This is a genomic window from Aminobacter sp. GW821-FHT11F06 (assembly GCF_058808215.1).
Map to the genome: position 1 here is coordinate 230,059 of NZ_JBXARL010000005.1, position 115,343 is coordinate 345,401.

Annotated in this window: 100 protein-coding genes (2 of these 100 only partly in view); 52 read left to right on the plus strand and 48 right to left on the minus strand. The window is 61.5% G+C overall.

Translation table 11 applies throughout. The features are described from left to right. The 4 genes in view from fdhE to fdnG are tightly spaced (at most 55 nt apart) and all read right to left on the minus strand, a layout consistent with a single transcriptional unit that may run on beyond the window. Positions 1 to 18, minus strand: partial view of a formate dehydrogenase accessory protein FdhE gene (gene fdhE / locus AC1RTB_RS14665; protein ID WP_492881260.1) — the 5' end (the start) only. The gene continues 900 nt to the left of window position 1, outside the view; the window shows 18 of its 918 coding nt (coding positions 1–18); its start codon is at positions 16 to 18; its stop codon lies off the left edge, out of view. Between the two features lie 55 nt (positions 19 to 73). Next, complete coding sequence (locus tag AC1RTB_RS14670) at positions 74 to 781, minus strand: formate dehydrogenase subunit gamma (protein ID WP_492881259.1); 708 nt, start codon at positions 779 to 781, stop codon at positions 74 to 76. Next, positions 778 to 1,719 (minus strand): formate dehydrogenase subunit beta, encoded by a 942-nt coding sequence (gene fdxH, locus AC1RTB_RS14675; RefSeq protein ID WP_492881258.1) that lies wholly within the window; start codon positions 1,717 to 1,719, stop codon positions 778 to 780. The genes AC1RTB_RS14670 and fdxH overlap by 4 nt, the downstream gene beginning before the upstream one ends. 11 nt (positions 1,720 to 1,730) lie before the next feature. Continuing rightward, positions 1,731 to 4,817, minus strand: a complete 3,087-nt coding sequence (gene fdnG, locus AC1RTB_RS14680; RefSeq protein ID WP_492881257.1) for a formate dehydrogenase-N subunit alpha — start codon at positions 4,815 to 4,817, stop codon at positions 1,731 to 1,733. 361 nt (positions 4,818 to 5,178) lie between these two features. On the opposite strand from fdnG, the gene selD reads away from it, so the two are divergent. Continuing rightward, positions 5,179 to 6,240 carry a selenide, water dikinase SelD gene (gene selD / locus AC1RTB_RS14685; RefSeq protein WP_492881256.1) on the plus strand — a complete coding sequence of 354 codons (1,062 nt, stop codon included), beginning with the start codon at positions 5,179 to 5,181 and terminating at the stop codon, positions 6,238 to 6,240. Between the two features lie 116 nt (positions 6,241 to 6,356). On the opposite strand, the gene AC1RTB_RS14690 is transcribed toward selD, so the two are convergent. From AC1RTB_RS14690 to AC1RTB_RS14710, 5 genes are all read right to left on the minus strand, one after another. Then, positions 6,357 to 7,988 (minus strand): FGGY-family carbohydrate kinase, encoded by a 1,632-nt coding sequence (locus AC1RTB_RS14690; RefSeq protein WP_492881255.1) that lies wholly within the window; start codon positions 7,986 to 7,988, stop codon positions 6,357 to 6,359. A gap of 59 nt (positions 7,989 to 8,047) precedes the next feature. Next, a complete protein-coding gene (locus tag AC1RTB_RS14695; protein WP_492881254.1) occupies positions 8,048 to 8,776 on the minus strand; it encodes an SDR family oxidoreductase in 729 nt (242 codons plus the stop codon). Positions 8,777 to 8,804: 28 nt separating this feature from the next. Next, positions 8,805 to 10,067, minus strand: a complete 1,263-nt coding sequence (locus AC1RTB_RS14700; protein ID WP_492881253.1) for a sugar ABC transporter permease — start codon at positions 10,065 to 10,067, stop codon at positions 8,805 to 8,807. Next, positions 10,064 to 10,885 carry an ATP-binding cassette domain-containing protein gene (locus AC1RTB_RS14705; protein WP_492881252.1) on the minus strand — a complete coding sequence of 274 codons (822 nt, stop codon included), beginning with the start codon at positions 10,883 to 10,885 and terminating at the stop codon, positions 10,064 to 10,066. Before AC1RTB_RS14705 ends, AC1RTB_RS14700 begins: the two co-directional genes overlap by 4 nt. A gap of 64 nt (positions 10,886 to 10,949) precedes the next feature. Beyond that, positions 10,950 to 11,996 (minus strand): ABC transporter substrate-binding protein, encoded by a 1,047-nt coding sequence (locus AC1RTB_RS14710; RefSeq protein ID WP_492881251.1) that lies wholly within the window; start codon positions 11,994 to 11,996, stop codon positions 10,950 to 10,952. Between the two features lie 279 nt (positions 11,997 to 12,275). Here AC1RTB_RS14710 and AC1RTB_RS14715 point away from each other — a divergent pair, with 279 nt between their 5' ends. The 6 genes from AC1RTB_RS14715 to AC1RTB_RS14740 all read left to right on the plus strand — a co-directional run bounded on the left by AC1RTB_RS14715 (position 12,276) and on the right by AC1RTB_RS14740 (position 20,241). Then, on the plus strand, positions 12,276 to 13,295 hold the full coding sequence (locus tag AC1RTB_RS14715) for a LacI family DNA-binding transcriptional regulator (RefSeq protein ID WP_492881250.1): 1,020 nt from the start codon (positions 12,276 to 12,278) through the stop codon (positions 13,293 to 13,295). A gap of 514 nt (positions 13,296 to 13,809) precedes the next feature. Further along, positions 13,810 to 14,298, plus strand: coding sequence for a LysR family transcriptional regulator (locus AC1RTB_RS14720; protein ID WP_492881249.1), 489 nt, complete (start codon positions 13,810 to 13,812; stop codon positions 14,296 to 14,298). Positions 14,299 to 14,327: 29 nt separating this feature from the next. Then, the gene (locus AC1RTB_RS14725; protein WP_492881248.1) at positions 14,328 to 15,548 is read left to right on the plus strand and encodes an aminotransferase-like domain-containing protein; all 1,221 of its coding nucleotides are present in this window, start codon (positions 14,328 to 14,330) and stop codon (positions 15,546 to 15,548) included. After that, positions 15,545 to 16,399: an SMP-30/gluconolactonase/LRE family protein gene (locus tag AC1RTB_RS14730; protein WP_492881247.1), complete on the plus strand. Its 855-nt coding sequence runs from the start codon at positions 15,545 to 15,547 to the stop codon at positions 16,397 to 16,399. The genes AC1RTB_RS14725 and AC1RTB_RS14730 overlap by 4 nt, the downstream gene beginning before the upstream one ends. Then, complete coding sequence (locus AC1RTB_RS14735) at positions 16,396 to 16,806, plus strand: RidA family protein (RefSeq protein ID WP_492881246.1); 411 nt, start codon at positions 16,396 to 16,398, stop codon at positions 16,804 to 16,806. The genes AC1RTB_RS14730 and AC1RTB_RS14735 overlap by 4 nt, the downstream gene beginning before the upstream one ends. A gap of 372 nt (positions 16,807 to 17,178) precedes the next feature. Further along, positions 17,179 to 20,241 (plus strand): AfsR/SARP family transcriptional regulator, encoded by a 3,063-nt coding sequence (locus tag AC1RTB_RS14740; protein ID WP_492881245.1) that lies wholly within the window; start codon positions 17,179 to 17,181, stop codon positions 20,239 to 20,241. 15 nt (positions 20,242 to 20,256) lie between these two features. Here AC1RTB_RS14740 and AC1RTB_RS14745 read toward each other — a convergent pair whose 3' ends face one another. Further along, entirely contained in the window at positions 20,257 to 20,892 is a 636-nt protein-coding gene (locus AC1RTB_RS14745) for a LysE/ArgO family amino acid transporter (protein WP_492881244.1), read from the minus strand. 215 nt (positions 20,893 to 21,107) lie between these two features. Between AC1RTB_RS14745 and AC1RTB_RS14750 the strand changes: the two genes are divergently transcribed. Next, positions 21,108 to 21,506, plus strand: coding sequence for a hypothetical protein (locus AC1RTB_RS14750; RefSeq protein ID WP_492881243.1), 399 nt, complete (start codon positions 21,108 to 21,110; stop codon positions 21,504 to 21,506). 47 nt (positions 21,507 to 21,553) lie between these two features. Here the strand turns inward: AC1RTB_RS14750 and AC1RTB_RS14755 are convergent, their stop codons facing one another. The 8 genes from AC1RTB_RS14755 to AC1RTB_RS14790 form a co-directional block, all read right to left on the minus strand. Continuing rightward, positions 21,554 to 21,799, minus strand: coding sequence for a hypothetical protein (locus AC1RTB_RS14755; RefSeq protein WP_492881242.1), 246 nt, complete (start codon positions 21,797 to 21,799; stop codon positions 21,554 to 21,556). A 9-nt stretch (positions 21,800 to 21,808) separates the two neighbouring features. Continuing rightward, entirely contained in the window at positions 21,809 to 22,945 is a 1,137-nt protein-coding gene (locus tag AC1RTB_RS14760) for a helix-turn-helix domain-containing protein (protein WP_492881241.1), read from the minus strand. Positions 22,946 to 23,391: 446 nt separating this feature from the next. Beyond that, positions 23,392 to 23,895: a DUF1269 domain-containing protein gene (locus AC1RTB_RS14765; protein WP_492881240.1), complete on the minus strand. Its 504-nt coding sequence runs from the start codon at positions 23,893 to 23,895 to the stop codon at positions 23,392 to 23,394. 227 nt (positions 23,896 to 24,122) lie between these two features. Then, entirely contained in the window at positions 24,123 to 27,212 is a 3,090-nt protein-coding gene (locus AC1RTB_RS14770) for an efflux RND transporter permease subunit (protein ID WP_492881239.1), read from the minus strand. After that, complete coding sequence (locus tag AC1RTB_RS14775) at positions 27,209 to 28,315, minus strand: efflux RND transporter periplasmic adaptor subunit (protein ID WP_492881238.1); 1,107 nt, start codon at positions 28,313 to 28,315, stop codon at positions 27,209 to 27,211. The genes AC1RTB_RS14770 and AC1RTB_RS14775 overlap by 4 nt, the downstream gene beginning before the upstream one ends. A 70-nt stretch (positions 28,316 to 28,385) precedes the next feature. Next, positions 28,386 to 30,221, minus strand: a complete 1,836-nt coding sequence (locus tag AC1RTB_RS14780; RefSeq protein ID WP_492881237.1) for an SLC13 family permease — start codon at positions 30,219 to 30,221, stop codon at positions 28,386 to 28,388. Positions 30,222 to 30,354: 133 nt separating this feature from the next. After that, positions 30,355 to 31,557, minus strand: a complete 1,203-nt coding sequence (locus tag AC1RTB_RS14785) for a M20/M25/M40 family metallo-hydrolase (protein ID WP_492881236.1) — start codon at positions 31,555 to 31,557, stop codon at positions 30,355 to 30,357. Positions 31,558 to 31,607: 50 nt separating this feature from the next. Then, entirely contained in the window at positions 31,608 to 33,155 is a 1,548-nt protein-coding gene (locus AC1RTB_RS14790) for an AbgT family transporter (RefSeq protein ID WP_492881235.1), read from the minus strand. A 472-nt stretch (positions 33,156 to 33,627) separates the two neighbouring features. On the opposite strand from AC1RTB_RS14790, the gene AC1RTB_RS14795 reads away from it, so the two are divergent. The 9 genes from AC1RTB_RS14795 (at position 33,628) to AC1RTB_RS14835 (ending at position 42,319) form a co-directional block, all read left to right on the plus strand. Next, positions 33,628 to 35,355 carry a hypothetical protein gene (locus tag AC1RTB_RS14795; RefSeq protein WP_492881234.1) on the plus strand — a complete coding sequence of 576 codons (1,728 nt, stop codon included), beginning with the start codon at positions 33,628 to 33,630 and terminating at the stop codon, positions 35,353 to 35,355. Positions 35,356 to 35,613: 258 nt separating this feature from the next. After that, positions 35,614 to 36,762, plus strand: coding sequence for an alpha/beta hydrolase (locus tag AC1RTB_RS14800; RefSeq protein WP_492881233.1), 1,149 nt, complete (start codon positions 35,614 to 35,616; stop codon positions 36,760 to 36,762). 25 nt (positions 36,763 to 36,787) lie between these two features. After that, positions 36,788 to 37,324, plus strand: a complete 537-nt coding sequence (locus AC1RTB_RS14805) for a Na+/H+ antiporter subunit E (protein ID WP_492881232.1) — start codon at positions 36,788 to 36,790, stop codon at positions 37,322 to 37,324. After that, on the plus strand, positions 37,317 to 37,577 hold the full coding sequence (locus AC1RTB_RS14810; protein WP_492881231.1) for an MrpF/PhaF family protein: 261 nt from the start codon (positions 37,317 to 37,319) through the stop codon (positions 37,575 to 37,577). Before AC1RTB_RS14805 ends, AC1RTB_RS14810 begins: the two co-directional genes overlap by 8 nt. Before the next feature lie 5 nt (positions 37,578 to 37,582). After that, positions 37,583 to 37,825, plus strand: a complete 243-nt coding sequence (locus tag AC1RTB_RS14815) for a hydrogenase subunit MbhD domain-containing protein (RefSeq protein WP_476788793.1) — start codon at positions 37,583 to 37,585, stop codon at positions 37,823 to 37,825. Positions 37,826 to 37,828: 3 nt separating this feature from the next. Then, a complete protein-coding gene (mnhG, locus tag AC1RTB_RS14820; protein WP_492881230.1) occupies positions 37,829 to 38,170 on the plus strand; it encodes a monovalent cation/H(+) antiporter subunit G in 342 nt (113 codons plus the stop codon). Next, complete coding sequence (gene mbhE, locus AC1RTB_RS14825) at positions 38,167 to 38,862, plus strand: hydrogen gas-evolving membrane-bound hydrogenase subunit E (protein WP_492881229.1); 696 nt, start codon at positions 38,167 to 38,169, stop codon at positions 38,860 to 38,862. The genes mnhG and mbhE overlap by 4 nt, the downstream gene beginning before the upstream one ends. A gap of 14 nt (positions 38,863 to 38,876) precedes the next feature. After that, on the plus strand, positions 38,877 to 39,245 hold the full coding sequence (locus AC1RTB_RS14830; protein WP_476785637.1) for a sodium:proton antiporter: 369 nt from the start codon (positions 38,877 to 38,879) through the stop codon (positions 39,243 to 39,245). Then, entirely contained in the window at positions 39,239 to 42,319 is a 3,081-nt protein-coding gene (locus AC1RTB_RS14835; protein ID WP_492881228.1) for a proton-conducting transporter transmembrane domain-containing protein, read from the plus strand. The genes AC1RTB_RS14830 and AC1RTB_RS14835 overlap by 7 nt, the downstream gene beginning before the upstream one ends. Before the next feature lie 31 nt (positions 42,320 to 42,350). Here the strand turns inward: AC1RTB_RS14835 and AC1RTB_RS14840 are convergent, their stop codons facing one another. From AC1RTB_RS14840 to AC1RTB_RS14850, 3 genes are all read right to left on the minus strand, one after another. Further along, on the minus strand, positions 42,351 to 43,376 hold the full coding sequence (locus AC1RTB_RS14840) for a helix-turn-helix domain-containing protein (protein ID WP_492881227.1): 1,026 nt from the start codon (positions 43,374 to 43,376) through the stop codon (positions 42,351 to 42,353). Positions 43,377 to 43,470: 94 nt separating this feature from the next. Continuing rightward, the gene (locus AC1RTB_RS14845; RefSeq protein ID WP_492881226.1) at positions 43,471 to 43,791 is read right to left on the minus strand and encodes a hypothetical protein; all 321 of its coding nucleotides are present in this window, start codon (positions 43,789 to 43,791) and stop codon (positions 43,471 to 43,473) included. Then, a complete protein-coding gene (locus AC1RTB_RS14850) occupies positions 43,788 to 44,651 on the minus strand; it encodes a MurR/RpiR family transcriptional regulator (RefSeq protein WP_492881225.1) in 864 nt (287 codons plus the stop codon). Before AC1RTB_RS14850 ends, AC1RTB_RS14845 begins: the two co-directional genes overlap by 4 nt. Between AC1RTB_RS14850 and AC1RTB_RS14855 the strand changes: the two genes are divergently transcribed. The 9 genes from AC1RTB_RS14855 (at position 44,644) to AC1RTB_RS14895 (ending at position 54,601) form a co-directional block, all read left to right on the plus strand. Next, complete coding sequence (locus tag AC1RTB_RS14855; RefSeq protein ID WP_492881224.1) at positions 44,644 to 44,829, plus strand: hypothetical protein; 186 nt, start codon at positions 44,644 to 44,646, stop codon at positions 44,827 to 44,829. The two genes, AC1RTB_RS14850 and AC1RTB_RS14855, sit on opposite strands and share 8 nt — an antisense overlap. 381 nt (positions 44,830 to 45,210) lie before the next feature. Next, positions 45,211 to 46,731 (plus strand): M81 family metallopeptidase, encoded by a 1,521-nt coding sequence (locus AC1RTB_RS14860; RefSeq protein ID WP_492881223.1) that lies wholly within the window; start codon positions 45,211 to 45,213, stop codon positions 46,729 to 46,731. Positions 46,732 to 46,767: 36 nt separating this feature from the next. Beyond that, positions 46,768 to 48,789 (plus strand): beta-N-acetylhexosaminidase, encoded by a 2,022-nt coding sequence (locus AC1RTB_RS14865; protein ID WP_492881222.1) that lies wholly within the window; start codon positions 46,768 to 46,770, stop codon positions 48,787 to 48,789. Between the two features lie 11 nt (positions 48,790 to 48,800). After that, the gene (locus AC1RTB_RS14870) at positions 48,801 to 49,292 is read left to right on the plus strand and encodes a GNAT family N-acetyltransferase (RefSeq protein WP_492881221.1); all 492 of its coding nucleotides are present in this window, start codon (positions 48,801 to 48,803) and stop codon (positions 49,290 to 49,292) included. 30 nt (positions 49,293 to 49,322) lie between these two features. Then, positions 49,323 to 50,972, plus strand: coding sequence for an ABC transporter substrate-binding protein (locus AC1RTB_RS14875; protein WP_492881220.1), 1,650 nt, complete (start codon positions 49,323 to 49,325; stop codon positions 50,970 to 50,972). Positions 50,973 to 51,026: 54 nt separating this feature from the next. Next, positions 51,027 to 52,007, plus strand: a complete 981-nt coding sequence (locus AC1RTB_RS14880) for an ABC transporter permease (RefSeq protein WP_492881219.1) — start codon at positions 51,027 to 51,029, stop codon at positions 52,005 to 52,007. Position 52,008: 1 nt separating this feature from the next. Next, complete coding sequence (locus AC1RTB_RS14885) at positions 52,009 to 52,899, plus strand: ABC transporter permease (protein ID WP_492881218.1); 891 nt, start codon at positions 52,009 to 52,011, stop codon at positions 52,897 to 52,899. Then, on the plus strand, positions 52,896 to 53,699 hold the full coding sequence (locus AC1RTB_RS14890) for an ABC transporter ATP-binding protein (protein ID WP_492881217.1): 804 nt from the start codon (positions 52,896 to 52,898) through the stop codon (positions 53,697 to 53,699). The genes AC1RTB_RS14885 and AC1RTB_RS14890 overlap by 4 nt, the downstream gene beginning before the upstream one ends. Further along, entirely contained in the window at positions 53,696 to 54,601 is a 906-nt protein-coding gene (locus AC1RTB_RS14895; RefSeq protein WP_492881216.1) for an ABC transporter ATP-binding protein, read from the plus strand. The genes AC1RTB_RS14890 and AC1RTB_RS14895 overlap by 4 nt, the downstream gene beginning before the upstream one ends. 90 nt (positions 54,602 to 54,691) lie before the next feature. Here AC1RTB_RS14895 and AC1RTB_RS14900 read toward each other — a convergent pair whose 3' ends face one another. The 6 genes from AC1RTB_RS14900 to AC1RTB_RS14925 all read right to left on the minus strand — a co-directional run bounded on the left by AC1RTB_RS14900 (position 54,692) and on the right by AC1RTB_RS14925 (position 62,325). Then, positions 54,692 to 56,419, minus strand: coding sequence for a M14 family metallopeptidase (locus AC1RTB_RS14900; protein WP_492881215.1), 1,728 nt, complete (start codon positions 56,417 to 56,419; stop codon positions 54,692 to 54,694). After that, on the minus strand, positions 56,416 to 57,270 hold the full coding sequence (locus tag AC1RTB_RS14905; protein WP_492881214.1) for an ABC transporter permease: 855 nt from the start codon (positions 57,268 to 57,270) through the stop codon (positions 56,416 to 56,418). The genes AC1RTB_RS14900 and AC1RTB_RS14905 overlap by 4 nt, the downstream gene beginning before the upstream one ends. Positions 57,271 to 57,276: 6 nt before the next feature. Then, entirely contained in the window at positions 57,277 to 58,200 is a 924-nt protein-coding gene (locus tag AC1RTB_RS14910) for an ABC transporter permease (RefSeq protein WP_492881213.1), read from the minus strand. Positions 58,201 to 58,325: 125 nt separating this feature from the next. Continuing rightward, entirely contained in the window at positions 58,326 to 59,858 is a 1,533-nt protein-coding gene (locus AC1RTB_RS14915; RefSeq protein WP_492881212.1) for an ABC transporter substrate-binding protein, read from the minus strand. Between the two features lie 39 nt (positions 59,859 to 59,897). Next, on the minus strand, positions 59,898 to 61,730 hold the full coding sequence (locus AC1RTB_RS14920) for an ABC transporter ATP-binding protein (RefSeq protein ID WP_492881211.1): 1,833 nt from the start codon (positions 61,728 to 61,730) through the stop codon (positions 59,898 to 59,900). A 10-nt stretch (positions 61,731 to 61,740) separates the two neighbouring features. Further along, positions 61,741 to 62,325, minus strand: coding sequence for a winged helix DNA-binding protein (locus tag AC1RTB_RS14925; RefSeq protein WP_492881210.1), 585 nt, complete (start codon positions 62,323 to 62,325; stop codon positions 61,741 to 61,743). A 116-nt stretch (positions 62,326 to 62,441) separates the two neighbouring features. Here AC1RTB_RS14925 and AC1RTB_RS14930 point away from each other — a divergent pair, with 116 nt between their 5' ends. Then, positions 62,442 to 66,071: a hydantoinase B/oxoprolinase family protein gene (locus AC1RTB_RS14930; protein WP_492881209.1), complete on the plus strand. Its 3,630-nt coding sequence runs from the start codon at positions 62,442 to 62,444 to the stop codon at positions 66,069 to 66,071. A 139-nt stretch (positions 66,072 to 66,210) separates the two neighbouring features. Here AC1RTB_RS14930 and AC1RTB_RS14935 read toward each other — a convergent pair whose 3' ends face one another. The 3 genes from AC1RTB_RS14935 to araD form a co-directional block, all read right to left on the minus strand. Next, positions 66,211 to 66,912 (minus strand): FadR/GntR family transcriptional regulator, encoded by a 702-nt coding sequence (locus AC1RTB_RS14935; RefSeq protein ID WP_492881208.1) that lies wholly within the window; start codon positions 66,910 to 66,912, stop codon positions 66,211 to 66,213. Between the two features lie 147 nt (positions 66,913 to 67,059). After that, positions 67,060 to 67,983, minus strand: a complete 924-nt coding sequence (locus AC1RTB_RS14940; RefSeq protein ID WP_492881207.1) for a dihydrodipicolinate synthase family protein — start codon at positions 67,981 to 67,983, stop codon at positions 67,060 to 67,062. Positions 67,984 to 67,994: 11 nt separating this feature from the next. Continuing rightward, a complete protein-coding gene (gene araD / locus AC1RTB_RS14945) occupies positions 67,995 to 69,710 on the minus strand; it encodes an L-arabinonate dehydratase (RefSeq protein ID WP_492881206.1) in 1,716 nt (571 codons plus the stop codon). 552 nt (positions 69,711 to 70,262) lie between these two features. Between araD and AC1RTB_RS14950 the strand changes: the two genes are divergently transcribed. The 5 genes from AC1RTB_RS14950 to AC1RTB_RS14970 all read left to right on the plus strand — a co-directional run bounded on the left by AC1RTB_RS14950 (position 70,263) and on the right by AC1RTB_RS14970 (position 74,756). Next, entirely contained in the window at positions 70,263 to 71,267 is a 1,005-nt protein-coding gene (locus AC1RTB_RS14950; RefSeq protein WP_492881205.1) for a TRAP transporter substrate-binding protein, read from the plus strand. Positions 71,268 to 71,342: 75 nt separating this feature from the next. Further along, positions 71,343 to 71,885, plus strand: a complete 543-nt coding sequence (locus AC1RTB_RS14955) for a TRAP transporter small permease (protein ID WP_492881204.1) — start codon at positions 71,343 to 71,345, stop codon at positions 71,883 to 71,885. Next, positions 71,882 to 73,162 (plus strand): TRAP transporter large permease, encoded by a 1,281-nt coding sequence (locus tag AC1RTB_RS14960; protein ID WP_492881203.1) that lies wholly within the window; start codon positions 71,882 to 71,884, stop codon positions 73,160 to 73,162. The genes AC1RTB_RS14955 and AC1RTB_RS14960 overlap by 4 nt, the downstream gene beginning before the upstream one ends. 35 nt (positions 73,163 to 73,197) lie before the next feature. Beyond that, positions 73,198 to 74,109, plus strand: a complete 912-nt coding sequence (locus AC1RTB_RS14965) for a 2-dehydro-3-deoxygalactonokinase (protein WP_492881202.1) — start codon at positions 73,198 to 73,200, stop codon at positions 74,107 to 74,109. A 14-nt stretch (positions 74,110 to 74,123) separates the two neighbouring features. Next, on the plus strand, positions 74,124 to 74,756 hold the full coding sequence (locus AC1RTB_RS14970) for a 2-dehydro-3-deoxy-6-phosphogalactonate aldolase (protein WP_492881201.1): 633 nt from the start codon (positions 74,124 to 74,126) through the stop codon (positions 74,754 to 74,756). A gap of 9 nt (positions 74,757 to 74,765) precedes the next feature. On the opposite strand, the gene AC1RTB_RS14975 is transcribed toward AC1RTB_RS14970, so the two are convergent. From AC1RTB_RS14975 to AC1RTB_RS14995, 5 genes are all read right to left on the minus strand, one after another. After that, a complete protein-coding gene (locus AC1RTB_RS14975) occupies positions 74,766 to 75,545 on the minus strand; it encodes an SDR family oxidoreductase (protein WP_492881200.1) in 780 nt (259 codons plus the stop codon). Beyond that, positions 75,542 to 76,426, minus strand: a complete 885-nt coding sequence (locus tag AC1RTB_RS14980; RefSeq protein WP_492881199.1) for an aldose 1-epimerase — start codon at positions 76,424 to 76,426, stop codon at positions 75,542 to 75,544. The genes AC1RTB_RS14975 and AC1RTB_RS14980 overlap by 4 nt, the downstream gene beginning before the upstream one ends. A gap of 8 nt (positions 76,427 to 76,434) precedes the next feature. Beyond that, a complete protein-coding gene (araH, locus tag AC1RTB_RS14985; RefSeq protein WP_492881198.1) occupies positions 76,435 to 77,385 on the minus strand; it encodes an L-arabinose ABC transporter permease AraH in 951 nt (316 codons plus the stop codon). Between the two features lie 11 nt (positions 77,386 to 77,396). Continuing rightward, positions 77,397 to 78,908: an L-arabinose ABC transporter ATP-binding protein AraG gene (gene araG, locus AC1RTB_RS14990; RefSeq protein ID WP_492881197.1), complete on the minus strand. Its 1,512-nt coding sequence runs from the start codon at positions 78,906 to 78,908 to the stop codon at positions 77,397 to 77,399. 67 nt (positions 78,909 to 78,975) lie between these two features. After that, positions 78,976 to 79,968: an arabinose ABC transporter substrate-binding protein gene (locus AC1RTB_RS14995; protein ID WP_492881196.1), complete on the minus strand. Its 993-nt coding sequence runs from the start codon at positions 79,966 to 79,968 to the stop codon at positions 78,976 to 78,978. A gap of 198 nt (positions 79,969 to 80,166) precedes the next feature. On the opposite strand from AC1RTB_RS14995, the gene AC1RTB_RS15000 reads away from it, so the two are divergent. Together AC1RTB_RS15000 and dgoD are read left to right on the plus strand one after the other, a co-directional pair. Then, positions 80,167 to 80,916, plus strand: coding sequence for a FadR/GntR family transcriptional regulator (locus AC1RTB_RS15000; protein WP_492881195.1), 750 nt, complete (start codon positions 80,167 to 80,169; stop codon positions 80,914 to 80,916). A gap of 28 nt (positions 80,917 to 80,944) precedes the next feature. Further along, positions 80,945 to 82,093, plus strand: a complete 1,149-nt coding sequence (gene dgoD / locus AC1RTB_RS15005; protein WP_492881194.1) for a galactonate dehydratase — start codon at positions 80,945 to 80,947, stop codon at positions 82,091 to 82,093. Positions 82,094 to 82,120: 27 nt separating this feature from the next. Here dgoD and AC1RTB_RS15010 read toward each other — a convergent pair whose 3' ends face one another. From AC1RTB_RS15010 to AC1RTB_RS15040, 7 genes are all read right to left on the minus strand, one after another. Next, positions 82,121 to 82,966: a fumarylacetoacetate hydrolase family protein gene (locus tag AC1RTB_RS15010; protein WP_492881193.1), complete on the minus strand. Its 846-nt coding sequence runs from the start codon at positions 82,964 to 82,966 to the stop codon at positions 82,121 to 82,123. A gap of 30 nt (positions 82,967 to 82,996) precedes the next feature. Beyond that, a complete protein-coding gene (locus tag AC1RTB_RS15015) occupies positions 82,997 to 85,714 on the minus strand; it encodes a family 78 glycoside hydrolase catalytic domain (protein WP_492881192.1) in 2,718 nt (905 codons plus the stop codon). A 63-nt stretch (positions 85,715 to 85,777) separates the two neighbouring features. Continuing rightward, positions 85,778 to 86,608, minus strand: coding sequence for a carbohydrate ABC transporter permease (locus AC1RTB_RS15020; RefSeq protein WP_492881191.1), 831 nt, complete (start codon positions 86,606 to 86,608; stop codon positions 85,778 to 85,780). Next, a complete protein-coding gene (locus AC1RTB_RS15025) occupies positions 86,601 to 87,515 on the minus strand; it encodes a carbohydrate ABC transporter permease (protein ID WP_492881190.1) in 915 nt (304 codons plus the stop codon). The genes AC1RTB_RS15020 and AC1RTB_RS15025 overlap by 8 nt, the downstream gene beginning before the upstream one ends. Positions 87,516 to 87,571: 56 nt before the next feature. Beyond that, positions 87,572 to 88,879, minus strand: coding sequence for an ABC transporter substrate-binding protein (locus AC1RTB_RS15030; protein ID WP_492881189.1), 1,308 nt, complete (start codon positions 88,877 to 88,879; stop codon positions 87,572 to 87,574). Between the two features lie 107 nt (positions 88,880 to 88,986). Continuing rightward, positions 88,987 to 89,721, minus strand: a complete 735-nt coding sequence (locus AC1RTB_RS15035) for a FadR/GntR family transcriptional regulator (RefSeq protein WP_492881188.1) — start codon at positions 89,719 to 89,721, stop codon at positions 88,987 to 88,989. Next, positions 89,718 to 91,142, minus strand: a complete 1,425-nt coding sequence (locus AC1RTB_RS15040) for an FAD-binding oxidoreductase (RefSeq protein WP_492881187.1) — start codon at positions 91,140 to 91,142, stop codon at positions 89,718 to 89,720. Before AC1RTB_RS15040 ends, AC1RTB_RS15035 begins: the two co-directional genes overlap by 4 nt. Positions 91,143 to 91,357: 215 nt before the next feature. On the opposite strand from AC1RTB_RS15040, the gene AC1RTB_RS15045 reads away from it, so the two are divergent. Genes AC1RTB_RS15045 through AC1RTB_RS15065 form a run of 5 tightly spaced genes read left to right on the plus strand, consistent with a single transcriptional unit; the run spans position 91,358 to position 96,875 of the window. Beyond that, the gene (locus AC1RTB_RS15045) at positions 91,358 to 92,212 is read left to right on the plus strand and encodes an amidohydrolase family protein (RefSeq protein ID WP_492881186.1); all 855 of its coding nucleotides are present in this window, start codon (positions 91,358 to 91,360) and stop codon (positions 92,210 to 92,212) included. Positions 92,213 to 92,245: 33 nt separating this feature from the next. Beyond that, positions 92,246 to 92,989, plus strand: a complete 744-nt coding sequence (locus tag AC1RTB_RS15050) for an SDR family NAD(P)-dependent oxidoreductase (protein WP_492881185.1) — start codon at positions 92,246 to 92,248, stop codon at positions 92,987 to 92,989. Positions 92,990 to 93,045: 56 nt separating this feature from the next. Next, a complete protein-coding gene (locus AC1RTB_RS15055; RefSeq protein WP_492881184.1) occupies positions 93,046 to 94,071 on the plus strand; it encodes an aldo/keto reductase in 1,026 nt (341 codons plus the stop codon). 37 nt (positions 94,072 to 94,108) lie between these two features. After that, the gene (locus AC1RTB_RS15060; protein ID WP_492881183.1) at positions 94,109 to 95,212 is read left to right on the plus strand and encodes an ABC transporter ATP-binding protein; all 1,104 of its coding nucleotides are present in this window, start codon (positions 94,109 to 94,111) and stop codon (positions 95,210 to 95,212) included. A 28-nt stretch (positions 95,213 to 95,240) separates the two neighbouring features. Next, on the plus strand, positions 95,241 to 96,875 hold the full coding sequence (locus tag AC1RTB_RS15065; RefSeq protein WP_492881182.1) for an AMP-binding protein: 1,635 nt from the start codon (positions 95,241 to 95,243) through the stop codon (positions 96,873 to 96,875). Positions 96,876 to 96,935: 60 nt separating this feature from the next. Here AC1RTB_RS15065 and AC1RTB_RS15070 read toward each other — a convergent pair whose 3' ends face one another. Beyond that, positions 96,936 to 97,739, minus strand: coding sequence for an amino acid ABC transporter ATP-binding protein (locus tag AC1RTB_RS15070; protein WP_109574548.1), 804 nt, complete (start codon positions 97,737 to 97,739; stop codon positions 96,936 to 96,938). A gap of 66 nt (positions 97,740 to 97,805) precedes the next feature. Beyond that, complete coding sequence (locus tag AC1RTB_RS15075; protein WP_492881893.1) at positions 97,806 to 98,171, minus strand: M24 family metallopeptidase; 366 nt, start codon at positions 98,169 to 98,171, stop codon at positions 97,806 to 97,808. Between the two features lie 46 nt (positions 98,172 to 98,217). Here AC1RTB_RS15075 and AC1RTB_RS15080 point away from each other — a divergent pair, with 46 nt between their 5' ends. Further along, positions 98,218 to 98,709: a hypothetical protein gene (locus AC1RTB_RS15080; RefSeq protein ID WP_492943826.1), complete on the plus strand. Its 492-nt coding sequence runs from the start codon at positions 98,218 to 98,220 to the stop codon at positions 98,707 to 98,709. Here the strand turns inward: AC1RTB_RS15080 and AC1RTB_RS15085 are convergent. Further along, on the minus strand, positions 98,706 to 99,452 hold the full coding sequence (locus AC1RTB_RS15085) for an IclR family transcriptional regulator (RefSeq protein ID WP_492881895.1): 747 nt from the start codon (positions 99,450 to 99,452) through the stop codon (positions 98,706 to 98,708). The two genes, AC1RTB_RS15080 and AC1RTB_RS15085, sit on opposite strands and share 4 nt — an antisense overlap. A gap of 140 nt (positions 99,453 to 99,592) precedes the next feature. Between AC1RTB_RS15085 and AC1RTB_RS15090 the strand changes: the two genes are divergently transcribed. The 7 genes from AC1RTB_RS15090 to AC1RTB_RS15120 all read left to right on the plus strand — a co-directional run bounded on the left by AC1RTB_RS15090 (position 99,593) and on the right by AC1RTB_RS15120 (position 107,120). Further along, complete coding sequence (locus tag AC1RTB_RS15090) at positions 99,593 to 101,338, plus strand: ABC transporter substrate-binding protein (protein ID WP_492881896.1); 1,746 nt, start codon at positions 99,593 to 99,595, stop codon at positions 101,336 to 101,338. 67 nt (positions 101,339 to 101,405) lie between these two features. Beyond that, complete coding sequence (locus tag AC1RTB_RS15095; protein WP_492881897.1) at positions 101,406 to 102,365, plus strand: aldo/keto reductase; 960 nt, start codon at positions 101,406 to 101,408, stop codon at positions 102,363 to 102,365. A gap of 21 nt (positions 102,366 to 102,386) precedes the next feature. After that, positions 102,387 to 103,304 carry an ABC transporter permease gene (locus AC1RTB_RS15100; protein WP_492881898.1) on the plus strand — a complete coding sequence of 306 codons (918 nt, stop codon included), beginning with the start codon at positions 102,387 to 102,389 and terminating at the stop codon, positions 103,302 to 103,304. A gap of 8 nt (positions 103,305 to 103,312) precedes the next feature. Next, a complete protein-coding gene (locus AC1RTB_RS15105; protein WP_492881899.1) occupies positions 103,313 to 104,275 on the plus strand; it encodes an ABC transporter permease in 963 nt (320 codons plus the stop codon). Between the two features lie 66 nt (positions 104,276 to 104,341). Continuing rightward, positions 104,342 to 105,061 (plus strand): arylmalonate decarboxylase, encoded by a 720-nt coding sequence (locus AC1RTB_RS15110; RefSeq protein ID WP_492881900.1) that lies wholly within the window; start codon positions 104,342 to 104,344, stop codon positions 105,059 to 105,061. Positions 105,062 to 105,072: 11 nt separating this feature from the next. Continuing rightward, entirely contained in the window at positions 105,073 to 106,098 is a 1,026-nt protein-coding gene (locus AC1RTB_RS15115; protein WP_492881901.1) for an ABC transporter ATP-binding protein, read from the plus strand. Continuing rightward, on the plus strand, positions 106,095 to 107,120 hold the full coding sequence (locus tag AC1RTB_RS15120) for an ABC transporter ATP-binding protein (protein ID WP_492881902.1): 1,026 nt from the start codon (positions 106,095 to 106,097) through the stop codon (positions 107,118 to 107,120). Before AC1RTB_RS15115 ends, AC1RTB_RS15120 begins: the two co-directional genes overlap by 4 nt. An 83-nt stretch (positions 107,121 to 107,203) precedes the next feature. Here the strand turns inward: AC1RTB_RS15120 and AC1RTB_RS15125 are convergent, their stop codons facing one another. Both AC1RTB_RS15125 and AC1RTB_RS15130 read right to left on the minus strand, forming a co-directional pair. Then, on the minus strand, positions 107,204 to 107,716 hold the full coding sequence (locus tag AC1RTB_RS15125) for a flavin reductase (protein WP_492881903.1): 513 nt from the start codon (positions 107,714 to 107,716) through the stop codon (positions 107,204 to 107,206). 21 nt (positions 107,717 to 107,737) lie between these two features. Continuing rightward, complete coding sequence (locus AC1RTB_RS15130; RefSeq protein WP_492881904.1) at positions 107,738 to 109,273, minus strand: 4-hydroxyphenylacetate 3-hydroxylase family protein; 1,536 nt, start codon at positions 109,271 to 109,273, stop codon at positions 107,738 to 107,740. Positions 109,274 to 109,507: 234 nt separating this feature from the next. On the opposite strand from AC1RTB_RS15130, the gene AC1RTB_RS15135 reads away from it, so the two are divergent. The 3 genes from AC1RTB_RS15135 (at position 109,508) to AC1RTB_RS15145 (ending at position 112,525) form a co-directional block, all read left to right on the plus strand. Then, positions 109,508 to 110,236, plus strand: a complete 729-nt coding sequence (locus tag AC1RTB_RS15135; protein WP_492881905.1) for a helix-turn-helix domain-containing protein — start codon at positions 109,508 to 109,510, stop codon at positions 110,234 to 110,236. A 420-nt stretch (positions 110,237 to 110,656) separates the two neighbouring features. Beyond that, positions 110,657 to 111,205, plus strand: a complete 549-nt coding sequence (locus tag AC1RTB_RS15140; protein ID WP_492881906.1) for a putative immunity protein — start codon at positions 110,657 to 110,659, stop codon at positions 111,203 to 111,205. A gap of 408 nt (positions 111,206 to 111,613) precedes the next feature. After that, complete coding sequence (locus AC1RTB_RS15145) at positions 111,614 to 112,525, plus strand: bifunctional GNAT family N-acetyltransferase/nucleoside diphosphate kinase regulator (protein WP_492881907.1); 912 nt, start codon at positions 111,614 to 111,616, stop codon at positions 112,523 to 112,525. A 317-nt stretch (positions 112,526 to 112,842) separates the two neighbouring features. Here the strand turns inward: AC1RTB_RS15145 and AC1RTB_RS15150 are convergent, their stop codons facing one another. Next, entirely contained in the window at positions 112,843 to 113,796 is a 954-nt protein-coding gene (locus tag AC1RTB_RS15150; protein ID WP_492881908.1) for a LysR family transcriptional regulator, read from the minus strand. A 209-nt stretch (positions 113,797 to 114,005) separates the two neighbouring features. Here AC1RTB_RS15150 and AC1RTB_RS15155 point away from each other — a divergent pair, with 209 nt between their 5' ends. After that, a complete protein-coding gene (locus tag AC1RTB_RS15155; protein WP_492943827.1) occupies positions 114,006 to 115,025 on the plus strand; it encodes an ABC transporter substrate-binding protein in 1,020 nt (339 codons plus the stop codon). Next, on the plus strand, positions 115,025 to 115,343 hold the 5' end (the start) of the coding sequence (locus AC1RTB_RS15160) for an ABC transporter ATP-binding protein (protein ID WP_492881910.1). The gene runs 485 nt beyond the window's last position; 319 of the gene's 804 nt are visible here — the first part of the coding sequence; it begins with the start codon at positions 115,025 to 115,027; its stop codon lies beyond the right edge, outside the window. The genes AC1RTB_RS15155 and AC1RTB_RS15160 overlap by 1 nt, the downstream gene beginning before the upstream one ends.

A 115,343-nucleotide genomic window follows, 5' to 3' on the forward strand; every position in this document is an offset into this window, starting at 1 on the left:
GGCACCCTTGCGTCCCATTACACTTCCTCACGAACCCGACGGGCCACGTGGTACGGGCCACTTGACGCCTTCTCTACTTGAGGGGCGTTCCTCGCGATTGTTTCGTTGTCGACTTGGCTACGAGTTCGCGCAGCCACTTGCGATGGTGCCGCCAGGCCCAGCCCCCTGTCACCGAGCCTTTCGTCATCGCCCGTATCGTACCGCGTACCCAGATCGCTGCATAGACATGGACGACCCAGACAGTGATCGCCAAAATCGCTGCGATCGAGTGGACCAGAACGGCCCAGCGGTTCTGCTGGATGGTCGTGTAGGCGGAGAAATACTGATCCCAAATCATGATTCCTGTCGTGATCAGGATGAGGATGAGGATCGACATCGACCAGAAGACGGCCTTTTGCCCCGCATTGTACTTGCCCACCTCGGGCAGCCGCTCCTCGCGTCCCCTAAGAACGTCGCCGATCCGCGCAAGCCATGTGGCGTCTTCCCGTTTCCAGAGGTTGGCTCTCCAAAAGCGGACAAACATGCCCAAGAAGCTGAAGAAGAGTACGACGCCTATCCATGGATGAAGGATACGGGTCAGTTGGCCGCCGCCGAAGAGCCCCGTCAGGAAGAAGAAGCTGGGGTGAAACAGTGCCAGTCCAGACAGGGTCAGAAGCACAAAGCTCGCAGCCGTGACCCAGTGATTGATGCGTGCGCCGCCGGTATAGCGGCTGACGGTGACAGGCTTGCCCGGCCGGACACTGTCGCCTTTTTCGACATCGTATTCCGTTTGCGTGCTCATGACGAACGGTCTCCCGTAAGCTTTTCGGCTTCCTTTTCGTCTTCTCCAGTCACCCGGTTTGGTCCGGCGACAAGATAGTGCACGAAGCCGCTCAGGGCTGCGAAACCGATGACGGCGAGTCCGGCATATTTGGTGACGCCCTTCCAAGCCTCGACGACCGGGCTGATCTTCGGATCGTTCGGCAGACCAGCATAGATTTCAGGCTTGTCGGCGTGGTGCAGCACATACATGACATGCGTGCCGCCGACACCCGGCGGGTCGTAGAGGCCGGCATTCTCAAAGCCGCGGGACTTCAGGTCCTTGATCCGGCCAGCCGCCCATTCCTTCATTTCGTCCTTGGTGCCGTACACGATCGCCTGCGTCGGACAAGCCTTCGCGCAGGCTGGCCCCTGACCAACGGCAATGCGGTCGGAACAAAGCGTGCATTTGTAGGCGGTGTGCGTGACCTGGGAGATGCGCGGAATATTGAAAGGGCATCCCTTGATGCAATAGCCGCAGCCGATGCAGTTTTCATGGACGAAATCAACGATGCCGTTCGAGTACTGCACGATGGCGCCGGGGGCTGGGCATGCCTTCAGGCAGCCAGGATCCTCGCAATGCATGCAGCCATCCTTGCGGATGAGCCACTCGAGATTGTTCGTTTCGGGGTTCTCCCATTCGGTGAAGCGCATGAGTGTGAACATCTCAGGCGTCAGATCATGCGGATTGTCGTAGACGCCGACATTGACCTCGATTTCGGGATGCGTGTCGTTCCATTCGATGCACGCCGACTGGCAAGCCTTGCAACCTATGCACTTGGAAACGTCGATGAGCTTCGCCACCTCCGTCTGCCGCGTGGCGGGCGGCGTCACTCTCGATGCTGATCGCCGGATCAGATCAGCTTCGCCGAATTTCGCCGCCTCGGGGCGGGTCGACGGGTTTGGAACAGGCGGAAACATGTCGTCGCCTCCTATGCCACCGGCCCGGAAATGGGCTCGATGTTGACAAGGAATGCCTTGAATTCCGGCGTTTCTATATTGGCGTCGCCGACGAAGGGCGTGAGCGAGTTCGGGCCGAAGCCTTTCCTGGCGGCACCCATGAAGCCCCAGTGCAACGGTATGCCGATGATATGAACCGGCTTGCCGTCGCAGAGCAGCGGCTTGATCCGCTTGGTGACAACGGCCTTGGCCTTGATCGACCCGCGCTTTGACCACACGCGCACCCAGCCGCCCTTGGCAATGCCTTTCTCATTGGCGAGTTCCTCGGAAATCTCGACGAAGAATTCCGGCTGCAGCACGGCGTTCACGCGGACATGCTTCGTCCAGTAGTGGAAGTGCTCGGTCAGGCGATAGGACGTGGCGGCGTAGGGGAATTCCTCCGATCCTGGCTTGGCGAACTGCTCGAAATCATCCTGGAACACGCGCGCCGCTGGATTGCCACGCACGTTCGGAGCAACAAGATTCGCAAGCGGAGACTCGAACGGCTCATAGTGGGCCGGGAATGGCCCATCCTTCATCATGCCCCTGACGAACAGCCGCGAGACCCCTTCTGCATTCATGATGAACGGCCCGACATCCGCCGGCTTGGCCGTCGGGGCTATATCCGGCACATCGTAGCCGGACCATTTCTGGCCGTCCCATTCGATCAGCTTGCGCGCCGGATCCCATGCCTTGCCATTGATGTCGGCCGAAGCGCGATTGTAAAGGATACGGCGGTTGACAGGCCAGGCGAACGCCCAGTTCAGATAGGCGCCCGTCCCGTCAGGGTCCGACGTATCGCGCCGGGCCATGTTGTTTCCGTTCTCGTTGAAACAACCGGAATAGACCCAGCAACCGCAGGCCGTCGAACCGTCGTCGCGCAGTGCGGCAAAGCTGGGCAGGAGCTTGCCCGCCTCGACCACCACCTTTGTCGGATCAGCCGGATCGTGGAGGGTCGACAGCGCCTTGCCGTTCATCTCCTTGGCGAGTTCCTCAGCACTCGGCTCGCCCGCGTCGGCGTATGCCCAGTCGAGATTGAGGATCGGATCGGGGAACGCTCCGCCTTCCCTGCGATAGAGCTCCTTCAGGCGCAGATGAATCTGCGCCATGATCCAATTGTCGGTCCTTGCTTCGCCCGGAGGTGTGCCCCCCGCCCAGTGCCACTGCAGCCAGCGGCCGGAATTGGTCAGGGAGCCCTCGTCCTCGGCGAAACAGGTCGAGGGCAGTTGGATCACCTCGGTCTGGATATTGGCTGTATCAACGTCGTTGAACTCGCCGTGATTTTCCCAGAACCGTGACGTTTCCGTGTCCAGCGGATCCATCGTGACCAGGAATTTGAGCTTTGAGAGTGCGTTCGTAAGCTTGGCCCTGTTGGGGGCAGCCAGCAACGGGTTGAACCCCTGGCAGATGTATCCCGTTACTTTGCCGTCGTGCATCATGTCGAAGATGCGCAAGACATCGTAGCCGGAAACGTCGAGTTTCGGCAGCCAGTCATAGGCGAAGTGGTTCTCGGGCGTTGCCGCGGGACCCCACATCGATTTCAGGAAGCTGACGAAGAATTTCCGGTAATTCTGCCAGTAGCTGGTCTGGTTGGGCCGGAGCGGCTTGTAGCTGCGGGTCGACATGTAGGTGTCGAAGTTCACCTCCTGGTCGGTTGGCAGGTTCATGTAGCCGGGCAGCAGATTGGACATCAGCCCGATGTCGGTCAGGCCCTGGATGTTGGAATGGCCGCGAAGCGCATTCATGCCGCCGCCACGCAGGCCGATATTGCCGAGGATGAGCTGCAGCATCGCCATGCAACGGATGTTCTGCGCGCCCTTGGAGTGCTGCGTCCAGCCAAGCGCATACATCGAGGTCATGACCTTCGTCGGTGACGAGCACTCGGAGATCAGTTCGGCAACTTTCAGGAACTTGTCCTTCGGCGTGCCGCAGATGCGCTCCACCATCTCCGGCGTATAGACGGAGACATGGGCCTTGAGCAGGTTCCACACGCAACGCGGATGGGCCAGCGTGTCATCGACGACAGCATAACCATCGTCACCGATGACATAGTCCCAAGTCGACTTGTCATAGTCGCGCTTGGCTTCATCGTAGCCGGTGAACAGCCCGTCCTTGTACTCGAAGCCATCCTTGACGATGTAGCTGGCATTGGTGAATGCCTTCACATAGTCCCACTGCACCTTGTCGTTTTGCATGCAGTAATTGATGATGCCAAGCAGGAAGGCGATGTCGGTGCCCTGGCGGATCGGCGCATAGAAATCAGCCACCGATGCCGAGCGGGTGAACCTCGGATCCACAACGATCAGCTTCGCGCCACGGTTGGCCTTGGCCTCCGTGACCCATTTGAACCCGCAGGGATGCGCCTCGGCGGCATTGCCGCCCATGATGACCACGAGGTCGGTGTTCTTGATGTCCGTCCAGGAATTGGTCATCGCACCACGGCCGAATGTTGGAGCCAAACTGGCTACCGTCGGGCCGTGTCAGACACGCGCTTGGTTATCAAACGCGACGATGCCGGTACTTCGCACAACCTTGTAGGTTTCCCAGGCCGTTTCATTTGTCGTGGCGGAGGCCGCCAGGAAACCGACTGTCGTCCACCGGTTCACCGTCACGCCGGCGTTGTTTTTCTGGATGAAATTGGCGTCGCGATCGTCCTTCATCAGGCGCGCGATGCGATCCAGCGCGTCGTTCCAGCTGACGCGCTCGAACGTGTCCGCGCCCGGCTTGCGGATCATCGGGTACTTCAGGCGCGTGTCAGCCTTGACGAAACCAAGCAGCGCAGCACCTTTGGGACAGAGCGTGCCACGATTTGTCGGATGGTCGGTATCACCCTCGATGTGGAAGATCTCCGCCTGCTCGCCCTTCGTCCGGTCACCCCTAGAATACATGATGATGCCGCAGGCGACAGAGCAGTAGGGACAGGTGTTTCGGGTTTCGGTGCTGCCTGAAAGCTTGAAGGCACGGATAGCCTCGGCATGCGCCGACTCGACTGCGTCAAAACCAAAGGCCCCAAGTGCCGTTCCCGCTATGCCCGCGCCGGCTGCGCCCAGAAATTGACGACGAGAGAGCTCCATGTTCATCGCATGATACCTCCATTATTGGCACTGGCTTACCGCCTGCCGGTACCCGGATGCCATCGATGGAAACTCAAAAACGCCCATTGGACGTCTCGAATGAAAGCTATACAGAACCGCAAATCGTGTCAAAACAATAAGAAATGAAGATGAGAGTTACTATCAACTTATTCTGACTTCACGGCGCGAATGCAACGATCAAACGCCAATGATTGACCGTTGAAGCAAAATCACCAATAGTTGAAGCATCGCCTGCCGGTTGCCAATTTGAGCCTCGAAGGCTTGGCTGGCGTAGTCGGCGCGTTCGGTTCGACGATCTTCATCCTACCGCGGAACCGAAGAATTCGTGAATTGGTGAGGTATCACCATGAATATTCCAACTGATCTCTCCGCTATTCGACTGACGGCTCTCGCCCATGGCGGCGGCTGCGGATGCAAGCTGGCTCCCTCGGTCCTGCAGCAACTGCTTTCGAACCAGCCGGCGGCCGAGCCTTTTGCCCGGCTGCTGGTCGGCACGGAAACCGGCGACGACGCCGCAGTCTGGCAATTGGATGACGAAACCTGCGTGATCGCGACCACCGATTTCTTCATGCCGATGGTCGATGACCCGTTCGACTTCGGTCGGATCGCCGCGACCAACGCGATTTCCGATGTCTATGCCATGGGCGGCAAGCCGATCATGGCGCTCGCGGTGCTCGGCATGCCGATCGACAAACTGCCGACCGAAACGATACGGCAGATCCTTGGCGGCGGCGCAGCGATATGCGCTGAGGCCGGCATCCCGATCGCTGGTGGTCACTCGATCGATTCTCCCGAGCCGATCTACGGCCTGGCGGTCATCGGCACCTGTCCTGTCGCCAATCTGAGGCGCAACAGCGGCGCGAAAGCCGGAGATGCCCTGATCCTGACCAAGGCGCTCGGCGTCGGGATCTATTCCGCCGCTTTCAAGAAGTCCGCGCTCGCCCCTGATGCCTATGACGAACTCGTCGCATCAACGACGCTCTTGAACCGTGTCGGCACCGAACTTGCCAAGGATCCTGACGTGCATGCGATCACCGATATCACCGGTTTTGGCATCCTCGGCCACGCGCTGGAGATGGCCCAAGGCTCTAACGTCTGCATTTCGCTCAGGGCGGGCGATATTGCCCTTTTCAGCCAATGTGCCGAACTTGCGCAACAAGGTTACGTGACCGGCGCCTCCCACCGCAACTGGGCGAGCTATGGGACGAGTATCAACCTGCCCGAGGACCTGCCTGAATGGCACCGCCACATACTGACCGACCCCCAGACGTCGGGCGGGCTCCTCGTTTCGTGCGGGCGCGACCGGGCTGCAGCACTGCTCGAGGAAATCGTCGCCGCCGGCTATCCTTCCGCACGCATCATTGGCACTGTTGAAGAAGGGGCGCCAAGCTTGCGCGTTCTTGCCTAGCCTGTTGCATCATCGTGACGTGAACCAGGGCCGGTTCGGCGATATTTAGTCCGTTTCCAGGATTGAGCGCACAATGCCAGCCGCGCGTTCATGCGGGGACCCGTGGCGACCAGGCGCTATCGGATTTCGCGCGCTATCGCCTGGAGTTTCTGGAAGGCGGCGTACTTTTTGGCGTGTTGCTCCGCAGTCTTGCCGGCAGCAGGGGTATAGGTGCTGTCCGTACGCGAAAGGCTTGCCATTGCAGAGCGGATGTCAGCGAAGACCCCGGCAGCCACGCTCCCGAGAATGGCTGCTCCCAAAAGAACCGGCTCTTCCGAGCGCGTTGCCAGGACCGCCTTTCCAGTCGCGTCGGCAAGGAGCTGGCGGACAAGATCGAGCTGGCCGGCACCTCCGCTGACAACGATCTTGTCGATCGGCGCGCCAGATAAGGCCTGCACGTCAATGATTTGACGCAATCCATAACCGATGCCGCACAGTCCCGCGATGTAGAGCGAAACGAGGCTGTCGATGCCGTGCTCCATGCCAAGCCCAGCAATAACAGCGCGGGCATGCGGATCGGCAAAGGGCGCACGGTTGCCGAGAAACTCCGGGACGACATGAAGGCCACCGGCCAGTTCAACCGTCTGGGAGAGTGTTCCAACCTTCTTCGCGGCAAGTTCGGCGAGCAAGACGGGAAGCGAGAGCCCCTGGGTCTTGGCCAGTTCGTTTGCCTCGCCGGCCGCAGGGTGGAAAGACAGGAGTTGCTCGATCGCAGCTCCGGCAGCGGACTGGCCACCTTCGTTCAGCCACATGCCTGAGACCATCGCCGAATAATAGGGTCCCCAAACACCGGGCACGAACACCGGTTCCACGGTTGAGGTCATCGTGCAGGAGGAGGTGCCAAAGACGTATCCGAGATTGCTCTCTACCGGACCGTCCACGCCCACCGTTCCAATGCCACCCGCATGGGCGTCGATCATGCCGGCGCCCACCGCAGTGCCGGCAGGCAGGCCAAGTTCCTGTGCCGCACGCTCGCTCAGGCCGTTTCCGACAACCGAGCCCGGGTCCACCACGTTCTGCCCGATGCGCGAAAAGTCTTCGTCGGCAAGCACGCCGAGGCCGATCTGCCGGAAGTAGCTCGGGTCCCAGCGCTTCTCATGCGCCAGGTAGGTCCACTTGCACGTCACCGTGCAGGTCGAGCGCGCAAGATCTCCCGTCGCGCGCCAGGTCAGGAAGTCGGCAAGATCGAAGAATTGCCAGGCGGCGTCGAAGACCTCGGGGCGGCTTTCGCGCAACCAGAGCAGCTTCGGCGTCTCCATTTCGGGCGAGATGCGTCCGCCGACATAGCGCAGGACCTCGTGGCCTTGCGCATTGATCCGTTCCGCCTGGTCGACGGCGCGGTGGTCCATCCACACGATGATGTCGCGCTGTGGATCCTCCGAAGGTCCCACGGGCAGCGAGCTGCCATTCTTGCCAAGGACAACGAGCGAGCAGGTCGCGTCGAACCCGACACTGGCGACAGCATGCGGATCGATGCCGGCCTTGGAAACCGCCTCGCGCACCGAGGCGCAGACCGCCGCCCATATCTCCGTGCTCGACTGTTCGACGATTGAACCAGCCTCGCGATAGAGCGTGATGTCGCGCTTGGCCGACGACAGCATGTTGCCAGTGACGTCGAACAGACCCGCCCTGGCGCTGCCCGTCCCGACATCGACGCCAATGAGATACCGTTCGCCGCCCGTAGGGCGTGCGGGGGAAGTGTTGGTCATGATCTACCGCCTGCAATCAGAACTGGATCGGCGAAGGGGACAACCTCCGTCGGACAAACCTAGAGATCGACGCTGTTTGGCAGGATCACCAGGTCGCGGATCGTGACGTTGCGTGGACGCGTCAGCATGAAGAGCACCGCATCGGCCACTTCCTTCGGCTGCATGAGACTGCCGTTGGCGAGCGCTTCTTCCATCTTTTCCTTCGGCCAGTCGTCGAGAAGGGCCGTGACCACCGGGCCGGGCAGCACCGCGCCGACGCGCACCCCATGGCGGGCCACCTGGCGCCGCGTGCTGTGAACGAAAGCCTGAACGGCAAATTTCGAGGCCGTGTAGATCGGCTCCCAGACGACGGGCACAACGCCGGCGATCGAGCTGGTGAAGAGGATGTCGCCGGACTTCTGTTCGATCATATAGGGCAGTACAGCGTGGACCGAGCGGAAGGCAGCGTTGATGTTGAGGTTGAGCATCCGGTCCCAGGCATCGGGGTCGCCTTCGGCAACCGGACCGCCAATATAGGCGCCGGCATTGGCGTGGAAGACATCCAGCTTGCCAGCGATCTCGATGATCCGCGGCAGCATGCCGGACACTTCGGCCGGCTTGAGCAGGTCGACGACAAGCGGCAGGGCGTTCGGACCCAGTTCCTTGCAGAGCAGCTCCAGCCTGTCTTGCGCGCGGTCGATGAGAACAACCTTGGCGCCTTCGGCCAAAAGCGTGCGCGCGCATTCGAGCCCGATACCGGAGGCGGCGCCGGTGATGGCGGCGACCTTGCCCTTCATGAGATCTGCCATTGTGAGTACTCCATTCCGAAATGTTGGGTCAGGCGCGGCCGTGGCTGACGCGAGAGCGCCGTGCCAGCGAGTCGACGATGACCGCGATGGCCAGCACGCCGCCGGTAATCATGTAGCGAAGCGACGAGCTGAGATTCAAAAGCGTAAGGCCGTTCGAAATGGCCTGAATGACGATGATCCCGAGCAGGGCCGAATAGGCGCTCCCGCGTCCACCGAAGAGGCTGGTGCCGCCAATGACGGCTGCCGCGATCGCATTGAGGTTGACGTCGCCGGTGCCCGCCTGCTGGCTCGAGGAGGCAAGTCGCGAGGCCGAAAGCACACCACCCAGCGCTGCCAGCGTCGAGCAGAGCACGAACGCGCTCATGTAGATGCGGCGCACATTGATGCCCGAGCGGCGGGCGGCTTCCTTGTTGCCGCCGACAGCGAACATCGAGCGGCCCCACTGGGTGCGCGTCAGCGCATAGTTGAGCATCACGGCGAGAGCGACGAAGAGACCGAACATCCACGGCACGCCACGGCCGAGGTTGAGATAAAAGACGGCCAGTTCGAGCGCTACGGTCAGCACGATGGCTTTCAGGATCAGCGTGCCGAGCGGCTGGGCTGAGAGGTTCGCCGCCTGACGTTGACCCATGGTGCGCATGCCCTTGGCGATCATCACCAAGCCCGGCAGCAGCGCCAGCCCATGCGAAAGCCAGTGCGGCATGATGAGGACCTGGCCGAAGCGGACAAGCGGCGAGGCATAGGGCAAGTTGATAGAACCGGTCGGACCGAGGATGTAGAGCTGCAGGCCGAGCAGTGCGAGCAGGCCAGCGAGCGTCGCGATGAAGCTGGGCATGCCCAGGCGGTTGTAAAGGGTAGCGTAGAGCAAGCCGACGCAGGCGCCAACGACAAGGGCAGCAATGATCGCACCAGCGACGGGCCAGCCCATATTGACCCACAGCACGCCCACCATGGCGGAGGCAAGCCCGCTCATCGAGCCGACCGACAGGTCGATCTCGCCGAGCACCAGCACGCAGATGATGCCGAGCGAGATGACGCCGACGGTGGCGCAATCAAACAGCAGGTTCACCAGATTGTTGGGCGCCAGAAAAACCGGGTTGAGCGCCGAAAAGACGACCGAGATGACGATCAGGCCAACCGCGACCGGCAGCATTCCGAGGTCGCCGGAGCGCACGCGGTCAGCAAAGCCGCGCATCATTCCGAAGATGCCCTCGTCGCGACGCACGCGCTCGTCGCTGCGGTCGAGTTTCGGCTCGCTTTGGGCGAGCTTGTTTGAAAGGTTCTGGCTCATGCTTGCCCCCCGCTTGTTTCGTTGACTAGGCCGGCCTTGCGGTCGAGACGTCTGGAGACGGAGTTTTCCGTCGCACCTGTGATTGCGGCGACGAGTTCCTGATTGGAAGCGTCTGGCAAGAACACGCCGTTGTTCCGTCCAAGGCGCAGCACGACGATGCGGTCCGCGACGGCGCGCACGTCTTCCATGTTGTGGCTGATGATGATGACACCGAGGCCGCGCTCGCGGACACGTTCGATCAGGTTGAGCACTTCGGCGGTCTGCGCGACGCCCAGGGCCGCCGTCGGCTCATCGAGCATGATGACCTTGGGATTGAGCAGCAGCGAGCGCGCGATCGCCACCGTCTGGCGCTGGCCGCCCGACAACGACGCGATGGGCTCGCGAACGGAAGGAATGCGCGCGGCGAGTTCGCGCAGCAGCTTCCAGGCGCGGACTTCCATGGCAACCTCGTCCAGCGCCCAGGGCGACATCTCATGGCCAAGAAACAGATTGGCCACGACATCGAGGTTCTCGCACAAGGCGAGGTCCTGGAACACCGTCGCAATGCCAAGGCCAAGTGCCGTGCCGGGGCTGTCGAGAGACACGCCTTGTCCGCAGAATTCGATGGTGCCCGATGTCGGCTGGTGCACGCCGGCGAGGACTTTGACCAGCGTCGACTTGCCCGCGCCGTTGTCGCCCACGAGCGCCACGACTTCGCCGGCATTGACGTCGAGCTCGATGTCGGTAAGTGCCGATACGGCGCCGAAATTCTTGGAGATGCCGCGCAGCCGCAGCACTGTTTCGCCCTTGGCGGGCATATTCTGGATGTTAGCTGTCATGGCCTTGGCCTCTCGATCGAAGGCACCCGGCCACGCCAGCGCGGCCGGGTACGATTTTGCAGCGTCAGTTGATGATGCCGAGTTTGCGGCAACCTTCAACATATTCGCCGGTGCAGACTTCCTCAGGCTTGTTGATGCCCTTGTCGAAAACCTCCGCCTTGATGTTCTCGGCCGTGACGACGGCCGGGACGAAGAGCTGCGAGGGCGTATCGTAGAGCTTGTTGGGCGCCTCGGGCGTCTCGCCCTTCAGCAGCTTCACGGCGACATTGGCAGCAGCGGCCGCCACGATTTCGGAAGGCTTCGAGATCGTGTTGTACTGGTCACCCGAAATGACCAGCTGCAAGGCAGCGATTGTCGCGTCATTGCCGGTGACCGGCGGAACCGGCTTGACGCCTGCCGCCTTGAGCGCTGCGATCGCACCGCCGCCCGTGCCGTCGTTGGCGGCAACGATGCCCTTGATCTGGTCGCCGAAACGGGTGATCTGACCGGCGGCCCATTCCTGCGCCTTCGGCGGCGCCCAGTCCGGCGTATCGAACTCGGCAAGCGTCTTATAGGCTGATGCGTCGAGCGCGGAATCGATGCCGTCGCGAATAAGGCCAGCAGCAGCGTCGGTCGGCGAGCCGTTGATCTGGAGAACGCCTGCGCCTTCTGGAACGCCCGATGCCTTCAGATGATCGACAAGCGACTGCGCGATGGCGCGGCCGATGCCCTCATTGTCGAAGGAGACGTAGTAGTCAGCCGGCTTGGCCGGGATCGGGCGGTCATAGGCGATGACCTTGACGTCCTGGGAGTGGGCGATCTCGACCAATGCCGCGGCAGCCGCGGAATCGACCGGGTCAAGGACGATGACCTTGGCGCCCTGGGCAATCACCGAGTTGAATTGCTGCTGTTGCAGCGACACGTCGGCATTGGCGTTCTGGTAGATGACCGTGCAGTTGGGGCAGAGCTTTGCCATCTCGGCCTTGAAGCCGGGGTAGTCATGTTGTTCGTAGCGGGTCGAGGCCTGGTCCGGCATCAAAAAGGCGACGGTTGCAGCTTCCTGCGCCATCGCAGCGCTGCCGAGCGCCACGGTCAAGCCGGTCGTGGCAAGCAAATAAGTAAGCGTCTTCATAAGTTTCCTCCACCAATGATTTGGGCCTGCGCGCTGCGGCTTCCGGAGGGATGTCGACGTTCAGGCCTCGCTGCGCCATTCCCCGTGGTGGCACACGACATCGAGCGTTGCAGCTTGCGCCGCCGCGTCGATTGTCCCGAATCCTGATCCGACTCCTCCCTGAGTCAGCGTAGCGTTGCTGGCAACTTCATCGATTGCGCAAGCTTGCTCAATCGATGAAGCAGAATTGCTCATATTCCCCGTTGATGTCAAGGTGACTCGCAAGTGGAGACCTTATTCGTGAAGCGCAGCCCCCAGACAAAAAGAACGACGATCTACGATCTGGCTGAATTGGCCGGCACGTCGGCAAGCGCGGTGAGTGCTGTGTTGAACGGAAACTGGAAGAAGCGGCGCATCAGCAGTCAGCTTGCACAAAAGATCACGCTGCTCGCCGAGGAGCAGGGTTACGCGCTGAACATGCAGGCCAGCGTGCTGCGCCGGGAGCGGTCGAAGATCATCGGCATGATCGTGCCGAAATACGACAACCGCTACTTCGGCTCGATCGTCGAACGGTTCGAGGCGATGGCGCGCGACCGTGGATTGTTTCCCATCGTCACCTGCACCCGCCGCGATCCGGCGCTGGAAATAGAAGCGGCAAGGGCGATGCTGTCCTATCAGGTCGACTGCCTGATTGCCACCGGTGCAACCGATCCGGACAGGATCGTCGATCTGTGCTCGGCCGCAGGCGTCCGTACGGTGAACCTCGATTTGCCGGGCTCGCGGGCACCTTCGGTGATCTCGGACAATTATGGCGGCGCGCTCGAGCTGACGCGGCGGGTGCTCGCAAACTGCGAGAAGAAATTCGGCGACAAGACCCCGCTGCTTTTTGTCGGCGGGCGCGGCAACGATCACAATACATCCGAGCGCGTGCGCGGCTTCCGCACAGCCCATGCCGAAGCAGGAATCGAGGTTGATGAAAGGCTCGTCCTGACCTGCGGTTACGCGCCTGAGAAGTCCGAGCAAGCCATGAAGCACCTGACCGAAACCGTAGGCACCCTGCCTCACGGCATGTTCGTGAACTCGACAATATCGCTCGAAGGGGTCATGCGCTGGCTTCGTGGGTCAGGCCAATATGCCGACGGCATGCCGTTGCTCGGCTGCTTCGATTGGGACCCCTTCGTGGCGATGCTTGGCGATCACATCGAAATGGTTCGCCAGGATGTCCCCGGAATGCTTGATGCCGTCTTCGAGATCATCGATTCCGGCACTACCGACGTGAAAACGGTCCAAATTCCGCCGATCGTGGAAAAGCTTGGATAGAGCAAGCAACTCCGCTCTGCCCCATGACGTTCGTCAAACTCCGGCCACTTGTCCCGCAGCAGCGAGCCTTGTCCGAGGATGAGCGATTTCAGGTAGCGGCTCAGACGTTGGTAGCCCGCCGAGCTCAGATCGCAAGAATCTGCCGCGATCGTCGAAGCCCTCGATCATCGCCATCGTCACCTTGGCTCTGCGACACGCCTGAGCGGCGGTGCCCATAACTAACCAATTGGGCGCCGTCTTGGCACACTTGTTACTCTTTCCTTGCCGGCTTCGCCGTTGTGTTCGCCAATAGTCCCTTCGGACGAGGCAAAGCCGCCGCTGACGACCCGTAATGCCCGACATGACGGCCTTTGCTGGAGGAAAAAGCGGAGGCAACGCACGTCGGGAGGTTTCATGGCCCTAGCCACTTTGCCCACGCCATTGTGTCTCCCCTCATGTCCGCACCGGGCCCGCCGGCGCGCCCGTGCAACCCCAAAGGAACGGTCGTCGTTCGAAGATCGGGGGGCATGACGCGATGGTCCTGCGCAACCTGTCGAAGCTCGACCTCAATCTTCTGCACGTCTTCGAAGCCGTCTACAGCGAGGCAAGCATAACCAGGGCCGCCGAGACCCTGAACGTGACGCAACCTGCCGTGAGCAATAGCCTCGCTCGTCTGCGCGACGTTTTCGGGGATCCGCTATTCGTTCGCGCCCGCCAAGGGATTGCTCCAACTCCGCTCGGGCAGACCTTGATACATCCCATCAGGGAAGCGTTAACTTCGCGCGACCGTACGCTTGCCATGCATGAGGGTTCCGTCCTTTGGCGGCTCGCCGGCCTGGCGCTGACGGGCCAGCCGCGGCCGGAATATGGCGCTCTACGCGTCGCACAGACTGGACTTGCCGACGCCACCTGGCGCGAACGCTGGACTGCGTTCTGGGGCACGCTGAACCGGTCGCTCAAGGGCCGCAACCGCGAAAGCGGACTGCAGTCGGGGACGTTTGCACCGGACACAGAAAACACTTGAGAAACAAGCAATCCAAGGAGGAAGAAATCATGTCAGTCGACAATTTGCGCTCGAAGCTGTCGGGCTCCGGTCCAGCACTGTTTTTCCCGGACCCGGAGGTCCCTGCGATCTTCAATTTCGACCAGGGACTTGCCGCGCCTGAAACCTTCCCGACCGAGGACCTCGTGCGGCTGGCGCGCAAGGCGCTCGACGAACATGGCGCCAAGGTGCTCGATTACTTCGATCCGGCCACGGGCTACGAGGAACTGGTCTTCGGCTTCAAGGGGCTGCGCAAGGAGATCGCCGACCGCATCGAGCGCACCCAAGGCAAGGCGCTGGGCACGCTTGGCGTCATCCTGACCTCGGGGTCTGTGCAGGGCATCGCCCTTGCCGCCAACGGCTACATCAATCCTGGCGACGTCGTCGTCGCGGAAGCCGCGTCTTTCCCCTATGCGCTGCGCTTCATGGAAATGGCCGGCGGTGATCTGCGCACCGTTCCTGTCGATGATCACGGCATGGTCGTCGATGCGCTCGAAGTGCTGTTGGACAAGGTCGAGGCCGAGGGCAAGAAGATCAAGGTCGTCTACACCATCCCGACCTTCCAGACGCCGACGTGCACCGAAATGTCAGTGCCGCGCCGCCATAAGCTGCTCCAGCTGGCCAAAAAACATGACTTCCTGATCATCGAGGACAATGTCTACGGCGACCTGCGCTTCGCTGGCGAGGAATTGCCGACCCTGCTCAGCCTCGACACCGACGAGCGTGTCATCCAATGCGGCAGCTTCTCCAAGATCGTGGCACCCGCGCTGCGTCTCGGCTGGATCGCTGGCCCTGCCAAAGCCATAGAGCCGATCGCCGCCGTGCGCCAGGATCTGGGCGTCGGCCAGTGGCACGCCCGCGTCATGACCTCGTTCATGGCCGACGGCCTGCTTGAAGACCACATCGCCAAGGTCAACAAGGTCTACAAGAGCAAGGCCGAGACGGCGGGGCGCGCGGTGCGCGACTATTGCGGCAACTATGTCACCTTCCGCATGCCGCAGGGCTCGTTCTACCTCTGGCTCGAGATCGACGAACGCGTCGACTGGCAGCGCGCAGCCGAGATGTCGGCCAAGGAAGGTATCTTCTTCCGCCCCGGCGAGCGTTTCATGGGCGAGACCGACGGCCGTCAGTTCCTGCGCCTGGCCTACAGCCATGTCAGCGAAGACATCATCGAGCGCGGCATCAAGAAGCTCGGCGAGATTCTCAGCGCCTGCGCCAGGGTTCCTGCATGACGATGTCTCTACGTACGATTGCGGGGGGATTTGTCTATCCCGAATGCCCCCGCTGGCATGACGGGCAACTCTGGTTCGCCGACCAGCACGCTGGCCTCGTCCATGTGCTCGATGGCGCCGGTGCCCGCCTTGAAAGCTTCGCTGTCCCAGGCGGTCCGTCCGGGATGGGCTGGCTGCCGAATGGCGATCTGCTCGTCGTGTCGATGCACGAGCGCAAGCTTTATCGGCGCGACAGCGATGGCAGGCTTTCGCTCCATGCCGATCTGGCAGGCGTCCATCCCTTTCACTCGAACGACATGGTCGCGGATGCCAAGGGCCGCGCCTATGTCGGCAATATCGGCTTTGACTTCTATGCCGGCGAGGCACCCGCGCCGACCAACATGGCAATGGTCACGCCGAAAGGCGAGATCAGCATCGCCGCCGATGGCCTGATGTGCCCCAATGGCACGGTCATCACCCCTGACGGCGCTACGTTGATCGTCGCTGAATCGATGGCCGCGCGGCTGACGGCCTTCGATATCGGCGCCGACGGCAGCCTTTCCAACCGCCGGCTTTTCGCGGCCGTCAACGGGCATGTGCCAGACGGCATCTGCCTCGACGCCGAGGGCCATGTCTGGGCAGCGTCGCCTTACGAAAAGGTCGTGCTAAGGGTCAGCCCGGCAGGTGAGATCGTCGGTCGTGTCGAAATCCCTGACGCCAGTCCCTACGCCTGTATGCTCGGCGGCGCCGACGGGCGCGACCTCTTCATCTGTGTTGCTCCGCACCACGATCCCGAAATCACCGTCAAGCTGCGTGGCGGCCGCATTGATCTTTTCCGCGCAGCAGCACCCGCTGCAAAGGGCCGACCATGACCAAAGCTTCGAATGTGGAACGGCTAAACCCACCTGGCATGGCATTCCCCGGCATGAGCCAGGCCGTCGGCTGCGGCGACTTCTTGCTGGTCTCTGGGCAGGTGGCGCTCAAGGATCGCCAGATCATCTGCATCGGCGACCCGACCGGCCAGGCCGAACAGTGCTTCCGCAACATCGAAGCAACGCTTGCCGAGGCCGGGCTGACACTCGAACATGTTGTCTCACTGCGCTGCTACCTTACCAGCCGCGATGCCTATCAAGCCTATGCCGCGGTCAAGAACCGCATCTTCGCCGACAACCCGCCGGCAGCGTCAGCTGTCGTCGTCAGCGAACTGGTGCTGCCCGATTTGCTGATTGAAGTCGAGGCGGTCGCCTGGCGCGGCGCGATTGCCAAGGCAGCCGTGTAGGAAGCAATCGCGATGGTGCAAGTCGCGCCTGGTCCGACCTGGTCGTAGCCGGGCCGATCCTTTGCGCTGCGGTGTGAGCCATGCATTCATATTAGCAACTCGCTACATAGCCACTACGATTTGTCTGACGGTTGCGCTACGCTGAGGCCAAGCCAGGCGGCGGGACGGTTGCCTCGACACGATCAGTGCTCGAGGGTTGCTTGAACGGGAGTGCGCATGCCACCCCCAAACACTGTCGAATTTGCGGCGAGGAACAAATCCTCGGGCGCAGGCAGGATCGCCAAGCTAGCGGCGCCACGCAACGCCGAGGTTTTGAGACGAAGCCGCGTTCTCGAAGCGATAGATCGGGCGGCGCGGCCTGGCGTGTGCTGGGTGGCCACACCGGCAGGTTATGGCAAGACGACCGCGATCGTCGACTATCTCGCCAGCATCAAGGCGCCACATGTGTGGTACCGCGTCGATGAAGGCGACCGGGATATCGCGCGCTTCTTCCAGTATCTGACGCAATCGCACGCTGCTGTCGGCGACATGCCGGTGTTCGGCGTGGAGTACGCCGAACAGCCAAGGGAATTTTCCAGGCGTTTCTTCAGAACCTATTTCGCGCGGCTGAAGCCCGGCACCATCCTGGTCCTCGACGATTTGCACGACGCCGACACACCCGACTTTCGGGCGATGCTTTCGATGATGTTCCGGGAACTTCCTGATACGGTCCGATGTGTCTGCGGATCGCGCATACTGCCTCAGGAGGAACTGGGCGACCTCGTTCTCAAGAGCCACATGGCCGTTGTCGACCGGTTTGAGCTCGAATTCTCGACTTCGGAAGCACGCGATCTCGTCCAGCTGCGTTCGAAGAATGCCGCCATCTCAGTCGACATCGAATCCGCGCGCGGCTGGGCGATCGGGCTGGTTCTCCTTGCCGACCGGAATGCCGCCTTGGGACGTGTTGACGCAACCGAGATGGCGGCCGGTGTGCAGAACACGCTGCCGGACGTTATCGAGCGCCATTTCTTCGTTTCTCTTTCTTCCGCCGATCAAGACATGCTGCTGAAACTCAACCTGTTGCCCGAGATCAGCACTGCTTTGGCAAACGAAATGATCGGGTCGAACGAGGCTGGAGAGTTGCTCGATAGGCTCTACAAGCGACAACTGCTCGTCACGCGCACGGAAAGCAGCGGCGATGTCTTTTCCCTGCATCACCTCTTGCGGGATTTTCTCGACCGGCACTTCGGGCAGAGCCTGCCCGAAGATGATCAGCGGTCGCTCAGGCGAAAGGCAGCGCGGATTCTGGTGAATGCCAACCGCTACGATGACGCGATATCGCTTGCCTTGCAGGCTGAGGATTGGGGCGAAGCGAGCGATCTTATCGTGGGCCGCGCAAAGGCAGTGCTGGCCCAAGGACGCCGGGCAACCTTCATCGAATGGTCTGGCCTCTTGCCTGTGGCATTCATGAACGGCTGGCATTTCTACTGGCTCGGCGTGGCCCATATGCCAGATGACGCGGCGGCCGAGCACTGGCTCTCAAAGGCATGGCATGCCTTTGAGGAAGCCGACGATCTGCCCGGCTTGTGCCTGACTGTGTCGAGGGCGGTGCTGGTCAAGACGGACAGTTGGCGGACCTATGAAGGTCTTTCGACATGGACCCGGCGAGCGCTGGAGCTCAACGAGCGAGGGCTTCCGGAACTGGCTGCCGAGGAAGCACTGCTGGTGCGCATCGGCATGCTGCGCGCTTTGAACTTCGCTGACGACTATTATCGCAGCAACGCGGCTGGACAGACGCTGGAAGCCGAACTGCTGGAACGACTTGTCAAAAACCCCGAGCAGGACCCAAGCGGCCTGCGGTTGCTGGCGAGCGAGTCGCTGATCGAACATTCGGTCTCGACGATGCGCGCCGACATTTTCGCAAAAGCCGTCGACAGCGTTGTTGACGACTTGAGCGACAAGGATGTGCTGCCTTGGATCCTCGGCATGTGGCTGGTCGCCTTTGGGGCAAAAAGCGGCCGCTACTTTCCCTACAAAAGGCGGGACTTTCCCTATCCGTCAGCGGAAGCCGCGTTGCGGGCGGCGATCACGATCGGCGAGCGAGAGGCGCTCAAGGGCGTTGAGTTCGGCGGGCTCTATCATCTTCAGATGCAGATGAAGTTCCGCAACGATTTTGCCGAGTTCCACAAGATCGTCGGGCGCCTGACCGAGATCGCCGACAGCCGCTTCACCACGCAGGTCGCTGTCGTCGCCGACTGCCGTGCCGCGCTCTCGGCGAGGCAAGGCGATTTCACGGCGGCCTACAGGGAATGCGACCGCTTCATGGCCGCAATCGAGGCCGCCAACGAGCCGATGGTCGAACGCTGGCCGCACTACATCACCAAGTTCCAGGTGCTGCTGACGGACCGAAAACCGCGCGAAGCAGCAGCCCTTCTCAACGACTTGCTGCCCCGGCTCGACGGCGGTGCCCGCAAGCGGACCGAGATATGCATCCTGGCTGCGGCTGCGCTGGAGAGTTTGTGGGGCGATGACCCGCACTATCCCGAGCGGCTGAAAGCCTTGCTGGAAGAACTTCGCGGCGCGCATTGGCCAATGGTGCTGCTCAATCTTCCGGAGTTGCTCAGCGAACTTCTCGCCGATGCGCTTGAGCATGGCATCGAGCCCGAGTTCTGCCGATCTCTGATCCGCGAACGCCTGCTGGCTGTGCCGCGCCAACGACGGGCGTCCTGGCCATGGCCGCTCAGGGTCCGGGTCCTGGGTGGGTTCCAGCTCGAACTCGATGGCGAGCCGCTCCATCTCGGCAGCAAACATCCGACCAAAGCCCTCGACATCCTGCGCGCCCTTGCGATCTCGCAAGACCACACCTGCGCGCTCGAAAGCCTTCAGGACTGGCTTTGGCCTGACCTTGACGGTGATCAAGCACGGGCAGCATGCGAACAGGCGCTTCACCGGCTGCGCAAGCTGTTGGGAGGGACCGATCTCATCGTCCAGCGCGAAGGCAAGCTTCGCCTTGCGTCAAACAAGGTCTGGGTCGACCTCGCCGACTGGGAAGCACGGCTGAAAGCCGTCGCGACAGCAAGCAGAAAGGCGGATGGATTGCCCCCGGATGCCGAGGCGCTGTTCCAGGCATTCCCCGGTCCCTTGCTCATGCACGAACGATCCCGCTCCTGGTCGCTCGCCGCCGCCGACAGAGTGCGTCGCGATCTGGTCGATCTAGCCTTGCAGATCGGCCGCCAGCTGGACTCCCGTGCGGCCCGCTCCGTTTATCTCCGAGCCTTGGAATTTTATCCGGACGCCGGTCCCATCTGCAAAGCGCTCATCAAGGAGCGGCTTTCACGCGATGATATCGAAGGCGCAATCGACGATCATGCGCGCTACGAGCGAGCTCTACTTTCAGCTGGAGACACAGCATCAGCGGCGGAAATCCGAGCTTTGGTCGCTCCGTATCTGCGTTGAGTTTTCACCATTGCACTAGGCACCTTTCAAGATATTGCCAGCAAGCAACAGGGCCGCCGAGATCAGAACCAAGCCTGCGACCGCATCCATGCGCTTGCGATAGATCGGGCGGTCGAAGCAGCTGGACAGGCTCACCCCCGCCAGGCTCCAGCCATAAAATTTGATGGCTGAAGCCGAGAGAAAACCGATGGCAAAGCCCGTCTGCTCCTCGCTGCCGTAGCTCGACGAAAAGACGCCGACGAGAAACATCGCCTCGAGCCAGACCAGTGGGTTCAGCCAAGTGACGACGAGCATCGAACCGATCGCGCGAAAACGGGAATTGCAGTCCGTTGCAGCAGCCTCGGTCCCGGACGCCCGGCTGATCTTGAGCAGGATACGCACGCCCCACCATGTGAGGAACCCGGCGCAAGCCGCCTGCAGGATTCCGGAAATTGTCGGATAATGCATGAGCAGCGTGCCGAGGCCGCCAATTCCCATGATCACCAAGGCTATTTCCGAGACATAGCCGGTAGAAGCGACCGCAAAGGGATGGTTGCGCGTCATTCCCGCCTGGATGAGCATGAGGTTCTGGGGGCCAAGCGAAAAGATGAGCCCAAGGCCGAAGACGAAGCCGGACGCTGCTGCCGGCGACAATAGCGCATCGACGCTCATCGTCCCGCCTCCTGAAAGGATCGGGCGGCCGGCCCCGGCGCTTTGCCTGAAAACCCATGCCGCCAACCGATGAGAACCGGAACCCTTCGCTTTTGAGCGCATGAGGCGTCGCCTCGCCACCCCGATCCTGCTTGCGTCTGCATCTTGTGCCTCCACCCATTGGCCAGCGAGGCGTGCCCACGACCTTGAGAACGCGGCCCGGCCACAGCCTCACGATGCCGTACAATGTGGCACTGGCGCATACGGATCACGTACGAAGCGACAAGCCGGAAGTGCTGGAGCAATGGCTCTTCAATTTGCCGGCCGCTCCGGACGCTGTGAAAGCGGATTTCGAAGCCGAGACGCCCAACATCTGGCTTCTCGGTACACTATCAGGGCCGAGATCGCAGCGGCCGGACAGGCAGCGCAACTCAGCACCGCACAGAACGCGCCGCTGCTATTTTCGCTATGGCAACTTCTTCTTCGACGATCAGCACTTTCGCGAATGCAAAGGCATTGATGTTGTCGAATTCGGCAGTTTCGCCAAGACCGGTATGCCAGCCGCATCGGCGGCGGCCGGGTTCTCTCCGACCGCGCGCGTGTTGAGTCCGTGGCCCGTCTTGAATATCAGATAGTTAAGGTCTATCGGCAGGATGATGAAGATTAGGTAGACCAGCACGTTCTACGAAAGGAAGGCCGGCCCGATGACCAGTATCTCGCTCAGGTAAGGCACGGCCACCGGCTGGAAGATCGCCTTCGCTGGCATACCGGAAAAAGTCCGGCCGACCGTCGCGGCGACATCCATTCCCATCAGGGTCAGCGCCAGCCCGCACGGTACCTGGTTGGCGCGAAAGAACACTGTTGCCACGGCAAAGACCATGCCGAAGCCCAGCCCCCGGACCGCAAGGGCCGCCGCAAAACCGACCAACGCGTGACGTCAACCTTGGAGCCTGCGCAGGAGCGCGCCCCAGCGCTTGGAAGGCGCGTCAGCCTCGATCTCAGCACATGGCTTGACCCCGCCCTCGCCCAGCCCGCGCGCCCTGACGTCGCTCGGACTATAGCCAAACTTGCGTTTGAAGGCGCGGCTGAAGTCGGCGCCGTCGCTGAAGCCACGCTCTTCGGCGATTTCGAGAATCCTACGGCCGTCGCTGTGATTGGCAAGCGCTGAATGGGCATCGAGCAGGCGCCGGTGTTGGATGTAGCTCATTACGCCGCCGGTGGGCTCGAACAGACGATAAAGCCGCGTGCGCGAGATGCCGAGTGCACGCCGCAGCATTTCGGCGCCAAGCGCGGGATCGTAGAGGTTGGATGAGACGAACCGGCGCGCCCGCTCGAGCAGAACCGTTCCGATCGGGTCTTGCGCGGCGTCAAGATGTTCGGCGGTGGGCGCAACGCAGGCAACGATCATCGCGCGCATGGCAGGGACCAGCCCTGGCAGATCTTCCGCATTGAGCGTTGGCAGGCTGGTCGACAGTCCGACCATGAAATCAGCGAAAAGCCGCCCCATACCGGAGTCGAGCGCGGAGAACTCGGCGGCGTCCAGCGTGCCAACCGCGTCTCGGCAAAAATCGCGCGGCACGATCAGCATGAGCATGTCGCTGTTGCTGACGCTGCCTTCGAAAGGCCGGCCGAGCGGATGCACCTGCACCAGTCCCGAGTCGCAATCGAGGACTCTGGTGGGGCCAACGGTATTAGAGTGGCCGTTGAGCAAAAGGGTCATCATCCAGTGATCGAGCGGATCGCGGCGAACATGTCCAGGTAGACTGGCGAACTTAAGTGCTCCGGTGCGTATCCTGGAAAAAGCCAGGCTACCCAGGTCCCAGATGGTCTGGTCGCCATCGAAGCCGACCTCTTGCCGGTCCGGTGCGGTAAATGTCAGCATCGGCGCAAAATTGTCGCGCCAGCCGGCGAACTGGTCCTTGGTCGGCAGGTCAGAGGTGGAAAAGTCGAGTCCATGCAATGGTATACTGGCCGGCTTGGCCATTTTTGGTTCAGGAGCGGAGGTAGTCGCAATACTCGATGGCGTACTTTCAACGCGTGCATATGTATCCAACGCGCACTCTTCGACCATCATACTTTCCTCCCCAGAAAGCGACGTGACAGCAAAGTCCCCGCCCCAAAGCTGTGTTTCGGATAGTCGATCCGGCTTGCCACCTCCCCGTTGCAGCATCCGCCCAGTCTGAACTGGCCAAGCAAGTCTAGCAGACGACCATAAGGTTTGAAGAGACGTTTTTCAGGATGGTTTATGGCAATCTACCAAATGCAAATTCTAACATTGTAGGTGGCGGCATAATTTTGGCCCGTTGCGCAAATCCTCGGCGCAAGAGCATCGGCTCATATTCGAAGCTGCACATCTGGACCGGCGGGGGGGCGGAGTGACACAGGCGGGACATAAAGCCTGTACCTCTATCGGCAATGCAGCCGATTTCGATCCCCCGTTGCATTCCGGGGTCCACATCGGAGCATTGATCATAGAAGGTAGGCCGAACGGATTCGACCTACCTTCATTTGCTCAAAAACTCAGCTTGCTGGCGTGGCCGAAGCCTTCTGCAAGGCGTCGCGCAGGATCTGCTCCTTGCTTTCGTCGAGCGAGGTCTTGAGAACCACACCGCCAAAACCGGCGATCTCCTTCAACACCTTGTCGGCAGTCATTTCCTGCACCAGCACGAAAAGCGCGCCGTTGCCGGGCTGGAGGCTGCCCGAAAGCTCTTTCATGAAGGCGTCGTTGATGCCAAAATCGCTCAAAGCCCCACCGAGCGCGCCCGAGGCGGCACCTACGGCAACGCCAAGCAGCGGGTTGAGGAAGAGCACCCCAATAAGCAGGCCCCAGAAGCTGCCGGACACAGCACCGGCTGCGGTCGTGTTGAGCAGCTGGTTCAGCTTGATCTTGCCGGCTTCGTTCTTGGTTGCGATGACAGCGTCGCTGATCTTGATAAGGTATTGTTTCTGCAGATCGAGCAGGCGTTCCCGCACCTCTTCCGCCTTGGCTTCGGTGGGATAGACGATGACGATCAGATCAGACATGACGAACTCCAATTTTCAAACGAGTGAACCAACGCCAAGCGTTACGAGCGCCAAATCATATCGCGCGGAACGCATGGAATGGATTAGCCGTGAATCCTGCGGCTATGCATTCCGTTTCATTCTGGGCAGTAATGGCAAACGTCAACGTCTGGCTCTGGACGTTCAAGCGACCGGCGTTCGGCAACCCACCCAGGGCACACCGGGTAGGGTCACCTATCTGACCTTGCTCAGCCTGCCACAATAGCTGCCTCGGCAGGATAAGCTTTGGCCTCGGCGGGGTCCCGCTCCGCTGGAATGCGAAACCATATGATGTACAGCGCCGGCAGGAAGATCAGTGTCAGGGCAGCAGCAACCACTAGACCGCCAATGACCGTGTAGGCAAGCGGCGCCCAAAACGGATCGCGGATGATCGGCAGCATGCCAAGGATTGTCGAGCCGGCTGTGAGGAATACCGGCCGGACACGTTCGGCGGTGACATCGATAACGCTTTGCCAGGACTTTCCCTGAGCTTCTATGCGCTTGTCGATCTGGTCGATAAGCACCACCGAGTTTCGGGTGATCATGCCAATCAGCGCGATCATGCCGAGCACGGCGATGAAGCCGACCGGCGTGTTCGTCACCAGCATGATCAACACCACACCAATCAGTCCCAGCGGTACAACGCTGATGACCAAAAGCAGACGCTGGACGCTCTGTAGCTGGAACATCAGGATGATGACCATGATGATGGCCATCAGCGGGATCATCTCAAGCACCGAACCCATACCGGTCTCGGCACCTTCGACAGAGCCGCCAACATCGATCTTGAAGTTGGGATTGTCCTTGCGCAGTTGTTCGATCTTGGGCTCCGCCGCGCTGACCACGCTCTCCGCCATGACGCCTTCCTTGACGTCGGCCTGAACGGTGATAGTGGTCTCGCGATCGCGCCGCCAGATGATCGGCTGCGTTGTCTGGTATTCGATCGTGGCGATACTGGACAACGGCACAGTCTGGTTCGGTCCGATCGGGATCTGCAGAGAACGCAGCGTCTCGATATTGGTGCGCTCCTCAGCTGCGGCGCGAGCGACGACGTTCACCAGATAGATGGAATCGCGCACCTGCGTGATCGGAAGGCCCGATGCGGTAGCAAACAGCGTCTGGGCTATTGCCGCCGAATTCAACCCGACGAGCCGCGCACGGTCCTGGTCGACATCGATCACGACCTTCCTGATTGGCTCATTCCAGTCGAGATTGGGCGTAATGACCCCGTTAACGTCACCGATGGCGTCAGCGACCTTCCATGCAAGGTCGCGTACGCCAGCAACATCTGGACCGCTGACACGATATTGGATCGGCCAGCCGACCGGCGGCCCCATCTCAAGCGGCGAGACACGGGCAACGATGTTGGGAAACTTTTCGTCGAGTTCCTGCTGTAGTCTTGCCTGCAAGGCATCGCGTGCCGCGACGCTCTTGGCGATCACCACGGCTTGAGCGCGGAACGGCGCCGGCGCCTGGATATCCATCGGCAAATAGAAGCGAATGGCGTCCGATCCGACATAGAAGCTCCAGTCGACGACGTCCTCGTCGAGCTTGAGAATCTCCTCGACACGCTCCACTTCAGCGGCTGTCGCTTGCGTGGAGGCGCTCTGCGGCAAAACCAGCTGAAGCATCAGTTCGGGACGATCGGAGGGCGGGAAGAACTGCCGCTTCATCAAAGAGGCGCCCATCAAGGCCACGACGAACAGCGCAGCCGTACCCAGCACCACGGCGAAACGAAGCCGAACGCAGGCATAAAGGATCTTCTTGAAGCCGCGAACAAGTCCGCTTTCGGTTTTTTTGCCGGTGTTTGAGCCCGACTTCAAGACAGCAAGGCCCACGATCGGTGTCAACAATACGGCGATAAGCCACGACAGGATCAGCGCGAACGTAATCACCAAGAAGAGCGATCGTGCATATTCGCCTGACACGCTGCGGGCAAAGCCGACGGGGATGAAGCCGGCGATGGTGACGAGCGTGCCCGCCAGCATCGGAAAGGCTGTCGAGGTATAGGCAAAGGATGCTGCTTTTACCCGGTCATAGCCCTCCTCGAGCTTGGACATCATCATTTCGACTGCCACCATGGCATCGTCGATCATCAGCGTCAGCGCGATGATCAGCGCCCCCAGCGACACCCGTTGAAGCGCGATGCCTGTGATTTCCATCAACAGGAAGGTCATGCACAGCACCAGCGGGATCGACACCGCAACTGCCAGGCCAGCGCGGAATCCAAGTGCTATGAAGCTGACGCCGAGCACAATGATCACGGCCTGGGTCAACGAAACAGTGAAGCCGCGGATGGCGTTGGTGACAACCTCCGGCTGGCTCGCGACATGAATCATGTTTATGCCGATCGGCAGGTCATGCTCGAACTGGCTCATCACCGTATCGATGTTGCGCCCGAGTTCCAGGATGTCCCCGCCAGACGCCATCGAGACGGCAATTCCGATCGCCGGCTTGCCCTTGACCCGGAACATTGGCTGCGGCGGATCGATGGTGCCGCGAACGACGCTGGCGATGTCACCAAGCCGCACGAAGCCCGACCCCGTAGGTATGTTCAGATTGCGGATGTCATTTTCGCTGCGCAGGTCGCCTGACACTTCTAGGACCGTACGATCGGCCTCGGTGGTCATCGTGCCTGCGGGCAGGACTGCGTTCTGCGCCTGGATAGTGCTGATCACGGTCGCGGCGCTAAGCCCAAGGCTTGCCAGCCGCTGAGCCGAAAACTCGATGTAGATGGTTTCGTCCTGGGTGCCCAGAAGCTGGACCTTGCCGATATTGTCGAGACGCAGCAGCCGGTTGCGGGCCTCGTAGGCCCAGTCCCGAACCTCGCGGTCGCTGAAATCGGCAGAGGTGAAAGCGTAGATGATGCCGAAGGTATCGCCGAATTCGTCGTTGAAGAACGGACCTCGGACGCCTGCAGGAAGGGTCGTCTGCATATCGCCGATCTTCTTGCGTACCTGATACCACAGGTCGGCAACTTCGTCCGGTGGGGTCGAATCCTCCAGGCTGACGTAGATGACCGACTGTCCCGCGCTGGTCAGGCTGCGCAAGGTATCGAGGCGTGGCACCTCCTGAAGCGCCCGCTCCAGCCTGTCGGTAACCTGGTCGGTGGTCTGTTCGATGGTGGCGCCCGGCCAGACTGCATGGACAAGCATCGTCTTGACGGTGAAATCAGGATCTTCGCTGCGGCCAAGGTTCATGTAGGAAATGGCACCAGCGATGGCGCCGAGCAGCATCAGGAAGATGATCAAGCCCTGGCGCTTGATCGCCCATTCCGAAAGGTTGAATCCGCCGTTCATTGCGCGGCTCCGGCAAGCAGGCGGACGGGCATGGCCGGACGCAACTGTTGTACGCCCGCGACAACGACGTTGTCGCCATCCTTCAATCCGCTCGAGACGAGGAAATCCTGGGTTTCGAAACGCGCCACATCGATCGGCACAAGCTTGGTGGTGCTGTCAGCCGGATTGACGATCCATACCGCAGGCCGATTATCCTGGTTGAACAGTGCTGTCATCGGCAGGCGGGCGACAGGATCGCCCGCGAGTTGGATCGTGCCGCGTACCGCACTGCCGAACCGGAAATCACCGGGAACGGTGTCTAGGGCGACGCGGACGGTGAAGTTGCGGGTGACCGGATTGGCGGTCGGCGAAATTTCACGAACGGTGCCTGTCGCCTTGCTGTTTGTATTGCTCAACAAACGTGCCTCGACCTTCACATCGCGGCTGGCGCCCTGGATGCCTGCTTCTGGGACCTGGAAGACTGCATCCTTCTCCGCCAGCTGGGCGACGCGCACGACCATCTGTCCGCCACCGACAACCTGGCCGACATCGCCACTAACAGCGGTCACCACACCGGCGGCATTCGACTTCAGCACGCGGTTGTCGAGATTGTTCTGGGCGACGCGCACGCCCGCCTGGGCCGCGTCTACTCCTGCGCGCGCAGCATTCGCCTGCGCGATGGCAGCATCGAGCGCAGCCCGACTGATGGTGCCTGGATAAAGCTGCTGTTGACGGCTGCGTGTCATGTCGGCGTTGTCGAAATTCGACTGGGCCGCAAACAGATTGGCCTCCGCCTTGCGCACGGCATCCTGAGAGTCTTCGATATCCAGGCGCGCCAGCACGGTGCCGACTTCAACCATATCGCCCACCTCAACGTCGCGTTCCCTGATTTCGCCGCCCTGGCGGAAACCGAAGCTGGTTTCGATCCGCGGCTGTATCTCGCCGACGAGCGTACCGAACGTGTCTTCAGGACTGAACGACACGGCCATCGTCTTCACCGGGCGCGGCGGCAGCACCACCGTCTCCTCTTCCCTCTGGCACCCGACAAGAAGAAATGAAGCGACTGTAACGGCGGCCGCGCCAAGCATGGCGTTATGTCTTGATGCCGGGTGACGCAGTGTCATGGAGGAAGCCCCCTTATTGAGATGATTGCGTGAATTCAGGTGTCGGCTGCGCATGGTCCGTCAGTCCTTGTCAGAAGCGCCAGATCAGCGGCACGATGAAAACCGATACGACGAAAAACCAGATCAGAAGCGGCAGACCGAGCTTCCAATAGTCGCTGAAGGCATAGCCGCCCGGCCCCATCACCATCAGGTTCGTGGGCGTTGCGATCGGAGTCAGGAATGCGGCAGCGGCCGCAACCGCCGTGCTCATGAGCACGGGACGCGGCGAGATGCCCATCGCTGTCGCTGCCGCCACCCCAATCGGGATGACGATGAGTGCGGTGGCGGTGTTGCTGATGAGCTGTCCCATGACGGCAGTCAGCAAGAACAGCCCGGCCAGCAGCGCGAGTGGACCGGCATCGCCAACAAGATTGACCAGATGCTCGGCCATCAGTTTCGCCGCGCCAGTCTCCACCATTGCGGTGGAGAGCGGCATCATCGCGCCAACCAGGATGACCGTGGTCCAGCTGATGGCGCGGTAGGATTGCTCGACGTTCATGATGCCTGTCAGGATGATCGCGCCTGCGGCCAGCAGACCAGCGACCGCGGGCGGGACAATGCCCGTGGCGAGCAGTATGACCATGGCAAACAGGATGACGATGGCCTGACGCGCGCCCGGCCCCATCGGCACTGCCTGGCGGCGTACGAGCTCTGGCGAGCTCACGACCAGAACGTCCGGATCGTCGAGATGGAGATCGAGCGCCTTCCATGTGCCCTGCAGCAGCATAGTGTCACCGGCTTGCAGCACAATGCCGCCTGAATCCTTGGTGGCGCTATCGGCGGCGATTTCGGCACCACCACGCTGCACAGCCAGGATGATCAGGTCGCCGCTGTCGGTGACCATGCCCGGAAAGACCTTGTGGCCGACGAGGCCCGAACGCGGCGGGATCACCACCTCGGCAAGGCCGGAGTGACGGTTGAACAATGTCTCCTCGCCCTGCCCGGGCTTGGCTTCCTCGCGAAACGCGAGATGCATCGTAGCGGCGAATGACGCGGCAGATTCAGCATCACCACGCAGCAGCAGATGATCGCCTTCCGCCACAGCCGGCCTGCGGATGGGACTAGCGGTTTCGCCGTCCTGAATGGCAACAAGTTGCAGCCCCGGATAATCGGTGAGATTGATCGAAGACGAAGCCGCGCCGACATAGGGCGAACTTGCCCGAACCCGCATTTGATAGACGCCGCTGGCAAGGCCGTATTGCTCGACCAGCGTCTTGGCATGGCGGCTGAAATCGGCGGGCATCGTGGCGCCATTGCGCTCGGGCAAAAGCCGTTGACCAAACAGCACGATGATCGCCATCGTACCCAGCAGCAGCGGTATGCCAACAAGGGCAAACTCAAAGAAGCTGAAGGTGCCAACGCCTGCGTCACCTGCGGCTTCCGACACAAGCACGTTTACCGGCGTGCCGGTTAGCGCCAGCATCGAGCCGGCATGCGCGGAAAAGACCAAAGGCATGAGCAGCTGGGACGAGTTGCGCTTGAGCCTGACCGCGATAACGACCACCACTGGCAGCAATGCTGCGACCGCGCCGTTGACGCTGATCAAGGCCGTGAGCAGCGAAACAAGCAGCATCGTCAAAAGCAGGAGCCGCGTGCGGCTTTCCTCGCCGGCGCCGCGGATCAGAAGCTGGCCGGCCCAGGCGGTTACACCTGTTACTTCGAGCCCCGAACTGACGATGAACAGCGAGGCGATGAAGATGACGGCCGGATCGCCGAGGCCGCCGAGTGACTGGCCAAGGGTCAGGACACCGGTCGCCCACAGCGACAAGGCGGTGCCCATGGCTACCAGCACCACCGGAATTTTGTTCCAGACAAACAGCACGACGGCAACGGCGATGATGGTGGCAGTGTATGCGATGGGACTCAATCGCTCAGCTCCTCATTGGGCCATGACAAGGCCGCCGAACCTTCAGGTGCAGACCGCCGCTGGCGCTTGCCACCATTTTGGGCAAGGTGTGTCGGCGGTGGGATTTCGAGGGACCATGTACGGCCCTCAGCTGCTAGTCTTCCAGGGTCGCCATCAGCACGCCGATGCGGCAGCCCTTCTCGAACTCGAGAAGGTTCACATATTCCTTGATGGTGTGGATCTCAGCCTGACCGGCACCAATGGTGATGGTTGGGATGCCGTGCTTGTCGAGCCAATTGGCATCTAGCCCACCATTGGAAAACAGGTAGTTCGGCTCGATACTCAGCATCTTGAGCGCCTTGGTGGCGCGTTTGACGACAGGCGTGTCTTCCTCGAGCTTGAAAGGCGGGTACGATTTCACATGGCTGAATTTCACCTCAGCGGTGTCGCCCTCATGGTCGACCACCGCGGCCTTGGCCTTGGCGAAGGCGTCGCGATAGCCTTCTGCGATCTTGGCCGCGAAAGCGGACTCGGGACTGCGCGCCTCGCCCTTGATGTAGGCATAGTCGGTGACCACGTTGGTGGCATCGCCGGCCGGCTTGCCATCCTTGCCGCCGAAGATGCCGACATTGCTCGTGCCGTGACCGTCGGGCTTGACCACCTTGCCGAACCAGCCCGCGCTGCGCGCCTCGGCAAGCGCCATGGCGCCGACCATCGTCGCCGAGATGCCCCTTTCGGGCGCCACGCCGGCGTGCGACGCGCGTCCCTTGATCTCGACTTCCCAGTTCTCCTGCCCGACCGCACCGATGATCAGGTCCGATGCCGATTGGCCGTCGACATTGATGCACATGACAGCTCCGCCAAGATCGGCAGGGTTGAGTTCGCGCGCGCCATGCAGGCCGCTTTCCTCGCGGACAGTGAAGAGCAAGGTGATCGGCGGGTGCGGCAGCTTGTGCTTGATCAGCGTCTCCGCCAACACGACCAACAATGCCACGCCGGTGCGGGCGTCACCACCCAATGCTGTGGTGCCGTCCGATACAACCCGGTCGCCTTCCCGCCTGGGCTTGGCGCCGGCGCAGAGCGGTACCGTATCGAGATGTGTCGAAAACAGGAGGCGCGGACCGGGTCGTGTGCCCGGCAGGTCGACGATGAGATTGCCAGTCTCGGTGGGCAGCGGGATGCGCTTGTTGGCATCGTCGAAACGGATGGCCGAAGCCGGCACGCCGACTTTTTGCAGCGCATCCGAGACGGCAGCGGCAATGTTGGCCTCGTGACCGGTTACGCCTTCGACCGACAGGAACCGCATCAGATGTTCTTCGGCGGCGGCGACGTCGAGATGTTGAGAGATGTTGCTCATGGTTTCATCCGATCGTTTTGAGTGTTGCTTGATTTCGGACTGGATCGAGGTCACAGGCCCCAGGGCAGACCGAGCATCTGCCAAACCGCAAAGAGCGCGGTCCACAGCACGAACATCCACACGACATAAGGCAGCATCAGCGACACAAGCGTGCCAACGCCTGCTGACTTGTCGTATTTCTGGGCGAAGCCGACAACGAGCGCGAAATAGGCATTCAGCGGGGTGATGGCGTTCATCGGCGAGTCGCCGACGCGGTAGGCCGCAAGCACCGCTTCCGGCTCGACACCGAGCTTCATCAGCAGCGGCACGAAGACCGGCGCGAAGATCGCCCACTTAGCGATTGCCCCAGTCAGCAACAGGTCGATGATGGCAACGACAAGGATGAAGCCGAGCAGCAGGGGAAGCGGCCCGATATTGGCCGACTGAAGGACGCCCGACAGGCTGAGCGCCATGACAGTGCCGATGTTGGTGTAGGTGAAATAGGCAACGAACTGGCTAAGCACGAAGAACAGGAAGATCGTGCCGCCCATGTTCTTGATCGACTTCTCGATCGCCCCGATCACCTCCGTCAGGGTTCGCAAGGTGCCTGCACCGATGCCGTAGGCCCAGCCGGTGACCAGGAACAACAGCATGATGAGCGCGATCAGGCCATTCATGAACGGCGAGTTGCCGATGAGTTCGCCGGTTGTCGCATTGCGCAGCGGTGCACCCGAAGGCAGCGTCAAAAGCAGGAAAACCACAGCCAGGCCGATCAGCCCGAACATTGCGAAACGCAGCCCGCGCGATTCCTGGGCGGTGAGTGGGCCACCCACATCTGGGCCGCCTTCGTTTGATTTCTCCGGCTTGTAAGCTCCAAGGCGCGGTTCGATCATGCGGTCGGTGATGAACGCGATGATCACGGTCAAAAACAGTACCGACGCGATTGAGAACCAGACGTTCGAGGCAAGGCCAATCGTCCTGCTGGGGTCGACGAGAGCGGCGGCGTCATTGGTGAACTCGACCAGCACGGCATCGAGCGGCTTGATCAGCATGTTGACGGTAAACGCACCCGCCACTGCGGCAAAGCCGAGAGCCAGGCCGGCAAGGGGATGCCGTCCGACTGCCATATAGGCAACACCGGCAAGCGGGATCAGCACCAGATAACCGGCATCCGCTGCAATGGAGGCGAGGATGCCGACGAAGGACAGGATGTAGGTCAAAGCCCAGCGCGGCGACACCAGCACGAGCTTGCGGATAAGCGCAGTGACCAGCCCCGACTCCTCAGCCACTCCAGCGCCGATCATGGCGGCGATCATGAGGCCTACTGCGGTGAAGCTCATGAAGTTGGGCACGAGCGATTCATACATGAAGCGGATGCCATCCACGTTCAGCAGACTGCGTATCGCCGTGCTCGCCTGCTCGATCTCGAGCGTTTCGGGATTGATGCGTTCGTAAGTGACGGCCGTTCCAAACAGCCCCATCACGGCCGACAATGCAATGACGATACCAATCAGGATGAGAAAGATGACGACGGGATGGGGAACCATGTTTCCGACGCGCTCGATGCCATCCAGGAGCCTTTGCATGGTGGTCTTTGGTGCGGCATTCGCGGTGGACATGACTTGCTCCCCTTGAGTCAAAGCTTCGCGCGCTAGCGCCGCAAAAAGCCTAGGTGGACTGATAAATATCTTGGACCAAGTCCAGCGCGGACAACTGCCCAAAGCATCGTACGCTCATCGAAATCAGCGATGGTTACAACGCTGCCTTCAATGTTTTTAGCGCGCTCATGCGCCGACGGGATTAGCTTACAATTCCAAAACTGTGCATTGCGTCTTATTCTGGCGCCAAGTGCGCAAGCAGGCTTTGCAATTGGCGCGTGGGGTGCAAAGTAACGCGACAGCGGCGGCAGGCAGCATCGCTTTATGGCGACTCGATTGCCGTTTCCGTTCACGCCGCGATGACTGCCAAGGCGAAAGGAACGACACTATATGCGATCTCGTTTTGATCGCCTTGTCCCGCAGACAGAGGTCTAATCACTGTGGGAACGTGTGCGCGGCGGAGACAAACCAGGGCCACACGAATGGAGCGCACATGAACCAGCGCCCTCCAGAAGCCGGACCTGCGATTGCCGTTTTACCCAGCCTCGATGATTTCCAACCGCTCAATGCAGCCGAGAGCAAGATCGTCGCGAACCTGACGTCGGGAGATTTCGACAGGCTCGGCGACGGCTCGCGTCCAGATTGGGACGACCCGGCACGAATCGTGCGCGCGGAGCTATTGCGTTTTCTTATCCTCGGCAGCGACGACGGTTTCCATACGCATGAAAAAGGATTGAGCGTCAGCGGCGCTCGGGTGACTGGCATACTCGATCTCGAAGGTTGCCGTGTCCCGCGCGATATTCGTCTCAAGGACTGCCTTTTCGACGCTTCCCCGGTGCTGCGCTCTGCTATCATCGACAACCTGTTTCTCGACGGTTCGGCGGTGCCAGGCCTGCAGGCCGACCGGCTTGAAGCCCGTGGCGGCCTCTCCATCCGTGGAGCGAGTGTGGCTGGGGAGATCCGACTTTCCGGAGCTCGACTGGGCGGCAGCATCGAGGCGGATGGCGCAACCATCTCCGCACCTGACGGAGTCGCAATCAACGCTGAGGGGCTGGAGGCCAGAGGCGGCATCCTGCTGCGTGGCGCCGATGTGCGCGGCGGCATCAATATCTCGTCGGTACGCCTCGGTGCTGACGTCAACGCGGTTGGCGCCCATATCAAGCGGCCCGGTGGGGTGGCGCTGGATGGCGATGGCATCGCCGCGCGTGGCGACCTAGCCTTGCGCGGTGCTGTCATCGAGGGCGAGATCCGCATGCGCGGGGCCTACTTCGGCGGTGATGTCGATCTCACATCGGCCACGCTATGCGAACCAGGCGGCTATTCACTGCGGCTCAATCGCGCCAGGGTCAGTGGCGCTTTCTTCCTTCGGCACGGCGCGTCGGTTCAAGGGACGCTCGATCTGACAGCCACCGAAATCGGCGCGATCGACGACGAACAGGCCTCCTGGCCGAAAAGGGGCGACCTGCTGCTCAATCGTTGTCAGTACGGGGCGTTCATCGGCGGTCCGGTCGATGCTGCAAGCCGGCTTGATTGGCTGGCTCGCCAGGTGCCCGAGCGTTGGGAAGAGGATTTTTGGCCGCAGCCTTATGAGCAGCTTTCGACGGTGCTTCGCGAGATGGGGCACGACGAGGATGCTCGCGCTGTTCTCATCGCCAAGGAACGGCTGCAGCGGCGGGCAAGACGGGCGCGCGCAAAGAGCCCTGTACTGCGGTCCGCACTGGCGTTGAACGACGGCATGCTGGCAGTGACCGTCCGCTATGGTCGCCAGCCACTGCTCGCCTTGCTTTGGCTCATCCTGTTCTGGGGCATCGGGGTGGCCGTCTTCGGTTTTGCCGAACGGAGCGGCGCATTGAAGCCCAACAGCCCGGTCGTCCTACGCTCGCTTGAATGGACGATGTGCGCGCTCGAACAAACCGAAAGCCGCTACATGCCGTCGACCGGCCAGGTCATGCTTGGGCGTGCTGTGGCCGGGCAGAACCAGCTCTCCTGTTTTCTAAGCCAGCCTGAAGCCTCGAGCTATCCCGAATTCAATCCATGGATGTACTCTCTGGATGCGCTTTTGCCAGTCCTGGAAATTGGCCAGAAGGAATATTGGCGACCCGATCCGTCGAAGCCCAACGGGGGCCTGACCTTGAATTACTACTATTTCCAGTCGGTTGTCGGGTGGGCCTTGAGCCTTCTTGCGGTTGCCGGGTTCTCGGGGCTCGTCAAATCAAAATAGGCCACGCAATCATCGACGATGAGAGGACCATCGAATCGAAACAGGCAAGCCGCAACTTGAAGTCGCCTTTTTACAGGCAATCCAGCCCGACTGCCAAGGCCGGGCAATTGGCGAGGAATCCCACAACTTTGCGCCAAGTCCCGTTCTCTTGAGCAAGCAGCACAGTCACCGCGAATTCGGACCACGCAAGAGTGTTCGCCGGTTGCCGCACCGCCATTTTACTGCTTCTCATCTACTGTGAATTTGCAAGGTCGAGGCATGTTGGCAAAGCGCCTGTTTCAGCTCCTGTTGCTCGTGACGCTACTTGCCGGCTGCGGCGGGCCACGCGCGGTCTTGGGTCTCGACGCCACAGCAGACAGAACGACTTCAGCTGCGGTCGTGCCGGTCTATGTCGCAACAACGCGGGCACGCTCGGACAATCTTTCCATGCCCTTTTCGGCTGAGAGATCGCAAACGCTGAATTTCGCCGAGTTCGACATCGGTATCCCTAAAAACCATGTACCGGGCGATGTCGAGAAATCAGGCCGCAAACCTGATCCAGCACGCCATTTTACGGCGCTGACCTACCAGCCGATCGCAAACCGCCAGAAGTTTGTCGATCAACTCGACGCAGCCCTCATGCGGCGGGCGCCGGAAGATCGCGAGATCTTCATCTTCGTGCACGGCTACAACAACAACTTCGCCGACAGCATCTTCCGTGCCGCCCAGATCGCGCACGACTACAATGTCCGAGCGATTACGCTGCACTACGCCTGGCCTTCGGCTGGCTCGCTGCCGCTTTATGTCTACGATCGCGACAGTACCGTTGTCGGACGCGGCGGGCTTGCCGAGACGATCGAGATCGCCGCTCGGACCAAGGCCCGGAGGATCACCCTGGTCGGCCATTCGATGGGGGCTTATGTGGTGATGGAGGCTCTGCGCGAACTGGCGCAGACAGGCCGTGGCCGATATCTCAAGCGGCTGAGCGGCGTCGTGCTCGCTGCCCCCGACATCGACATCGACGCTTTCCAAAGCCAAGTCCGAGACATAGGCGAGCTTCCTCATCCATTTGTTATAGTCGTTTCGCGCCGCGACAGGGCCTTGAGCATCTCCAGGCGCATTGCTGGCGGACACCCGCGCGTCGGCAGCGGCTCGGATATTGCCTTGCTGCAGGAAAAGGACATCGTTGTTCTCGACGCCTCGGACCTGGACGGCGGCAACCACAGCGTATTCGCAAGCTCGCCGACATTGATAAGCCTTGTCGGCGACGCCGGCCTAATGCGCCACCTGATCGAGGGCGATCAAGCCAGCGCTACCGACACCATCCTTGCCGATGGCGGTTCGGCGATCGAAGGTGCGGCAGCCTTGGTCATCTACCTGCCGTCGCGCATCCTCGGCGGCGTGGCGATCGCGAGCCTTATCCGATGACTCCGTCTCATCTCAGGAGCGGCGCATGACAACGCCAATGGACGACAAGCCCACGCCGAGTGGCCCTTTTGGACTTCCCAAAGGCTTTCTTGGATTGTGGCTGTTCCTGTTTGTCCTGTGGCTGATCGTCAATTCGTCCACCGCATTGCCGATAGCCGCAACGGGCGCGGTCATTTCACTCGTCATCGCCTGGATCTTCGCGCGCCGCAGCAACGTCTGGCACACCGACCTGTCGCTGGGCGGTGCATGGCACTTCCTTGCCTATACCGCGACCTTCTTCATCGAGCTGGTGAAGGCGAATATCAACATGCTGCGCTATGTCTACGCACCCAGGATCGACATCCATCCCGGCATCGTCAAGGTTCATATGCGGCTGAAGTCGCCCATCGGGCGGCTGGCTCTGGCCAATTCGATCGCACTGACGCCGGGCTCGCTTGTCATGGATGTGAGGCACGATGCCATGTTCATACACTGGCTCGACGTCAAGACGACGGATCCGGACCAGGCGACCGAGATGATCGTTGGCCCGTTCGAAAAGCATCTGGAGGTGGTCTTTGGCTGAGACGATCCTGCAGATCGCCGGCGTGCTGATTTTCCTCGGCATCGCGTTCGGCGTGGTGCGCCTGATCATCGGCCGGACCACGACCGATCGCGTCGTCGCCATCGACATGCTGACTGTCGTGTCGATTTCGCTGATCGCGCTTTATGCCCATATCTCCGGGCGCTTCGTCTATCTCGACGTCGCACTCGTCTACGGCCTGCTGAGCTTCCTCGCCGTGCTTGCCATTGCTCGCTTTCTCGAAAAGGGGCCGTGATCCCCATGCTTGAGCTGCTCGTCATTTTGGTCTGCGGCAGCATCCTGGTGAGCGGGGTTCTTGCCGTGTGCCTCGACAACCTCATGGCGGCGATGGTCAGCGCGGGACTGGCGAGCCTGTTTGCCGCGGTCTCCTACGTCCTGCTCGCCGCACCCGATGTCGCCATGGCCGAAGCCGCCATTGGTTCGGGCCTTGCGACTCTGATCTTCCTTTATGCGATCCGCCGGACCGGTGGGGGGAAAGGATGACGCATGTCTGAGCTGATCGGCAGCATCGTCGTTCTCGCAGGCGCATTCTTCCTGTTCTCGGCTGGCCTTGGCCTGCTGCGCATGCCTGACACCTTCACCCGCATCCAGGCTGGCACCAAGGCCTCGACCCTGGGCAACATCCTGGTCCTGGCAGGCCTCGGCATCTACCATCCCGACTGGGCCCTGAAGCTGTTGATCATCGCTTACTTCGTGCTGATGACCAATCCGCTGTCGTCGCACGCCCTGTCTCGCGCGGCGCACGCGATCCACACGCCGATGGCACCGTCAACCATGGCCGATGCCTTGCGCGACGAGGACGACGCCAAGGAGGGCAAGCCGCAATGAAGCGAGTATTCACGCTGCTTGCCGTGCTGATGTTCGGCATCATCTTTGCCCGCATGGTGGGCGGCTACAGCGAACGGCAGAGCGTTTCGGCACTCGCCGAACACTACTTAGCGGTCGTTCCGCAGGAACTCGGCGCGCCGAATGTCGTCACCGGCATTCTCATCACTTTCCGCGGCTTCGATACGCTTGGCGAGGTCGCCGTGCTGTTCATGGTCGCCGCCAGTGTCGGCATTCTTCTCGCCGGCAAGCCTGGCACCCAGCAAGAAGAGCCCGAACCGGAACCGGAGCCTCGCCGCGCCAGTGAACTGGTCGAAAATGGAGCCGAGGTCATCTTGCCGCTGATCTTCCTGTTCGGGGCCTATGTCATCATGAACGGGCATCTTTCGGCCGGCGGCGGCTTTCAGGGCGGCGCGGTCGTCGCTTCTGCGGTCATGCTGCTGTTGCTCGCCAAACCGTCATCGCGACTGAGCCACAGCTTATTGAGCATCACGGAATCGCTGGCCGGCGTGCTCTATGTCTCGATCGGAATACTCGGACTGATCTTCGCCGCAGGTTTCCTCGACAGCCACATCCTGCCCAAAGGCGAATTCGGTACGCTGTTCAGCGCCGGCGCGATTCCGCTGATATCTACTTTGCTCGGCATCAAGGTCGGCGCTGAACTCAGCGTCATCATCGACCGTTTCCGCAGCTAGCCGTGAGGATCGCCATGAGCCTACCGGTTTCCCACATTCTCTTGGCAACAGGTTTTTTGCTCGTGCTGATCGGCATGTGGGGCATGCTAAGGCACCGCAACATCCTGCGCATCATCATCGGCTTCAGCCTGATCGACACCGGGCTGCATATCGTCATGGTGGCGACTGGCTACGTCACCGGACATACCGCCCCGATCATCGACAAGGCGCTCGGCATTGGAGAAGCGACCTCACGCGCCGTCGACCCCATACCTGCAGCATTGGTGGTCACCGCCATCGTCATCGGCTTTTCAGTGACTGCGGTCATGCTGGCCTTTGCGATCCGCGTTTATGACGCCAAGAAAACCCTTTCCATCGACGCGCTGACGGAGTCGAAATGGTAGAGGCCCTTCTGCAGCCGCTGAACATTTTCCTGCTCGGCCTCGGCGGAGGCTTCCTCATCCCCCTGCTCTACAAAATCGCCAAGCCTTTGCCGGCCATAGCCTTCTTGGTCGCCCTTGTCGGCATCGCCTCGATCTCCGGCGCCAACCTGTGGGCGCTTCACAACGGTCACCCAACGATCGAGGTGCTAACTGCCGGCAGCACACCACCATTCTCGATCAATCTGCGCTTCGGATTATGGGAAGGCGTCTTCACCTTCAGCGTCAATGTTGCGGCGCTGTTGGGCGCCTGGCACCTGTGGTCACGGCTGCGCGACAGCTATGCAGCGCTGCTGCTCTATCTGATCCTGATCATGGGCATCAACGGCATGGTGATGACCCGCGATCTGTTCAATCTGTTCGTGTTTCTGGAGATCGTCTCCATCGCCACCTACGGGATGCTCGGACTCGACCGGGGTCCAGCCGCGCTTGCGGCGAGTTTCAAATACATCATGGCGACGGTGCTCGCCTCGACCTTCTTTCTTCTCGGTTCGGTGCTGCTTTATCACGTCACCGGAACGCTCAACATCGACGAGATGATCGCGCGGCGCGACCTCATCGCCGGGCCGATCGGCGTCACAGCACTGCTGCTGGTCCTGTCCTGCCTGATCATCGAGCTCAAGCCCTTCCCGGCAAACGGCTGGGGGCTCGACGTCTACGAGACCGCGCACAGCGGCATCGCCGCCCTGATATCTGGCGGTGTTTCGGCCGGCGTCTTCTTCGCCCTGCTCAAGCTGTTGCCGCTGTTCGAAAACCAGCTCGGCATCATCGCGATTTCAGGGGGCATCAGCTTCCTGTTTTCCAACCTCATCGGATTGAAGCAGACCAACGTCCAGCGAATGCTGGGCTACTCGTCCATCGCGCAGATGGGGCTGCTGATGCTGGCGCTCGCACTGCTGCACAAGGTTGGCGCAGAAGCCTCGCTGCCGCTCGTTGTCGGTGGGCTGTTCGTCAACCACCTTTTCGCCAAGGCGGGCCTGTTCTGGCTCGCGGGCGCGGTCGGGCGCAGCGAGGTATCCGGCTGGTCCGCAATCGCGGGACGTCCGCTCGTCCTGCTCGTCATGGCCCTGCTTCTGGTCGCCATCGCGGGCCTGCCGCCCTTCCCCGGCTTCTGGGCCAAATGGGAACTGGTGATGCAGCTCTCCAAGGGGCTGCAATATGGCTGGATCGTCGTCATACTGGCGGGGTCGCTGCTCGAGGCGGCCTACATGTTCAGCTGGTTCAAGCAAGCGACACGCGCCGTGCCCAACCAGTCGCCGGTGCGCCCTGCCCTCCGCGCGCTGATGCCCGCCATAATCTCGGCCGCCATTCTCGCGACGAGCGGCTATTGCGCCGCAAGCATTGCGGGTGCTGCATCGTTGTGGCTGTTTGCGCCGTTATGCGTCGGCGGCCTACTCTATGCGCTCGACTGGCTCCCGGGCCGGGTGAAATGCACGTTGATGCTTCTAGCGGTGCTGTTCGTCGGCAATTGGATGATCGGTGACCTCACCGGCCTCAACCAGCTTTTTGCGGTGCTTCTGCTGATGGGCGGGTTCGTCGTCGCCTCGGCCGCTCTCTATCGCTCCGACGCCCGGCCGGGCTATTTCCCGCTCATGGCGGTTACACTGCTGTCGATCGCCGCCTTGCTGAGATCGTCAACGAGCCTGGAATTCTTCTTCAGCTGGGAGCTGATCACGCTGTCGTCCTATTTCCTGATCGCTCAGGGACGAAACGCGCATCCCCATGCCCTGCCCTTCTTGTTGTTTTCGCTCATTTCGGCCTTTTCGCTTCTTGCCGGTTTCGCGCTTGCCACCGCAGCCAACGGCACCACGGCACTTGCTACCTTCGGCAGCGCTTCGGGTCCCGTCGCGGAGGCGGCATTCATCTTCCTGGCGCTCGGCTTCCTGATCAAGGCCGGAGCCCTTGGCGCACATGTCTGGCTGCCCGGTGCCTATGCCGAGGCCGACGACGATCTTTCAGCGATGCTGTCGTCGGTCGTCAGCAAGGTGGCGATCTTCGGCCTGTTCATCGTGACCTACCTCGCCATCCGTTCTGAGACCGGTCTGGAGCTTGCCCATGTCATGGGCTGGATCGGCCTTTTGACCACCGTAGCTGGGGCGGTAATGGCCCTGCAGCAAAACGACATGAAGCGCCTGCTCGCCTATTCCAGCATGAGCCAGCTTGGCTACATCATCACCGCGATCGCGCTGATGAGCCACCTCGGCTGGGTGACAGCACTCTACCTTGTTGCGAACCATTTGATGGTCAAGGGCATCCTATTTCTTGCAGTCGCCGGCATCATCCTGCGAACCGGCACCAGAATGCTTGAAGCCAATGGCGGGCTCGCGCGGAAAATGCCGCTCACCTTCGCAGCCGTTGTCATAGCGCTCATTTCGATGTCCGGCCTGCCGCCGCTGGCCGGCTTCGGCGGCAAATGGCTGCTGCTCAGCGCCATGGTCGACAAGGGCTGGTATGGGCTCGCGGCGACCGGTGTGTTCGCCACATTCGTTGGCTTTCTCTACATGTTCCGCCTGGCCCATGCCGTCTTCTTCGGCCCCGCCAAGCCAGAGCATGCCACAGTCAAGGAAGTCTCGCTCCAGCTGCTCTTGCCGCAATTCGTGCTGGTCTTGGCAATCCTTGCCCTGTCGTTCGTCCCGAAACTCTTCATGGAGCCGGTTTCGCAGGCGATCGATCCCTATTTCGCCTCGACGCTAGTCTGGGAAGGCATGTCGCTCCAGACCATCTATGGCTATTGGAACCCGGTCCCGGTCATGGTGGCGTCGACTTCCGCCGCTTGCCTGCTGTTCGTCCTAGTCTGGCTGCTCTACCGGACTGGAGCCAGTCGCGCCGCACCGCTTGGCGTTGCGCAGTTCTACCGCTTCTACCAGTCTGCCCTGACCCCTATTGTCGTGCCGCTGGCGGACGTTTTTTGGAACGGCGTGTCGCGTATGGCGGCCGCAGCAGCGGGTTTGCTGCGCAAAATCTACACCGGCAACGGACAGACCTATTTGCTCTACGTGCTCTATTACGTCATCGTGGTCTACGTCGCGGCGATGTAAGCCATTCGACCTGCGTGCCGGCAGCAAATGCCTAGACCTGAAGGTAACACAGGACCTGGCCGAGATCGCCCAGTTGCATCCCTTGAAATATGGAAGGCAGCCTGAAAAATGATGGGTAGCCGCCGCGCGACGCGGTTCGGGCGTCGCTCGGGCTGCATCCCATCTCTTTGCGAAAGGACCGGCTGAAGCTGGCCGCATCCGGAAAGCAAAGCTCTTCAGCCAGCGCCGCGACACTCCGCTTCTCTGATGGGTCCGACAGTGCTTCATGCGCTGCAATCAGCCGCTGCCTCAGGATATAGCGCCCCACGCCACCCATGGGTTCAAACAGGCGGTAGAGCTTGGAGCGCGAGATGCCGAGCTGGCTGCAAAGCATGTTCGGGCAAAGATTGGGCGCGCGAAGATTCCGGTGAACCGTCTGGCGCACGCGCTCAAGTACGGTCGTCGCTATCTGCTCACTCGCCTCTCGAAGTCGATCAGAGGTCGGTGCGATGCAGGCGACGATAAGAGCGCGAATACCCGCTATCAGTTGCGGCAGATCCTTGGCCTCGACCATCGGCAGGCGCCACTCCAGAGCTATGAGGAAGTCATACAGAAGGCCGCCGAGCCCTGCCGACGGCAGGGTTCCGCCATGGCTGTCCAGCACGCCCGAAATGGGACGCAAAAGGTCGCGCGGTATGAACATGGTGGATACGCTGCTGTCGGCCGCGTTCCCTTCATAGGGCCGCGCCAGCGAGCGGATATAAAGCTGCTTCGATTGATTGCCGGCGATCCGCGCAGCATGGCTCTCGGGCAGCACCAGGCACCAATGGTCGAGCGGATCCTTGCGCAGATGCCGCCACGTTCGCGGCACTAGCGGCCCAGGCATCCGCGCGGACGTAAACGCCAGCGGTCCAAGATCCCATACGTCTTGCCTGAAGCTGAAACCGTCCCTCGCCGACACGTTCGACGAAACGTCGATGACCGATGACTGATATGCTCGCCACGCTTCGAATTGATGCTCGCCCGGCAATCGGCTGGTGTCGAAGGTCAGCGGTGCAATCAGCTGGGATGCGGGCAATAGGACCTCGACAAGTTTGTCAGATTTGCGGATTGACGTTGCCGATTACCGCAAGCGGGCTGATAACGTCGATCAATCGCAAGCCACTAGGTGTTCACTCGCACCGTAGGGTGCCAACCACTGAGAAATCAATGGCTAGAGTGACAATCGGTATCGGCACTCGCGCCGCGTGTTCGATGTCTCGACGGGTGGCCCTCAAGGTTTGCGGCGAGATCACGATCTGGAGATGGTCGGCGAACTCGAGGATACCCGCGGCTTCGCCATCTGTCGGCACGGCAAGCGCATGCTTTGCTGCCACGACGGCCGCCATGTCGCCATCTTCGACGACGCTCCAATCGCTGTCGCGGGCGTTGGCGGTTCCCCTGACTTGACCCTGCCGGCGCGCCCCTGAACCGGACCGCCAGGCCAGCGTCAATCGCCCAGGACCTGCCGGTCATCGCCGTCGCGGCGGCGCACGAGTTCTTCCTTTATGCCGCGCAGCGTCTTGGCGGCCTTGTTGCGGTCGGCATAGGCAACCAGGTTGGCCAGGATGTCGATCGCGGCCACGTAGGCGTATCGTGTCGAGGTCGGCCGGAAGATGTTTTTCCCCTCCGGCAGGTCGATGGTGATCACCACATCGGCTGCCGCGGCGACGGGCGAATTGCTTTGGGTGATGACGATGGTCGGAACGGCACGTTTGCGCAGGAGCTCGAGGCTCTGAACCAGGCCGGGGTCGCGCCCGCTGAAGGATGAGCCGAACACGACGGTGCCCGGCTGGGCCGCGGCAGCGAGCATGATGTTCAGATTGTGGTCATTGGAAGAATTGATGCGGCATCCCAGGCGGAACAGCCTGTTGTGCAGTTCGTTGACGATCATCGACGAATTGCCGCTGGCGCCAAAGGCGTAGATGAACTCGGCACCGCGCAGGAGCCTGGCCGCCTTGTCGAGGGCTTGCATATCGAGCTGGCGATGCAACTGGAACAGGGCGTTCTGCGCCTTGGCGATAATGTCTTCGGCGACCTCCTCCGCAGTGGCTGTCTGGGCCTCGGGCATCAGGTAGCGCAGCCCGACATAGGGCATCTTCGCCAGTTGCACCTTGAAATCCGAATAACCCTGGCAACCCAGACGGCGGCAGAAGCGGGTCACCGTCGGCGGCGAGACCTCGGCCCGCGCGGCCAGGTCGCTGATCGACGAATTGACGACGAAGTCGACATCCTCCAGCACGATGCGGGCAAGCTTCCTCTCAAGGCCCGAAAGCTTGCCGTCCTCGTCCGAAAGGGCGTGAAAGATGTCCATCAAAGCTCCCCCGTTCGAACGCGTCGGCGCTGCCGCCGCACGACTCGGTCGTGAAAAAGAATTTCTCTCAATCATGTTTCCATACCACAGCGTGCTTGCGCATCAACGCCACCCGATATCGCTTTGCAACGTGCTCATTGTCAGCCGCCGCATTCAAGCTATTGAAATCAAATCATAAAATTCGATATGGCTATGTAGCTCAGTTGGTGCGCAAGTCCGCTCGCTGGCTGGATGACGCGACGGCATGTTCTTCATTTACGTAAGTGAATTACATAATTCGGGCAAAATGGCTAGAATGCCGTTGACGAAAGCGCGGTTTTTCGCCTTACTAAGAAAATTAATTACATCGCCTGGCGGTGCAAGGGAGGAATATCAAAATCGGGCTCTCGTGAGCGCAGTTGGCATTTGCGATGTCGTGGCCGCTATCGGGCGCGCCCGCGACAGGCGATGCGATGCGACGGGGGAGTGTGTCCAATCCTCAGGAAATGTGCCTGCAAGCACCGACCTCTCGGCAGGGTCGTGAAAGTCGGATCTTCTCATCGAAAGCATCGTCGGTTCAATGCGTATCTTCACGGCCTCGTTGGCAACGGAAACCAACACGTTTTCTCCGGTTCCGACCGACATCAATGCGTTCAAGGCTGCGTTTTATGCCGAGCCCGGCGCGCATCCCGACACGCCGACACTGTGTTCTTCGGTGGTGCCGATTCTGCGCCGCAGGGGCCGCGACGAAGGTTTTGTCGTCATCGAAGGAACGTCTTGCTGGGCCGAGCCGGCCGGGCTGATCCAGCGGCAGACCTATGAGATGCTGCGCGACCGGATCCTGGGTGAGCTCAAGGCCGCCATTCCCGTCGACGGCGTCGTCCTCGGCCTGCATGGCGCCATGGTCGCCCAGGGCTATGATGACCCCGAGGGCGATTTTCTCTTGCGGGTTCGCGCCCTCGTCGGGCCCGATGTGCTTGTCGCAGCCGAGTTCGATCCGCACAGCCATTTGACAGCGCTGCGCGTCGCAAATCTCGACCTGATGGCGGCCTTCCTCGAATTTCCGCATACCGATTTCGAGCAGCGCGGCGAGCATGTCGTCGAGCTGGCGCTGCGGACGCTGCGCGGCGAAATCAGGCCGGCGATCTCGACCTTCGACTGCCGCATGATCACCATCTATCCGACAAGCCGCGAGCCGATGCGCTCCTTTGTCGACCGGTTGATGGCACTGGAGGGCAAGGACGGCGTGTTGTCGATCTCGGTCATTCATGGCTTCATGGCCGGCGATGTGCCCGACATGGGAACGCGCATCGTCGTCGTGACCGACAATGACAGGGCCAAGGGCGATGCCCTGGCGCGCACGCTCGGTCACGAGCTCTACGGTCTGCGCAAGCTAACGTCCATGCCGATGCTCGACACCGAGGCCGGGCTCGATCGCGCTATCGAACTGCGCACCAGCCATCCGGACCAGCCCGTCGTCATCGCAGATGTCTGGGACAATCCCGGCGGCGGTGTCGCCGGGGACGCGACCTATATACTGCGCCAGATCATGGCGCGCGGGCTGGAGGATGTCGCCGTCGCGACCATCTGGGACCCGATCGCCGTTTCTTTCTGCCACGCGGCGGGTGAAGGAGCGGTGCTCGACCTGCGCATTGGCGGCAAGTCCGGCCCGCATGGCGGCGATCCTCTTGACCTGACGGTGAAGGTGATGAGCGTTGCCGAAGCGGGTTGGCAGAGCTTCCGCAACAGCAAGGTGACGCTCGGCAATGCCGCCGTGGTGCGGCCTGTCGGTACGACGATCGATATCCTGTTGATCACCAGCCGCACGCAGACCTATGAGCCCGACATCTTTTCCAACCAGGGCATCGATGTCGCCGGCAAGGCGTTCCTGCTGGTCAAATCGACCAATCATTTCCACGCCGGCTTCCAGCCGATCGCATCCGAGGTCGTCTATGTCGCCGCGCCCACCTCCTATCCGACCGACCCGGCAACGACGCCCTACCGCAAGGCGAGCCTTGATATCTGGCCACGCGTCGCCGATCCGCTGGGCCTTGAGGGCACGGAGGCCCAAGGCAAATCACGAGAACTCCTGACCAACTGACGTCTAGGCAAACGATCACTTGAGGACGACACCGAGATGACTGCGCTTACCCAACAAGCCCATTCCCTGCTCTTCGAAACGGTCTGGACGCCGGCAAGCGATGGCCGGGCACCCGTCTATACGATCCGCCTGAAGAACCTTGGCCGGGAACCACTTGGCGATTTTATCCTGTGTTTCAGCGGGCCGGCGCGGCTCGAGGCGAATGCCGCGATTGAAAACGGACGCCTTATCCGTCGTTTCTCCAACCACAGCGAAGTCGCACCACCCGTTGGCTTCGTGCTCGCGGCGGGCGCGACATGGGAATGCACCGCCCATCAGCTGTCTTATCCGCTGCGTCATTGGAGCGACGGCGCGACCAGTGCCTATATCGTGAAATCAGACGGGGCGATCGAAGTTGCGGGCACCTTGAAGACCGTGTCGACTGTTGTCGAGAATGCGCCCAGGCGTGGCAGCGCAATGTTGGCTGCGCCCGCAACGTCGCCGGTCCCGCTCTCCATCATTCCATGGCCGAGCAGCGTCGAGGCGATTGCATCGGGGCAGACGCCCGATGGCCTTGCCTTGATGCCCGAAACGGAAACCCAGCGTGCCGCCTGCCAGGCATTCATCGAGTTGACCCAACGCCTGTTCCCCGGCGACGGGTTTGTACGCGAGGCCCATCAGGGCGGGCGGGCGGTGCGCCTGGTCGAAGGTTCTGATGAGGCCGAAGCCTATCGGATCGATTTCAGCGAGCGCGAGGTCGTCGTCACGGCCTCCGCCCCGGCGGGCTATCTCTACGGCCTGATCACGCTTGGCCAGATCCTGCGTGGCGCCAAGCGCCATCGCCAGACGTTTATCTTTCCCGCTTCCGGCAGCATCGAGGATGCGCCGCGCATGGGCTTCCGCGGCTGCCATCTCGATGTCGTGCGCCAGTTTTATGCGAACGGCGAGGTCAAACAGTTCCTTGCCATCATGGCGTGGAACAAGCTCAACCGGTTCCACTGGCACCTGACCGACGATGAAGCATGGCGCATCGAAATCATGGCCTATCCGCAGCTGTGCGAGCGCGCCGCATGGCGCGGCCACGGCCTGCCGGTGCCGCCGATGCTGGGGTCGGGACCGCTGCCGACAGGGGGGTACTACACCCAGGCCGAGGTGCGCGACGTTGTTGCTCTCGCCGGCACCTACGGCATCGAGGTGATCCCGGAGATCGACATCCCCGGCCACAGCTACGCGTTGCTTGAAGCGTTGCCCGAACTGCGCGATCCTGATGAGGCCGGCGAATACGCCTCGGTGCAGGGCGTGCCCAACAATTGCATCAACCCTGCGCAGCCGCAGGCGGTCGCCTTCATCCTGGAAGTCTTCCGTGAACTGGCGGAACTGTTCCCCTCCAAGGTGCTGCATATCGGCGCTGACGAAGTGCCGCTGGGGGCCTGGTCGGGCTCGCCGATGGCGCTCGACATGCTGCGCAAGCTTGCCGGAGACAATGCCGCGCGCTCGCATGCCGGCTTGAGCAACACGCTAACCAACCATGACGGCGCCGACGACATCGAAGGTGCGACGACCTCGATCCTTCAGGCCGAGTTCGTGCGCGAGGTGCATGAGCTGATCAAGTCGCTCGGCTGCGTGACCGGCGGCTGGCAGGAAGCCGCCCATGGCGGTGCGCTCGACAAGGACGCGTCATATCTTGTCGGCTGGCGCGACGTGCAGATCAGCGGCCGCCTGGCGGGCGAAGGCTATGACATGGTCGTCGCCCCGGGGCAGGCCTACTATCTCGACATGGCCCAGTCGGCCGACTGGAACGAGCCAGGTGCTGGTTGGGCCGGCTCGCCGTCGCCGCGCGACACCTACGATTTCGACCCCATCGAGGGCTGGACCGCCGAACAGCTGCGGCACTTCAAGGGCATACAGGGTTGCATCTGGAGCGAGTCCATGACCGACCGCGCCGTGTTCGACCGCCTGGTCTTCCCCAGGCTGTCGGCGATCGCCGAGACGGCATGGACGCCGTGGCAGCACAAGTCATGGGACCGGTTCGCGGCCAGCGCGAGCCTGATGCCCAATCTCTACGGACACTGGGAATAGGAGAGAACCAGGTGCCTGACCTGCTCGTCAGCCTCCACTCGGCAAAGTTCGAGGAACTGCATTCGCGCCGTCAGGTGCCGGGCGTTTCGATCCGTCCTGCGCTCGCGCCGGAAATGGCTCTGGTCGTCGATTGGGTGCGCGAGCATTTCAGCGACAACTGGGCCAGCGAAGTCACGGTGGCGTTCTCGCGACGACCCGTCGCCTGCATCGTCGCCGTCGAAAACGGCAAGCTTTTGGGTTTTGGCTGCTACGATATCGTCGCACGCGGCTTTTTCGGGCCGACCGGCGTCGGTGCCGACACGCGTGGCCGGGGCGTAGGCGTTGCGTTGCTTGCCGCAGCACTCGATGCGCTGAAGGCCGACGGCTACGCCTACGCCATCATTGGCGATGCGGGTCCCGTCGATTTCTACGCCAATGCCGTCGGCGCCATTCCGATCCCGGCACCCGACAAGGGTGTCTACGAAGGCATGCTTCGCCGTCCCAAGACGGCATCTGATCACTAATTACAAACAAGACTTGAAAGGGGAACTGACGTGAAATTGCATACGCTTACAGCCATCTCGGCCCTCCTGCTCGGTATCGCGCCCGCAGCCGCGGAAAACATCCTGACCGTCAACGTCGAACCGGCGACGACCTGGGTCCGCAACTTCAACCCGTTCAACCAGGCTTCAGCGCGCCAGAGCACGCTTGATTTCATCTACGAGCCGATGGTCGTCTTCAACCGCTTCGACAGCAACAAGCCGGTCTATCGCCTGGCTGAGAGCTTCAAGCTGGCCGACGATCTCAAGAGCATCGAGTTCAAGCTGCGCCCGGGCCTGAAGTGGTCGGACGGCCAGCCGCTGACAGCAAAAGACGTGAAGTTCACCTACGATCTCATCAAGAAGTTCCCGGCACTGGATTTCGTCAGCATCTGGTCCCAGATCGGCAGCGTCGAAGCCGTCGATGCGCAGACCGTCCGCTTTACGCTGAACGATCCGAGCTCGCTCGCCGCCGAGACGCTGGTGCAGATTCCGATCGTGCCGCAGCATGCCTGGAAGGACATTGCCGATCCCGTCACCTACGCCAACGAGAAGCCCGTCGGCAGCGGCCCGATGACCGAAGTGCCGCGCTTCACCGGCCAGACCTACGACCAGTGCCGCAACCCGCATTATTGGGACGCCGCGACCCTCAAGGTCGATTGCATGCGCTTCCCGCAGCTGGCCGACAACAACCAGATCCTGACCGCCACCGTGAGCGGAACGCTGGACTGGGGTGTTTCCTTCATTCCCGACATCGACAAGGTCTACGTCGCCAAGAACCCGGAGCATTTCCACTACTGGTACTCGCCAAGCAGCATGGTCGCCTTCATCTTCAACCAGGAGACGGCCAACGAGAACAACAAGAAGGCCTTCGCGGACCTCAAGTTCCGCCGCGCCGTGTCGATGGCGCTGGACCGCCAGTCCATGGTCGACATTGCCGGCTATGGCTATCCGACGCTGAACGAGGATCCGGGCCTGATGGGCGAGCTCTACAAGAGCTGGGCGGATGCTTCGGTCAAGGCCGACTTCGGCAAGTATGCGACCTATGACGAGGCCGGCGCCAAGGCGCTGCTCGACGAGGCCGGCTACGCCGACAAGGATGGCGACGGCATGCGCGACAATCCCGATGGCACCAAGATCGCTTTTTCGATCATCGTGCCGGCAAGCTGGACCGACTGGATCGATGCGGTCAACATCGCCGTCGACAACATGAAGGCCATTGGCATCGACGCCAAGATCGAGACGCCGGAAGAAGCTGTCTGGACCCAGAACCTGATCGCAGGCAAGTTCGACGCCGCGATCAACAGCCTGCCGGCGGCAGCCTCGCCTTACTATCCTTACAAGCGCGCCTTCACCGCGGCCGACGAGAGCAAGACCCGCTTCACCGCGCAGCGCTGGTTCAATCCCGAGGTCGAAAAGCTGGTGACGGAGTTCACCCAGACCGCCGACCTGGAGAAGCAGAAGGAGGCCATGAACAAGGCGCAACGCATCGTCGCTGAAAATCTGCCGATGGCGCCGGTGTTCAACAATCCGAACTGGTACCAGTACAACACCACGCGGTTCACCGGCTGGTCGACGAAGGACAATGCCTTTGCCAATCCGGCGATCACCAACAACAACCGCGCGCGTCTGCTGAACCTGCTGGCTCTGCGACCGGTAAACTGACGTCTTGACAGGGAGTTGGCGGCGGCCGGAAACGGCCCCGCCAATCAGAGCCAAATGCCATTTCTTCTCCGCCGGACATTGTTCTACCTCGCCGCCTTCATTGCGGCGGCGACGATCAATTTCTTCCTGCCGCGCATGATGCCAGGCGATCCGGTGGCCTTGATGTTTTCAAGCGCGGCGACAGAATTGCCGCCGGAGAGCCTGCAGGCGCTGAAACTCACCTTCGGCTTCGTCGATGGTCCCCTGTGGCAACAGTACCTGACCTACCTCGCCAGCATCTTCACCGGTGATCTCGGCGTGTCGGTCAAATATTTCCCGCTGCCGGTGACGGAGCTTCTCGGCCGGGCGCTGATCTGGACAGTCGGCCTCGTCGGCACCGCCACGATCATCAGCTTCACGCTCGGCAGCTTCCTTGGCATGCTGGCGGCCTGGCGCCGCGGCACCAGGCTCGATGTCGTCATTTCCGTCTGCTCGATCTTCGCGACATCGATCCCCGCCGTCGTCACCTCGCTGGTCGCACTCTATTTCTTCGGCTTCATCTTCGGCTGGTTTCCCACCGGCTATGCGCACGACCCGGCACTGGATCCCTCGTTCAGCCTGCAGTTCTTCGGCAGCGTCCTTTACCACGCGCTGCTGCCGATGATCACGCTTTGCGTCGTGCTGACCGGGGGCTTTACCGTCACCATGCGCAACAACATGATCAACCTGCTCGGGCAGGACTACGTCGTCATGGCGCGGGCCAAGGGCCTGTCCGACCGGCGCGTGATGATCTGGTACGCCGCGCGCAACGCGCTGCTGCCGGCCGTTTCCAGCCTCGCCATCGCCCTTGGCACCGTTCTCGGCGGCTCGCTGGTGACCGAAGTCGTCTTCAACTATCCGGGGCTGGGCAATACGCTCTACCAGGCGATCCTCGCCCGCGATTATCCCGTGATCCAGGGCCAGCTTCTCGTCATGACCGCAGCCATGCTCGTCGCCAATTTCGTGGTCGACGTCACCTATGTCCTGCTTGATCCGCGTCTGAAGGGGAGTGGCTGACATGGGCCAATTGCGCATCGGTCTCAGGCGCAACCGCAAGGCGCTGATCGGCCTGGCTATCGTGCTGATCATCGTCCTGATCGCCATCTTTGCACCGCTTTTGACGGAATACGGCCCCGCCGCCCGCACCGGCCGTCCGCACCAGCCGCCGTCCGCTGACCATATCCTCGGCACGACGCGTCTCGGCCAGGACGTCTGGGCCCGGCTCATCTACGGTGCCCGCACCTCCCTGGCTGTCGGCTTCGCCGCCGGCCTGCTGATCACTGTGGTCGGCACCACGCTCGGCATCATCGCCGGCTATCGCGGCGGCAAGACTGACGAGGTCATCAGCTTCTTCACCAACATGGTGCTGGTGGTCCCGAACCTGCCGCTGCTGCTCGTCATTGCATCCTTCGTCGGCCAGGCCGGGCCGCTGGTGATCGCCTTCATCCTCGGCGTCACCTCCTGGGCCTGGGGCGCGCGTGTAACACGGGCTGAGACACTTTCGGTCAAGCAGCGCGACTTCGTGAAGGCTGCCGAGATGATGGGCGAACCGCAATGGCGCATCATGGCGTTCGAGATTTTCCCGAACGTGCTTTCCATCGTCGGCATCAACTTCATCGGCAGCGTGATCTTCGCTGTCATCACCGAGGCGACGCTGGAATTCCTTGGGCTCGGCGACCCGAACGTCATCTCGTGGGGAACCATGCTCTACAATGCGCAGAAGGCCTCCGCGCTTTCCGTCGGTGCCTGGTGGGATATTCTTGCCCCCTGTATCGCGCTGGCGCTTCTGGGCATCGGACTGTCGCTGCTGAACTTCGCGGTCGACGAGATCGCCAATCCGCGGTTGCGGACGGGCAGCAATCTTGGTCGCTGGGCAAGCCTGGTCAAAGCAGGGGAGGGACGGCTTTGAGCGACGCATTGCTCTCCGTGAAGAACCTCACGATCGACTATATCGGCGCGGAGAAGGACTTTCGCGCCGTCGACCAGGTGTCGTTCGACGTTGCCCCCGGCGAAGTGTTTGGCCTCGCGGGCGAATCCGGCTGCGGCAAAAGCACCGTCGCCTTCGCCGTCAGCCGCCTGCACACGCCGCCCGCGCTCATCCGCAAGGGCAGCGAGATCCGGCTCGCCGGCCGCGACGTGCTCGGCCTCGACGACAAGTCGCTCAGGGCGTTCCGCTGGAGCGAGGTGGCGATGGTTTTCCAAAGCGCGATGAACTCACTCAACCCGGTGCTGCGCATCGAAGACCAGTTCCATGACGTGCTGGCGACCCACAATCGCTGCTCGCGCAAGCAAGCCCGTGAGCGCACCGCCGAGATGCTGACGCTGGTGGACATCAAGCCGGAGCGCATGCGCGACTATCCGCACCAGTTCTCCGGCGGCATGCGCCAGCGCATCGTCATCGCCATCTGCATGGCGCTCAATCCGAAGCTGGTGATCATGGACGAGCCGACGACAGCGCTCGACGTGGTGGTTCAGCGCGAGATCCTGCAGCGCATCGACGAGTTGCGGCGCCAGATGGGTTTCTCGGTCCTGTTCATCACCCATGACCTTGGGCTCATGGTGCAGTTCTGCGACCGCATCGGCGTCATGCTGTCGGGCAAGCTGGTCGAGCAGGGTCCGTCGGACGAGATATTCCGCAGGCCCCAGCACGACTACACCAAAAAACTCTGGGCCTCGTTCCCATCGCTCAAGGGAGGCTTGCTGGGATGAGCGAACCGCTTCTGCGTTTTGACAATGTCAGCAAATCCTTCGGCGGCGGGACCTATGCCGTTCATGCCGCGCGATCCATCAACTTCTCCCTGCACAGCGGCCGGGCGCTGGCGATCGTAGGCGAGTCGGGCAGCGGCAAGACGACCTGCGCGCGCATGGCGATGCTGGAATATCTGCCCAGTGCCGGACGGGTGCTGTTCAAGGAAGAGCCGACGGCAGGCCGCCACGGGCGCGACCTCTCGGACTACCGGCGAGCGGTCCAGATGATCTTCCAGGATCCGTTCGGCTCGCTCAATCCCGTGCACACCATCGCCTACCATCTCAAGCGCACGCTCAGGCTGCATCGCCCGGACGTCGCGGCCCGTGATCTCGATGCCGAGGTCCAAAATCAGCTGGAGACGGTGAAGCTCGACCCTGCACTCGTCGCGCCGAAATATCCGCACGAGCTGTCAGGCGGACAGCGCCAGCGCGTGAACATCGCGCGCGCGCTTGCGGCACAGCCGCAGGTGCTGGTTGCCGACGAGCCGACATCGATGCTCGACGTCTCGGTCCGCCTCGGTGTCCTCAACCTGCTCAACGAGATGAAGACCACCCGCAATCTGGGCATCCTCTACATCACGCACGACATCGCGACCGCGCGCTACGTGGCCGAGGACATCGCGGTCATGTACAGCGGCCAGATTGTCGAATGGGGCGATTGCGGCGCGGTGATCGACAACCCGCAGCATCCTTACACCAAGCTGCTGCTGTCGGCTGTGCCCGATCCGGAGCGCCGGTTCGCCGATGCCTCGTCACGGCTCGATCCAAAGGAGGCCGACGCCGTGCGTCGTGCCGCCGCGATGGACGGCCGCGAAGTCGTAAGGGCTGGAGAAAGCCACTTTGCTTTGGCCAGTGCGGGGTAGATCAGGGCAATCTGTACCTGCGGCACCTGATACGTTTAGCCATCAGAAATCCTGTGCAGGTCCAGTGGCACGTCAGATGCTTTCGCCTGGTCAGCCGATAGCCGAAATCTCCTGCATGGCCTCATAGGCCGAAAGCACGGTTTCCATCTGGGCCGTATGCCCGGCAATGAAATTGTCGCCATAAATGGTCTCGTCGGGATACTCCGTCACCAGCGTCAGCGGCGTGGTGTGGCGCTCGTCGACCGAGCACAGGCAAGGGAAACCGTTGATGATGCGGAAGCCGGTTTCGCCAGCATGGACCTCGTAAAGCGCGATCTGGGCGTCATTGTAGGCGAGAAGGCCGGGGATCTTGCCCAGATGTGCGGTGACGTGATCCAGCATGCGTTCGGCGCGCGCCTCCCATCCTGCGTGATGGCGCATGACGAGGAAGAAGCCTTTCGGCAGCGTCCACATGGCGAAGTTGCGTGGCACATAGCCCGACAGAGGCCGTGTCCATTCATGGCTCGGATAGCCGTGCAGGTTGACGTGCAGCTGCGCACCGGTCAGGCGCTGTGCCTCGACACGAATGGCTTTTTCGTGCAGCACACCGCCTGTGTTTTCCGGCGTGCGGTATTCGAGGTCGTCGCCCATCGCAGTGTAGCGTGCGGCGTGATGCATGTGGCGCGGATTGTCGGCGCGCAACCTTTGATGCAGCGCATAGCCGTCTGGGTTTTCCATCGGAGAAACGCTGAAATGCGCGTTTTGCCGCCGCGCCAGAACCTTCGCGGCGCGCATGGCCCCAACGATGCCGGTGTTTTCATTGGCGTGCTGGCCACCGCTGATGATGACCGGCGCATCCGTTCCCTTGACATAGCGGCCCAGCACAGGCCGGCCCGCGCGGCTCAGCGCTTCGAAAGGCTGGCCGCCGATGGCGTCGAGCTCGGCGGTCACCTGCGAAAAGAACGGTGGCTCGCGCATCGTGTCGAGAGCAACGACAGGACCGTCGGCGATATGCGATGACAGAGGCAGCACGCTGACCACGACGGAGAGCGCCTCGCCCTGCACGATCTCAGGAACGATCTGGCCGGGGCGCAGACCACGGTCGCCGAGCGGACGGCCGGACTTCTTCTGGAAGACCTCAAGCAGCGAGAAGTAGAAATCCTCATGCAGCGCCTCGCGCAGGCTGAGCACTTCGTCCCCATAGGCCAGTGGCTCGTCGGCTGAGGGAAGTGTCGCGCGAATGTTCAATTCGTCGAAATAGGGCTCGGCCGTTCCCCAGTCATGCGACTGGACGGCTGCAACCGTATCGGCAAACAGCTCTTCGTAATCCGTTTCGAGGCGTTCGCCAGAGCCGGCGTCGGTAATGATCCAACCGGTCGGCGAGACGATGGTTTCGCCGACAAAATCGGCATGCACCCGGTTGGGTGCGAAAACTGTATGGCTTGCCGTGCTGCCGTCGGCCAGCGTCAGCGTCACGCCGTAGTGGAACAGGTCATCGGAGCGAGCGGCGAAGGATATCCTGGCGTCTCCGGCAAGGGCGGCGAGCGGATAGGTTTCGAGGATGAAGCGGTTTTTGGGCGCGCGCTCATGGACGGGATAGGTGACCGCGATTTCGGTCACGCCAGACAGGTCGAGCTCTTCGAGAAAGAAGTGCAGCAGCGGTTTATAGGCGGAGCGGATGCGGGCTGTGACACCTTTTTGTGCCAGCTTCTGCTCGGCCGCCCTACGGCTTGCACGGTCGTCGAAGGTCCATGCCTGCAGCGTCGCGCCCTCACCTGCGGCGGTTGCGACGAGCGCGTCCAGCGTGCGCCCGTAGGTCTTTTCGAAAATCGAGGTCATCGTGTGGTTCTGCCAGTTGGATCAAGGCTGTCGCGGAGCCAGTCGCCAAGGAGGTTGAGGCCGAGCACCGTCAGCAAAATGGCAAGGCCGGGGAAGACGCTGACCCACCAGGCCAGCTGCAGATAGGTGCGCCCGTCGGCCAGCATGCCACCCCAGCTCGGGATCGTCGGATCGACGCCAAGGCCAAGGAAGGTTAGGCTCGACTCGAGCAGGATGTTGGAGGCGACGTTCAGCGTCATCAGCACGATCACCGGTCCGATCAGGTTCGGCAACAGATGCTGGAAGATGATGCGCCAGTCGCGCACGCCAATGGCGCGCGCCGACAGGATGAACTCCCGCTCGCGCAATGTCAGCACCGAGCCGCGCACGAGGCGGGCATACTGCACCCATTGCGACACGATCAGCAGGATGATCGTATTGGTCAGGCTGCCGCCGACGATGGCGATGAATGTGATGGCCAGGAGAATGAAAGGCATCGCCAGCTGGATATCGGCAAAGCGCATGACGATCATGTCCCAAAAGCCGCGATAATAGCCGGCGATCAGGCCCATCAGCACGCCGATGACCAAGGCACCTGCAACCGAGGTGAAGCCGACGAGCAACGATATCTTGCCGCCCGCAACCACGCGGGCCAACACATCGCGTCCCAGCGGATCGGTACCGAGCGGATGGGCAGCGTTGACGAAGGGCGGCGTCAGGCGGGCGAGAAGGTCGATCTTGGCGCCACCGCCGGGAAACAGCAGGTCGGAAAAGACCACCGCAAGACAGATCGTCACGGTGAGGAAAGCGCCGAGGATGAATTCCAGGTTCATGAAGCGCGACTGGCGCAGGGAGAATGTCTTGGCGGCCATTGTCGTCTACTCCGTACGGATGCGCGGATCGACCAGCCCGTAGGCGATATCGACCAGAAGATTGACGCCAACGATCATCAGCGACAGGACGGTGATCACGGCCTGAAGCACGGGATAGTCGCGCGCGCCCACGGCATCGAAGGCCAAAGTGCCCATGCCGGGCCAGTTGAACACGCGCTCCACCACAACGATGCCGCCAAGCAGTCCACCGAACTGCAAGCCGAAATAGGTGATGAGCGGAATGGCACAATTGCGAAGCGCGTGCTTGTAGAGAACCTTGCTTTCGCTCAAGCCCTTGGCGCGCGCCACCATGATGTATTGCGATTGCAGCGTCTCAAGCATTGACGTGCGCACGAGCCGCACGTTTGTTGCAGTCAGGATGACACCCATCGTCACGGCGGGCATGATGTAGGCTAAGGCGTTGTCCATGCCGCTGGGCGGCAGCCAGCCGAGCGTGATGGCGAAAAGCAGAACCAGCATGGTCGCAAGCCAGAAATTTGGAAACGACAGGCCGACCAACGACAGGATGCGGATGATCTGGTCAGCCGACTTGCCGCGCGCGGTTGCCGCCTTGATGCCGAGTGGGATGGACAGCGCGATGGACACCACCATCGAGATGAATGCCAGAAGCAGTGTCGGCGGAAGGGCGGCTCCGATCAGTCCCGCCACGGGCGTGTTGCCGATAAAGCTGCGGCCGAAATCCAGAGTCAGCAGCCCCTTCATGAAGTCGAGATATTGCACGATGAAAGGCTTGTCGACGCCGAGCGCCTGACGAATACGAGCCAGGTCGTCTTCGGTCATGCTGCCCCCGCCCTGGAACATCGTGACGGCCGGGTCGCCGGTCAGGCGAATGGCGAAAGACACCAGGAGGGTAATGGCGATGACGACAAAGATCGCCTGCAACAGTCGCTTGATGAGGAAGCCGGCCAAGTGTTTTTCCCTAGTGCTGAACTTGTCGGAGAAGCGCGCAACGCTGTTCGGACAAGACCAGGTGTGTGATCGTTGAATAAGAACGAGAGGGATGCCGCCCGAAAAGGCGGCATCCCTGACGCAGATTAGTTGACCGAGACTTCGTTGAGCTTCAGCCGGGTATCGGGTGCGGGAACAAAGCCCTGCACGCGCTTGTTGATGCCGTAGATGGCATTCGAGTTGTAGAGCGGAAGCTCGAGAGCGCGATCGGCGGCATATTTCGCGACTTCCTTGAGGATGCGCTCGCGCTCAGTGCGGTCGGTCAGCGGACGCTGCGATTCGAGCAGCTTGTCCATTTCAGGGTCGCTGTCGTAGGGGTTCCACTTTTCGCCAGAGTGGTACATCGAATAGGCGGTGTTATCGTAATCGAAGGTCCAGCCGCCCCACTTCTGCTGGAACATCGCACCGGTCTTGCCCTGTGGGATGATGTCGTTCAGCAGAACGTTGGTTTCGTAAGGCTTGATGGTTGCGGTGATGCCGACCATCTGGAGATAGCTGGCAATGACCTGCGCCACCTCGTTCATCGTCGCGTCATTGCCGCGAATATCGATCTGGACGGTTGCGCCTGGCTTCACGCCTGCTTCGGCCAGCAGCGCCTTTGCGCCTTCAGGATCGTAAGGCAGCGGCTTCATTTCGGGGTCGTAGCCAAACGAAAGCGCGCCCTGGAAACTGGCGATTTCCGATGCTTCGCCCGCGAGGATCGACTTGATGATGGTCGCGCGATCCACGGCCATGATCAACGCCTTGCGCACCTTGGGATCGGCCGTGATGCCGCTCTTGGTGTTGAAGCGCAGAGCATCGACGGTGGGTCCGGGCACCGAAACAAGCGCGAGCTTGGGGTCGTTCTTGATGACGTCGATCATGCCGATCGGAATGGTCGGCGGCAGGACGAGGTCGACGCGGCCGGCCTGAAGCTCGGCAACGGCGGTCGAAGGCTCGGCAATGAAGCGGAAGTCGAGTTCCGAAAGCTTCGGCGCGCCGCCCCAGTAGTCGGGATTGGCCGCAAGCTGGATGTTGACCTTCGGCGCATAGGAAACGAACTTGAACGCGCCGGTGCCGACCGGATTGGCGTTGAAGAAATCCTCGCCCTTTTCAGCGATGTATTTCGGCGGAACGATCATCGCACCGTAGCCTGCAAGCTTGGTCAGCAGGACCGGATCCGGTGCCTTCAGCTTCATGTCGACGGTGTTTTCATCGATGATCTCGATGCTGTCGATTGCAACGTAGTTCGAGCGCTGGGGACCTTTCGCACCCTGCTCGCCAAGCAGGCGTTCGAAGGTGAATTTTACGGCTTCGGCGTTGAACGGCTCGCCATTGTGGAAGCTCACGCCCTTGCGGAGATGAAAGCGGATACGCTTGCCCTCGTCGAGTTCCTCCCAGGATTCAGCCAGCCCCGGAACGAGCTTCAGATCGGGACCGCGATAGGTCAGGCCGTCGAAAATATTGGTGGCGACGGCCGCCCACTGCACCAAGAAGGTATCGATCGGGTCCCAGCTGCCCGGATCCTGCGGCGAAGAAACCGTGAGCTTGCCTTCAGCCAATGCAGGCGAAGCGATGAAAGCCGTTCCTGCCATGGCGAGCGCCATGTAAGCCGCTTGAATTCCTGTTGTTGTTTTCATTGGCATCTACTCCTCTTCAGATGTTGATTTTTGTTTGTCTCAGGCGCTTCTGGCGACGAAGTGTCCGGGGCTGACCTCCTCGCGGAGCAGGATCGCCGGCTCGTTGCCGACTGCCCTGACCGGGCTGGGGATGTCGCCTTCCATCATGGCCGTGCCGCGCTTGCGCGTCGGATCCGCGACGGGGACGGCTGACAGGAGCTTGCGCGTGTATGGATGGGTGGGCGTTTCGAAAATCTGGCGGCGGCTGCCGAGTTCCATGATCTGGCCCAGATACAGGACGGCTACACGGTGGCTCATTTTTTCGACGACGGCCATGTCGTGGCTGATGAACAGATAAGCAAGGCCACGTTCGGCCTGCAGTTCCATGAACAGGTTGATGATCTGCGCCTGGATGGAGACATCGAGGGCAGACAGCGCTTCGTCGGCGATGATCAGCTTCGGGTCGGAAGCGAGAGCCCGCGCGATGCAGATGCGCTGGCGCTGGCCACCGGAAAATTCATGCGGGTAACGTTCGGCATGCGCCGATGTCAGGCCGACACGCTCGAGCAGTCCATCGACGCGCTTGCGGATCTCAGCGCCGCCGGAAATCAATCCATGCGTGCGAATTGGCTCCGCGATGGAGAAGCCGACCGTCTTGCGCGGATCAAGCGAGGCAAAGGGGTCCTGGAAGATATATTGGACTTCCTGGAGCAGGCGATGGCGCTCGACGGCATTCATCTGTGCCAATGATTTGCCACCGAAGGTGATCTGGCCGGAGGTCGCCGTCTGTAGCTGCTGGATGGCGCGTCCGATGGTGGATTTGCCGGAGCCGGATTCGCCAACCAGCGCCAGCGTCTCGCCCGGATGAATATCGAAACTGACCTCCTCGACCGCGTGCACACGATGCGTCACGCCGCCGAAAATGCCTTTCTTGACATTGAAGCGGACGACGAGATCGCGAACCGACAAAAGCGCCGGGGCATCATATCTAGGCGTGTCCTGGATACGCTCGGTGCCGACCAGCTTGGGCTGGCCGTCTTCGAGAATGGTCAGCGGCATGCGTTTGGGGAAGTCCTGGCCTTCCAGGCTGCCAAGCTTCGGCACCGATCCAAGCAGCATGCGCGTATAAGGGTGCTGTGGATTGGCGAAGATCTCGCGCACCGGCCCCTGCTCGACCTTCTTGCCTTTCCACATGACCACGACATCGTCGGCCATCTCGGCGACCACGCCCATGTCATGGGTGATGAAGATCATCGCCATGCCGAGCTCTTTTTGCAGATCGCGCATGATGTTGAGGATCTGGGCCTGGATGGTCACGTCAAGCGCGGTCGTGGGCTCATCGGCGATCAGCAGTTTGGGACGGCAGGCGAGTGCCATGGCGATCATCACGCGCTGACGCATGCCGCCGGAAAGCTGGTGCGGATAACGGCCGAGCAATTCGCTGGAGTCGGGCAGACGTACCATGTCGAGCAGGCGCTTTGCCTCTGCGAGTGCCGCGCTCTTGCTCATCTTTTCGTGCAGGATAAGCACTTCGCTGATCTGGTCGCCGATGGTGAACACGGGATTGAGCGAGGTCATCGGCTCCTGGAAGATCATCGCGATCTCCTTGCCGCGGATGGAACGCATCTCCTTTTGCGACGCCTTCAGCAGGTCGATGCTACCCTTCCCGCCGTTGAACGTGATGCGTCCGCTCGGAAATCTCGCGCCCATGATGTCGGCGAGCCGCATCATCGAAAGCGAGGTGACGGACTTGCCCGAACCGGATTCACCGACGATCGCCAGGGTTCTTCCCGGCGCGACCGAGAAGTCCAGGTTCTCGACAACACGCGCGGCGCCGAACGCAACGGAAAGATCCTCGACGGAGATGAGCGGGGTGGTGGTGGCCTCGTCCAAGCGCAGTTCCTTACAATGTCGTTGCGGCACGCGCCGCCTGATTGAACGCGCCCGACATGAAGCGAAGGACGGCTGCGATTTCAGATAATGTTTCTTCCGACGGACGGGCGTTCGCGGTCGAGTCGACCAGAAGCCGTTCGCGGATCTGGGCATAGCGCGCGCAGGCCTCCGCGCCCTTTTCGGTAATCCGCACCGTCTTTTCCTTCGCCGCCTTGCCGGAGGTCAAAAGACCAGCCGCCTCGAGCTTGCGAATGGCATAGGTGACGACGTGGGTGTCTTCGATGTCGAGCACGAGGCAGATGTCGGCGAGCTTCTTTTCGCGGCCGCGGTGACGGATGGAATGCAGGATCAGCACTTCCATGGACGACAGGTTGGGCAGTCCGGCCGCCGACATGCAGCGCACCATCCAGCGGGAAAAAGCATGGCTCGCCAGGATCAAGCCGTATTCGACCTCGGAGAGGCCGGGGGACGCGCCTTCGGCCAGATGCGCTGAAGACACGATCGGGCCGATCGACGGAATGGGCTGAAGGTGCTTGGGCAGAGTCGTTTCGAGCCTTTCCAGCTCGCCCGGCTCGCGCTTCTCTTTTGTGGCCATCTTCCTGCCCCCATCTTGACGGACATATCGTCACCACTTTATCGATAATTTGTCAACGTTTGCTGGTTCATTTTTGAGCGTGCCTCTTTAGGCGGCAGAAATTCGGGATATCGGGTATGAACGGACAAAATGGATCGTGGGACTTCTGGATCGACCGCGGTGGCACGTTCACTGATGTCATCGGCAAGGATCCGCAGGGCAAGCTGCATGCCCGCAAGGTCCTGTCGGAGAATCCGGACGCCTATCGTGACGCGGCCGTGCATGGCATCCGTCTGCATCTCGGCCTCGAGGCCGGCGACCCCATTCCGGCGGGGCTGATCCACGAAGTCCGCATGGGCACGACAGTTGCGACCAACGCGCTGCTTGAGCGCAAGGGCGAGCGGCTGGCATTGGTCACCACGCGAGGTTTCCGCGATGCGTTGCGCATCGGATACCAGGAGCGCAAGGACATCTTCGCTTCCAAAATCCTGAAGCCGGAAGCGCTGTACGACACTGTCGTCGAGATGGACGAGCGTATCCTGGCCGATGGTCGCGTGGAAACCGCGCTTGATGAAAAAGCCGCCCTCGCCGCGCTGAAAAGCCTGCGCGATCAAGGCTATGACTGTATCGCCATCGTCTTGATGCACGCCTACAAGTTTCCCCAGCATGAAGAGATTCTGGCCCGTGTGGCCCGCGAGATCGGCTTTTCCCAGGTCTCCGTCAGCCATGAGGTTTCGCCGCTCGTCAAATTCGTTGGCCGCGGCGACACGACAGTCGTCGACGCCTATCTGTCGCCGGTCCTGTCGCGCTACGTGGCACAGGTGTCGCGCGAACTCGACGTGGAGCGCACTGGCGCGCGCGTGATGTTCATGATGTCGTCAGGCGGCCTGACCGCTGCCAATCTGTTCCAGGGCAAGGATGCCATTTTGTCGGGTCCTGCCGGTGGTGTCGTCGGTCTTGCGCGCACCGGCGCATCCGCTGGTTTCCCAAAGGTCATCGGCTTCGACATGGGTGGCACCTCAACTGACGTTGCCCATTTCGATGGCGAATATGAACGCGCATTTGAAACACAGGTCGCGGGCGTGCGGGTGCGTGCACCGATGATGCTGATTCATACGGTTGCGGCGGGCGGCGGCTCGATTTTGCATGCCGATGGTGGCCGCTTCCGGGTAGGCCCTGATTCCGCGGGTGCAAATCCCGGCCCCGCATGCTACCGCAATGGCGGTCCGCTTGCCGTGACCGATGCCAACGTCATGGTCGGCAAACTTATCCCCGACTATTTCCCGGCCCTTTTCGGACCGCAGCAGAACGAGCGCCTCGATGTTGAGACGGTTCGCACGCATTTTTCGCAGGTTGCCGAAGAGCTTGGCGATGGGCGCACGCCGGAAGACGTTGCGGATGGTTTCATCAGGATCGCGGTCGCCAACATGGTCGAGGCGATCAAGAAGATCTCCGTCCAGCGCGGTTATGACGTAACGCGTTATGCCCTCAACTGCTTCGGTGGCGCCGGCGGCCAGCACGCCTGTCTCGTTGCCGACGCACTTGGCATGAAGAGCATTCTGCTGCACCCTATGTCGGGCCTGCTATCGGCCTATGGTATGGGGCTAGCCGACATCAGGGCCACCCGCCAGAAGGCGCTGGGCGTCGACCTCGATGCGGCCGCGCCAAGGGCCTTGCTTGATCTGGGGCTGGAATTGCAGCGCGATTGCCTTGCCAATCTCGCCGCGCAGGGCATTGCCGAAAGCGCTGCGACGACCTTTTTGCGCGCCCATATCCGCTATGCCGGCACCGATACGGCAATCGCCGTCGAGGCGACATTCCCGAACCTCGATACGCCGGAGCGCCTGCGTGCCGAATTTGAACAGCTTCACAAGAGCCGCTTCGGCTTCGTCGACGCAACCAAGGCGCTGGTCATCGAGGCTGTCGAGGTAGAGGCGGTCGGCGGCAGCGGTGCGGAGGTCGATGTCTCGCAGAGCATCGCAAATGAGAACGAGATCACCCCGGCACGCCGAACACGCTTCTTCTCACAAGGCGCATTCCACGATGCGGGTGTCGTGCTGCGTTCGGAAATGGCTGTGGGCAACCGTGTCACCGGTCCGGCGATCATCATCGAAAGCAACCAGACCATCGTCATCGAGGATGGCTGGCAAGCACAGCTGACCGCACGAGATCACATCGTCCTGCAGCGTATCGTGCCGCTTCCCGTGACCACGGCGATCGGAACGGCGGCCGACCCCGTCATGCTCGAGATTTTCAACAATCTCTTCATGTCGATTGCCGAGCAGATGGGCGTGACCCTTCAGAACACCGCCTATTCGGTCAACATCAAGGAACGCCTCGACTTTTCCTGCGCGGTCTTTGACGCCAGCGGCAATCTTGTCGCCAATGCGCCGCATATGCCGGTGCATCTCGGATCCATGGATGCCTCGATCGCAACTGCGATCCGCGAAAACCCGGTCATCCATCCCGGCGATGTGTTCCTGCTGAACGCTCCGTATAATGGCGGCACGCATCTGCCCGATCTCACCGTCTGCACGCCGGTGTTCAACTCGGACGGCAAGACAATCCGCTTCTGGGTCGCCAGCCGCGGCCATCATGCCGATATTGGCGGTATCGCGCCTGGTTCTATGTCGCCACTCGCGACCACGATCGAGCAGGAAGGCGTCTATATCGACAATTTCAAGCTGCTGGACCGGGGGATCTTCCGCGAAAAGGAACTTTCGGACCTGCTGACCGGTGGCACATATCCGGTGCGCAACGTCATCCAGAACATCAACGACCTGAAGGCGCAGGTCGCGGCCAACGAAAAGGGTGTCGCTGAACTGAACAAGATGCTCGCCCAGTTCGGCGAGGATGTTGTCGAAGCCTATATGGGGCATGTCCAGGACAATGCCGCTGAAAGTGTGCGGCTGGTGCTCGACCGGTTGCCGGACGGCTCTTTCAGCTATGAGATGGACCAGGGCTGCAGGATCGAGGTGAAAATCACCATCGATCGGCAAAAGCGCGAGGCCACGGTCGACTTCACCGGGACCTCGGATCAGCGCGGTGACAATTTCAACGCGCCCGAACCGGTAACGCGTGCCGCCGTGCTCTATGTGTTCCGTGTACTGGTTGCTGGCGATATCCCGATGAACGCGGGTTGCCTGCGTCCGATCCGGCTGATCGTTCCGGCGGGCTCGATGCTGTCGCCGCGCTATCCGGCCGCTGTGGTCGCAGGCAATGTCGAGGTCAGCCAGGCGGTGACGAACTGCCTGTTTGGCGCGACTGGTGCGATGGCGGCCGCGCAAGGGACAATGAACAACCTGACCTTTGGCAATGACGAGTATCAGTATTACGAGACGATTTGCTCCGGTGCGCCGGCGGGTCCGGGGTTCAACGGGGCCGATGCCGTTCACACCCACATGACCAATTCGCGGCTGACCGATCCGGAGATTCTGGAGACACGTTTCCCGGTGGTGCTGGAAGACTTCCATATCCGCAGGAACTCAGGCGGAAAGGGCGAATTCTCGGCAGGCGACGGCACGCTGCGCACGATCCGCGCCACCCAGACGCTCGACGTTGCGATCCTCAGCGGCCATCGTCGCATCCCACCGTTCGGGCTTGAAGGTGGAGCGCCAGGTGAATGCGGGTCAAACACCGTGCGCCGCGTTGACGGCAAGATCGAAACGCTTGGCGGCTGCGACCAGACGGTCCTGCAGCCAGGCGAAGCGATCACCATCAGCACGCCGACAGGCGGTGGCTATGGAAAACGTAAGGTCAAGCCATGATGAAACGCCTTGGCGTCGAATCTAAATAGCCAAAGTTTTCGGCGCTGGCGGTCTCCGTCTGCTGCGCGGGGACCAAGCGAGGTCCACAGTCGTTGACGAGATTGCAGGCACGTTCGCGCAGATCGGTGTCGCTGTGTTTTCAGTTCCTGAAGTTGCGCTGATACGTGTCCTGGATCAGCTTCCGCGCTGCCTCTTCCGCAGCCTCTTCATCGCCGTTTTCGATCGCAATCGCGATGGCCTCGTGCATGTCGAGCGAATGCTCGATACCGAACGTCCTCAGTGTCTTGGGGATACTGACAGTCAGCGCCGCGCGGATCACCGAAGAAACAGGAAGTAGGAAGCGGTTATGCGCCGCCTGGATGATCTGGAGATGAAAGGCGATATCGGCCTCGATCGACTGCCGTTCGTCATCATACCGGCGCGACATTGCCTCGAACGCGTGGCGAATGCCGGCCCGGTCGGCGGCGGTCGAGCGGCGCGCCGCCAGCCCGGCCGCCATCGGCTCGATGGACAGTCGTATCTCGAACAGCTCTTCGGCAAGCGTCTCGCTGCTTTCGGAATCGTCCTGCCAAGACAACACAATGGGATCGAGCGTGTTCCACCGGTCCGCCGGCAGGACACGCGTGCCCATGCGCGGCTTGGCCTCGATGAAGCCCTTGGTGGAAAGGATCTTGAGTGCTTCGCGCAATGTCGTGCGGCTGACCTGGAGGCTCGACAGGAGTTCCAGCTCCTTGGGCAGCATGTCGCCCGGCTTGAGGTCGCCACGGGTGATGCGCCGGCCGATATCGGCGGCGATCTGAGCCGGCAAGCCTCGCTCTGGCATCGGCCTTGGCTTTGTCATCGAATCCGATCCCGGCCTTGTGTGGCGCAACGTGCGCTGCGTGCTGTACTGCGCCGGCAAAATCACCGGCGCGTGCCATAATTCATACCCTCGACGGCATTTCAACTAGCGGCACCCCATAGGAGATGCCGACACTTGGCGGCCACATCAGGCTGCGGCAGTCGTCCTGCGCGCCAGCGGTCCCAGATCGGCGGCAAAACGCTCGATCATGGCAAGGCCGGTGGCATTCGGGCGTAGTGCTGGGCCACGATCATGAACAGCCAAGCCGCTGCGCAGCGCAAACAGGCGCTTGCCGTAGCACAGCAGGTTCTCCAGTCCCTGCATGGTGGAAACGACAGCCGGAAGCATCTGGCGATAGGTCGTAAGCGCACCGTCCTCGTCGCCGGCCTGGAAGCTGTCATAGGCGGCGACCGCGTAGTCGATGCAATCCGGCGCCAGGATCAGGCCACGGCAGCCAATGCGCAGATTGTCGAGCATTTCGAGCCCGGCGCGCCCGTTGAAGATCGGCAGCTTTCCGCCGGTTGCCTCGACAAGCCCGGCGATGTCGACCACCGGCCCCTCGCCCTTCACCAGCTGGATATTGGGATGCTGGCGCACGAGATCGCTGATTTCGGCGGAGCTTAGTCCACGGCCCATGAAGGCCGGTGCGTTCTGGATGGCGACGGGCAGATCGGTCACTTCCGCGACGCGGCCGAAAAAGCGGATGTATTCGGCCGCCCCGTACTGGCCGACCATCGGCGGCTGCAGGATCAGCCAGTCGGCGCCGACGCTTTCGGCGTGGCGCACCTGCGCGATCTGCTCGGCCACCGACGCGCCGAAGATGGTAAGCGCCAGCGGCACGCGGCCGCCGGTGTCCTCGGCGATCCAGTCCATCACCGTGCGGCGCTCGGCGTCGGTCAGTTTGGACACTTCGGTGGCAAGGCCGAGCGCCGCCATGCCGTGAACGCCGACCTCGAGGCAGACCTCGACCTGGCGGCGCATGGCGGCCCGGTCGAGCCGCTCCTGGTCATCGAACAGCGCGTAGAGGATGGCGTGAATGCCGTGCATGTCGGCGACAGCGAAACGAGGCATGGGCTTCTCCCTCAATGGCTTTCGCGCGGCACGTCGTGGCCACGGCAGCCGACCAGGAAATCGAGGTCAGCACCACGATCGGCCTGCATGACACGCTCGACATAGAGGCTCTGGTAGCCGCCCTGCATCTCAGGCACGGGCGGAGTCCAGCCCTCGCGGCGGCGGGCGAGTTCTTCGTCGCTGACCTCGAGATGCAGGCGGCGGTTTTCGACGTCGAGTTCGATCATGTCGCCGTCCTCGACCAGCGCGAGCGGGCCACCGACAGCGGCCTCGGGTGCGGCGTGAAGGACGACGGTGCCGAAGGCGGTGCCCGACATGCGCGCGTCGGAAATGCGGACCATGTCGCGCACGCCCTTTTCCAGCAGCTTCTGCGGCAGCGCCATGTTGCCGACCTCGGCCATGCCGGGATACCCCTTGGGGCCACAGTTCTTCAGCACCATCACGCAGGTCTCGTCGATGTCGAGCGCGGGGTCATCGACGCGCGCCTTGTAGTGCTCGATGTTTTCGAACACCACGGCGCGGCCGCGATGGCGCATCAGTTCCGGCGACGCGGCGGAAGGTTTCAAAATCGCGCCGTTGGGCGCGAGGTTGCCGCGCAGAACGGCAATGCCGCCCTGCTGGGTCAGCGCCTTGTCACGGGGCAGGATCACCTCTTCGTTGAAATTCTCCGCGCCGGCGATGTTGTCGCCGACCGTCTTGCCGGTGACCGTCAATGCGTCGAGGTCGAGCAGGTCGGCGATTTCCTTCATGACAGCGGGAAGGCCGCCGGCGTAGCAGAATTCCTCCATCAGGAATTTACCGGAAGGCATCAAGTTGAGGATGGTCGGAATGTCGCGGCCATAGCGGTCCCAGTCATCGAGCGTCAGTTCGGCGCCGATCCGCCCGGCAATGGCGAGCAGGTGGACGACCGCGTTGGTCGAGCCGCCGATCGCGCCATTGATGCGGATCGCATTGGCGAACGCCTTCCTGGTGAGGATGGCGGACAGGCGCAGATCTTCCTTGACCATGTCGACGATGCGCCGTCCGGAAAGACGGGCAAGCCGCGCGCGGTGGGCATCGACCGCCGGATAGGCGGCGTTGCCAGGCAGCGCCAGGCCGAGCGACTCGACCATCGACGCCATGGTCGAGGCCGTGCCCATGGTCATGCAATGACCCGGCGAACGCGACATGGCGCTTTCGGCGGCGGCGAATTCCTCGGCGCTCATCAGGCCGGCGCGCACATCCTCGGAGAATTTCCAGACATCGGTGCCCGAGCCGATCGGCTTGCCGCGGAAGCGGCCATTCAGCATCGGCCCGCCTGAAACAACGATCGCCGGAACGTCGCAGGACGCAGCCCCCATGACGAGGGATGGCGTGGTCTTGTCGCAACCGGCCATCAGCACCACGCCGTCCATCGGATTGCCGCGGATCGCTTCTTCGACATCCATCGAAGCGAGATTACGGAAAAGCATCGCGGTGGGACGCAGGTTCGATTCACCGCAGGAGAAAACAGGGAATTCGAGCGGCAGGCCGCCGGCCTCGAGGATGCCGGCCTTCACATGCTCGACCAGCCCGCGAAAATGCGCGTTGCAGGGCGTGAGCTCAGAGAAGGTGTTGCAGATGCCGATCACCGGGCGGCCGTCGAAGGCATCGTCGGGCAGGCCGTTGTTCTTCATCCAGCTGCGGTGAATGAAGGCATCCTTGCCGAAGCCGCCGAACCAGGCCTGCGAACGCAATTTCCGTGTCACGTTTTGTCTATCCCGTTGTTGGTCAGTGCCTTGCGACACGAATGGGTTGAGCACGCCTGAGGTCGGTCATTCGAATGGCCAAGCCATGTCACATGATCGCGCTGACTTGCATCGAACGCCACCGCCTTGACGGCAGATGCGCTGTTCGAACCAGCGCCGTCTCCTCTTCCCATGAACTGGCATGCCCAGGCTTTCGTTTCCCCAAGTCGCTCGGCAATCAGTCTTGTTTTCTCTTATAATCGGAGTTATTGGGGCGTCAAGAGCATCCAAGTTTTGCCTGGGAGGGCGCGTGGCCGAGTTTGTTTCGTGGAGTGCCAAAGAAGGTCCGGACGCTGGTTCAGCGATCCGCATCCTCAGCCCATCGCGCGGGCCTTCCTTGCGGCTGAGCGAAGGCTTGTCAGCTCGCAAGGCCATGCGCGGCACACGGTCGCGCGCCTCAAAGCGCACTCGCGCAAACCCATCAAGTTAACCCAATCGGAGATGGCGCAAACGCAACGCCATCGCCCCGCTCACAGCCTGAACAACAAAAACTTGAAGAGAGAGGAGTTTTCCATGCGCCTTAAAACGCTCGCACTCACATTGGCGGCAGCCGTCGGCTTGGCCAGTCTTGTCGGCCCCGCCACTGCCGCCCGCCTTGGGCACGGCATGCCGGCGGAGCATCCCCAGGCTCTGGCCATGAAGAAGTTTGCCGAAGACGTCGCCAAGGCGACCGAAAACCGCGTCGAGATCCAGGTCTTCGACGGCGGCATCCTTGGCGGCGACGACAAGATGCTGCAGGCGACCCAGAGCGGCACGCTCGAACTCTATGTCGGCGGCGTCGCCCCGCTCTCGGGCAAGATCAAGGAAGTCCAGATCTTCGACTTCCCGTTCATGTTTGCCAACCGCGAGGAAGCCAGCGCCGTGCTGAACGGACCTGTTGGCCGCAAGATGCTCGACCGCATGTCCGAGATCGGCCTGACCGGTCTTGCCTGGAGCGAATTCGGCTTCCGCAACCTGACCAACAGCGTCAAGCCGATCAAGTCGGTGGACGACATTTCCGGCCTCAAGCTGCGCGTGATGCAGAACCCGGTAGCGCTCGACACCTGGAAGGCGCTCGGCGCCAATGCCGTGACGATGTCGTTCTCGGAAGTCTTCTCGGCGCTCGAGACCAAAGCGCTGGACGGCCAGGAAAACCCGCTGGCCCACATCTACGCCAACCGCATCTACGAAGTGCAGAGATATATCACGCTGACCAACCACGTCTATTCGCCGGTGGCGATCGTGGCGTCGAAGACCTGGTTCGAGGCCCTGGCCGAAGCTGACCGCAATGCTGTCATGACTGCGGCCGCCGACGCCTCGGCCTATCAGGCCAAGCTGATCGCCGAAAACGACGGCAAGATCACCGAGCAGCTGAAGGAAACCGGGATCGAGATCGACACGATGCCGGAAGCCGAACTCGCCAAGATGCGTGAAATCGTGAAGCCTGTGGTGGAGAAATACACCGCCTCGGTCGGCGCCGACTTCGTTCAGGAGTTCACGGCCGCAGTCGACGCGGCGCGCAAAGGCGCAGCCAACTAAACCGCACCCTGACTGATGCCGCGGGCGGAAACGTCCGCGGCATCTTCGTGTCGATAATTCCGGGAGGTCCGAGCCATGCCGCGTCTCGTAGACAGATTTTTTCAACTGCTTGAAGCCGTCATGGTGGCCTGCCTGGCCGGCATGTTCGTGATGGTGCTCGGCAACGTCATCTTGCGCGCCGGCTTCAACACCGGCATCGACGTCTCCGAGGAGCTGCCGCGCTTCCTGTTCATCTGGCTGACCTTCATTGGTGCTGTGGTGGCGATGCGCGAGAACCGGCACTTGGGCGTCGACACCGTCGTGCTCGCGCTTCCCATTTTCTGGCGGCGGCTGTGCTGGATGATTTCCCAGATCCTGATCTTCGTGTGCAGCGTCTACATCTTCGTCGGCACCTTCATGCAGCACGAGATCAACGCCACCACCGTTTCCACCGTCATGCAGTTGCCGATGAGCTGGGTCTACGGCGTCACCTATTTCACCGGTGCGCTGATGGCGGCCCTGTGCCTCCACAATCTGGTTCGTTTCGCGCGCGGCAAGGTCCGCGACGACGAGCTCATCCAGGTCGAGGAAGAAGGCATGCACGAAGTCGATTCCAGCGTTGAGGCGGCGCGCAAATGACCATTCTTATCTTTGTCGTCTCCCTGCTCGCCGCGATGGCGATCGGCATGCCGGTCGCGATGGCCCTCATCGTCTCCGGCCTCGCTCTGATGTTCCACATGGGCATGACCGATCCGCAGATCGTCGTGCAGAACATGTGGGACGGCGCCAACAGCTTCCCCCTTCTCGCCGTGCCGTTCTTCATGCTGGCGGGCGAATTCATGAACGCCGGCGGCATCACCCGGCGCATCATCCACATGGCGATGGCCTGGGTCGGCCATCTGCGCGGCGGCCTCGGCTTCGTGGCGATTGGCGCCGCCGTCGTGATGGCCTCGCTGTCGGGCTCGGCGGTCGCCGACACGGCAGCACTGGCCGCCGTGCTTTTGCCGATGATGCGGCAGGCCGGCTACAACCCCTACCGCTCGGGCGGACTGATTGCCGCCGGCGGTATCATCGCGCCCATCATCCCGCCTTCGATCGGCATGATCCTGTATGGCGTGGCCGCGCAGGTCTCGATCACCAAGCTTTTCATCGCAGGCATTGTGCCCGGCATCCTGATGGGGCTGTCGCTGATGCTGACGTGGATGTATGTCGCGCGAAAAGACAAGATCGAGTGCGCGCCAAAGCAGCCGATGGGCGAGCGGCTTCGCCTGACCATCGAGAGCTTCTGGGGCCTGATGCTGCCGGTGATCATCATCGGCGGGTTGAAATTCGGCTTCTTCACCCCGACCGAAGCTGCGGTCGTCGCGGCGGCCTATTCGCTGATCGTGGGGATCTTCATCAACCGCGAGCTGAAGCTCAGCCAGCTCTACGGCCTGATGCTCAACGCCGCCAAGACCACTGCGGTTGTCATGTTCCTGGTTGCCGCGGCTTCGGTCTCGGCATGGCTGATCGCAGCCGCCAACATGCCGGCACAGATGGTCGAGTTGTTGCAGCCGATCATGGACAACAAGACGCTGCTCATCCTGGTCCTGATGGTTCTGGTGCTGATCGTAGGCTCGGCGCTCGATTTTGCCCCGACCATCCTGATCCTGACGCCGGTGCTGGTGCCGGTGCTCAAGCAGGCGGGCATCGATCCGGTCTATTTCGGCGTGCTGTTCATCATGAACAACGCAATCGGCCTGATCACCCCGCCTGTCGGCACCGTGCTCAACGTCGTCTGCGGCGTCGGGAATATGCGGATGGGCAATCTGATGAAAGGCATCTGGCCGTTCCTGCTGGCCGAAACCGTGGTGCTGTTCCTGCTCGTGCTGTTCCCTGAGATCGTGATGGCGCCGCTGCGCTGGATGACACAGTGATGGCACCTTCCAAAGACATGTCGGGAGTTGCGAACATGAACGCGTCGCAAGAAGCCTTCTGCGTGATCGTTGATTGGGGCACCACGAGCTTCCGCGCCTGGCTTGTGGCAGGCGATGGCTTCGTGCTGGGCGAAAGCCGTGGGCGCGAAGGCATGACGCATTGCGTGACGTCAGGCTTCGAACCGGTGCTGCGCGCGCACCTCGCCGCGATGGACGCGCCGATGGGCCTGCCCATCCTGATCTGCGGCATGGCCGGCGCGCGCCAAGGCTGGGTCGAGGCGCCTTACGTCGACGCACCGACGCGGCTGGCCGATTTCGCGGCTTGCGCCGTCAGCGTGCCGAACGGTTTTGCCGACATCCGCATCCTTCCCGGCATCGCCCAGCGCGACCCGCTGGCGCCCGAAGTGATGCGCGGCGAGGAGACCCAACTGCTGGGCCTGGCCGACGCAGCCCAGCGCCGGCTGGTGTGCATGCCCGGCACCCACAGCAAGTGGGTGGTGCTCGAAGACGGGTGGGTGAGACGGTTTTCCACATTCATGACCGGCGAGCTCTTCAGCCTGCTCAATAAGCACTCCACACTCGCCTTCGCGATCGACGCCGAGACCCCGTTCAGCGCCGACACGCCGGCATTCGTCCGGGCGCTGGACAAATGCGCCGCCGACCTCTCGCTGGGCGGGCTTTTCGGCGTGCGCGCGGCGCAGCTTCTGAATTTCGAGAGCAAGGCGGATGGCGCGGCCCACCTCTCCGGCCTGCTGATCGGGGCGGAGGTAGTGGCGGCCAGGCAGAACTTCGCCGATCACACGGATGTCACCCTGGTCGCCTCGGGTCCGGTCGCCGACCTCTACACCGCAGCGCTCCGGCGCACCGGCCTGAACGTCAGGCATGTCGACGCCGACCAATCGGTCCGCGACGGCCTTCACGCGGCCGCGAAATCAATCTGGGCATAGAAGGAAACAACGACATGGCCTCAAACATCGCCTGGCCGAAGCTGAAGCGGTCTCTGGTCGCCATCCTGCGTGGCATCAAGCCGGAAGAAGCCGAAGCGGTCGTCGGCACGCTGATCGAGGAAGGTTTCGACCTCATCGAAATCCCGCTCAACTCGCGGGACCCGTATACCTCGATCCGCCGGGTCATCGGCACCTTCGGCGACAAGGCCGTGATCGGCGCCGGCACCGTGCTTTCGGCCGAACAGGTGGACCGGCTGGCCGATGTCGGCGGCCGCCTGGTCGTCAGCCCCAACATCGAGCCCGAAGTGATCGCGCGCGCGTCGGAGCACAAGATGCTGACCATGCCCGGCGTCTTCACGCCGACCGAAGCGCTTTTGGCGGTCAAATGCGGTGCGTCGGCATTGAAGTTCTTCCCCGGCGGCGTGCTCGGCACGACAGGCGTCGCCGCCATCAAGACCATCCTGCCTGCCGACACGGTCGTCGGCGTGGTCGGCGGGGTCTCGGAAACATCCTTCGCCGACTACAGGAAGATCGGCATCAGCACCTTCGGCCTGGCAACCAACCTCTACGCGCCCGGCGACAGCGCACAAACGGTCCGCGACAAGGCACGCGGCATCATCGCGTCCTATGACGCGGCCTTCGCCTGAACGAGGCGATCAGACGGCGTGCTGGAGCACGCTCAGGCCGCCGTCGACGACAAGGCAGGCAGCGTTCATGAACGGGCACTCGTCCGAAATCATGAACACCGCCGCCTTGGCAATTTCCTGCGTGCTGGCGATGCGCTTGCCGGGGTGCAGCGCCATGGTGTCGGCGCGCGCTTTCTCCGGGTCGGGGAAGCTGTTCCAGTAGTCGATTGCCTTTTGCGTCTCGACATAGCCCGGCGCCAGCGCATTCACGCGCACGCCCGCACTCGCATATTCCAGCGCCAGCGACTTGGTCATGCCAAGCAACGCATGCTTGGCCAGCGGATATGGAAAGGTGTGCGGGATGATGGTGAAGCTGTGCGTCGAGGCGATGTTGAGGATCGCGCCGCCGCCAGCCGAGATCATGCCAGGCAGCGCCGCCTTGCAGCAGTTCCAGGCACCCTTGAGGTTAACGTCAAAACAACGCTGCCATTCGGCGTCGGTGGTTTCCAGCGGCGTGTTGAAGACGTTGATGCCGGCATTGTTGATCAGCGCATTGATCGGCCCGATCGCTTTGCCGGCCTGCGCCACGGCCGCTTCTATCGCGCCGGCATCGGTGATGTCGGCTTCGGCATAGGCCAACATGCCTTCGCGCGCGCCTAACCTGTTGACACTGTCGCGCAGCATCGGCCCGTCGCGATCAACCAGGAAGAGTTTTGCGCCTTCCTTCAGGCATTCCTCGGCGATGGCAAGGCCGATTCCTTGCGCGGCCCCGGTCAGGAAGATGTTCTTTCCGGCGAGACGGTCTGTCATTGGAGGCCCTCGAAGTTCGAAACGGTGATAAAAAAGCCACCCGCCAGGATTTCACCCGGCGCGAGCACATGAAGCCCGGCCGGACCGGCCATGGCCAGCGCGTTGGGTGCATGCGACATCGGCTCGAGGCAGAAGAAGCTGCGGTCGCTGTCAGGCGCATAGAGCATGTATCTGGAAAAGATCGGGTCGGCCGCGATCTCGGCCGAAATCCCGATTTCCGGCCACACGAAGCGGGCGCGGCCGTTCCAGCCTTCGAAACAATTGTTCAGCCAGTGTGGCGGCAAGGTTCGAGGTTTCGAAAAATCGGCGTTTTCGGGAATGGCTTGCCGGGCAACCGGCAGATGGTTCGCCCCCTCGGTCCACCAGGCGCTTGCGGGCGCCGTGATCAGGGTTCCTGCCGTCCGAGGGAAATATGGGTGAAAGCCGATGCCGAACGGCATTGCTTCGGAGCCGCGATTTTCGACCGCCAAATGGAGGCTCAGCGTCGCATCGTTCAGACGGAATGTCTGGACGGCCCTGTAGATATGCGGGGCGTTGGCCGGTTGGGTTTGCTCGAAAGACAGCCGCAACTCGGTATCGCTGGCGTCTTCGACAGTCCATGCGCCGAGCCAGCCATCGCCGTGAATATAGAAGGGCTCATCGGTATTCGGTTTGAAGGCGTAGTGTTTGCCGCCGAGATCGAAACCGTTGCCCTCGACGCGATTGCCTATGGGTACCAACGGGAAACATGCGGATTTGAGGACATCGAACGCTTCGCCCGGCTCATGACCTGCGCGCAGGAACGGCCGACCGTCGCTGGTATGGCCGTCGACCACCGCGCCGCCCTGCGTGCTCAGACGCAGGGCGAGCCGGTCGTTTTCGAGTGCGATCAGACCAGACATCGATCGGCTTAGCGCCGTCCGAGCGCGTTCGACCTGAGATTATCGAGCAGCACGGCGAGCAGCAGGATCACGCCACGGACGATGTATTGATAGAAGGCCGGGATGTTGAGCAGGTTCATGACGTTTTCGGCGATGCCCATGATCATCACGCCGACGATGACGCCAGCAATTGCAGCCCGTCCGCCAGCCAGCGACACGCCGCCGAGCACGCAGGCCGAGATGACCGAAAGCTCAAGCCCGACAGCGGCGTTGGGCTGGCCGGAGGTGATGCGCGAGGCAAGCAGGATGCCGGCGATGGCGCAGACCATGCCCTGCAACGTGAAGATCCAGATGCGGGTGCGATCGACATTGACGCCGGCGAGACGCGACGCCTCCGGATTGCCACCGATGGCTAAGGTGTTTTTGCCGAAGACCGTGCGGTTGAGCACAAAGCCGAAGATGACGAACAGGATCAGAAGCACCCAGATCGGGGTCGGTACACCGAGCAGCTTGGACAGCGCCAGCTGATAGAAGTTGGGATCGTTGATGCCGACCGCGCGGCCGTCGGATGCGATCAGGGCAAGACCGCGCACGATCTGCATGGTCGCAAGCGTGGTGATCAGCGCGTTGATGCGGAACTTGGCGATGACGACGCCGTTGATCAGGCCGACCATCCCGCCGCAGAGAACCGCAGCCAGGATGCCTATGATGATCGAGCCTGTCGCGTTCGACGCCATGACCGCAACCATGCCGGCAAAGGCGACGATGGAACCGACCGACAGGTCGAAGTCGCGCGCCGCCAGGCAAAACATCATGGTGCAGGCAACGATGCCGACGGTGACCACCGACTGCAGCAGGCCGAGCATGTTGCGCTCGGTGAGGAAATTCGGAACGAAGATCGACACCAGTGCGAAGGCCAGCACAAAAAGCACGACAAGTCCCTGATCGCCGAGCAGTACCTTCTTCAAAGAATTTGTCATGCTCCGTCCCTCTAGGATGCGATTGCGTCTGGCGTTTTTTTATCGGGAAGCGCTGCCGCCAGAATGGCGCGCTCGCTGAACTGGTCGCGGTCGAGATGCGCGGAAATGCGCCCGCCGCACATGACGAGGATGCGGTCGCAGATGCCCATCACCTCGGGCAGTTCGCTCGAAACGACAATGATCGCCATACCGTCCTCGGCCAACTGGTAGAGGATCTCGTAGATCTCGGATTTCGCCCCGACATCGATGCCGCGCGTCGGCTCATCGACGATCAGCACGCGAATGCCCTGCTCCGAAAGCCAACGGCCGAGAATGACCTTCTGCTGGTTACCGCCGGAGAGGTTGACGATGTCCTGCTTGCGCGAGGGCGTGCGCACCTTGAGCTTCTTGAGGAAGGTCTCGGCGACCTCGATCTCCTTGCGCGGATTGAGGATGCCAAAGCGGGTGTGATGGCGCCGCGAGGAGATGTTGATGTTTTCCTCGAGCGAGCGGCCCTGGATAATGCCGTCATGCTTGCGGTCTTCCGAGCAAAGCACGATGCCGGCGCGGATCGCCTGTCGCGGATCAGCTACTTCGATATTCTGGCCATCGATCACGATCGCGCCACCACGACGGGCATCCGCGCCATATACCAGGCGCATCAGCTCCGAGCGGCCTGCACCAATGAGACCAAAGAAGCCGACGATCTCGCCGGCACGCGCTTCAAAGCTGGCTGCTACAGGCAGCTTCTCACCGGCGATACCGTCAGCCTTCAGCCGCACCTTGCCCGTTTCTCGCGGCCGCCAGCCCCACACGTTGGAAATCTCGCGGCCGACCATCTCGGCCACGACCTGCTCGCGGGTGACATCCCTGAGGCTCGGGTGATGAGCAGCGAGCTTGCCGTCGCGCAGCACTGTCAGGCTATCACAGAGGCGGAACACCTCGTCGAGCCGGTGCGAAATGTAGAGGATGACCTTGCCGTCGGCGCGCAGGCGCTCGATCAGGGCAAACAGGATTTCGCTTTCACGCGACGACAGCGACGAGGTCGGCTCGTCGAGCGCGATCACCCTGGCGTCGAGCATGATCGCCTTGGCGATCTCGACCATCTGGCGTTCGCCGATCGACAGCGTCTTGACCTTGCGCCGGGGATCGATGTCGATGCCGGCGGATTTCAGTTTCTCACCGACTTCGGCGAACATCTGCCGCGCCTGGACGACGCCGGCATTGGCCGGGAAGCGGCCAAGCCGCAAATTCTCGGCAACCGTCAATTCGGGGACGAGCTGCAGCTCCTGGTGGATGACGATGACGCCGGCGTGAAAGGCATCGCGGGTCGATGTGTATTTCTGGATCTCGCCGTCGATGCTGATGTCGCCCAGATTGGCATGCTGGTCGCCCGACAGGATACGTATCAGCGTCGACTTGCCGGCGCCGTTTTCGCCCATCAGACCATGGACAGCACCTTTTTCGACGCCGAACGACACGTCCGACAGGGCCTGAACGCCGGGATAGGCTTTCGAGATGCTGGAAAATTCGAGAAACGACATTGACGGTCCTCCGAAATGTCTGGCGGCGGATCATGACCCGCCGCCAGACACCGTTCAATGATACGGCTTATTGAATGCCGAGTTCTGCCCGGACCTTCTGGAAGTCGTCGCGCTTGGCAAGCGCACCGGCGGTCAGGATCAGCTTCTCCGGCTCCTTGTTGTTGGCGACCCAGTCATACATGTTGAGCGCGGTCTCGTAGCCGTGGCGCTTCGGCGAGATGATCACCGAGCCGATGAAACCGGTGGCCGTCGGCTTCTTGAACTCGTTGATGGCCGAGTCCGCGCCGCCAATTCCGACGCCGATCACGCCGTCAGCCGGGATGCCGACGCTTTCCGACGCACGCACAGCACCCAGAACCGCCTCGTCATTGAGGCCGAAGGCGACCCATTTCTTGATGTTGGCGTTCTTGTTGAGCACGACGGTCGCGGCGTTGAGCGCTGCTTCCGTGTCGGTCTTGGCCTGCGGCGCATCGAAGATATTCTCGGCCTTGAAGCCGTTCGCCTTCAGCACGGAGATCGCGCCTTCGACACGGTCGACGGCGGTCGGAAGCTGGTCGTAGGAGACGCGGATCGCGCCGACTTCGTCGGCCTTCCAGCCGCGCGCCTTCATCTCGTCGACGATGGCCTGGCCGACTGCTTCGCCGATCTTGGTCGCGGAGATGCCCATATGCGGCACGTCCTCGATGGGCTTGCCGTCAGCGCTGACCAGTCGGTCGTCGACGGTCATCAGCTTGAGGTTGTTGGCCGCAGCCTTGGCAACGATGCCAGGTCCAAGCTTCACATCGGGGGTGCAGACGATGAAACCCTGAGCGCCCTGGGCGCCGAGATTGTCGATCGCCGACATCAGCTTCTCGCCGTCCTCGGCGCCGATCTTGACCAGGGTGAAGCCCTTTTCCTTGGCGGCCTGGTCGGCGAACTTCCATTCGTCCTGGAACCAGGGTTCCTCGGGCTGCTTCACGATGAAGCCGATCTTGGTCTCCTGCGCATAGGCAGAAGCAATGGTGGTGACAGACAGGACCGCAAGGGCGCCCGCAACGAGCGCCTTATTCAACAATCGCATGGTTTCCTCCCAAAAACGCGCCGGGCAGGCAGCCCGGATGACAAAAGCTAGCTTCATTCATCATACCAGTCAATTGCCTTGGTATGATGAATGAGATAGCTTCCTTTCCGGAGGAGTGGCTCGGCATTTGTCGTGAGGCAGGATTGTCCGGCATGTGGAGCCCACATAAGAACGACAACACGCCAGGGGGAGAAATGCATGGACAGCGCCAAGGCTGATACGATCGGCACCGCCGCAAAGGCGCGTCGTCCGCGCGTCATGCCAGACGTGGTGCGGGCCATCGCCTCCGACATCCTGTCCGGCCGCTATCCGACCGGCGCCAACCTGCCGAGCGAAAACGACCTTGGCGCCGAACACGGCGTCAGCCGCACCGTCATACGCGAGGCGCTGAAGATGCTGGCCGCCAAGGGCCTGGTGCTCAGCCGTTCACGTATTGGCACCGTCGTCTGCGACAGGGAAAACTGGAACATCATCGACCCCCAGGTGCTGGAATGGCACGCACCGAACACGCTGGATCCGAAGCTGTTCGATTCCATCCTTGAGACGCGCCGCGCCATCGAGCCGCTGGTGGCGGAGCTTGCCGCCAAGCACGCTTCCCTGCACGAAATTGCCGATCTGGAAATGGCCTGGAAAGGCATGGAGGCAGCCGGCAGCGATGTTGCAAGCTTCGCCCGTTCGGACGCCGCCTTCCACCAGGTTCTCTACGGCGCCTGCCACAATCCGATCTTCCGCCAGATCGGCGGCCTGATCGAGACGGCGCTGACATTTGCCCTTGAAGCGACTGCCAACTCCGTCGACCGGCGCGACGAGGCCGTCAAGGTACATTACGGCGTCGTCGAGGCGCTGCGGATGCGCGACGGCATGGCGGCGCGCAAGGCCGCCAACGAGATACTGGACCTGGCCGCCCGCGATCTGGAAAAGGCCAAGACCCAGAGAATACGAGACTGAACGGGCGCACGCATTTGGGGCCGACACCATGAAGATCACAGCGTTCAAGACCTACATCGTTCCGCCACGTTGGCTGTTTCTCAAGATCGAGACCGACGAAGGCGTAAGCGGCTGGGGCGAGCCCGTCGTCGAAGGCCGCGCTCATACTGTCGAAGCAGCGGTGCACGAACTCGCCGACTATCTGATCGGCAAGGATCCGAGGCTGATCGAAGATCACTGGAACGTCATGTATCGCGGCGGCTTTTATCGCGGCGGTGCGATCCTGATGAGCGCGCTGGCCGGCGTCGACCAGGCGCTGTGGGACATCAAGGGCCGAGCGCTCGGCGTTCCGGTGCACGAGCTTCTGGGCGGCCGCTGCCGCGACCGCATCAAGGTCTATTCCTGGATCGGCGGCGACCGGCCTTCGGAAGTGGCTGATGGCGCCCGGGAAGTCGTCTCCCGCGGCTTTACCGCGCTAAAGATGAACGGCACCGAAGAACTCCAGATCGTCGACAGCCACGACAAGATCGATGCGGCGGTCGAGCGCGTCGCCATGGTGCGCGAGGCGGTGGGCAAGCACATCGGCATCGCTGTCGACTTCCACGGCCGTGTCCACCGGCCGATGGCGCGGGCTCTGGTCAAGGAACTGGAGCCGTACCGGCTGATGTTCATCGAAGAGCCGGTGCTCAGCGAAAACCGCGAAGCGCTGAAGGAGATCGCCGCTCTTTCGTCGACTCCTATCGCATTGGGCGAAAGGCTCTACAGCCGCTGGGACTTCAAGAGCGTGCTTCAGGAAGGCGTGGTCGACATCATCCAGCCCGACCTGTCACACGCCGGCGGCATCACCGAATGCCGCAAGATCGCGGCCATGGCCGAGGCCTATGACGTTGCCGTGGCGCCCCACTGCCCTCTCGGGCCGATCGCGCTCGCCGCCTGCCTCCAGCTCGACGCGGTGACCTACAACGCCTTCATCCAGGAACAGAGCCTGGGCCTGCACTACAACAAGGCCAACGACCTGCTCGACTACGCCAAGAACAAGGACGTCTTCCGCTACGAGGACGGCTATGTCGCGATCCCCGATGGCCCCGGTCTTGGGGTCGATGTCGACGAAGACTACGTCAAGGAGCGCGCCAAGGAAGGCCACCGCTGGCGCAACCCGATCTGGCGCCACGCCGACGGTTCGTTCGCCGAGTGGTGATCGGCGTCCACAATTCGCGTCAGGTGTTCAACTGTCGACCTCGACGCGCTGGGTCTGGGTGCCCAGTCCCTCGATGCCAAGCTTCATGACGTTGCCCTCCTGCAAATAATGCGGCGGCTTCTGACCCATGCCGACACCGGGCGGCGTGCCGGTGGAAATGACGTCACCGGACTGAAGGGACATGAACTGGCTGACATAGCTGACCAACTTTGCCACGCCAAAGATCATCGTCCTGGTCGATCCATCCTGATAGCGCTTGCCGTCAACCTCAAGCCACATGCGCAAGTTCTGTGGATCGGCCACCTCGTCGGCGGTGACAATCCACGGTCCGATCGGGCCGAAGGTGTCACAGCCCTTGCCCTTGTCCCATGTGCCCCCGCGCTCGATCTGATACTCACGCTCTGAGACATCGTTGATGACGCAGTAGCCGGCGACATGCGCAAGCGCGTCGGCCTCGGACACATATTTTGCTGGCTTGCCGATGACGACGCCGAGCTCCACTTCCCAGTCGGTCTTCACCGAGCCGCGCGGGATGCGGACCGTATCGTTCGGACCACAAATGGCGCTGTTGACCTTGATGAAGATGATCGGTTCGGCCGGGATCGGCAGCCCGGATTCCGCTGCGTGATCAGCGTAGTTGAGTCCGATGCAGATGAATTTGCCTATCTTGCCAACGCATGGTCCGATCCGAGGCGCGCCATCGACCAGTGGCAGGGTATCCACATCCACCGCTCGTATTTTATCCAGCGCTGCCGGCGAAAGCGCGTCACCATCGATATCTGCTACGATCGCGCCAAGATCGCGAATTCGTCCAGCGTCGTCCAGGATACCCGGCCGCTCCTTGCCGGCTGGCCCATAGCGCAACAGTTTCATTCAGAACTCTCCTTGTTGTAGCGCCCAGCGTCAGTGTGCGATCAACGAAAACACATAATCGCCCGAGCTGATCTCGAAGCAGACGCCGCCGTCGGAATTCCTGGACTGGGCAATCCCCGAAGCCGACAACGCCGCGCCATCGAGACGAACATCCACGAAATGTCGGGGCAGTTCGACCAGCGCCGTGCAATTGGCAGGCACGGTGACCGTCCACTCGACAGTGTCGGGTTTGCAACGCCATTCGCTCACGATTTGCCCGACATGCGCCCGGTATGAGGCGCGGCACCATCCAAGCTCGGCGTTCGGCATTGGACGCAGGCGAATGCGACGCCCGCCGGCCCCGCCGGGCTCGACATCGATGCCTGCAACACGTGCATACATGAACTCGCCAATCGCCCCCAGCGCATAGTGGTTGAGCGAATTCATGTTGACACTTTGGAACCCGCGTTCGGGCGTCCATCCGTCCCAGCGCTCCCAGATGGTGGTCGCACCATTGCGGATCGAAAAGCCCCAAGAGGGATAGGTGTCCTTCAGCAGCAATTCGTAAGCCGTCTCGGTCTCGCCGAAATCGCTCAGCACAGGGCAGATGTAGCGGATACCGTGGATGCCGGTCTGGATGTGCCCGCCGGCCTCGCGGATGGTGCGCAATAGATGCCCAACCGCCTTTTCGCGATCGGCCACCTCGAAGAGATCGAAATCGAGCGCAAAGAGGTATGCGGCCTGTGTATCCCCCGCAATCTTGGCATCCTCGCCGACAAACTCCTTTTGGAACGCACTGCGAATGTCGCGCCACAGGGTATTGAAGCGCGCTTCGTCCTGTCGCTTGCCCATCAGCCGCGCTGCCTTGGCCATGATCTCGACCATATGGGCCCAGTACGCTGTGGCGACGACGTTCTTCGGCGTGAAATTGCCGAGGCACAGCCAGTCACCCCAATTGCTGTAGACCGCATTGTTGCGGATGAAATCCGGATTGTTCCGCTCGATCAAATCGAGCCACCGCACCATGCCGACATAATACTGCTGCAACACCTCAAGATCGCCGTACCGCTCATACATGCGCCAGGGGATAATGACGCCACCATCACCCCAGCCGGGTGCACCGCGCGGCGGATTTGGAGCAAAGCGGGTGTAGACGGCGGAAGGTGCCACGTCGGTGAACGCCCCTTCTTCGGTCTGGGCGTCAGCGATATCAACGAGCCATTTTGTGAAGAAGGCGGACGTGTCCATGTTGTAAGTCGCGGTGTTGAAAAACACCTGCGCGTCGCCCAACCAACCCATTCGCTCGTCGCGCTGGGGGCAATCCGTCGGCACCGAGAGGAAATTGCCACGTTGCGTCCACAAAATGTTGGACTGCAGCTGATTGAGCATCTCGCTGCCGCATTCGAACGAACCGACCAGCGGCATGTCGGAATGGACGGCAATACCGGTCAAATGCAACTGCTCGGGCGTAAAGCCTTCGGGCACCGACACCTCGACATATCGGAAGCCATGCACGGTAAAGCGCGGTTCGAAAACCTGGTGGCCACCCTTCGAGATATAGGTGTCGGTAGCGAGCGCCCAGCGCAGATTGGCGGTGTAGAGTTCGCCGTCTGGCTGCATTGCCTCACCGTGGCGAAGCACAAATGTCGCGTCGCGCGGGGCGTCGATTTCAAGGCGCATGTGGCCGGCGATGTTCTGGCCAAGATCGAAGATCAGTTTGCCCGACGACGTCTTGTGAACGAATTTTGGCTCGAACTCGACCGTCTTGCGTGTCGGCACGCCACGGGTTGCATCGAGCTTCGGCGCGCGCGGCAGAGGCACTATCTGTTCGGACGACCACCAGGTGGTGTCGTCGAAGCCAACCCGATCCCAGCCCGGCTTCTCAAGACGGGCGTCATATTTCTCGCCGAGCAGCAGGTCGGAGTAGACAATCGCCTCGTTGCCGCATCGCCACGAGGCATCGGTGGCGATGATCTCGCTCGTGCCATCTTCGAATTCGATGTGGATCTGGCAAAGCAGCGCCGGGCGCACGCCATAGTGACTGCCGGCGCGTTTCTGATCCAGAGCGACACGACCGCTGTACCAGCCTTCGCCGACGATCGCTCCGATCGCATTCGCGCCGCTGTTCAGCAACGCCGTGGCATCGTAACTCTGGTATTCGACACGGCTGTGATAGTCGGTCCACCCCGGCGCAAGCACCTGGTCGCCAAGGCGCGTGCCGTTGAGGCGCAACTCGTAAAGGCCAAGTGCCGTTGCATAGGCCGTTGCCCGGCGCACGGGCCGCGTGAGCGTGAACTCCCGTCGGTGGTAATCGGCGGGCCGTGCCGCATAAGGATTGTCGTAGATCGTATCCTGCGGCGGAAAACGTCCGCCCGGCGGCAACAATGCCCGCGAAATCCACTGAGCGTTCCAGTCCGACTGGTCGAGCAGGCCGGTATAGATGGTAGCCGGCTCGCAGAACGAAGAAGCGTTGTCGGCCTCGTCCCAGACCTGTACCGACCAGTAAACGATCTCGTCCGACTGCAACGCGCGGCCCGCATATGGGATCAGCAGCGTTTCCGATGACACGAGCTTGCCGGTATCCCAACATGCGCCTTCACCCAATGCAACCTTGCCGCGGTCGGTCCCGGCAATGATGCGGTAAGCTGTTTGACGCCGACCCCGGCCAGCACCTTCCAGCGCCCAGGTCAGGCGCGGCTGGCGTGTGTTGAGACCTTGCGGCGCAAACAGATGTTCGCAGCGCAGATCGACCGCCCTCAATTCGGACATGCTCGTTTCCTCTCGATTCGATATCTAAGTTCTGCCGCAGGGTCGAAGCCAACGGCCTGTCGGTCACGCCTTGAGGCCACCGGCAAAACCTTCCATCATCCGGCGCTGGAGAACCGCAAACAGGATCATGACAGGCGCGACGCCGACCAGAAGTGCGGCAAAAACGATGCCCCAGTCGGTGATCTCTTGATCGACGAAGGCCGCCACCGCCACTGGAACCGTTGCCCAGGACGAGCCCTGCAGATAGAGCAGCGGCGTCATGAAGTCGTTCCAGATGAAGACGCAGTTGAGGATCAGGACCGTTCCGGTGACTGGCCGGATCATCGGAAAGATGATGTGCCGGAAGGTCTGAAAATCGGAAGCGCCATCGATCTTGGCAGCCTCGTCATAGGCCCGAGGCAGTGCCCTGATGTATCCAGTGTAAAGGAAAATCGTGAATGGCAGCTGATAACCCGCATGAAACAGGATGAGGCTGACAGGAGAGCCGAGCAGTCCGAGGTCACGCATCATCTGATAAAGCGGCAGCAATCCGAGCTGGAACGGCAGGATCATCGCCAGCAGGAAGAAGACATAAAGGGCACTACCCATCTTTGGTCGGGAGCGCGCAAGAAAATAAGCGGCGAACGATCCGACCGCAATCAAGATGGCCAGGCTGCCGGTCACCACGACGATGCTCGAGATCAGCGCGTCACCGAGATAAGCATCGTTCCACGCCCGCTCGAAATTGCCGAAATACGGCTCGAGCGGCAAGCTCATCGGGCTCCTGCTCCAGGTTGAGCGCTCCTTGAAAGAGATTGCGGCCAGCAGGTAGATGGGGAAGATGAAAGCAATCGCGACGATCACCATGACGAGCTCGAGCGCGAATGTGCGGCTGGTGTAGCGCCCCTTACCCATGGACGAACTCCCTCTTGCGCAGGAAATGCATGGCCGGCAGCACGATCACGGCGACGATCACCGAGAAGACGAGCGCCACCGCGGCGCCATAGCTGAATTCGCCGAACTGAAAGCTGATGCGGTAGATCATTGTCGAAAGCGTTTCGGTGGCGTAGCCAGGCCCACCGCGCGTCAAGGCGTAGATCTGGTCGAAAAAGCGCAACCCCTGGATCAGCGCGATGACGACGCAGACCGTCATGGCGGGTGCCAACATGGGAAGCGTCACATAGCGGATGCGTTGCCAGGGACTCGCGCCGTCGATCATGGCAGCTTCGTTCAGTTCCGGCGGCACGGCTTGCAGGCCCGCGAGGAAGATCACCATCGAAAGGCCGACCGATTGCCACGAGGTGACGACGATAACGCTGACAAGCGCCAGCGTCGGGTCGCCAAGCCAGCGCAAGCTCTCGAAACCGGCGAGATTGAGCAGTGTATTCAACGGCCCCTGGTTCGAGAAGATATACTTCCACATGTATGAAACAATGATCGGCGTCAGTACGACAGGCATGAAAAAGACGACGCGCAGGTAGTTGCGCGACTTCAGGTTGCCATCGACGATCAGCGCGAGGAACAGCCCAAGTGTCACCTTGATGACGACCAGTGCCGCCGCAATGATCAGCGTGGTGCCGATGGCCGCGCGAACCTGAATGTCACCAAGCATGCGTTCAAAATTGGCAAGGCCGACATAATTTACCGACCGGCTCAGACCATCCCAGTCCGTGAAGGCATAGTCGACACCGCGCAGGATCGGCAGGAAGATGACGCCGATATAGATGGCGAGAGCCGGCAGGATAAACAGGAAGTTTACCCCACCCCAGCCCAGTATCCGCCGCCAAAGTGGCGGCTGGAAATTTGCAATGCCAGTGTTCATGTCCATCTCGTCTTCGTCGTCACAGATTGATCCCCAAGGAGGATGGCAGTCACTGGTCAGGCTGATTTGTAGGCTTCGTCCATCCGGCCAAGGACATCGTTGATCGAGGCCTTGCCGGAGAACAGATCCTGGATGCCGACAAAATGCGCTTCCTGGACACGCGGGTTGGGCCACTTGTTGTCCATGTAGAGCGCACCCCGGCCATCGTTCACGTACTGCATGATCTCGGCGTAGATCGGGTCGGTTCTCTCAGGAGGCATGCCGAACACCGGCACAAGCGTGATCTCGGCCCAGTCGGCCTGGACTTCCGGATCGTTCATGAAATTGAGAAAGGCTTTGGCCGCGTCCTTGTTCTTGGAGCTTTCGCTGACGCCGTAACCGTTGGTGATACCGACCGGGACCTGGGTCTGCTTGGCCTCGTCGCGACCAGGAAGCGGCCACATGACGAAGTCGCGATGTCCTGCCGCCTTGACCAGGCCGGCCATGGTGCCTGCGGTATGGACGGCCATAGCCGCCTGATCCGAAGCAACGAGCTGCTGCGACTCTTCGAACGACGTGCCTGTAGGGTTCGGATTGAAGAAGCCGCGCTTTTCCAGTTCCAGATATTTGGTCAGCGCCTCTTCCCAGCCTGAGCCGACGAACCTGACCTTGCCTTCCTTCATCTCCTCGGCAAAACGAGGGTTGTCGGCAAACACAGTCGTTGCCACCAGCGCGTAGCTGATGAGCTGGGTGATCCACTGCGTGCCAATGCCGAGCGCGATCGGCACGACGCCCATATCCTTCAGTTTCTGGCAGCCATCGAGGAATTCAGTCCAGGTCTTGGGCTGGGTCAGGCCGGTCTTTTCCCAAACGCGCAGATTGACGATCGGCCCGATCACCGAAGGCTGGTTGGAAAACCAGTAGAGCTTGCCGTCAACCTCGATCACGTCCTTTGCGAAGCCGGGTGTATTCGCTGCGAAGGGCTGGTCGCTGAGATCGGAGAGGAAGCCACCTGGGGCGATCTGATGCACCGAAAGCGGCACACCGCTGCCGGGCCAGACCGGGACGATGTCGGGAGCCGTGCCAGACGACAGCTGCATACGCACTGTGGCCATTAGCTGGTCAACGCTGGCGCCGTTGAGACGGATGGTGAGATTGGGGTTCAGCTTGGCGAACTTGTCGACGGCAGACTGCAGTGCAGCGCGCTTGGCCGAGTCGCACAGGACGCGCAGCTCACCGGTGAACGCCTGCGCATAGACTTTGGTAATCCGGCCGAAGGACCCGACCGACAAACCTGCAGCCGCCACTCCTCCGAGAAACCCGCGGCGGGACATATCGAGCGCTGAACTGCTCCTTACGAATGCATTTTCTCTAAGCGTTGCCATGATCGTCTCTCCCTAAGAATGATTGCATCGACCCCGTCCCCTCCCGAACGGATTTGCGAACGCAGGAAGCGCCCGCCGTTCCTTGTCTTGTCGACCTGCGCGCCGAGCTATTGGTCTCCGCTCTCGCTGTCGCGCGACACCTCGTAACCGAGCCGGTGTGCGGCGTTTGTGATGTGGGCGGCGACAGCCTGCCGTGCGGCTTCGGGATCACGCGCCATGATCGCTTCGCAAATGGCCGCGTGTTCGTTGATCGTCAGCCGCTTGACCTCGCCGATCACCTCGCCGGAGCGCTCGCGCGTGGCGACGATCGTCTCGCGCATTCTCCCGGTGAGAAAATGAATGGCCTCGGCGATCAACGGATTGCCCGAGGCCGCAGCTACCGCAAGGTGGAATTCGATGTCGAGGTCGACGCCTTCCGCTTCCCATTTCTCCGCTTCCTGCATGCGATCGAGCGTGCGGGAGATGGCGGCAAATTGGGTGGCATCGCCACGCTGTGCGGCAAGAGCAGCGGCCTGCATTTCGATACCCATACGCAGCTCGTAGACATGCTGGAACTGCAGCGGATCGCCATTGGCGTCGATGTCCAGATGGAACGGCCTGTCGATCTCATTGTGCGAGACCACCGTTCCAACGCCCTGACGTGATTGGACGATCCCCGAGGAGCGCAGCTGCGCGATCGCCTCGCGAACGACGTTGCGGCTGACGCCGAAATTTTCCGCCAGGTATTGCTCGGTCGGCAGGCGGTCGCCGGGTTGCAGGCGGCCCTCACTGATCTCTTGTTTCAAGGCATCGGCGATGCGCGCCGGAAGGCGGACAGGTCGGTCGAGCGTATTGATTTTCATCGAACGGTTTCCTCCAGCATGCGACCTGGGTTCATGATGTCGTTGGGATCGAAGGCCCCCTTGATCGCCTTGAGCATATCGAGATGGACAGGCGAAATCCGCGTCAGGAACGCCTCACGCTTGATGCGACCGACGCCATGCTCGGCGCTGATCGAACCATTCAAGTCGTCGACAATTGCAAATATCACTTCCTCGCAGCGATGCAGGAAGTCGACCTTGCCGTCGTGGTCCAACAGCTGCGGCGGCACGACATTGAAGTGCAGGTTGCCGTCACCGATATGGCCATAGGCCAACACGATCGCCTCTGACGACATCTCCTTGATCGCAATTTCCGCCTTGTGGATGAAACGCTCGATGGCCGAAATCGGCATGGAGACGTCAGTGCGCAGATGCCTTCCTCGACGCAACTGCGCCTCGATGATCTCTTCGCGAATCTGCCAGAACGATGCCGCCTGCGAACCGCTGCTAGCCAACGAGCCATCGACAATGAGCTCGAGTTCCAAGGCCCGTTCGAGGAATTGCTGCAGCAGCGCCCGAGCATCGACCAACCCGCTCGCCGAAACCTCGATCAGCACATAGACCGGTGTCTTGCTTGCAAGCGGGCTGGGGCGACCGGAAATCTCGATTCCATCCTGTGTCAGCAACTCGAAGGCCGACAGCAGATCACTGAGTTCACGGCGCGCGCTGCAGAAAAGATCAATGACGGCAGCTACCGAGCCGAGTGCGACAAAAGCGGTCTCGACCTGCGTGGGCGCGGGAAACAGCTTGAGTGTCGCGGCGGTCACCACGCCGATGGTTCCTTCGGAACCCAAGATGAGCTGCTTCAAGTCGTAGCCGGTATTGTCCTTGCGCAGCGCCTTAAGGCCATCCCAAACACGCCCGTCGGGAAGCACGACCTCCACGCCGAGCACCAGATCGCGCATCATGCCATAGCGCAGGACATTGAGGCCGCCGGCATTGGTGGCAATAGCGCCGCCGATCTGGCAGCTGCCTTGCGATCCCAGCGCCAGCGGGAAGACAAAGCCCCGTTCTGCCGCATGATCGCGCACCATCTCAAGCACGCAGCCAGCCTGTACAACCATGCTGAAGTTACGCTCATCGAGCTCGCCGATCCGATTCATCAATTCGAGGCTGAGCACGATCTCGTTGCCGGTTTGCGAAGGAACCGCGCCACCGACAAGCCCGGTGTGCCCTCCCTGGGGCACCACGACGAAACCCTCACGAGCACAAAGCGACACGACGCGCGAGACCTGCTCAGTTGTTCGCGGACGAACCACGGCAAGCGGAATGCCGACATTGTCGCCGGACCAATCCTGGCCGTAGCGCGCGCCCACTTCAGCACCCCGGAGAATCCCACCTGCACCGACGATCGCAGCGATCTCGGCGATGCATTTCTCCTGTAGCTTGGCGGTCACCTGCATTAAAATCTCTCGGCCTGTTACTCAACAATACGGTTGTCCTACAACCTGATGTGTGACATATCTCAATCGCCGACACAAGTGGGCTCGTCGACAAGACGCAGTTCAATGGTGCTGGCACGCTCGGAGACCGAAGAGCCAGGACTGAGCCAATCCCAGATCGGGACCGCCATTTCGTGGCTTTCGAGCCGCCGACGCAGGACTGCAAGGAGAGATGCATGCCGAACATTCCAATCATCGACACCCATCTGCATCTGTGGAATCCGGCGGAGATTTCCTATCCCTGGCTTGAGGGCAATGCGCTGCTAAACAGGCCCTATCTGCTCGATGACTACGAGGCCGCCTTTGGCTCGGTAGAGGTTGAGGCGATGGTTTTCGTACAGTGCGAGGCTGCCTTTTCGGCCTACGAACAAGAAGCGGATTGGGTCGCCCAACAGGCAGAGATCGATCCGCGCATTAAGGCCATGGTCGCCTGGGCGCCGTTGGAAAAGGGCCGTGCGGTCGAAGCAGATCTGACAAGGCTGAGTCGCCATCCGATGCTGCGCGGCATCCGCCGCATCATCCAGTTTGAAGACGACATCGACTTTTGCCTGCAGCCGAACTTCATCGAAGGCGTAGGTGCGCTCGCAGGCCACGGCCTGTCTTTCGACATCTGTGTCGACCACCGCCACATGTCCAATGTGCTGAAATTCGTCGAAGCGCTACCCGACGTCCAGATGATACTCGACCATATCGGCAAGCCAGATATCCGTGATGGCAAAATGCAGCCATGGGCGAGCCAGATGCGTTTGCTGGCGCAGTTTCCCAACGTCGTCTGCAAAGTCTCGGGTGTCGCGACAGAGGCGGCAGCCGACTGGACGCCCAATAGCCTGCTGCCTTTCATGGACGTCGCCTTCGCCGAATTCGGCCTCGGACGCACGATGTTCGGCGGCGACTGGCCGGTGACGTTGCAGTCCGTGCCGCCAGCCCGCTGGATCGAGATCCTGGACGACTATCTCAAAGGCGCCAGCGCTAGCGAACAAAGCAGCTTCTGGCGCGACAATGCCATCCGCACCTATCGCCTCGCGCTCTGACCGAGCCGCCTCAACTTTCTGAAGGAACACTCAATGTCTGACAGGTTCAAGCAGCGCGTCGCGCTGATCACCGGCGGTGCCGGCGGCATCGGCCTTGAAATCGCAACTCGAATGATTGGCGAGGGCGCCTTGGTCTGTTTGGTGGACCTGAACGGCGGCCGTGCCGAAAAGGCAGCCGCTTTGCTCGGCGTCAATGCGCTCGGCCTTGCCGCCGACGTCAGCAGTGAAGCCTCAATTGCGGCGGCCGCACAGGCCGTCAACGATCGTTTCGGCCGGATCGACATTCTGGTCAACAGCGCTGGGATCACCGGCCCCAACGCCTTGGTCGAAAACTACCCGGCCGATGCGTGGCGGCAGGTGATGGAGGTAAACCTCACCGGCGCCTTCCTTGCCTGCAAGGCGGTGATACCGCACATGCGCCAACACAATTACGGCCGCATCGTCAACATTGCCTCCGTAGCCGGCAAGGAGGGCAACCCGGCTGCCTCGGCATATTCGGCGTCCAAGGCTGGCATGATCGGCCTGACCAAATCTCTGGGCAAGGAGCTTGCTGCAACGGAAATCCGCGTCAATGCGGTCACGCCAGCTGCGGTGAAGACCGAAATATTCGACCAGATGACCGAGCAGCACATTGCCTTCATGCTGTCGAAGATCCCCATCGGACGCTTTGGCCAGGTTTCGGAAGTCGCAAGTCTCGTCTGCTGGCTGGCGTCAGAGGAATGTTCCTTCTCGACCGGGGCTGTGTTCGACGTTTCCGGTGGCCGTGCAACCTATTGATACAGCAAAACGCCCTGCCCTCGGCTGCGGGCGGCATGGATTTAGAGGAATCCCAGATGGAACCATTCCAGACGCGCAGGCTAGGCGGCACCGGTGTGATGCTGCCCCAGATCGGTTTCGGCGCAGCCCCTCTTGGCGAACTTTTCACCAAGGTCACCGAACAGGACGCTGAAACCACGCTCGCCGGTGCCTGGGATGCCGGCATCCGCTACTACGACACCGCGCCATGGTATGGGCGCGGCCAGAGCGAACATCGCGTCGGCCGCTTCCTCTATCGCCAGCCACGCAACGAAGTGATCCTGTCGACGAAGGTGGGGCGCATCCTGCGCCCACCCGCCCAGCCGGAGCGTTTTAACACCGGCTTCTGGGCTGGTGGCCTCCATTTCGAGCATCACTTCGACTACACCTATGACGGCGTGATGCGCGCCTATGAGGATAGCCTGCAGCGGCTCGGCATGAACCGGGTCGACATGCTTGTCATCCACGACCTCGACGTCTGGCATCAGGGCTCACAAACCATGGTAGCGGCGAAGCTCGCCCAACTGGCCAATGGCGGTTTCCGCGCGCTTGCCGACCTCAAGGCCGCCGGCATGATCCGTGCTGTCGGCGCGGGCATCAACGAGCTCGGCATGATCCCCCGTCTCCTCGAACTGTTCGATCTCGACTTCTTCCTGCTCGCCTTGAAATATACACTTGGCGAACAAGAGACCTTGGATGCCGAAATCCCGCTCTGTGTCGAACGCAATGTCGGCCTGATCATCGGGGGCGTATTCAATTCGGGCCTTTACGCCACCGGTCCGGTTTCGAATGCCAAATACAACTATGCCGACCCGACGCCGGCGGAATTGGTAAAAGCTGAGAAGATCAGCGCGGTATGCGCGCGCCATGACGTGCCGCTTATCGCCGCCGCACTGCAGTTTCCGCTGCTCCATCCGCAGGTCACCTCAGTCATTCCCGGCGCATTCACCCCCGACCAGGTGACCGCCAACCTCGCCCACATCAGGCGCGACATACCCGCCGACCTTTGGGCCGAATTGAAACATGAAGGATTGATCCGCGCGGACGCTCCGACCTCTCGTTGAGGGAGTGGGTTTGCAAGCGGCAATTTGGGAGGAAGCTTTGTCCGACGTTACGATTAAGGGCGCTAGGAAATCCTATGCCTCGATGCAGGTGCTTCACGGCATCGACCTCAACATCAAATCCGGCGAGTTCGTCGTTTTTGTCGGCCCATCGGGCTGCGGCAAGTCCACGCTGCTGCGCATGATCGCCGGGCTCGAAGAGATCAACCACGGCACGATCGCCATTGGCGGTACAGTGGTCAACAATCTCGCACCCGCAAAGCGCGGCATCGCCATGGTGTTCCAGAACTATGCGCTCTACCCGCACATGACGGTGGGCGACAATATGGGTTTCGGCCTCAAGATCGCCGGCCTGTCCAAAGTGGAGCGTGACAGCCGCGTTCGCAAGGCCGCCGCCATGCTGCAGCTGACCGACTATCTCGACCGCTTGCCGCGCCAGCTTTCAGGCGGCCAACGCCAACGCGTCGCCATCGGTCGCGCCATTGTGCGTGACCCAAAGGTCTTTCTCTTCGACGAACCTTTGTCGAATCTCGACGCGGCACTGCGCGTCGCCACGCGCATCGAGATCGCCAGGCTGAAGGAAAAGCTGCCGGGAACCACGATGATCTATGTCACGCACGACCAAGTCGAGGCGATGACGCTCGCCGATCGGATCGTCGTGCTGAATGGCGGCAGGATCGAGCAGGTCGGCACGCCACTTGAGCTTTACGACCGGCCGGCCAATCTCTTCGTTGCACGCTTCATCGGTTCACCTGCGATGAACATCATCGATGCGGAGATCCTGTCACGTCACCCGGTACGAATTGCCATCCATGGCGCAACCGTCGACTTGCCGGAAGATGTCGAGGTCATCGCCCAAGGAAATGCGGTCAAGCTCGGTGCCCGGCCCGAAGATTTGCGGATCGCAAGCGCCGATGAGGCATTGGTTTCCGGAACGGTTTCGCTTGTCGAGCATCTCGGCGAGGTGACGATTGCCTATGTCGACATCGGGGCGACCGAACCACTGGTCGCCAAGCTTGACGGTGCCAGCAAGATCGTACGCGGCGAGACCATCCACCTCACCGCCGACAAGCGCAAGCTGCATGTGTTCGACGCGACGAACGGCGCGGCTTGCCTGTCCGCCAAGCTCGCCTCGGCTGCCTGAACTTCACTCCCCAGCAACTGCAGCTCTCATGCGCCACGACCCTCATCTGTTGCCCAGACCGGCGAACCACCAGCCGCTCACGCCGCTCGAATTTCTTGTGCGCTCGGTAGATGCCTATGCCGAGCGCCCGGCGGTTGCATGGCGCGGCAAGTTGTGGAGCTACCGGCAACTGGCTGGAATTGTCGCACGCCTGGCCGAGCGGCTTACCGCACATGGGGTGCGAGCTGGCGATGTCGTCTCGGTTCTGGCCGGCAACCGGCCGGAAATGCTGGCAGCACATTTCGCGGTGCCGATGCTCGGCGCCGTGCTCAACACCATCAACACCCGGCTCGATGTCGAAACCATCGGCTACATCCTCGACCATTCCGAAAGCCGGCTTGTCATTAGCGATCCTGCCTGCCTCGCTATGGCTAGAGCAGCTACCGAACCAAAGGACATTGCTTGTCTCGTTTTCGCCGACGATGACAAGCCATCCGCCGGCGGAGACAATGTCGCCGTTCTCGCCGACGATGGGGTAGCCCGCAGGCTCGACCACACAGCGGTCAATGATGAGTGGCAGCCGATCTGCCTCAATTACACATCAGGCACCACGGGACGACCCAAGGGGGTCGTCTATCACCACCGCGGCGCCTATCTGAATGCACTTGGCAATGTCGTGTCGCTTGGGCTCACTCCGCGCTCGGTCTATCTCTGGACGCTGCCGATGTTCCATTGCAACGGCTGGTGCCACACATGGGCGGTCACAGCGGCGGGCGGGCTGCATGTATGTCTCGACCGCGTTGATCCCCAATTGATCTTCCCGGCAATCGAGGACCACTGCGTCACGCATATGTCCTGCGCGCCGGTTGTGCTTTACATGCTGCTCGACCACCCGGCCCGCGAGAAGCGCAACGCCACGCGCCGGGTCACCATCGCAACGGGGGGTGCTGCGCCGACCAGCGCACTGATCGAACAGCTGGATCAGCTAGGTTTCGACCTTATCCATCTTTACGGCCTGACCGAATCCTACGGCCCAGCCACCATGCGCGATCTTTCCGAGGAAGAGCGCGCGTTGCCGCCCACAGCAAAGGCCATTGAACTCGCCAAACAGGGTATGCGGCATCTGACGGCTGGACGCGCCCGGATCGTCGATGAAGCCGGTCAGGATTTGCCTGCCGACGGCCATTCGATGGGCGAGATCGTGCTTGTCGGCAACACCTTGATGGCCGGATATTATCGTGACCCGCAAGCCACCGAGATTGCGTTCCGCAGCGGTGAACTCCACACCGGCGACCTCGCCGTTCGCCATCCTGACGGCAATATTGAAATCAGGGACCGCTCCAAGGACATCATCATTTCCGGTGGAGAGAATATTTCCAGTCTCGAGGTGGAAAACGTGCTTCACCAGCACCCGGCGGTGCTATTGGCCGCGGTCGTCGCAGCACCGGATCCGAAATGGGGCGAGGTGCCGTGCGCCTATCTGGAAATCAGGCAAGGCGCCTCGGCAACAGCCGACAATCTCCAGACATTCTGCCGTGAGCATCTTGCTAGTTTCAAGGTACCTCGCCATTTCGTCTTCTGCGAACTGCCGAAGACAGCGACCGGCAAGATCAAGAAATTCGAGCTACGCCAAGCAGCCATTTCGCTCCCAGGGAAATCTGGCCGAACACAGGTCCCTTCATGAGGATTGTCGATCAGAAGGGGCTAGGCTCAGAATATTTTCGGATAGATCCGCTTCCCGCTGCTAATGCAGGATCTGGCTGAGGAACAGCTTGGTGCGCTCGTGGCGCGGATGGTCGAAGAACTCGGCCGGGGTGTTTTCCTCGACGATCTGGCCCTGGTCCATGAAGATGACCCGGTTGGCAACCTTGCGGGCAAAACCCATCTCATGGGTCACGCACAGCATGGTCATGCCTTCTTCGGCGAGACCGACCATGGTTTCGAGCACTTCCTTGATCATTTCAGGGTCAAGCGCCGAGGTCGGCTCGTCAAACAGCATGATGCGCGGGTTCATGCACAGCGAACGCGCGATCGCCACACGCTGCTGCTGGCCGCCCGAGAGCTGGCCGGGATATTTGTTGGCCTGCTCGGGGATCTTGACCCGGCGCAGGAAGTGCATCGCCTGCTCCTCGGCCTGCTTCTTCGGCGTCTTGCGCACCCAGATCGGCGCCAGCGTGCAGTTTTCCAGGATGGTCAGATGCGGAAACAGGTTGAAGTGCTGGAACACCATGCCGACCTCGCGGCGGACCTCGTCGATCTTCTTGAGATCGTTGGTCAGTTCCTTGCCATCGACGATGATCTTGCCCTTCTGATGCTCTTCCAGCCGGTTGATGCAGCGGATCATCGTCGACTTGCCCGAGCCCGACGGGCCGCAGATGACGATGCGCTCGCCGCGCATGACCCTGAGGTTGATGTCTTTCAGCACATTGAACTCGCCATACCACTTGTGCATGCCGACAATGTCGATCGCCACATCGGTGTCGGAGATGTGCATCTTGGCCCGATCGACCTTGATCTCGTCGGCGCTGACTGCGTTTTCGATGGCCATGGGCCGTTCCCTTTGTTGTTCGTTATCGTTTATGCCCGGTGTCGAGCCGGTGAAGCCACATCGGCTTCAGCGCGATTTGGGCGAGATGACGCCGATCTCGCGTGGCATACGGTTCATGGAAACTGACCCGTCTTGGGTGATCAGGAACTGGTCCTCAAGGTTGAAGCTCGCCAATCCGTCGACATAAAGAGGAATCTCGAACGCCAGCACCATGCCGATCTCGATTTCGGCGTCGTTATCGGCCGCGATGAACGGCCATTGCTCGGAAAACACGGACTGCCCGACACCGTGACCGAAATGGCCGCGCCGATAGGAGCGCAACCCTTGCCGTACGAGGCTGTCACTGGCGGCGCGGTGAACACCAGCCAACGGCTTTCCCGGCACAAGTGCGGCAAGACCGTCTTCGAACGCACACTCGGCGATAGCGTGCAATTGAAGCTGCTCTTGCGTGGCCGTTTCAAAAACGAAGTTCCGTGACATGCCGGACGTAGCCGTCCACGGTGCATACCATGTCGGCCTTGACCGGATCGCCCGTAGCAGACGGCGAATCAACTGCTTTTGGCATGGCGCCCAGCCCGACTTATTCCGCCGTCACGATGCGGCGAGACGACCCGAGCGCCGCATCCGCAACACCCGTGTGGTAGAGCCCGACAAGGTCCGCCTGGCTCATTCCCACAACGGCGTTGTGCTGCATGTGCAAAAGCCCGAATTCGGACAGGAGGATGCCTTGCTGCAAAAGATCGATCTCGCCCTGCGCCTTGACCGCCCGAAGCCGCTCGAATACCGGCGAGCCTTTGCCGATTGTGTGACTGGGCAGGAGCGCCAGGACTACGGAAAAATCGGCGACGGGTACAAAATCAAGGTCGTTGCCGGCACCCGCCTTGCAGGTCCGGCTGCGATCGGAAGTCGAGCGCCTGCTTGGAGCTTACGAATTCGCTTAGTGCGCCAAGCTTGGGACCAGACGTCCTAGTTCAGATGCTCGGCGATCTGGCTCACTGCCACCACGATAAGCTGAGCATGCGCCGCACGCGCTTCGGCGGACGCGCGGGCGGCGGGCGTTGAGATGCTGATTGCCGCGATCGGGCGCCGGTCCGGCCCACTTATTGCAGCACCGGTCGCAAATACGCCGTCGCGCCACGAAGTGGTGGTGGCATAGCCACGACTTGCGATCTCGCGCAATTCGATAAGAAGGTCGTGCAGTGGCAGCGCAGCGGAAACAGCGCTGGCCTGGCTGTCGGCCCCGACCGCATCGCCATAGATTCGTTCGATTTCAGCGTCCGGCATCTGCGCCAGCATGGCCTTGCCGGTGGCGGTGACCAGTACCGGCGCGCGGCCGCCGAGTGGCTCGACATGGCGAACTGCATGGGGACTTTCCAGTCTTTCTATCAGCACGATCTCGGATTCGTCCAGGACCGCCAGGTGGATGGTCTCGCCACTTTCGCGTCGTAGGTGCTCCATCACCGGCAAGGCCGCTTCGCGTAGGCCGAAATGGTTGCCTGACTTGCGAGCGAGGCGACTGGCTCGAAATGTCAGCTCCCAGCGTGTCCGTTCGCCCGTGGCGGGCCTGATCCACGCTGCCTCATGCAACGTTTCGAGGGCCCGCTGCACTGACGATTTCGGCTGCTTGAGGTGAACGGCCAGTTCGCTGACTCCGACCGGCTGCAGGTCGGCGACTGTCTCTAGAACCACAAGGGCCTTCCTCACGCTGTTCATGCCTTGACATCCTTCCAAGCCTGAAATAGCAATTGTGCCGTAATTTGGAACATCGTACCGAAATACGGCACAGATTGCAAGTTGTAATTTCGCCAGGCTCGCATCGCTGACCGGCGCATCAATAGGGGAGGAGAACGAAGATGAAGATTCTGTCGGCAGGCAGATGGATGTTGGGTGCTACCCTTGTCGGGTTTTGCATGGCGCAGCCGGCTATGGCCAGCGAGCCCAAGTCGGGAGGAACCTTCAAGCTCGTGGGCTCGGGCGACGTCGCCGGCTTCGATCCGGTCTCGGCGCGCACCGCCGCGGTGTTTCTGCACCGCGCGCTAACACGTACGCTGGTGGCGTTTCCGACTGATGCCGATCCCAAGGTGGCTGCCCAGCCCGTCGCCGATCTGGCCGAAGCGGTGTCGGTCGCCGAGGAGGGCGGTCTTGTCTATCGTCTGACTATCCGTGAGGGAGCGACCTGGAGTACCGACGCCCCGCGCCAGATCACTGCGGCCGACGCCATCCGTGGTTTCAAGCGGCTGTGCAACCCGGTCCAGCCGACCGGGACGCCGACTTACTATATTGGCGTCATCAAAGGTTTTGCTGACTATTGCGCGGGCTTTGCCAAGGTGCCTGCCGACGTTGCCGCCATTCGTGATTATGTCGAGGGTACCAGCGTCGAAGGGCTGACGGCTGAGGACGAACGCACGCTCAAGATCACGCTCGAGCGGCCGACCGCTGACTTCGCTTCAATCCTTGCGCTGGTGTCTTCCGCGCCGGTGGCTGTCGAGATGCTCGACTATCTGCCCAATTCGCCTGAGCTGCGCCGCAACTATGTCAGCTCCGGACCCTATGTGATTGAAGACTATATCCTGAACGAGAGTATCTCGCTGGCGCGCAGCGAAAGCTGGAACGCCGCCGCCGATCCGATCCACAAGGCCTATGTCGACCGCATCGAGGTTGCCTTCGGCACGCCCGACGCCGGCAAGACCCAGCGCATGATCGAGGCAGGCGACATCGACGGCTACTTCGACCTGTCGATCGCTACTGCGGACCTCACCCGCATCATGGCCAATCCGAGCGATCCCCAACTGCTCCAGTTCGCCGACGGTGCGGTCAATCCGATCCTGGTCATCAATCTGGCTTCGCCGAACAACAACAAGGCATTGGCCGACATTCGCGTCCGCCAGGCGCTGAACTATGCGGCCAACAAATCGGCGATCGTCCAAGTCGGCGGCGGCCCTGTCGCCAAGCAGCCGATCGGCCAGCTGCTGACGGCCAATGTCGTTGGATACAAGCCTTACGACCCGTATCCGACACCCGACAGCAAGGGCGATCCGGACAAGGCCAAGCAGCTGCTTGCAGAGGCAGGTTTCCCGAATGGCATTGAGCTCAAATACAGCTATGCCGCTGGCGGCCGCTACGATCTGTATTCGGCCGCGCTGGAAGCCGATCTGGCCAAGGCCGGTATCAAGCTGATCATGCAGCCGGGGCCGTCGCGCACGGTGATGTCGCAGATGTACCAGAACCGCCAGGCAACCAACGCCGGCGCCTGGGATCTAGGCTTGACCTCGCTGCGCGCCGACTGGGTAGGCGATTCCGCCCGTACCATGATCGTGCCGATGTTCCATGGTGAGGCCTGCGAGAAGAGCACCAGCAACTGGACCTGCTACAACAATCCGGAGGTCAACGCGCTCATCGACAAAGCGCTGACGGCAACCGACGAAACTGTTGCCGCCGATGCTTGGGCTGAAGCAGACCGGGCGATCATGGCCGACGCCCCCGTCGTGCCGCTGATCACCGGCAAGATCTCGCTTTACGCCTCCGAGCGCATGCGCGGCACCACCGTCAACCTGCTGTTCAACAACGTCGACCCGACCCTGGTCTGGATCGACGAATAAGCAAGCCGGCGGGGGCGGCGCATGCCGCCGCCCCGCTCTTTTTCAATCCACATGCCTGGAGCCTAAAGTGCAGTATCGCCAGATCGGAAAATCGGACCTCAAGACCTCGGTCTTGTCGCTGGGGTCCTACCAGACTTATTCGCGGATGGAGTACCGCGACGTCGTCAATCTCGTTCGGCGCGCCGCCGAGCTCGGGATCAATCTCTTCGACGTTGCCCACTACCGCACCGCGCCGCACACTGAAGTGGTGCTCGCGCGCGCCCTGCGCGACGCCGGGCTGAAGCGCGATCAGATCATGATCATGGACAAGGTCTGGTGGTACGACAATGACGAGCCGACGCTGGAGCACCAGCTCGACGGGCTGCTGTTTCGGCTAGATACCGACTATCTCGACGTGATCATGTGCTACGGAATGCGCCCGGGCCGCGACGACCCGGCGGCAACCGCGCGCCTCAACGCCGGCTTCGTCACGTCGGGCAAGGCCCGTGCCTGGGGTGGCCTGAACTGGTCGGCAAAGGACCTGCGCATTGCGCATGAAACCTGCATCGCTGAAGGCCTGCCGACACCTGAAATCGTGCAGCTGAAATACAACATCGCGCGCCGCCACATCGTCGAGTCGCAGGAATACACGCAGCTGCGCGCCGAGACGGGCATTTCCATCCACGCATCGGACAGTCTCGAAGGTGGCATCCTGGCGGGCAGCCTCGTCCGCGAACGCGTGCTTGGGCGCGATCCCGGCAATGTGCGCGAGGAGATTATCGCGCTGGTGCCGAGGCTCCGCGAAGTGGCCGAAAGCTTTGGCTGTTCGATGGCGCAGTTGGCGATCGCCTTCGCCATCGCCAATCCGCAGACAGCCTCGCTTCTGTTCGGCGCGAGCCGTATCGCTCAGCTTGAGGACAATGTCGGTGCGGTCGAGCTCGCCGAAAAGCATGGCGACGCGATCCTTGCCGCACTCACTGATTTCGGCGTCTCCGGCCACGAGTTCGACCTGCCGCCGAACCACGCCACGCCGTTGACCAAGGACTGAACCGTCTCGTTGGAAATGCCCATGTCCGATACAACAGCCATTTCACGGCAGCAGGCCGCACCAGTGGACAGCACAAGGCAGCGCGTCTTGCGTCAGTTGCTGCGCGACAAGGCAGCCATGGCAGCAAGTGCCGTCATCCTGCTGCTGGTGCTGACAGCCGTCTTCGCGCCGCTGATCGTGGCGTTGATCGGGCATGGACCTAACGAGCAATTCCGCGACACCGGCTTGACCGCCGGTGGCGTGCCCTTGCCGCCGGGGTCGATCTTCTTGCTCGGCACCGACGTCGTCGGCCGGGACCTGTTCGTGCGGCTGGTCGTCGGCACGCAGGTCACCGTCTTCGTGGCAATTACCTGCGCGCTGACAGCGATAGCCATTGGCGTCGTTGTCGGCATGCTGGCCGGCTATCGCGGGGGGCTCATCGACACCTTGCTGTCCGGCTTCGTCGATGTGGTTCTGGGCTTGCCGCTGCTCATCACTGCCGTGGCCCTGGTCTCGGTCTATGGCGCAAGTTTCGCCATCATGATGGGAACCATAATCTTCTTTACCTGGGGGCCGGTGGCGCGTGTCGTGCGCAACCTGGTGGTGGCGACCAAGAGCGGCGAGTTCGTCGATGCGGCGCGCATGCTTGGCGCGTCCGACACCCACATCATGGTGCGCGAGATCCTGCCCAATATCGCCGGCCAGGTCATTGTCTATGGCAGCCTTCTGATCCCGCAGGTCATCGTGCTCGAGGCTTCGCTCAGCTTCCTCGGCCTTGGCGTTCCGCCACCCACGGCGACCTGGGGCGGCATCATCGCCGAAAACCAGACAAACTACGCCGTTGCCTGGTGGTCGATCCTGTTCCCGAGCCTGTTCCTTCTTGCGGCGACCTTGGCTTTCAACGTCCTGGGTGACGGTCTTCGCGATGCCCTCGATCCGACTGCCCAGCGCAGCAAATAGGATTTGTCATGTTCAGATTCCTGCTGCGCCGGCTCCTGTTCGGTCTCCTGACCCTTTGGCTGATCACGCTTGCCGTTTTCGTCCTGTTTTTCCTCGCCACGCCAGGCGATCCCGCGCTCAATTTCGCTGGTGAGTTCGCCACAGCTGACCAGGTAGCGATGGTGCGCGCCCGGCTCGGGCTCGACCAGCCGGTTTATGTACAATATCTGCGTTACATGTGGGCGCTGCTCCATTTCGATCTCGGCATGTCCTTCGTCAATCAGGAAGAGGTGTTGACGACCATTGTGCGGCGTATGCCGGCAACGATATCACTGGCGCTGGGGTCGGTGGCCGTCTGGCTGCTGGTTGCCATTCCCGCCGGCATCTTCTCGGCCCGCAGCTCCGGCCATGCCGCCGACCGCCTGATCACCATGGCGGCGCTCGCCGGCATGTCATTTCCTACCTTCGTGGTCGGCACGTTGTTGTTCTACTTGCTGTTTTTCCAGCTCACCAATGCCGGGCTGCCAATCTTTCCCTCTGGCGGGTTCGTACCGATCACCCGCGATCCCTTGGAATGGTTGCGCCACATGATCCTGCCGTGGGCGACGCTGGCGGTTGTCGGCACCGGCACCTATACCCGCATCGTCCGCGGCTCGATGCTGGAGACACTCAACCAGGATTATGTGCGCACTGCCCGCGCCAAGGGGCTCGGCGAACAGCGCGTCATGTACAAGCACGCGTTGCCGCCGGCGATGACGCCGGTGATGACGCTGGTCGGCCTCGACCTCGGCGGTTTGCTTGGCGGCACCATCATCACCGAGCGCATCTGGGGCCTCAACGGTGTCGGTTCCCTTGCCGTTCAGGCGGTCGAAAGCGGCGACCTTCCCGTCATCATGGGCACCGTGCTCATTGCCGCGTTCTTCGTCGTCGTTGCCAACCTTTGCGTCGACATTCTTCAGGCCGTGCGCGACCCCCGCGTCCGCCTCGGCTGACTTGTATCAAGTGGAGTTCTTCATGTTTCAGGCGTTGCGCGATTTCGGCGGCTCATCGAGGCTGCCATGCTGAACCGCCCGCATCTTGGTCTGATCGTTCCGCCTGCCTCTGGCGCTGTGCCGCCGGATGCCAGCACGATCTATCCGCAGTTCAGTTTTCTCGCCGAAGGACTTGGTCTCACCGAGCTGTCGAGCAATGGCTATGACTCGGTGATCGAAACGGTTGGTGCCGCCGCCGCTCGTCTCGTGGCACGCGGCGCAAGCGTGGTCTCGTTGATGGGTACGTCGCTCAGTTTCTATCGTGGCCCTGACTTCAATGCCGTGCTGGAAAGCGAGATCGCAGCCCGGTCCGGTGTTCCGGCACTCACCATGAGCAGCGCCATACTGGAGGCGGCTACATCTCTCGGCGTACGACGCCTTGCGGTTGCCACGGCCTATCGCGACGACGTCAATGTCTCGCTGTTGCGCTTCCTTGAAGCAGCCGGGCTGGAGGTGCTGTCTCTGGAGCATCTCGGCATCTCCTCTGTCGATGCGGTCCATCAGGTGCCGGAGGACGATGTTACCGAATTAGGCCGTCGTGCTTTTGCTGCGGCACCTGATGCCGACGCCGTGCTGATCTCCTGTGGCGGGCTTGCCACTCGGGCGGCCGTGCGCGCGATCGAGGCAGAAGCCGGCATTCCGGTCATCACATCGCCACTTGCCGGCTTGTGGGCAACTGTCAGGCGTGCCGGGCTCGACCCGCGCGCCGCTGGGGCTGGGCGCCTGTTCAGCACCGCACCGGAATAATAGAGGACGACATGTTCGTTTCTGTTCGTGATCTGAAGGTACATTTCCCGGCCGAGGAAGGCCTTGTCCGCGCCGTCGATGGGCTGTCCTTCTCGATTGAACGCGGCAAGACTTTGGCGATTGTCGGCGAGTCCGGGTCTGGCAAGACCGCCGCCAGCCTTGCCATGCTCGGCCTGCACGGCAAGTACGCCCGCATCAGCGGCGAGATTGCGATTGGCGACGCCCAGATCGTCGGAGCGCCGGAATCGGCGCTGCGTCGGCTGCGCGGCAATCGCATGGCGATGATCTTCCAGGATCCGCTGACCGCCATGCACCCGTATCACAAGGTTGGCGAGCAGATCGTTGAGGCCTATCGCACGCACCATGGCGTATCGCGTTCGGCAGCACGGCGCCGCACGCTTGATATGCTGGCACGCGTCGGCATGGCCGATCCGCAGCGCGCCTTTGACAGCTATCCGCACCAGCTTTCCGGCGGTCAACGGCAGCGCGTGATGATCGCCATGGCGCTTTGCTGCGATCCTGAATTGCTGATTGCCGACGAACCGACCACCGCGCTCGATGTCACCGTCCAGGCGCAGATTCTCGACCTACTCAAGGACCTTCAGCGCGAATTCGGTTCCGCGATCATCATGATCACCCATGATCTCGGCGTGGTGGCCGAGGTCGCCGACGAAGTTGTGGTGATGTATGCAGGACGTGCCGTTGAAGCCGGTACCGTGCGCGACGTCTTTTACCGGCCCGCACACCCCTACACCTGGGGCCTGCTCGAATCCATTCCGCGGCTCGACCGTCAGCGCGATCGGCTGACGGCTATTCCCGGTGCGCCGCCATCGCTCGCTGCACTCGCAGAAGGCTGTGCCTTTCGCCAGCGTTGCGGCTTTGCGGCGACTGTGCCTGATCGATTGTGCAGCACGCACGCGCCGTCGCCGACCATTGTCGCCGAGGGCCACGCGATCCGCTGCCATCTTTCACAAGCCGAGCGCGCCGCAGCGCGTGCTGGCGCAGCCCAACCTTCACAACCCGAGGTCCTGTCATGAACCCGGCCGCGTTAAGCCTGCAACAGGCTGCCCCGTTGCTCAAGGTCGAAGGCCTGAGCAAGCATTTCCCATTGTCCACTGGTCTGTTCGGTGGACAGGCGCGTTCGGTCAAGGCTGTCGAAGGCGTGTCCTTCGATGTCACGCAGGGAGAAACACTCAGCCTCGTTGGTGAATCCGGCTGCGGCAAGTCGACGACGGGTCGCCTGATCGCCCGCCTGCTCGACTTGTCCAGTGGCAAGGTTAGCTTCCAGGGGCGCGACATGTCTCATATCCAGGGGGCCGAGCGGCGCGCGCTGCGGCGCGACATCCAGATGGTATTCCAAGACCCGTACTCCTCGCTGAATCCGCGGCAAACGGTTGGCGACATCATCGGCGCGCCTTTCCTGATCCAGGGCGTGACGCCTCCTGAAGGCCGTCGCGCCGCCGTGCAGGAATTGATGCGCCGGGTCGGGCTTAATCCGGATCACTACTACCGTTACCCCCGAGAATTTTCCGGTGGTCAGCGCCAGCGTATAAGCATCGCCCGCGCACTGGCGCTGCGGCCGAAGCTGATCATCTGCGACGAACCTGTTTCTGCGCTCGACGTTTCGGTCCAGGCGCAGGTCATCAATCTGCTTCAGGACCTGCAGCGCGATCTTGGCCTGTCATATCTGTTCATCGCTCATGACCTGTCGGTGGTTCGCCATATCTCGCACCGTGTTGCGGTGATGTATCTTGGGCGGATCGTCGAGATTGCCGATGTGGGGCCACTCTACGAGCGGCCACTGCATCCCTACACGCTGGCATTGCTGTCATCGGCTCCCAATCCCGATCCCGATCGGGCGGCATCGCGCAAGCGTTTCGTGCTCAAGGGCGAACTGCCCAGCCCGGTCAACCCACCCAGCGGCTGCCTGTTCCACACACGTTGCCCAATGGCCGCGGACAAATGCCGCAACGAATTGCCGGCGCTCATACAGGTCGCGCCTGGTCGCCAGACGGCCTGTCATTTCGCCGATAGAGTGCCGCCACTGGCGACGGCATAATCGCCGTCTCAGCGACACCTCGGAAAAAAAGGGCGGCCCGTGGCCGCCCTTCGACATTCAGATGTTAGGTGATCAAAGGCCTCTCAGCCGCCAAAGCTTCCGAGAGGTGTGGATGGGCGGGCATAGTTGCGGTTAACATAAAGCAGCGCGTTGCCGTCGCTGCGCTGCCTGACTTCCACCACCCGACCGATCATTACGTTGTGCGTGCCGACGCGATGCACGGCTTCTAGTTTGCAGTCGAGATTGACGATAGCATCGGTCAGGGCCGGAGAGCCGGAGCCCATGATGAGCCAGTCGGCTGCGGCGTAGCGTTCATCCATGTCCTGCGTCGTGCCGGCGAACTTGCCTGCCAGGTGAGCATGCTCATGCGTCAGCACGTTGACGCAGAAGCGCCGGTTGGCCAGGAACATATCGCATTGCGCCGAACGGCCGTTCATGCACACCAAAATGGATGGCGGTTCGTCCGATACGCTGCACATCGCGGTCGCGGTAAAGCCGCCGCGGCCGGCCTCGCCATCAGTCGAAACGATGTTTACCGGTGCACAGACCCTGGACATGGCGTTGCGGAACTCGGCTTTCGTGACGATGTCTGCCATGGAACCTCCCCTTCGCAGCATTCAGCCGCGAAGCGGCGGCAACCAGGTATCACCGGTCCAGCCATGTTGGTCGTAGTCGGCCATGCACGTGTCCACGAGCTCTTCCATGGCCTTCAGCCTGCCGCCGCGCTCCGCGCCCTTGAGCACCTGCAGCCGCACCTCTTCGGGTGCCCCTGCATAGTTCAGCTCATAGAGCGAATGGCGGCCGCCGAATTCGCTTCCGGTCGCATCCCACAAAAGCTTCATGATCTTGATCCGCTCGATGTGCTCCATGTCGTCGGAGCCACGGACATATTTGGCGAGGTAAGGATTGATCGCGGGGTTGTCGAAATCGAGCGCTGAGGAGGGCAGGTAGATCAGCCCCGAAGCAATGACCTTGCGGACTGTCTCGACTACGCGTGGGTAGGCTTCCGACATGAAGGTGCGGTAGGCGAGGGCCGCGTCCAAATTGGGCAGGACAGCACCGTTTGCCCATGGGATAGGGTTGTAGGCCATGGCATTGGAGAAGCTCCAGAACATGTGTCTGAGCGCGATGACCTCACCCAAGGCAGCCTGGTTGCCGCGGAAGGCATCGCCACCCGTTGCCCTCAGCGCCTTAGCCAGCAGTCCGGCGAGGAAGTCGAGCTTCACGGCAAAACGCGTGCAGCCCTGGAAACAGTAGCCGTGCATGAAGCCGGACGCCGGGTGGAACGACAGGATTTTTGGTGCGTCGCGAAGAACCAGCACGTCTTCCCAGGGGATGAAGACATTGTCCAGCACCAGGATCGCGTCGTTTTCGTCGAAGCGCGACGACAGCGGATAGTCGAAGGGCGTGCCGACGGTGTTGGCCGTCTGCTCGTACGAGACCCGGCAGAACATCTTTATACCCGGCGCGTTCATCGGAACGATGAACATCACCGACAGCGAGGGATCCTCGGTGACCGTCGCAGAGCTTTGCGCCAGGAAATTGTAGTGCGTTAGCGCCGATGACGTTGCGACGACCTTGGCGCCTGAGACATAGATGCCGGCGGCTGTTTCCTTGGTGATGTGCACAAACACATCTTTGACCGCGTCGGGCGGCTTGTGCCGGTCAATCGGCGGATTGACGATGGCATGGTTCATGAACAGTACCGATTCCTGGGCCCGCTTGTGCCACGAAAGCGCATTGTCCTTGAACGAGCCGTACCAGTCGGCATTGGCACCGAGTGTGTTCATCAGCGCGGCCTTGTAGTCGGCGGTCCGACCCATCCAGCCATAGGACATGCGCGCCCATTCGGCGATCGCGCCCTGCTGGTCGACGAGGTCTTGCGATGAACGGGCAACGCGGAAGTACTTGTGCGTGAAGCCGCCTGAGCCGGTGTCGGTCGGCGACGTCAGGCTATCCTTGCGCTTGGGGTCGTGCAGCGCGTCGTAGAGGCGAGCCAGCGAGCGCGCCGAGTTGCGCATCGCTGGATGCTCGGTGACGTCGGCGATACGCTCGCCATTGATGTAGACCTCGCGCCCGTCCTTCAGGCTTTTGAGATATTCTGCGCCTGTGAATGGCCTGGTCTTATCTTGGCGGAAATCTTCGGAACGCACAGTCTTCTCCCCTGATGATGTGCGAAGCTAGCGTGTAAACGGCGCGCAAGGGATGGACAAGTTGCCAAATTCGCTTGTACTTTTTCTGGCATGCAGGTCGATCCGAACATTCCGAGTTTTTTCGTCTATGGTGAGCCGAGCCGCCTCCTGGAGGTTGGCTTCCTCCATGTTGAAGCCGTAAGCGACAGAAAAGACATCCATTTTGGCAAGGTGCGACCGCATCGGCATCCGCATATGGGCCAGATCACATTTTGGACCCAAGGTCGTGGCCAGTACCGGATCGAGGACAAGTTATGGGACTTTTCCGCGCCGGCGGTCAGTTTTGTTCCGAGCAACATCGTCCATGGTTTCGACGTCGAGCTCGATGCCGACGCGACCGTCGTTTCCGTTGCCGATGACATGCTCAAGGTTCTGGCGCGGCAGCTTCAATTGTCGCTCGACACGCCAATCTTCGTCGCCGGCCAGGGCGAAAGCGACAGCTGGGGACGGCTGGCCACGGTCGTCGAAACATTGGCCGTTGAGTATCGCGACGATGCGCCACTGGGCGGGAAGCTTATGCCCGAACTGGCTGCATCGGCGTTGTGTTACATCGCGCGGCTCAATCGCAGCCTGCCGCAGGCAGTGGGATCGCCCGCTGTGGTTCTTGCGACGGCGTTGCGTGGAGCCGTTGAAGCGCATTACCGCAAACCATGGCTGGTCGACGACTATGTCGCGGTGCTGGCGACGACGCCGCACCTGCTCGACAAGGCGGCGCGCCAGGTGTTGGGCATGTCGGTCAAGGATGTGGTGCTGGAACGGCGCCTGCTCGAAGCCAAGCGGTTGCTGATGTTCACCATCCGGCCGGTTGAGGATATCGCTTTCGAAACCGGCTTCGGCGACCCTGCCTATTTCTCACGCTTTTTTCGCCGTCGCTGCGGCGAAGCGCCCTCGACCTGGCGTAGGCGGCACATCGAGGCAGAATAGCGGTATTGACGGAAATGCCGAAGACACATCAGCCGTCTTATGTTTACTCGCCCGCCCGGGCCTGATCCTCGCTCTTTCCACTGCCGATCTGGTCGCCCGCAGGCGCCAGATCGTTTCGATGATCGTGGCCAAGGAGGCACGCGAGCGCCGTGCGTTCGAACGCTAGCTGAAGAAAAGCATCGCCCAGCCTGCGTAATACATTGCTTCGGGGGCGCGGGAAACACACCACAAAATTCTGCTAAAACCGGTCCGTCCGGAAACGGCCCCAAGGCTGCCGGAAATGATCTCTCTCGGCCTGCGATTACCGAGCCGGGAATGACCCCAACGAGTGGGTTTCGGCCTATCTGGATTCGGTGGTTCGATCCTGTAAGCTGCCCAAATCATTTTACATTCAATCGGAGCGTTTCGGGATAGCGGCAAATGGCGAATTCGGTGCAGACGCTAAGTGAATCCGATCGGCGCTTGGTCGCTGAATGGGCTGCGGCGTGTGCCGAGCGGGTTCTGTGGTTGTTCGAGGCAGAAAATCCCAGCGATGACCGCCCTCGTGCCGCCATTGCTCGAACGCGGGCGTTCGCTCGTGGAGAGCTGGACACCGCGTTGGAAATACGCCGACGGTTCGGGGGTGGCGCCTCCGCCAATGAAGTGAAATCACCCGCGGCGGCCGCTGCGGCCAGAGCCGCCGGTCAAGCCTCGGCGATCTGCCATATGGGTGCGCATGCGCTGGGGGCAGCAGCATTTGCCGTCAAAGCCGCCAGCCTGGCGGCACCAGATCAACCAGAAGCCACCGAAAACGAAATTGGATGGCAACTCGCAAAGATGACAGCAGCCGTTTGCGCCGCACTTCGGTCGCTCCCTCCAGTCGGCGAGAACCGGTCAGGCCCTCTCGGGCCAGGCCTCCTTGCCTCAGGTCAGCTCGGCATGATCATCCGTCAACTTCAAGCCCGTGTGGCCAAAAGCGATGAACACTGAGCGACGCCGAAATCGCTGGAGCTGACCTTTCACGCCAGACAATAGAATGGTCGGCTTTGGGAAGCCGTGAACTGACCTGACCGACCGGAATGGGGTCGGCTGCCGAATGGTTGGCTGTTGCGAGATTTCGCCAAAACCGGACCAACCGCAAACGGCGCCGGAACAAATCGTTTCCGCCCAAGCTGACGGTAGGGCTGTTTGGGGGGCTGCCCGTCCCGTTCAGGAACCCTCTCAGGAGGCCGCCCACTTCCACTGCGCCACGCCCTCACTCATACAGGGGCGCTTCTCCGCTGGCCTTCACCGCTGGTTCTTTGCTAGATCGGCCTTTTGATTTTCAACGTTGATCCGAAAGAACCAGCACGGCAGCGACCGTGACAGGCTTTCATTCTTGCGACCGAGGTAGCGAAGATGAACAAGCCTTTTGTTTCGTTGCGTCCAGAAATCACTCGGACACACGCACTGATCCTGATGGACTGGTTAGAAGATGAACGCGTCACTCGCTACCTGAGCGATTCCCGCAGTGTGTCTCGATTCATCGCACAGGCCGTCGACCGAGCTCAGATGCCGATCCTGACACATCTGTTCAATCAGGGCGGCCGCTTCTTTATGGCCTACGACCGAAACGATATCCCGGTCGGCTTCGTCCGTCTGGTCAAGACTGGCGCTGAGTGTGAAATAGTCTTGGTCGTCGGAGACCATGACAACTGGGGGCGCGGACTTGGCGCCAGCACCATCCGCGAAGGTTTGAAGCTCGCCTTCCTCGACATGCGAGTCGAGAGCGTCATCGCCAAAATTCACCCGAACAATACGCGCTCGCTAAAGGGCTTTGAACGCTGCGGTTTTCTTCTCAAACTCGAAACACCAACGCTCAATTCCCTGTCCATGACCTCGGGCCGGTATCTCCAACTCCTGCGCGAAGGCGCCATGGCAAAATCCAGCGACATCTACGTCACGGAGATCGACAAAGCACGGCTCCAGAGCCTGATTGAGTTCGAGCAAGGGGCGGCAATTGTCGAGCTTGAACACGAGATCGAGAGAGCCATTGTCGTTGATCCTCAACACGTCGCGCGCGATGTCGTGACAATGAATTCCAGGGTCGTGCTGCAGCTTGATGATGAACAAAAGGAAGTGGCTCTTGTCTACCCGCAAGACGCCGACGAAGGCTCTGGCAAACTATCGGTCCTCTCCGACGTAGGCGCCGCGATCCTGGGCTATCAGGAAGGCGATGCCATCGACTGGAGGGTTACAGACCGTACGCGACGTATCCTGATCGAAAGGGTGATCTACCAACCGGAATCGTCCGGTGATTTTCATCTCTAGCTGTACTGTGGCAAGCCTGCTTGTCGAGTTCGTCAGCAGCCTGACAAGCAGGAGAGACGGGCGAAGCTTCCGGTTACGCAAAGTTCTTCGCAAGGGGGCAAATAACGGTTTGTCGCTCACGGAGTGCTGAGCCGGGTCATCAGCCTCGGTGTTGTGACTTCGCGCGTGGCAGCTTTCAGCCGGGCGGCTTAGCGCTTCGATGTCTGAAATGGTCGGCTGCAAAACGGCAGCTATCGGACCTCCATCCCTAAAATCGGAACGTCCGGAAACGGCCCCAAAGCTGCCTAGAGGATGCGAAAGCCCAGACCGGCGAAAACTTAGCGGTCTCGATTTCGCGCATCGGCCCCTGTCGTCGGCATTGCCACAGAGGGCAAAAGCGCACGCACTTCTGCAAACTTGGCCTTGATGTGCTGGACGGTGACCGCCACCTCCGGCGCTAGCTTTCGATCGGCATTCACGTAGAGCGACAGGCTGCTGGTGACGTAGCCTGGAATGTCGAGCGGGACGAAGATCAATTCACCTGATGCCAGTTCCTTGGCAACGCCGACTGATGCGAAAAACCCGACGCCCAGACCGCGTCTCGCCGCTTCGCGCGCAAGCGGCCAGGACGAGGACACTATGCGGGGCTGGTACTCTGCGCCCGTCTCCTGGAACTCGACGTCCGAGTGTCTCTGAATCCACATGTCCTGGACCATCAGCACGGGATGCTCGGCGCATTGCGTGAGCGTGAGCGTCTTTTCCTGGGCGAGGGGATGATTGGGCGTCACCACCACCCCGACCCGCACGTCGAGCTGATCGAGAAGCTCGAACTGCCTGTAACGCCTGTCGAATGGCAAGAGTGCAATGTCAGGATGGCCGAGCTGCATCTGCTCGGCCTTGTTGACCACATTGGCATCGGTGACGTTGAAGCGAACGCGCGGGTGTTCCTCCACCAGACTCTCGATCGCGCCCAAGAGCACGCTGATGATGAGCGGCGGGGTGGCAAGCACACGGACCTCGCCGGCAATCTGGCCCGTAAGGGCAGTCAGTTCGCCTGCCGTGTTGCGCCAGTCCGAAAGAGTGCGTCTTGTGTGCTTCAGGAACACGTGGCCTGCAGCAGTCAGCCGCATTCCGGTAGGCAGGCGCTCAAACAGCTTGCAACCGAGCTCGGTCTCAAGATTGAGAATCTGACGCGTGATCGCTGATGGCGCCACGTGCAGGACCTCGGAGGCGACACGGATCGAACCGCTTTCTGCAACCTGCTCAAAATAGCGCAATACGGCTGCGTGCATTACATCCTCGCAACGGTACCGGCGGATCGGAAGCCGCCGGAAACTCTCGGAAAGCGAGGGTAGAAGGGTGTTGCCGACTTGGCAACGGGGGGCTCGAAAATTTGAACTTTTTGCGATGCCGTTAATCGACTAGCGTTCTCGTCGGGAACAACGGTCACCATCAATCGATGAGTGAATGGAGGAAAGTTGCTATGCAGGACAATCTCCGCATGAGCCGGCGGACTATGCTCAAAATTTCGGCCGCGGCGACGGTGGCGCTGGCAGCCCCCGCAATCGTGCCCTATCGCGCCAGGGCAGCGGGAACGCGCCAGGTCAATGTCCAGCTTGGATGGCTGGTCAACAGCCAGCATATCGGCGACGTGGTTGCTCGCGAGCTTGGCTACCAGGAAGAAGAGGGCAACGCCGTCGAGATTTCGGCCGGCGGTCCCAACATTGATCCGGTGCCGCTGGTTGCCTCCGGCCAGTACGATATCGGCCAGCAATCCTCGAGCCCGCAGATCATGCTGGCTGCCTCCAAGGGCATTCCGATCCAGTGCTTCGCAGTAGCGCTGCAGGTTCATCCCTTCGCCTACTTCTCTCTCAAGAGCGCTCCCATCCGCACGCCCCAGGACATGGTCGGAAAGCGCGTGGGCGTACAGCCCGCCGGCGGCGCAGTCCTTTTGAGCGCGCTCATTCGCAAGAACGGCATCGACGAATCCAAGGTCGAGGTGATCACCATCGGCTCCGATGCCAAGCCGCTTCTGTCGGGGCAGGTCGATGCAATCGCCGGCTGGCGCTCAAATGTCGGCCAGCGGGAACTTCTGGGTGACGACGCTGTCGAATTGCCCTTGTGGGACAATGGCGTGCGCCTTCTGCCGTTGCCCTATTTTGCCACCTCCGAGAAACTCAAATCCGACCACGAGGCCTTCGAAGCCTATGTGCGGGCTGCAGGGCGCGGGTGGAAATACGCCTTCGACAATCCGGAGAAGGCGGTCGAGATCCTGATCAAGGCCTATCCGAATCTCAAATACGACAACGAGATCAAGGCAGTCGGCTTGCTGCGCCAGTTTGCCGTGAGCGAACTGTCGGCAAGCAACGGCTGGGGCGCATTCGATCCCTCGATCTGGAGCGAGCAGATCGCGATGTTCGACGACCTGAAGCAGTTCAGTTCCAGCGCTCCGAAAGTCGAGGACGTCATGACCACCGCCATCCTCGATGCCACGCAAGGCAAGCGTGCGAGGATCGCCTGATGTTGCATTCGGTCCCCGCAAGCGCGAGCCGGATTCCTGCGATAGCTGCCACGACGCCGGCCGTGAGACTGAGCAATGTCAGTGTCAACTTTGGACCAGTGCTCGCCCTCGAAAATGTCAGCTTCGATGTTGCCCAGGGTGACTTCCTGACGCTGCTGGGGCCATCAGGATGTGGCAAGTCCACCTTGCTGCGCGTGGTCTCGGACCTGATCAGCCCCTCCCAGGGGTTGGTCGAAATCCTTGGCGGAACAGCCGAGGAAGCCCGCAAGCGTCGCGACATCGGCTTCGTCTTCCAGGACTCGGCTCTGCTGCCGTGGC

What these genes read in the sequence shown, in the direction of transcription:
- AC1RTB_RS14670 (WP_492881259.1), bottom strand. Translation starts at nt 781, where the DNA reads ATGAGCACGCAAACGGAATACGATGTCGAAAAAGGCGACAGTGTCCGG.
- fdxH (WP_492881258.1), bottom strand. Translation starts at nt 1,719, where the DNA reads ATGTTTCCGCCTGTTCCAAACCCGTCGACCCGCCCCGAGGCGGCGAAA.
- selD (WP_492881256.1), top strand. Translation starts at nt 5,179, where the DNA reads ATGAATATTCCAACTGATCTCTCCGCTATTCGACTGACGGCTCTCGCC.
- AC1RTB_RS14690 (WP_492881255.1), bottom strand. Translation starts at nt 7,988, where the DNA reads ATGACCAACACTTCCCCCGCACGCCCTACGGGCGGCGAACGGTATCTC.
- AC1RTB_RS14695 (WP_492881254.1), bottom strand. Translation starts at nt 8,776, where the DNA reads ATGGCAGATCTCATGAAGGGCAAGGTCGCCGCCATCACCGGCGCCGCC.
- AC1RTB_RS14700 (WP_492881253.1), bottom strand. Translation starts at nt 10,067, where the DNA reads ATGAGCCAGAACCTTTCAAACAAGCTCGCCCAAAGCGAGCCGAAACTC.
- AC1RTB_RS14705 (WP_492881252.1), bottom strand. Translation starts at nt 10,885, where the DNA reads ATGACAGCTAACATCCAGAATATGCCCGCCAAGGGCGAAACAGTGCTG.
- AC1RTB_RS14710 (WP_492881251.1), bottom strand. Translation starts at nt 11,996, where the DNA reads ATGAAGACGCTTACTTATTTGCTTGCCACGACCGGCTTGACCGTGGCG.
- AC1RTB_RS14720 (WP_492881249.1), top strand. Translation starts at nt 13,810, where the DNA reads ATGGTCCTGCGCAACCTGTCGAAGCTCGACCTCAATCTTCTGCACGTC.
- AC1RTB_RS14725 (WP_492881248.1), top strand. Translation starts at nt 14,328, where the DNA reads ATGTCAGTCGACAATTTGCGCTCGAAGCTGTCGGGCTCCGGTCCAGCA.
- AC1RTB_RS14730 (WP_492881247.1), top strand. Translation starts at nt 15,545, where the DNA reads ATGACGATGTCTCTACGTACGATTGCGGGGGGATTTGTCTATCCCGAA.
- AC1RTB_RS14735 (WP_492881246.1), top strand. Translation starts at nt 16,396, where the DNA reads ATGACCAAAGCTTCGAATGTGGAACGGCTAAACCCACCTGGCATGGCA.
- AC1RTB_RS14745 (WP_492881244.1), bottom strand. Translation starts at nt 20,892, where the DNA reads ATGAGCGTCGATGCGCTATTGTCGCCGGCAGCAGCGTCCGGCTTCGTC.
- AC1RTB_RS14750 (WP_492881243.1), top strand. Translation starts at nt 21,108, where the DNA reads ATGCCGTACAATGTGGCACTGGCGCATACGGATCACGTACGAAGCGAC.
- AC1RTB_RS14760 (WP_492881241.1), bottom strand. Translation starts at nt 22,945, where the DNA reads ATGATGGTCGAAGAGTGCGCGTTGGATACATATGCACGCGTTGAAAGT.
- AC1RTB_RS14765 (WP_492881240.1), bottom strand. Translation starts at nt 23,895, where the DNA reads ATGTCTGATCTGATCGTCATCGTCTATCCCACCGAAGCCAAGGCGGAA.
- AC1RTB_RS14770 (WP_492881239.1), bottom strand. Translation starts at nt 27,212, where the DNA reads ATGAACGGCGGATTCAACCTTTCGGAATGGGCGATCAAGCGCCAGGGC.
- AC1RTB_RS14775 (WP_492881238.1), bottom strand. Translation starts at nt 28,315, where the DNA reads ATGACACTGCGTCACCCGGCATCAAGACATAACGCCATGCTTGGCGCG.
- AC1RTB_RS14785 (WP_492881236.1), bottom strand. Translation starts at nt 31,557, where the DNA reads ATGAGCAACATCTCTCAACATCTCGACGTCGCCGCCGCCGAAGAACAT.
- AC1RTB_RS14790 (WP_492881235.1), bottom strand. Translation starts at nt 33,155, where the DNA reads ATGTCCACCGCGAATGCCGCACCAAAGACCACCATGCAAAGGCTCCTG.
- AC1RTB_RS14795 (WP_492881234.1), top strand. Translation starts at nt 33,628, where the DNA reads ATGAACCAGCGCCCTCCAGAAGCCGGACCTGCGATTGCCGTTTTACCC.
- AC1RTB_RS14800 (WP_492881233.1), top strand. Translation starts at nt 35,614, where the DNA reads ATGTTGGCAAAGCGCCTGTTTCAGCTCCTGTTGCTCGTGACGCTACTT.
- AC1RTB_RS14805 (WP_492881232.1), top strand. Translation starts at nt 36,788, where the DNA reads ATGACAACGCCAATGGACGACAAGCCCACGCCGAGTGGCCCTTTTGGA.
- AC1RTB_RS14815 (WP_476788793.1), top strand. Translation starts at nt 37,583, where the DNA reads ATGCTTGAGCTGCTCGTCATTTTGGTCTGCGGCAGCATCCTGGTGAGC.
- mnhG (WP_492881230.1), top strand. Translation starts at nt 37,829, where the DNA reads ATGTCTGAGCTGATCGGCAGCATCGTCGTTCTCGCAGGCGCATTCTTC.
- mbhE (WP_492881229.1), top strand. Translation starts at nt 38,167, where the DNA reads ATGAAGCGAGTATTCACGCTGCTTGCCGTGCTGATGTTCGGCATCATC.
- AC1RTB_RS14830 (WP_476785637.1), top strand. Translation starts at nt 38,877, where the DNA reads ATGAGCCTACCGGTTTCCCACATTCTCTTGGCAACAGGTTTTTTGCTC.
- AC1RTB_RS14835 (WP_492881228.1), top strand. Translation starts at nt 39,239, where the DNA reads ATGGTAGAGGCCCTTCTGCAGCCGCTGAACATTTTCCTGCTCGGCCTC.
- AC1RTB_RS14855 (WP_492881224.1), top strand. Translation starts at nt 44,644, where the DNA reads ATGTCCATCAAAGCTCCCCCGTTCGAACGCGTCGGCGCTGCCGCCGCA.
- AC1RTB_RS14850 (WP_492881225.1), bottom strand. Translation starts at nt 44,651, where the DNA reads ATGGACATCTTTCACGCCCTTTCGGACGAGGACGGCAAGCTTTCGGGC.
- AC1RTB_RS14860 (WP_492881223.1), top strand. Translation starts at nt 45,211, where the DNA reads ATGCGTATCTTCACGGCCTCGTTGGCAACGGAAACCAACACGTTTTCT.
- AC1RTB_RS14865 (WP_492881222.1), top strand. Translation starts at nt 46,768, where the DNA reads ATGACTGCGCTTACCCAACAAGCCCATTCCCTGCTCTTCGAAACGGTC.
- AC1RTB_RS14880 (WP_492881219.1), top strand. Translation starts at nt 51,027, where the DNA reads ATGCCATTTCTTCTCCGCCGGACATTGTTCTACCTCGCCGCCTTCATT.
- AC1RTB_RS14885 (WP_492881218.1), top strand. Translation starts at nt 52,009, where the DNA reads ATGGGCCAATTGCGCATCGGTCTCAGGCGCAACCGCAAGGCGCTGATC.
- AC1RTB_RS14895 (WP_492881216.1), top strand. Translation starts at nt 53,696, where the DNA reads ATGAGCGAACCGCTTCTGCGTTTTGACAATGTCAGCAAATCCTTCGGC.
- AC1RTB_RS14900 (WP_492881215.1), bottom strand. Translation starts at nt 56,419, where the DNA reads ATGACCTCGATTTTCGAAAAGACCTACGGGCGCACGCTGGACGCGCTC.
- AC1RTB_RS14905 (WP_492881214.1), bottom strand. Translation starts at nt 57,270, where the DNA reads ATGGCCGCCAAGACATTCTCCCTGCGCCAGTCGCGCTTCATGAACCTG.
- AC1RTB_RS14915 (WP_492881212.1), bottom strand. Translation starts at nt 59,858, where the DNA reads ATGAAAACAACAACAGGAATTCAAGCGGCTTACATGGCGCTCGCCATG.
- AC1RTB_RS14925 (WP_492881210.1), bottom strand. Translation starts at nt 62,325, where the DNA reads ATGGCCACAAAAGAGAAGCGCGAGCCGGGCGAGCTGGAAAGGCTCGAA.
- AC1RTB_RS14930 (WP_492881209.1), top strand. Translation starts at nt 62,442, where the DNA reads ATGAACGGACAAAATGGATCGTGGGACTTCTGGATCGACCGCGGTGGC.
- AC1RTB_RS14935 (WP_492881208.1), bottom strand. Translation starts at nt 66,912, where the DNA reads ATGACAAAGCCAAGGCCGATGCCAGAGCGAGGCTTGCCGGCTCAGATC.
- AC1RTB_RS14940 (WP_492881207.1), bottom strand. Translation starts at nt 67,983, where the DNA reads ATGCCTCGTTTCGCTGTCGCCGACATGCACGGCATTCACGCCATCCTC.
- AC1RTB_RS14950 (WP_492881205.1), top strand. Translation starts at nt 70,263, where the DNA reads ATGCGCCTTAAAACGCTCGCACTCACATTGGCGGCAGCCGTCGGCTTG.
- AC1RTB_RS14955 (WP_492881204.1), top strand. Translation starts at nt 71,343, where the DNA reads ATGCCGCGTCTCGTAGACAGATTTTTTCAACTGCTTGAAGCCGTCATG.
- AC1RTB_RS14960 (WP_492881203.1), top strand. Translation starts at nt 71,882, where the DNA reads ATGACCATTCTTATCTTTGTCGTCTCCCTGCTCGCCGCGATGGCGATC.
- AC1RTB_RS14965 (WP_492881202.1), top strand. Translation starts at nt 73,198, where the DNA reads ATGAACGCGTCGCAAGAAGCCTTCTGCGTGATCGTTGATTGGGGCACC.
- AC1RTB_RS14970 (WP_492881201.1), top strand. Translation starts at nt 74,124, where the DNA reads ATGGCCTCAAACATCGCCTGGCCGAAGCTGAAGCGGTCTCTGGTCGCC.
- AC1RTB_RS14975 (WP_492881200.1), bottom strand. Translation starts at nt 75,545, where the DNA reads ATGACAGACCGTCTCGCCGGAAAGAACATCTTCCTGACCGGGGCCGCG.
- AC1RTB_RS14980 (WP_492881199.1), bottom strand. Translation starts at nt 76,426, where the DNA reads ATGTCTGGTCTGATCGCACTCGAAAACGACCGGCTCGCCCTGCGTCTG.
- araH (WP_492881198.1), bottom strand. Translation starts at nt 77,385, where the DNA reads ATGACAAATTCTTTGAAGAAGGTACTGCTCGGCGATCAGGGACTTGTC.
- araG (WP_492881197.1), bottom strand. Translation starts at nt 78,908, where the DNA reads ATGTCGTTTCTCGAATTTTCCAGCATCTCGAAAGCCTATCCCGGCGTT.
- AC1RTB_RS14995 (WP_492881196.1), bottom strand. Translation starts at nt 79,968, where the DNA reads ATGCGATTGTTGAATAAGGCGCTCGTTGCGGGCGCCCTTGCGGTCCTG.
- AC1RTB_RS15000 (WP_492881195.1), top strand. Translation starts at nt 80,167, where the DNA reads ATGGACAGCGCCAAGGCTGATACGATCGGCACCGCCGCAAAGGCGCGT.
- dgoD (WP_492881194.1), top strand. Translation starts at nt 80,945, where the DNA reads ATGAAGATCACAGCGTTCAAGACCTACATCGTTCCGCCACGTTGGCTG.
- AC1RTB_RS15010 (WP_492881193.1), bottom strand. Translation starts at nt 82,966, where the DNA reads ATGAAACTGTTGCGCTATGGGCCAGCCGGCAAGGAGCGGCCGGGTATC.
- AC1RTB_RS15015 (WP_492881192.1), bottom strand. Translation starts at nt 85,714, where the DNA reads ATGTCCGAATTGAGGGCGGTCGATCTGCGCTGCGAACATCTGTTTGCG.
- AC1RTB_RS15020 (WP_492881191.1), bottom strand. Translation starts at nt 86,608, where the DNA reads ATGGGTAAGGGGCGCTACACCAGCCGCACATTCGCGCTCGAGCTCGTC.
- AC1RTB_RS15025 (WP_492881190.1), bottom strand. Translation starts at nt 87,515, where the DNA reads ATGAACACTGGCATTGCAAATTTCCAGCCGCCACTTTGGCGGCGGATA.
- AC1RTB_RS15030 (WP_492881189.1), bottom strand. Translation starts at nt 88,879, where the DNA reads ATGGCAACGCTTAGAGAAAATGCATTCGTAAGGAGCAGTTCAGCGCTC.
- AC1RTB_RS15035 (WP_492881188.1), bottom strand. Translation starts at nt 89,721, where the DNA reads ATGAAAATCAATACGCTCGACCGACCTGTCCGCCTTCCGGCGCGCATC.
- AC1RTB_RS15040 (WP_492881187.1), bottom strand. Translation starts at nt 91,142, where the DNA reads ATGCAGGTGACCGCCAAGCTACAGGAGAAATGCATCGCCGAGATCGCT.
- AC1RTB_RS15045 (WP_492881186.1), top strand. Translation starts at nt 91,358, where the DNA reads ATGCCGAACATTCCAATCATCGACACCCATCTGCATCTGTGGAATCCG.
- AC1RTB_RS15050 (WP_492881185.1), top strand. Translation starts at nt 92,246, where the DNA reads ATGTCTGACAGGTTCAAGCAGCGCGTCGCGCTGATCACCGGCGGTGCC.
- AC1RTB_RS15055 (WP_492881184.1), top strand. Translation starts at nt 93,046, where the DNA reads ATGGAACCATTCCAGACGCGCAGGCTAGGCGGCACCGGTGTGATGCTG.
- AC1RTB_RS15065 (WP_492881182.1), top strand. Translation starts at nt 95,241, where the DNA reads ATGCGCCACGACCCTCATCTGTTGCCCAGACCGGCGAACCACCAGCCG.
- AC1RTB_RS15070 (WP_109574548.1), bottom strand. Translation starts at nt 97,739, where the DNA reads ATGGCCATCGAAAACGCAGTCAGCGCCGACGAGATCAAGGTCGATCGG.
- AC1RTB_RS15080 (WP_492943826.1), top strand. Translation starts at nt 98,218, where the DNA reads ATGCCGGACGTAGCCGTCCACGGTGCATACCATGTCGGCCTTGACCGG.
- AC1RTB_RS15085 (WP_492881895.1), bottom strand. Translation starts at nt 99,452, where the DNA reads ATGAACAGCGTGAGGAAGGCCCTTGTGGTTCTAGAGACAGTCGCCGAC.
- AC1RTB_RS15090 (WP_492881896.1), top strand. Translation starts at nt 99,593, where the DNA reads ATGAAGATTCTGTCGGCAGGCAGATGGATGTTGGGTGCTACCCTTGTC.
- AC1RTB_RS15100 (WP_492881898.1), top strand. Translation starts at nt 102,387, where the DNA reads ATGTCCGATACAACAGCCATTTCACGGCAGCAGGCCGCACCAGTGGAC.
- AC1RTB_RS15105 (WP_492881899.1), top strand. Translation starts at nt 103,313, where the DNA reads ATGTTCAGATTCCTGCTGCGCCGGCTCCTGTTCGGTCTCCTGACCCTT.
- AC1RTB_RS15110 (WP_492881900.1), top strand. Translation starts at nt 104,342, where the DNA reads ATGCTGAACCGCCCGCATCTTGGTCTGATCGTTCCGCCTGCCTCTGGC.
- AC1RTB_RS15115 (WP_492881901.1), top strand. Translation starts at nt 105,073, where the DNA reads ATGTTCGTTTCTGTTCGTGATCTGAAGGTACATTTCCCGGCCGAGGAA.
- AC1RTB_RS15120 (WP_492881902.1), top strand. Translation starts at nt 106,095, where the DNA reads ATGAACCCGGCCGCGTTAAGCCTGCAACAGGCTGCCCCGTTGCTCAAG.
- AC1RTB_RS15125 (WP_492881903.1), bottom strand. Translation starts at nt 107,716, where the DNA reads ATGGCAGACATCGTCACGAAAGCCGAGTTCCGCAACGCCATGTCCAGG.
- AC1RTB_RS15135 (WP_492881905.1), top strand. Translation starts at nt 109,508, where the DNA reads ATGGGCCAGATCACATTTTGGACCCAAGGTCGTGGCCAGTACCGGATC.
- AC1RTB_RS15140 (WP_492881906.1), top strand. Translation starts at nt 110,657, where the DNA reads ATGGCGAATTCGGTGCAGACGCTAAGTGAATCCGATCGGCGCTTGGTC.
- AC1RTB_RS15145 (WP_492881907.1), top strand. Translation starts at nt 111,614, where the DNA reads ATGAACAAGCCTTTTGTTTCGTTGCGTCCAGAAATCACTCGGACACAC.
- AC1RTB_RS15150 (WP_492881908.1), bottom strand. Translation starts at nt 113,796, where the DNA reads ATGCACGCAGCCGTATTGCGCTATTTTGAGCAGGTTGCAGAAAGCGGT.
- AC1RTB_RS15155 (WP_492943827.1), top strand. Translation starts at nt 114,006, where the DNA reads ATGAGCCGGCGGACTATGCTCAAAATTTCGGCCGCGGCGACGGTGGCG.